Annotated in this window: 98 protein-coding genes, 4 tRNA genes, 1 rRNA gene and 4 pseudogenes (1 of these 107 running past the window's edge); 32 read left to right on the forward strand and 75 right to left on the reverse strand. The window is 57.7% G+C overall.

Annotation, left to right across the window (positions count from 1 at the left end; genetic code table 11):
* The 19 genes from MHK09_RS00005 to uvrA all read right to left on the reverse strand — a co-directional run.
* Positions 1–105: ribosomal RNA gene (locus MHK09_RS00005) — 16S ribosomal RNA — on the reverse strand; the annotation flags it as partial.
* 630 nt (positions 106–735) lie between these two features.
* Complete coding sequence (gene tyrS / locus MHK09_RS00010) at positions 736–1,995, reverse strand: tyrosine--tRNA ligase (RefSeq protein WP_005323249.1); 1,260 nt, start codon at positions 1,993–1,995, stop codon at positions 736–738.
* Positions 1,996–2,018: 23 nt separating this feature from the next.
* A complete protein-coding gene (locus MHK09_RS00015) occupies positions 2,019–2,192 on the reverse strand; it encodes a Trm112 family protein (RefSeq protein ID WP_005323252.1) in 174 nt (57 codons plus the stop codon).
* 56 nt (positions 2,193–2,248) lie between these two features.
* The gene (gene ocd, locus MHK09_RS00020; protein WP_005323253.1) at positions 2,249–3,286 is read right to left on the reverse strand and encodes an ornithine cyclodeaminase; all 1,038 of its coding nucleotides are present in this window, start codon (positions 3,284–3,286) and stop codon (positions 2,249–2,251) included.
* A 12-nt stretch (positions 3,287–3,298) separates the two neighbouring features.
* Positions 3,299–4,816, reverse strand: coding sequence for an amino acid permease (locus MHK09_RS00025; RefSeq protein WP_250412260.1), 1,518 nt, complete (start codon positions 4,814–4,816; stop codon positions 3,299–3,301).
* Positions 4,817–5,035: 219 nt separating this feature from the next.
* Complete coding sequence (gene argH / locus MHK09_RS00030) at positions 5,036–6,466, reverse strand: argininosuccinate lyase (RefSeq protein ID WP_250412262.1); 1,431 nt, start codon at positions 6,464–6,466, stop codon at positions 5,036–5,038.
* 6 nt (positions 6,467–6,472) lie between these two features.
* Positions 6,473–7,693 (reverse strand): argininosuccinate synthase, encoded by a 1,221-nt coding sequence (locus MHK09_RS00035; protein WP_250412263.1) that lies wholly within the window; start codon positions 7,691–7,693, stop codon positions 6,473–6,475.
* Positions 7,694–7,774: 81 nt separating this feature from the next.
* The gene (locus MHK09_RS00040; protein ID WP_005327871.1) at positions 7,775–8,257 is read right to left on the reverse strand and encodes an arginine repressor; all 483 of its coding nucleotides are present in this window, start codon (positions 8,255–8,257) and stop codon (positions 7,775–7,777) included.
* Between the two features lie 3 nt (positions 8,258–8,260).
* The gene (gene argF, locus MHK09_RS00045) at positions 8,261–9,181 is read right to left on the reverse strand and encodes an ornithine carbamoyltransferase (protein ID WP_250412264.1); all 921 of its coding nucleotides are present in this window, start codon (positions 9,179–9,181) and stop codon (positions 8,261–8,263) included.
* The gene (locus tag MHK09_RS00050; protein WP_005327867.1) at positions 9,178–9,504 is read right to left on the reverse strand and encodes an aminotransferase class III-fold pyridoxal phosphate-dependent enzyme; all 327 of its coding nucleotides are present in this window, start codon (positions 9,502–9,504) and stop codon (positions 9,178–9,180) included. The genes argF and MHK09_RS00050 overlap by 4 nt, the downstream gene beginning before the upstream one ends.
* A 144-nt stretch (positions 9,505–9,648) precedes the next feature.
* Positions 9,649–12,162, reverse strand: coding sequence for a phenylalanine--tRNA ligase subunit beta (pheT, locus tag MHK09_RS00055; protein ID WP_250412266.1), 2,514 nt, complete (start codon positions 12,160–12,162; stop codon positions 9,649–9,651).
* 24 nt (positions 12,163–12,186) lie between these two features.
* A complete protein-coding gene (gene pheS, locus MHK09_RS00060; protein WP_005327862.1) occupies positions 12,187–13,233 on the reverse strand; it encodes a phenylalanine--tRNA ligase subunit alpha in 1,047 nt (348 codons plus the stop codon).
* 103 nt (positions 13,234–13,336) lie between these two features.
* Complete coding sequence (locus MHK09_RS00065; RefSeq protein ID WP_200435245.1) at positions 13,337–14,140, reverse strand: TrmH family RNA methyltransferase; 804 nt, start codon at positions 14,138–14,140, stop codon at positions 13,337–13,339.
* Positions 14,141–14,248: 108 nt separating this feature from the next.
* Positions 14,249–14,701: a TM2 domain-containing protein gene (locus MHK09_RS00070; RefSeq protein WP_250412268.1), complete on the reverse strand. Its 453-nt coding sequence runs from the start codon at positions 14,699–14,701 to the stop codon at positions 14,249–14,251.
* Between the two features lie 152 nt (positions 14,702–14,853).
* Positions 14,854–15,237, reverse strand: a complete 384-nt coding sequence (gene rplT, locus MHK09_RS00075; RefSeq protein ID WP_005323264.1) for a 50S ribosomal protein L20 — start codon at positions 15,235–15,237, stop codon at positions 14,854–14,856.
* Positions 15,238–15,292: 55 nt separating this feature from the next.
* Entirely contained in the window at positions 15,293–15,487 is a 195-nt protein-coding gene (gene rpmI / locus MHK09_RS00080) for a 50S ribosomal protein L35 (RefSeq protein WP_005323265.1), read from the reverse strand.
* Between the two features lie 36 nt (positions 15,488–15,523).
* Entirely contained in the window at positions 15,524–16,045 is a 522-nt protein-coding gene (gene infC / locus MHK09_RS00085) for a translation initiation factor IF-3 (protein ID WP_080970442.1), read from the reverse strand.
* A gap of 270 nt (positions 16,046–16,315) precedes the next feature.
* Positions 16,316–17,164: a serine hydrolase gene (locus MHK09_RS00090; protein WP_250412269.1), complete on the reverse strand. Its 849-nt coding sequence runs from the start codon at positions 17,162–17,164 to the stop codon at positions 16,316–16,318.
* Between the two features lie 7 nt (positions 17,165–17,171).
* Positions 17,172–20,012 (reverse strand): excinuclease ABC subunit UvrA, encoded by a 2,841-nt coding sequence (gene uvrA / locus MHK09_RS00095; RefSeq protein ID WP_250412270.1) that lies wholly within the window; start codon positions 20,010–20,012, stop codon positions 17,172–17,174.
* Between the two features lie 65 nt (positions 20,013–20,077).
* On the opposite strand from uvrA, the gene MHK09_RS00100 reads away from it, so the two are divergent.
* The 4 genes from MHK09_RS00100 to MHK09_RS00115 all read left to right on the forward strand — a co-directional run bounded on the left by MHK09_RS00100 (position 20,078) and on the right by MHK09_RS00115 (position 25,200).
* Positions 20,078–20,680, forward strand: a complete 603-nt coding sequence (locus MHK09_RS00100) for an MBL fold metallo-hydrolase (RefSeq protein WP_005327847.1) — start codon at positions 20,078–20,080, stop codon at positions 20,678–20,680.
* A 77-nt stretch (positions 20,681–20,757) separates the two neighbouring features.
* The gene (locus MHK09_RS00105) at positions 20,758–21,774 is read left to right on the forward strand and encodes a DoxX family protein (RefSeq protein WP_005323270.1); all 1,017 of its coding nucleotides are present in this window, start codon (positions 20,758–20,760) and stop codon (positions 21,772–21,774) included.
* A 163-nt stretch (positions 21,775–21,937) separates the two neighbouring features.
* Positions 21,938–24,163, forward strand: coding sequence for a HelD family protein (locus tag MHK09_RS00110; protein WP_250412271.1), 2,226 nt, complete (start codon positions 21,938–21,940; stop codon positions 24,161–24,163).
* A 20-nt stretch (positions 24,164–24,183) separates the two neighbouring features.
* Entirely contained in the window at positions 24,184–25,200 is a 1,017-nt protein-coding gene (locus MHK09_RS00115; RefSeq protein WP_250412272.1) for an App1 family protein phosphatidate phosphatase, read from the forward strand.
* A gap of 67 nt (positions 25,201–25,267) precedes the next feature.
* On the opposite strand, the gene MHK09_RS00120 is transcribed toward MHK09_RS00115, so the two are convergent.
* From MHK09_RS00120 to rpsA, 7 genes are all read right to left on the reverse strand, one after another.
* The gene (locus MHK09_RS00120) at positions 25,268–25,708 is read right to left on the reverse strand and encodes a universal stress protein (RefSeq protein ID WP_005323273.1); all 441 of its coding nucleotides are present in this window, start codon (positions 25,706–25,708) and stop codon (positions 25,268–25,270) included.
* 83 nt (positions 25,709–25,791) lie between these two features.
* The gene (locus tag MHK09_RS00125; protein WP_005323274.1) at positions 25,792–26,244 is read right to left on the reverse strand and encodes a universal stress protein; all 453 of its coding nucleotides are present in this window, start codon (positions 26,242–26,244) and stop codon (positions 25,792–25,794) included.
* Positions 26,245–26,373: 129 nt separating this feature from the next.
* Positions 26,374–28,467, reverse strand: a complete 2,094-nt coding sequence (gene uvrB, locus MHK09_RS00130) for an excinuclease ABC subunit UvrB (RefSeq protein WP_250412274.1) — start codon at positions 28,465–28,467, stop codon at positions 26,374–26,376.
* Positions 28,468–28,507: 40 nt separating this feature from the next.
* Positions 28,508–28,870, reverse strand: coding sequence for a DUF4259 domain-containing protein (locus MHK09_RS00135; protein ID WP_005323276.1), 363 nt, complete (start codon positions 28,868–28,870; stop codon positions 28,508–28,510).
* A 90-nt stretch (positions 28,871–28,960) separates the two neighbouring features.
* Entirely contained in the window at positions 28,961–29,560 is a 600-nt protein-coding gene (gene coaE, locus MHK09_RS00140; RefSeq protein ID WP_250412276.1) for a dephospho-CoA kinase, read from the reverse strand.
* Between the two features lie 81 nt (positions 29,561–29,641).
* Positions 29,642–31,693, reverse strand: a complete 2,052-nt coding sequence (locus MHK09_RS00145) for a glucose PTS transporter subunit IIA (protein WP_250412277.1) — start codon at positions 31,691–31,693, stop codon at positions 29,642–29,644.
* 297 nt (positions 31,694–31,990) lie between these two features.
* Positions 31,991–33,451: a 30S ribosomal protein S1 gene (gene rpsA, locus MHK09_RS00150; protein WP_005323279.1), complete on the reverse strand. Its 1,461-nt coding sequence runs from the start codon at positions 33,449–33,451 to the stop codon at positions 31,991–31,993.
* A gap of 251 nt (positions 33,452–33,702) precedes the next feature.
* Here rpsA and MHK09_RS00155 point away from each other — a divergent pair, with 251 nt between their 5' ends.
* Positions 33,703–34,434 (forward strand): class I SAM-dependent methyltransferase, encoded by a 732-nt coding sequence (locus MHK09_RS00155; RefSeq protein ID WP_250412278.1) that lies wholly within the window; start codon positions 33,703–33,705, stop codon positions 34,432–34,434.
* 9 nt (positions 34,435–34,443) lie between these two features.
* Positions 34,444–34,914: an RDD family protein gene (locus MHK09_RS00160; protein WP_034668195.1), complete on the forward strand. Its 471-nt coding sequence runs from the start codon at positions 34,444–34,446 to the stop codon at positions 34,912–34,914.
* Here the strand turns inward: MHK09_RS00160 and MHK09_RS00165 are convergent.
* From MHK09_RS00165 to polA, 3 genes are all read right to left on the reverse strand, one after another.
* Positions 34,878–35,234, reverse strand: a complete 357-nt coding sequence (locus tag MHK09_RS00165; protein ID WP_250412279.1) for a hypothetical protein — start codon at positions 35,232–35,234, stop codon at positions 34,878–34,880. The genes MHK09_RS00160 and MHK09_RS00165 overlap by 37 nt on opposite strands.
* Positions 35,235–35,309: 75 nt before the next feature.
* Positions 35,310–36,191 carry a DNA glycosylase AlkZ-like family protein gene (locus MHK09_RS00170; RefSeq protein WP_250412280.1) on the reverse strand — a complete coding sequence of 294 codons (882 nt, stop codon included), beginning with the start codon at positions 36,189–36,191 and terminating at the stop codon, positions 35,310–35,312.
* A gap of 61 nt (positions 36,192–36,252) precedes the next feature.
* Complete coding sequence (gene polA, locus MHK09_RS00175) at positions 36,253–38,901, reverse strand: DNA polymerase I (RefSeq protein ID WP_250412397.1); 2,649 nt, start codon at positions 38,899–38,901, stop codon at positions 36,253–36,255.
* A 149-nt stretch (positions 38,902–39,050) separates the two neighbouring features.
* On the opposite strand from polA, the gene MHK09_RS00180 reads away from it, so the two are divergent.
* Positions 39,051–39,124: transfer RNA gene (locus MHK09_RS00180), tRNA-Leu, on the forward strand.
* 53 nt (positions 39,125–39,177) lie between these two features.
* Here the strand turns inward: MHK09_RS00180 and MHK09_RS00185 are convergent.
* Positions 39,178–41,361, reverse strand: coding sequence for a LamG-like jellyroll fold domain-containing protein (locus MHK09_RS00185; protein ID WP_250412281.1), 2,184 nt, complete (start codon positions 41,359–41,361; stop codon positions 39,178–39,180).
* Positions 41,362–41,786: 425 nt separating this feature from the next.
* On the opposite strand from MHK09_RS00185, the gene MHK09_RS00190 reads away from it, so the two are divergent.
* From MHK09_RS00190 to MHK09_RS00205, 4 genes are read left to right on the forward strand one after another with little or no spacing between them, the layout of a single operon-like run.
* Positions 41,787–42,623, forward strand: coding sequence for a DUF368 domain-containing protein (locus MHK09_RS00190; RefSeq protein WP_250412283.1), 837 nt, complete (start codon positions 41,787–41,789; stop codon positions 42,621–42,623).
* A complete protein-coding gene (locus tag MHK09_RS00195; protein ID WP_250412284.1) occupies positions 42,623–43,510 on the forward strand; it encodes an ABC transporter substrate-binding protein in 888 nt (295 codons plus the stop codon). Before MHK09_RS00190 ends, MHK09_RS00195 begins: the two co-directional genes overlap by 1 nt.
* Positions 43,503–44,456, forward strand: coding sequence for an amino acid ABC transporter permease (locus MHK09_RS00200; protein WP_005323288.1), 954 nt, complete (start codon positions 43,503–43,505; stop codon positions 44,454–44,456). Before MHK09_RS00195 ends, MHK09_RS00200 begins: the two co-directional genes overlap by 8 nt.
* Entirely contained in the window at positions 44,456–45,220 is a 765-nt protein-coding gene (locus MHK09_RS00205) for an amino acid ABC transporter ATP-binding protein (RefSeq protein WP_285440125.1), read from the forward strand. The genes MHK09_RS00200 and MHK09_RS00205 overlap by 1 nt, the downstream gene beginning before the upstream one ends.
* A gap of 85 nt (positions 45,221–45,305) precedes the next feature.
* Here MHK09_RS00205 and MHK09_RS00210 read toward each other — a convergent pair whose 3' ends face one another.
* Genes MHK09_RS00210 through MHK09_RS00245 form a run of 8 tightly spaced genes read right to left on the reverse strand, consistent with a single transcriptional unit; the run spans position 45,306 to position 52,527 of the window.
* Complete coding sequence (locus MHK09_RS00210) at positions 45,306–46,049, reverse strand: sulfite exporter TauE/SafE family protein (RefSeq protein ID WP_250412287.1); 744 nt, start codon at positions 46,047–46,049, stop codon at positions 45,306–45,308.
* Positions 46,046–46,519, reverse strand: coding sequence for a pantetheine-phosphate adenylyltransferase (coaD, locus tag MHK09_RS00215; RefSeq protein WP_005323291.1), 474 nt, complete (start codon positions 46,517–46,519; stop codon positions 46,046–46,048). Before coaD ends, MHK09_RS00210 begins: the two co-directional genes overlap by 4 nt.
* Before the next feature lie 26 nt (positions 46,520–46,545).
* Positions 46,546–47,127: a 16S rRNA (guanine(966)-N(2))-methyltransferase RsmD gene (gene rsmD / locus MHK09_RS00220; protein WP_250412288.1), complete on the reverse strand. Its 582-nt coding sequence runs from the start codon at positions 47,125–47,127 to the stop codon at positions 46,546–46,548.
* Positions 47,128–47,340: a biotin/lipoyl-containing protein gene (locus tag MHK09_RS00225; protein ID WP_005327804.1), complete on the reverse strand. Its 213-nt coding sequence runs from the start codon at positions 47,338–47,340 to the stop codon at positions 47,128–47,130. It lies immediately after the preceding gene.
* 19 nt (positions 47,341–47,359) lie between these two features.
* A complete protein-coding gene (locus MHK09_RS00230; protein WP_250412289.1) occupies positions 47,360–49,492 on the reverse strand; it encodes an ATP-dependent DNA helicase RecG in 2,133 nt (710 codons plus the stop codon).
* Positions 49,493–49,494: 2 nt separating this feature from the next.
* Positions 49,495–50,838 (reverse strand): DAK2 domain-containing protein, encoded by a 1,344-nt coding sequence (locus MHK09_RS00235; protein ID WP_250410865.1) that lies wholly within the window; start codon positions 50,836–50,838, stop codon positions 49,495–49,497.
* A gap of 10 nt (positions 50,839–50,848) precedes the next feature.
* Positions 50,849–51,487, reverse strand: coding sequence for a uracil-DNA glycosylase (locus MHK09_RS00240; protein ID WP_250410866.1), 639 nt, complete (start codon positions 51,485–51,487; stop codon positions 50,849–50,851).
* A 2-nt stretch (positions 51,488–51,489) separates the two neighbouring features.
* Complete coding sequence (locus MHK09_RS00245; RefSeq protein WP_005323297.1) at positions 51,490–52,527, reverse strand: thiamine-phosphate kinase; 1,038 nt, start codon at positions 52,525–52,527, stop codon at positions 51,490–51,492.
* Here MHK09_RS00245 and MHK09_RS00250 point away from each other — a divergent pair.
* Complete coding sequence (locus MHK09_RS00250) at positions 52,475–53,374, forward strand: DUF3515 domain-containing protein (RefSeq protein ID WP_034668164.1); 900 nt, start codon at positions 52,475–52,477, stop codon at positions 53,372–53,374. The two genes, MHK09_RS00245 and MHK09_RS00250, sit on opposite strands and share 53 nt — an antisense overlap.
* 13 nt (positions 53,375–53,387) lie before the next feature.
* Here MHK09_RS00250 and MHK09_RS00255 read toward each other — a convergent pair whose 3' ends face one another.
* Together MHK09_RS00255 and MHK09_RS00260 are read right to left on the reverse strand one after the other, a co-directional pair.
* A complete protein-coding gene (locus MHK09_RS00255) occupies positions 53,388–54,449 on the reverse strand; it encodes a D-alanine--D-alanine ligase family protein (RefSeq protein ID WP_250412290.1) in 1,062 nt (353 codons plus the stop codon).
* A 22-nt stretch (positions 54,450–54,471) separates the two neighbouring features.
* Positions 54,472–55,470: an NAD(P)H-dependent glycerol-3-phosphate dehydrogenase gene (locus MHK09_RS00260; protein ID WP_239228519.1), complete on the reverse strand. Its 999-nt coding sequence runs from the start codon at positions 55,468–55,470 to the stop codon at positions 54,472–54,474.
* A 161-nt stretch (positions 55,471–55,631) separates the two neighbouring features.
* Between MHK09_RS00260 and MHK09_RS00265 the strand changes: the two genes are divergently transcribed.
* The gene (locus tag MHK09_RS00265; protein WP_250410868.1) at positions 55,632–56,630 is read left to right on the forward strand and encodes an NUDIX hydrolase; all 999 of its coding nucleotides are present in this window, start codon (positions 55,632–55,634) and stop codon (positions 56,628–56,630) included.
* Positions 56,631–56,734: 104 nt separating this feature from the next.
* On the opposite strand, the gene MHK09_RS00270 is transcribed toward MHK09_RS00265, so the two are convergent.
* From MHK09_RS00270 to leuC, 3 genes are all read right to left on the reverse strand, one after another.
* Positions 56,735–57,631 carry a YciC family protein gene (locus MHK09_RS00270; RefSeq protein WP_250410869.1) on the reverse strand — a complete coding sequence of 299 codons (897 nt, stop codon included), beginning with the start codon at positions 57,629–57,631 and terminating at the stop codon, positions 56,735–56,737.
* A 199-nt stretch (positions 57,632–57,830) separates the two neighbouring features.
* Positions 57,831–58,421 (reverse strand): 3-isopropylmalate dehydratase small subunit, encoded by a 591-nt coding sequence (leuD, locus tag MHK09_RS00275; protein ID WP_250410870.1) that lies wholly within the window; start codon positions 58,419–58,421, stop codon positions 57,831–57,833.
* 21 nt (positions 58,422–58,442) lie between these two features.
* Complete coding sequence (gene leuC, locus MHK09_RS00280; protein WP_250410871.1) at positions 58,443–59,864, reverse strand: 3-isopropylmalate dehydratase large subunit; 1,422 nt, start codon at positions 59,862–59,864, stop codon at positions 58,443–58,445.
* Positions 59,865–59,916: 52 nt separating this feature from the next.
* Between leuC and MHK09_RS00285 the strand changes: the two genes are divergently transcribed.
* The 4 genes from MHK09_RS00285 (at position 59,917) to MHK09_RS00300 (ending at position 66,155) form a co-directional block, all read left to right on the forward strand.
* A complete protein-coding gene (locus MHK09_RS00285; RefSeq protein WP_250410872.1) occupies positions 59,917–60,600 on the forward strand; it encodes an IclR family transcriptional regulator in 684 nt (227 codons plus the stop codon).
* A 183-nt stretch (positions 60,601–60,783) separates the two neighbouring features.
* The gene (locus MHK09_RS00290; protein WP_083798063.1) at positions 60,784–61,077 is read left to right on the forward strand and encodes a hypothetical protein; all 294 of its coding nucleotides are present in this window, start codon (positions 60,784–60,786) and stop codon (positions 61,075–61,077) included.
* 215 nt (positions 61,078–61,292) lie between these two features.
* Positions 61,293–63,944 carry a YhgE/Pip family protein gene (locus tag MHK09_RS00295; protein ID WP_250410873.1) on the forward strand — a complete coding sequence of 884 codons (2,652 nt, stop codon included), beginning with the start codon at positions 61,293–61,295 and terminating at the stop codon, positions 63,942–63,944.
* 3 nt (positions 63,945–63,947) lie between these two features.
* Positions 63,948–66,155 carry a YhgE/Pip domain-containing protein gene (locus tag MHK09_RS00300; protein WP_250412291.1) on the forward strand — a complete coding sequence of 736 codons (2,208 nt, stop codon included), beginning with the start codon at positions 63,948–63,950 and terminating at the stop codon, positions 66,153–66,155.
* A 446-nt stretch (positions 66,156–66,601) separates the two neighbouring features.
* On the opposite strand, the pseudogene MHK09_RS00305 reads toward MHK09_RS00300, so the two are convergent.
* The 8 genes and pseudogenes from MHK09_RS00305 to gltX all read right to left on the reverse strand — a co-directional run.
* Positions 66,602–66,769, reverse strand: a pseudogene (locus tag MHK09_RS00305) (IS1249 family transposase); the annotation flags it as partial.
* A gap of 128 nt (positions 66,770–66,897) precedes the next feature.
* Positions 66,898–67,227, reverse strand: a complete 330-nt coding sequence (locus MHK09_RS00310) for a transcriptional regulator (protein ID WP_150850451.1) — start codon at positions 67,225–67,227, stop codon at positions 66,898–66,900.
* Complete coding sequence (locus tag MHK09_RS00315; RefSeq protein WP_150850452.1) at positions 67,220–67,624, reverse strand: hypothetical protein; 405 nt, start codon at positions 67,622–67,624, stop codon at positions 67,220–67,222. The genes MHK09_RS00310 and MHK09_RS00315 overlap by 8 nt, the downstream gene beginning before the upstream one ends.
* A 159-nt stretch (positions 67,625–67,783) precedes the next feature.
* A pseudogene (locus MHK09_RS00320) lies at positions 67,784–67,915 on the reverse strand (transposase-like zinc-binding domain-containing protein); the annotation flags it as partial.
* A 225-nt stretch (positions 67,916–68,140) separates the two neighbouring features.
* Positions 68,141–68,216, reverse strand: a tRNA-Glu gene (locus MHK09_RS00325).
* Positions 68,217–68,885: 669 nt separating this feature from the next.
* Positions 68,886–68,958: transfer RNA gene (locus MHK09_RS00330), tRNA-Glu, on the reverse strand.
* Positions 68,959–68,996: 38 nt separating this feature from the next.
* Positions 68,997–69,068, reverse strand: a tRNA-Gln gene (locus tag MHK09_RS00335).
* Positions 69,069–69,306: 238 nt separating this feature from the next.
* The gene (gene gltX, locus MHK09_RS00340; RefSeq protein WP_084771627.1) at positions 69,307–70,800 is read right to left on the reverse strand and encodes a glutamate--tRNA ligase; all 1,494 of its coding nucleotides are present in this window, start codon (positions 70,798–70,800) and stop codon (positions 69,307–69,309) included.
* A gap of 160 nt (positions 70,801–70,960) precedes the next feature.
* Between gltX and MHK09_RS00345 the strand changes: the two are divergent.
* From MHK09_RS00345 to MHK09_RS00380, 8 genes and pseudogenes are all read left to right on the forward strand, one after another.
* Positions 70,961–72,257: pseudogene (locus MHK09_RS00345) on the forward strand (IS3 family transposase).
* A gap of 216 nt (positions 72,258–72,473) precedes the next feature.
* Positions 72,474–74,852 carry a choice-of-anchor M domain-containing protein gene (locus MHK09_RS00350; protein ID WP_250412292.1) on the forward strand — a complete coding sequence of 793 codons (2,379 nt, stop codon included), beginning with the start codon at positions 72,474–72,476 and terminating at the stop codon, positions 74,850–74,852.
* 90 nt (positions 74,853–74,942) lie between these two features.
* Positions 74,943–76,490: a choice-of-anchor M domain-containing protein gene (locus MHK09_RS00355; RefSeq protein WP_250412293.1), complete on the forward strand. Its 1,548-nt coding sequence runs from the start codon at positions 74,943–74,945 to the stop codon at positions 76,488–76,490.
* Positions 76,490–78,001: an anchored repeat ABC transporter, substrate-binding protein gene (locus tag MHK09_RS00360; RefSeq protein WP_250412294.1), complete on the forward strand. Its 1,512-nt coding sequence runs from the start codon at positions 76,490–76,492 to the stop codon at positions 77,999–78,001. Before MHK09_RS00355 ends, MHK09_RS00360 begins: the two co-directional genes overlap by 1 nt.
* Positions 77,994–78,872 (forward strand): choice-of-anchor M domain-containing protein, encoded by an 879-nt coding sequence (locus tag MHK09_RS00365; protein WP_005327743.1) that lies wholly within the window; start codon positions 77,994–77,996, stop codon positions 78,870–78,872. Before MHK09_RS00360 ends, MHK09_RS00365 begins: the two co-directional genes overlap by 8 nt.
* A complete protein-coding gene (locus tag MHK09_RS00370) occupies positions 78,859–79,593 on the forward strand; it encodes an anchored repeat-type ABC transporter ATP-binding subunit (RefSeq protein WP_370633408.1) in 735 nt (244 codons plus the stop codon). Before MHK09_RS00365 ends, MHK09_RS00370 begins: the two co-directional genes overlap by 14 nt.
* Positions 79,590–80,516 carry an anchored repeat-type ABC transporter permease subunit gene (locus tag MHK09_RS00375; RefSeq protein ID WP_179386421.1) on the forward strand — a complete coding sequence of 309 codons (927 nt, stop codon included), beginning with the start codon at positions 79,590–79,592 and terminating at the stop codon, positions 80,514–80,516. The genes MHK09_RS00370 and MHK09_RS00375 overlap by 4 nt, the downstream gene beginning before the upstream one ends.
* Entirely contained in the window at positions 80,513–81,961 is a 1,449-nt protein-coding gene (locus MHK09_RS00380; RefSeq protein WP_250412295.1) for a choice-of-anchor M domain-containing protein, read from the forward strand. The genes MHK09_RS00375 and MHK09_RS00380 overlap by 4 nt, the downstream gene beginning before the upstream one ends.
* A gap of 78 nt (positions 81,962–82,039) precedes the next feature.
* Here MHK09_RS00380 and MHK09_RS00385 read toward each other — a convergent pair whose 3' ends face one another.
* Complete coding sequence (locus tag MHK09_RS00385; RefSeq protein ID WP_250412296.1) at positions 82,040–83,167, reverse strand: CE1 family esterase; 1,128 nt, start codon at positions 83,165–83,167, stop codon at positions 82,040–82,042.
* Positions 83,168–83,267: 100 nt separating this feature from the next.
* Between MHK09_RS00385 and MHK09_RS00390 the strand changes: the two genes are divergently transcribed.
* The gene (locus MHK09_RS00390; protein ID WP_250412297.1) at positions 83,268–84,371 is read left to right on the forward strand and encodes an isochorismate synthase; all 1,104 of its coding nucleotides are present in this window, start codon (positions 83,268–83,270) and stop codon (positions 84,369–84,371) included.
* Here the strand turns inward: MHK09_RS00390 and MHK09_RS00395 are convergent.
* The 9 genes from MHK09_RS00395 to MHK09_RS00435 all read right to left on the reverse strand — a co-directional run bounded on the left by MHK09_RS00395 (position 84,368) and on the right by MHK09_RS00435 (position 95,003).
* Complete coding sequence (locus MHK09_RS00395; protein WP_251068612.1) at positions 84,368–84,889, reverse strand: class I SAM-dependent methyltransferase; 522 nt, start codon at positions 84,887–84,889, stop codon at positions 84,368–84,370. The two genes, MHK09_RS00390 and MHK09_RS00395, sit on opposite strands and share 4 nt — an antisense overlap.
* A gap of 46 nt (positions 84,890–84,935) precedes the next feature.
* Complete coding sequence (locus MHK09_RS00400; protein ID WP_250412299.1) at positions 84,936–85,745, reverse strand: fumarylacetoacetate hydrolase family protein; 810 nt, start codon at positions 85,743–85,745, stop codon at positions 84,936–84,938.
* 179 nt (positions 85,746–85,924) lie between these two features.
* Positions 85,925–86,944: a 3-isopropylmalate dehydrogenase gene (locus MHK09_RS00405; RefSeq protein WP_250410882.1), complete on the reverse strand. Its 1,020-nt coding sequence runs from the start codon at positions 86,942–86,944 to the stop codon at positions 85,925–85,927.
* Positions 86,945–87,061: 117 nt separating this feature from the next.
* Positions 87,062–88,648: a phosphoglycerate dehydrogenase gene (gene serA, locus MHK09_RS00410; protein ID WP_179386416.1), complete on the reverse strand. Its 1,587-nt coding sequence runs from the start codon at positions 88,646–88,648 to the stop codon at positions 87,062–87,064.
* Between the two features lie 63 nt (positions 88,649–88,711).
* A complete protein-coding gene (locus tag MHK09_RS00415) occupies positions 88,712–89,617 on the reverse strand; it encodes a hypothetical protein (protein ID WP_239454589.1) in 906 nt (301 codons plus the stop codon).
* Positions 89,607–91,397, reverse strand: coding sequence for a GmrSD restriction endonuclease domain-containing protein (locus tag MHK09_RS00420; RefSeq protein WP_250412300.1), 1,791 nt, complete (start codon positions 91,395–91,397; stop codon positions 89,607–89,609). Before MHK09_RS00420 ends, MHK09_RS00415 begins: the two co-directional genes overlap by 11 nt.
* A gap of 121 nt (positions 91,398–91,518) precedes the next feature.
* The gene (gene ilvC, locus MHK09_RS00425) at positions 91,519–92,532 is read right to left on the reverse strand and encodes a ketol-acid reductoisomerase (RefSeq protein WP_250409195.1); all 1,014 of its coding nucleotides are present in this window, start codon (positions 92,530–92,532) and stop codon (positions 91,519–91,521) included.
* A 99-nt stretch (positions 92,533–92,631) separates the two neighbouring features.
* Positions 92,632–93,150, reverse strand: a complete 519-nt coding sequence (ilvN, locus tag MHK09_RS00430; protein ID WP_005327728.1) for an acetolactate synthase small subunit — start codon at positions 93,148–93,150, stop codon at positions 92,632–92,634.
* Between the two features lie 2 nt (positions 93,151–93,152).
* On the reverse strand, positions 93,153–95,003 hold the full coding sequence (locus tag MHK09_RS00435) for an acetolactate synthase large subunit (RefSeq protein ID WP_250412301.1): 1,851 nt from the start codon (positions 95,001–95,003) through the stop codon (positions 93,153–93,155).
* A 308-nt stretch (positions 95,004–95,311) separates the two neighbouring features.
* On the opposite strand from MHK09_RS00435, the gene MHK09_RS00440 reads away from it, so the two are divergent.
* The 3 genes from MHK09_RS00440 (at position 95,312) to MHK09_RS00450 (ending at position 99,114) form a co-directional block, all read left to right on the forward strand.
* The gene (locus tag MHK09_RS00440) at positions 95,312–95,854 is read left to right on the forward strand and encodes a PH domain-containing protein (protein WP_250412302.1); all 543 of its coding nucleotides are present in this window, start codon (positions 95,312–95,314) and stop codon (positions 95,852–95,854) included.
* Positions 95,855–95,908: 54 nt separating this feature from the next.
* On the forward strand, positions 95,909–97,762 hold the full coding sequence (gene ilvD, locus MHK09_RS00445) for a dihydroxy-acid dehydratase (RefSeq protein WP_250412303.1): 1,854 nt from the start codon (positions 95,909–95,911) through the stop codon (positions 97,760–97,762).
* A gap of 80 nt (positions 97,763–97,842) precedes the next feature.
* On the forward strand, positions 97,843–99,114 hold the full coding sequence (locus MHK09_RS00450) for a glycosyltransferase family 87 protein (RefSeq protein ID WP_250412304.1): 1,272 nt from the start codon (positions 97,843–97,845) through the stop codon (positions 99,112–99,114).
* Here MHK09_RS00450 and MHK09_RS00455 read toward each other — a convergent pair.
* From MHK09_RS00455 to MHK09_RS00470, 4 genes are all read right to left on the reverse strand, one after another.
* Positions 99,089–99,403: a transcriptional regulator gene (locus MHK09_RS00455; RefSeq protein ID WP_239208423.1), complete on the reverse strand. Its 315-nt coding sequence runs from the start codon at positions 99,401–99,403 to the stop codon at positions 99,089–99,091. The two genes, MHK09_RS00450 and MHK09_RS00455, sit on opposite strands and share 26 nt — an antisense overlap.
* Positions 99,396–99,860, reverse strand: coding sequence for a hypothetical protein (locus tag MHK09_RS00460; RefSeq protein ID WP_250412305.1), 465 nt, complete (start codon positions 99,858–99,860; stop codon positions 99,396–99,398). Before MHK09_RS00460 ends, MHK09_RS00455 begins: the two co-directional genes overlap by 8 nt.
* A gap of 127 nt (positions 99,861–99,987) precedes the next feature.
* On the reverse strand, positions 99,988–100,938 hold the full coding sequence (locus tag MHK09_RS00465) for a DoxX family protein (protein WP_250412306.1): 951 nt from the start codon (positions 100,936–100,938) through the stop codon (positions 99,988–99,990).
* Positions 100,939–101,007: 69 nt separating this feature from the next.
* A complete protein-coding gene (locus tag MHK09_RS00470) occupies positions 101,008–101,880 on the reverse strand; it encodes a LysR family transcriptional regulator ArgP (RefSeq protein ID WP_250412308.1) in 873 nt (290 codons plus the stop codon).
* A gap of 70 nt (positions 101,881–101,950) precedes the next feature.
* On the opposite strand from MHK09_RS00470, the gene MHK09_RS00475 reads away from it, so the two are divergent.
* Complete coding sequence (locus MHK09_RS00475; RefSeq protein ID WP_250412310.1) at positions 101,951–102,643, forward strand: LysE/ArgO family amino acid transporter; 693 nt, start codon at positions 101,951–101,953, stop codon at positions 102,641–102,643.
* Positions 102,644–102,662: 19 nt separating this feature from the next.
* Here MHK09_RS00475 and MHK09_RS00480 read toward each other — a convergent pair whose 3' ends face one another.
* The 4 genes from MHK09_RS00480 to gatB form a co-directional block, all read right to left on the reverse strand.
* Positions 102,663–103,733: an aldo/keto reductase gene (locus MHK09_RS00480; protein ID WP_250412312.1), complete on the reverse strand. Its 1,071-nt coding sequence runs from the start codon at positions 103,731–103,733 to the stop codon at positions 102,663–102,665.
* A gap of 17 nt (positions 103,734–103,750) precedes the next feature.
* Entirely contained in the window at positions 103,751–105,178 is a 1,428-nt protein-coding gene (locus MHK09_RS00485; RefSeq protein WP_250412313.1) for a YkvI family membrane protein, read from the reverse strand.
* 203 nt (positions 105,179–105,381) lie between these two features.
* Entirely contained in the window at positions 105,382–106,434 is a 1,053-nt protein-coding gene (locus MHK09_RS00490) for an NAD(P)-dependent alcohol dehydrogenase (protein ID WP_250412315.1), read from the reverse strand.
* Between the two features lie 137 nt (positions 106,435–106,571).
* The gene (gene gatB, locus MHK09_RS00495; protein ID WP_250412317.1) at positions 106,572–108,077 is read right to left on the reverse strand and encodes an Asp-tRNA(Asn)/Glu-tRNA(Gln) amidotransferase subunit GatB; all 1,506 of its coding nucleotides are present in this window, start codon (positions 108,075–108,077) and stop codon (positions 106,572–106,574) included.
* A gap of 57 nt (positions 108,078–108,134) precedes the next feature.
* On the opposite strand from gatB, the gene MHK09_RS00500 reads away from it, so the two are divergent.
* Positions 108,135–108,920: a DUF4261 domain-containing protein gene (locus tag MHK09_RS00500; RefSeq protein WP_250412319.1), complete on the forward strand. Its 786-nt coding sequence runs from the start codon at positions 108,135–108,137 to the stop codon at positions 108,918–108,920.
* A 13-nt stretch (positions 108,921–108,933) separates the two neighbouring features.
* Here the strand turns inward: MHK09_RS00500 and MHK09_RS00505 are convergent, their stop codons facing one another.
* Entirely contained in the window at positions 108,934–109,902 is a 969-nt protein-coding gene (locus MHK09_RS00505) for a bile acid:sodium symporter family protein (RefSeq protein ID WP_436232092.1), read from the reverse strand.
* Positions 109,903–109,981: 79 nt separating this feature from the next.
* A complete protein-coding gene (locus tag MHK09_RS00510) occupies positions 109,982–111,013 on the reverse strand; it encodes an ATP-dependent 6-phosphofructokinase (RefSeq protein ID WP_250412322.1) in 1,032 nt (343 codons plus the stop codon).
* Between the two features lie 88 nt (positions 111,014–111,101).
* Here MHK09_RS00510 and MHK09_RS00515 point away from each other — a divergent pair.
* Positions 111,102–112,336, forward strand: a protein-coding gene (locus MHK09_RS00515; RefSeq protein WP_250412324.1) for an IS3 family transposase whose coding sequence is annotated in 2 segments (ribosomal slippage) — positions 111,102–111,390 and positions 111,390–112,336 — 1,236 coding nt in all. Because the reading frame shifts where the segments join, the coding sequence is not laid out codon by codon here.
* 121 nt (positions 112,337–112,457) lie between these two features.
* Here MHK09_RS00515 and MHK09_RS11845 read toward each other — a convergent pair.
* The 4 genes and pseudogenes from MHK09_RS11845 to MHK09_RS00535 all read right to left on the reverse strand — a co-directional run.
* Complete coding sequence (locus MHK09_RS11845) at positions 112,458–113,150, reverse strand: ABC transporter ATP-binding protein (protein ID WP_436232093.1); 693 nt, start codon at positions 113,148–113,150, stop codon at positions 112,458–112,460.
* Between the two features lie 263 nt (positions 113,151–113,413).
* Positions 113,414–113,900 (reverse strand): annotated as a pseudogene (locus MHK09_RS11850) (ATP-binding cassette domain-containing protein); the annotation flags it as partial.
* A gap of 20 nt (positions 113,901–113,920) precedes the next feature.
* On the reverse strand, positions 113,921–114,712 hold the full coding sequence (locus MHK09_RS00530; protein ID WP_035010177.1) for an ABC transporter permease subunit: 792 nt from the start codon (positions 114,710–114,712) through the stop codon (positions 113,921–113,923).
* Positions 114,709–115,343, reverse strand: the 3' portion of a protein-coding gene (locus MHK09_RS00535; protein WP_035010180.1) for an ABC transporter permease. 313 nt of this gene lie beyond the right edge of the window; the window shows 635 of its 948 coding nt (coding positions 314–948); its start codon lies beyond the right edge, outside the window; its stop codon occupies positions 114,709–114,711. Before MHK09_RS00535 ends, MHK09_RS00530 begins: the two co-directional genes overlap by 4 nt.

Genomic DNA, 115,343 nt, shown 5'->3' on the forward strand with positions numbered 1-115,343 from the left:
CGTTCGCCACTCGAGTACCCTGCAAGCAGGGCCTTTCCGTTCGACTTGCATGTGTTAAGCACGCCGCCAGCGTTCGTCCTGAGCCAGGATCAAACTCTCCACAAAAAAATTTCAGAACAAATCCGAAACAGGCCGTGAAAAGCCCGAAACCCAACAAAAGAACAAACCACCACAAACCACAAAAGCCTGTGCTGGCGTCCAAAAAATTACTACAAAGAAAAATAAACAGTTCCCTCAACCCGACGGGGTCAAAAAAGAGGAAACCAAAAAGTTGAACACAATCACATGCCAACCAATCCATCTCAATGCAGCCGAAACACCAAACAGCATTCAAAAAGGTACGCGTTTCACATACCCAACCGGCACACACCAACCAACAAACCACCTAGGCCTATTGGCAGACAAACCAATCAACACACAACCATGCACACAAAAAATAAAAAGTACATTGGCACACTATTGAGTTCTCAAACATCATCCACACACCCCAAGAAAATTAACTTTCCGTTAACCTCTCGTTGGCGGCTCGTACAAACGTACTCAACTCAATGAACCCTGTCAAATCATCGAACCAAGTCCGCACCAAATTCGCTCAAAAGTAACCTCCCGGCTACCTCGCGGCGACTTCGATTAATGTAGTCCACCACAACCACACAACACAAACCCGCAGGGCAGAGTACAAAAATGAAAAATGACGCCCTTCCAACGAGTGGAACGGACGTCATCTACTGCTGTTTAGCTCAACTTAGCGCCAGCGAAGTTCTTCTTGCCTCTGCGCAACACGAGCCAGCTGCCATGCAGGAGGTCTTCTGCAGACGGCTCCCACTCTGCCGATTCAATGCGCTGGTTATTCACGTAGGCACCGCCTTCCTTAATGGTGCGGCGGGCAGCACCCTTGGAATCGGCCAAGCCGCTAGCCACCAGCAGGTCAACAATTGTGCGCGGTTCGCCGGCGGCAACTTCGGCGACAGTGGTTTCAGAGAGCGCGCCAGCAAGGGTCTTTTCATCCAGCTCGGAGAGTTCGGCCTTGCCGAATAGCGCTTGAGCGGCAAGCTCGACAGCCTTGGTTGCCTCTTCACCGTGAACCAGATCGGTCATCTCTTGTGCCAAGCGGCGCTGAGCGGCGCGCTTATAAGGTTCTTCTTCTACCGCACGCTCGTATTCGGCGATTTCCTCCTGCGTCAGGAAGGTAAACCAGCGCAGGTAGTCAATAACTACAGAGTCTCCTGCATTGAGGAAGTACTGGTACCAGGAGTATGCGGAAGTCTTTTCCGGATCGAGCCATAGCTTTCCGCCGCCAGTAGACTTGCCGAACTTCTGTCCGGAGGCGTCGGTAACCAGAGGCACCGTAAGGCCATGGACCTTGGCGCCATCGATACGACGGTTTAAGTCTACGCCAGAGACGATATTGCCCCACTGGTCACCGCCGCCGATCTGCAATACGCAATCGCGCTCGCGGCGAAGCTGCACGAAGTCATTGGACTGTAGAAGCATGTAGGAGAACTCGGTGTAAGAAATGCCGTCGCCCTCGAGGCGCCGCTTGACGGTATCGCGATCCAGCATCGTGTTGAGGGAGAAGTTCTTACCCACGTCACGCAAAAAGTCGATGACGGACATGTTCATGGTCCAATCGGCGTTGTTGACCATGGTGGCAGCCTGCTCGCCGTCGAAGTCGATGAACCGACGCAGCTGCCCCTTGATGGCCTCGAGGTTATGGGCCAAGTCTTCCTCGCTCAGCATGGAGCGCTCGCCGACGTCGCGCGGATCACCAATAAAGCCAGTTGCGCCACCCGCCAATGCGATTGGGTGGTGGCCGGCGTTTTGGAAGCGGCGCAGCATGATAAGTGGGACCAAGTGGCCAGCATGGAGGGAGTCGCCCGTGGGGTCGAACCCACAGTACAGCGCGATGGGGTTCTCACATGCCTCGCGCAGGGCCTCAAGATCGGTGGACTGATTGATCAGTCCGCGCCATTGCAGTTCATCGATGATATTCATGGGGGTCTTTCTAAAAGTCGAAGTTAAGCTGGCCATTTCTGGGCGTGGTCTACAAGCATGACTGGGATGTCATCCTCAATGGGATAGGCAATGCCCAGCCGCTCGTTGACGAGGACCTGTTTATCTTCCAGATATGTCAAAGGGCCCTTGTCTTGCGGGCAGACAAGGACCTCTAGCAACTTCGGGTCAAGACTCATGCGTCTTATCTTAGCGGGTAGAGGAAGAAGTTGGATCCCTCTACCCCACCTTCGACTTAGAGCAGGGAGGGAACGTTTGCAACCAGGGAGAAGAGATCCTTCGGGTCATCCGGGTTGGCGATGATGTCGATCTCGGACTCCAGGTCGGTGCCCTTGACAGAATCGCGCAGGTAACGCAGGGCGGAGAAGTCGTTGATGGCGAATCCGACGTCGTCGAAGAGCGTGATCTGCTCATCGTCATCGCGGCCGGTGGCCTGACCGGTGAGCACCTGGTAGAACTCGACAACCGGGAAGTCTTCCGGCTTCTGCTGGATTTCACCTTCGATGCGGGTCTGCTCTGGGAATTCTACGAAGACCTTGGACTTGTCCAGGATGGAGCTCTCCAGCTCGGTCTTGCCCGGGCAGTCGCCACCAACGGCATTGAGGTGTACGCCTGGGGCGACGTGGCGCTCAGCCAGAATCTGGTTCTGAGCCTTGTCTGCGGTACAGGTGGTGATGATGTCTGCACCCAAAACCGCCTCGTCGACGCTGGAACAAGCAGTGATATTAAAGCCCAGTGGCTCCAAGTTGCGCTTGAACTTTTCTACCGCCTCAGGGTCGATGTCATAGATGGTAATGTCCTCAATTCCCATAACGCCGCGGAAGCCAAGCGCCTGGAACTCGGACTGGGAGCCCGCACCAACCATGGCCATGCGCTTGGAATCCTTGCGTGCCAAGTGCTTTGCCACCATGGCGGAGGTCGCGGCGGTACGCAGTGCGGTAAGCAGCGTCATCTCGGCTTCGAAGGTGGGGTAACCATTGTCGACGTCGGCAAGCACGCCAAAGGCAGTAACGGTCTGGAAACCGCGAGCTGGGTTGGATGGGTGACCGTTGACGTACTTGAAGGAGTACTCCTTGCCATTGGAGGTAGGCATGAGCTCGATAACGCCGAACGGGGTGTGGGAGGCAACGCGCGGAATCTTGTCGAAGCGCTCCCACTCGCGGTAGTCGGCCTCAAGGTAGTCCACCATTCCGGTAATGATGTTTTCTACGCCTTCGCGCTGAATCCAGCGCGCCATATTCTCTACATCTACGAACTTAACTGCGTGGTTCATAAAAGTTCCTTTCTATTTCTTTGGGTGAAGGTCTGTTTGCGGTGCAGCCGGGAAGCTGGAGGTTGGCAGGTGCTTGGCCTTCCTCTCTTCCGCGATGGCGCGAATGCGGTCGCGCCATGCGTACCACATTGCCATAAAGACCGGAACGAGGAGCAGGGTCGATGCAAGTGCAAAGGTGCCGATTGGATAATCAAAGGCCATCAAGATAATGACTAGGCCAATGAAGATGAGCACTGCCCAGTCTCCGCCTTCGCCAAACGGCGAGCGGTATCCCGGTCGGGTGTAGCTTCCGCTCTTGGCCAGGCGCACAAATTTGAGGTGCGAGAGCGCAACTGCCGCCCAGGACGCCAATGTGCCCAGGGCTGCCAGGTTGAGCACGATTTCAAACGCCATCTCCGGCACCACATAGTTGAGGAAGACGCCTACCAAGCCCACCATGGCCGCCATGACGATGCCGCCGTAGGGCACGCCAGACTTGGACATGCGAGCGCCGAACTTCGGGCCGGAGCCGGAGGTGGACATGTTGTACATAATGCGGCCGGTGGAATACAGGCCGGCGTTGAGCGAGGAAATCGCAGCGGTGATAACGACAAGCTGGAAAATCGGGGCCGCCGCTCCTACGCCAAGGGACTCAAAGAAGGTCACGAATGGGGAAACATCAGCGACGTAGTCGGTGTACGGCAGCACGAGCGTGAGTAGCAGCACGGAGCCGAAGTAGAAAATCAGGATGCGCAGCAGCACGTTGTTGACTGCACGCGGAATGTGCTTTTCTACATTCTTGGTCTCGCCGGAAGTGGTACCAACGAGCTCAATGCCGGCATAGGCGAAGACGACGCCCTGGACGACGATCACGGCTGGCATCAAGCCATTAGGTAACCAGCCGCCGGAGTTAGAAATGAGACTAAAGCCGGTCGGGTCGCCACTCGGGTGGCCAAAGATGAGGACGCCGATGGCTACCAACATGAAGATGATCAGCGCGACGATCTTAATCAAGGAGAACCAGTACTCCAGCTCGCCGAAGATCTTCACCGAGAGCATATTGAACACGAGGATGCCGCAGATGACGACGAGTGCAAGTAACCACTGCGGGACGGCATCGAGCCACGACGTGTACTGACTAAACCACTTGATGTAGATGGCGACGGCTGTGCCGTCCGCCACCAGGGTCATGGCCCAGTTTCCCCAGTACAACCAGCCAGTGACGAAAGCGGTCTTTTCGCCATAAAACTCGCGAGCATAGGACACGAAGGAGCCGGAGCTGGGGCGATAGACGATGAGCTCGCCAAGTGAACGCAAGATGATGTAGCCGAAGAAGCCACATACGAGGTAGAGCACGGCGAGGAAGGGGCCTGCGTCCTGCAGGCGGCCGCCGGTGCCCAGGAGAAGGCCGGTACCGATTGCGGAACCGATGGCAATCATCTGCAGCTGGCGATTGCCCATTCCCTTTTGCAGGCCATGGTCTTCCGAGGCGTAGACCGCCTTTTCATTCTCGTGTGGCCCAGCTGGAGTGGGCGGAGAATTTACTGTCATAGGAGAGATCGTCCTTTCATTACGGTGAATGAGTCTGTTAGGTCACATTCCCTGCATGAATACTAACGCACCACACTGTTACCCATGTCACCACTACCCCCATTGTGTTCAACAACGCAGTTGACAGGTTGGGAATGGGGGTCAATCTCCCACCCCCGCAGCGAGATAAAAAAGAACCGCATGGCCGAAGACCATGCGGTTTCTAAAGCGCACCGAGAATTAGCGCAGCGGCTTCTGCGCCCACGAGCGAGCAGCCGCGGCACGCTGGCGGACAGTCTCGCGCTGCTCAGCCACGCGGACACCAGCGGTGCCACCCTTGGTGGCACGAGAGGCCACTGCCCCGTCGATGGTGAGTACTTCACGGACGCTAGGCTTTAGCCGCTTGTCGACGCCCGCCAACTCCTCATCGGTGAGCTCCACTAGGTCAACTCCCCGCTCCTCAGCGATGCGCACGCAGGCGCCGGACGCTTCGTGCGCCTCGCGGAAAGGAACGCCTTGGCGAACCATCCATTCGGCCAAGTCGGTAGCCAACGTGAACCCGCGCGGGGCAAGTTCGCGCATGCGGTCCTCGTGGAAAGTCAGCGTGGACACCAGTCCGGTCATTGCCGGCAGCAGCAGGTTAAGCTGCGCCACCGAATCAACGATGGGCTCCTTATCTTCCTGCAGGTCGCGGTTATAGGCCAGCGGCTGTGCCTTCAGCGTAGACAGGAGGCCAGTGAGGTTACCGATAAGGCGTCCAGTCTTGCCGCGGGTAAGCTCCGGAACGTCCGGATTCTTCTTTTGCGGCATGATGGACGAGCCGGTCGACCATGCATCATCCAGGGTGACGTAGCCGTATTCCGGCGTGCACCAGTAGATAATTTCTTCCGAAAGTCGGGACATGTCGACGGCAATCTGCGCCAAGACGAATGCCGTTTCGGAGGCGAAGTCACGAGCCGCAGTGCCATCCAGGGAATTCTCCGCGGCGGCATCAAAGCCGAGCTCTTCCGCAATGGCTTCCGGATCCAGTTGCAAGGAGGAACCGGCTAGAGCACCGGAACCGTAGGGCGATACAGCCAAGCGCTTATCCAGGTCCTGCAGACGCTCAATATCGCGCAGAAGTGGCTGCGCATGCCCCAAAAGCTCGTGCGCCAACAGAACTGGCTGTGCCGCCTGCGAGTGGGTTTTACCCGGCATGATGGCATCGGGGTGGGCAGCGGCCTGATCGGCCAATGCATCCACCAAGTCACTCACCTGAGCCGCGGTATCGCGAATGGCATCACGTACCCACATGCGAAACAGGGTTGCGACCTGGTCATTACGGGAACGGCCGGCGCGCAGGCGACCGCCTACCTCTGGGCCCACAATCTCGATGAGCCCGCGCTCCATCGCACCGTGGACGTCTTCGTCCGTTGGTGCTGGGCGGAACTCACCGGAGGCCACCTTCTCCCCTAGCTCGGTGAGGCCGGAGAGCATGGTGTCCAAATCGGCGTCGGAAAGCAAGCCCGCTTTGTGCAGCACCTTGGCATGCGCCTTGGAGGCTAGTACGTCATATGGCGCCAGCACCCAGTCAAAGTGAGTGGATACAGAGAGGGCAAACATCGCCTCAGACGGTCCGCCGGAGAAGCGGCCACCCCATAGGGCACCCTCGTTAGTTTTATGCGGTTCCATGTGCTCCTACTTCTGCACGCTGGTGGGGAAACCGCCGTCGCGGTCACGCTGGTTGGAGATCTGGGTGGACAGGCCGTGCAGCTGCACAAAGCCCTTAGCTGCGGTCTGGTCGAAGGTATCGCCAGTGTCATAAGTAGCCAGGTCAAAGGAGTACAGCGACTGGCCGGAACGGCGACCGGTGACCGTGGCGGTACCGGCATGCATGCTCAGGCGGATATCGCCGGTGACGTTTTCCTGGGACTCCTCAACGAAAGCATCCAAGGAACGCTTCAGCGGCGAGTGCCAGAGGCCGTCGTAGACCTCCTCGGACCAGCGGGCATCGGTCAAGCGCTTGTAGCGAGCCAACTCGCGCTCCACGGTGACATCCTCCAGCGCCTCGTGGGCCTGGATGAGGACCATGGCGCCCGGAGCCTCATAGACCTCACGGGACTTAATGCCTACCAAGCGGTCCTCCACCATATCCAGACGGCCAATGCCCTGCGCACCAGCGCGGCGGTTGACCTCTTCAATAACTTGCAGCGGGGACATCTTCTGACCATCAACTGCTACGGGGATGCCCTTCTCAAAGGAGATGATAATTTCATCCGGGGCATTACCCAGGCCTGGATCCTCGGTATAGGCGTAGAGATCCTTCGTTGGCGGATTCCACAGATCCTCAAGGAATCCGGTCTCTACCGCGCGGCCCCACAAGTTCTGATCGATGGAAAATGGCGAGGAAGCGGACTGCTCAATCGGCAGGTTAATCTCTTCCGCGAAGGCGATGGCCTTATCGCGGGTCCACGCATAATCGCGTGCAGGGGCGATGATTTCGAGGGAAGGATCCTGGGCGCGGAAGGAAACCTCGAAGCGTACCTGGTCATTACCCTTGCCGGTGCAGCCGTGGGAGACGTGGGTGCCGCCGAATTCCTGCGCGGCCTTTACCAAGTGCTTAGTAATGAGGGGGCGGGAAATAGCCGATACCAACGGGTACTGCTTCATGTACATGCCGTTTGCCTTGATGGTGGGAACACAGTATTCCTCTGCGAACTCATCCTTGGCATCGATAACGATGGACTCTACGGCACCGCAGTCAAGTGCACGCTGGCGAACCGATTCCATATCTTCGCCGCCTTGGCCCAAGTCCAGGGAAACGGCGACAACGTCACCACCGGTCATTTTTGCCAGGTATGGGATGGCAACGGAAGTATCAAGGCCACCAGAGTAAGCCAAGACTACGCGTGCGGACATGGTTAATCTCCTTGTTCTATTGGAAACAATTCATCTAAGCACATAATATACGATGGTGGTCTGGATTGCCACCACCACCGTCTAAATATTTCGCGTGGTAAGTGTCACCGCCAGATCTGCGCCCGTGACGCCCTCGCGCGCCAGGACGAAGATGGTGTCATCGCCGGCGATGCAACCAATGACATCGTGCAGCCCCACCCTGTCAATAAAGCTGGCAAGGTACTGGGCCGCACCGGCAGGGGTGCGCAACATAGCTATATTGCCGGAAGAATCATGGGATACCACCAGTTCATCGAGCATGCGGCGCAGCTTTTCACGGGGGCCGCCCACCTGGTCTTCAAATTGCTCCAGCTCACCGCCGACCACGTAGAAGGAACGGCCACCATCGCGCTTTACCTTCTTCGCGCCCAGCTCATCCAAGTCACGGGACAAAGTGGCCTGCGTGATGTCGATGCCGTCTGCGAGGAGAAGCTCGGATAGTTGCACCTGGCTGGTGACGCGATTGCGATCCAAAATCTCTAGGATCTTGGCCTGCCGAGCATTGCGGGTGGTCGGGGTGTTCATTACTTAGTTGATCTCCTTATTTATTTCGAGCAACCAGACAAGAAGCGCTTTCTGCGCATGCAGGCGGTTCTCCGCTTCATCAAAGACGCGCGACTGTGGTCCATCAATTACCTCAGCCGTGACCTCATTTCCACGGTACGCCGGCAAACAATGTAAGAATATTGCATCCTTATGCGCTTTGCTCATTATGGTCGAATCAACCTGATATGGCAGGAACGGCGTACGCCTATCGCGGCCATCATTTTCCTGCCCCATAGAGATCCAAGTATCGGTGATGACTACGTCTGCACCTTCAACTTCATCCACGTCATCAGTAATGGTGATGTTGCCCCGCTTGCGCGCGCGGTCGACGAATTCCTGGCGCGGCTGGAATCCTTCGGGCGCGATAATAGAGACGTCCATGCCGGCCGTGGCAAAACCAATCATGTAGGAGTTAGCCATATTATTATCGCCATCGCCCAGGTAGACGGCCTTTTTACCTTTTAGGTCACCCAAATTCTCGCGACAGGTCAGCAGGTCAGCCAAAATCTGGCAGGGGTGCAGGTCGTCGGAAAGCGCATTGACCAGAGGAACGGTAGCAGTCTCCGCCATCTGGAGAAGGTTGTCATGGTCAAAGGTGCGCCACACGATTGCCTCCACGTACCGCGAAAGCACCGCGGCCGTGTCCTGGTAGGACTCCCCCTTGCTCATCTGAGTCGTAGAAGTATCGACGGTAATGGCCTTGCCGCCCATATTCGCTACTGCGGTTTCAAAGGAAAAGCGGGTCCGCGTAGACGTTTTATCAAAAAGCACCGCCACGGTCTTAGGTCCCTCTAGTGGGCGCTCTGCAAAGGGATCCTTCTTGAGCCTTTCAGCTAGGTCCAAAACGGTTGCTTGTTCTTGTGGGCTGAGATCGTCGTCAGCCAGAACGTGTCGAAGGCTCATGCCAGTTCCTCCATTATCGTCCGAAGTGTTGTCAGTGCTGTGTCTAGTTCATCTTGGGAAATAACCAAGGGCGGGGTGAGGCGGAGTACATTCTCACTGGGTGCGTTGAGGATGAGCCCCTGTGCAAGCCCGTCGCGCACGGCCTGCTTAGCCACCGGTTGTGCTAAAACAATGCCGAGCATCAGGCCGCGGCCGCGTACGCGTTCTACAAGCGGCAATTTTTCAATCTCTTGCCGCAGATAGTCACCCTTATGGGTAACTTCCGCAAGAAATTCCGCATCCACGTATCCGGTGGCGCCTGCAATTGCTACTGAAATCGTCATAGGGGTGACTATAGCAATAAATACACTCGACCGTATGTTATTCATACAATTTAGAAAAATGCCTGGTTAAAGCTTCGTCAGGAGCGGAAAAATGTATGAAAAAGGGGCGGTGAGCTAAATCTCACCGCCCCTTTTTTGGGAAAGCTATGCGCGCATCTCTGCGCCCAAGCGCTGCTTAGCCAGCTCCGCTGCCGCCGTACGGTGCTCGTTGACTTCCTCATCGGTCAACGTGCGGTCCGCTGCACGGAACAGAAGCTGGAAGGCCAAGGACTTCTTGCCCTCACCCAACTGCTCACCACGGAAAATGTCGAAGAGCTCGACGGACTCGATGAGCTCACCCGCCCCCTCTTCCACGGTGGCGCGCACGCGCTCTGCTGGGACGTCTTCATCCACCACGAGCGCAATGTCCTGGTGCAACGCTGGGAAGGAGGACAGTACCGGCGCAGGGAATTTCTCTTCCAATGGCATAGCGGTAACGTCCAGCTCCATGGCGCAAGTACGCGCCGGCAGGTTCAGCGCTTCCAGAACCTGCGGGTGAAGCTCACCGGCATGGCCCAAGACCACATCGGTGCCAGCCACCTTCACGGCAGCACACCGGCCTGGGTGCCAGGGAAGAACGTGCGCGGCCTCAAGCTCGATATCCACACCGGCGGCGCGAGCGACCTGGCGGGCGGATTCGATGGCGTCGGCGTAGCTATATGCGCGTCCTTCGCCCCACGGGCCCTCATGCTCGATATTGCCGGTGGCCACCGTTGCAACGTGCAGCGGCTGCTCAGGAAGAGTATCCAGAAGTTCGGAAACAGCCTGTTCAGAAGGTCGCTGCTCTACAGAGGGCATGGGCGATGCCTCGGCGCGCTTGAATGCCACCTGCTGCAGACCATATAGGGCGAGGTCGCTGCGGCCACGCGCAACATTGCGGCCGATGGCCTCCAGCATGTTCGGGAGCAGAGTCGTGGACAAGATGGCCTTATCTGCCTCAAGCGGATTCTGCACCTCTACGGTGCGGCGGCGAGCATCATCCTTGTCCAAGCCCCACACATCAAAGGTGTCGTTCGCCACGAACGGAGCCGGCAATACCTCTGCATAACCGGCATAGGCCAGGCCGTGGCCAATAGCGCGGCGACGCTTCTGCGCTGGGGTGAGACCGCGACCGCCGGCCGGAGTAGGCAGGACGGTAGGAATGTCCTCCAAGCCCTCAAGACGTAGGACCTCCTCAATGAGGTCAACATCCATGGAGATATCGGTGCGCCACGTAGCGGGCGTTACCTGCAGCATGTCACCCTCATCGGCAACAGTGCAGCCGACTTCCTCGAGGCGGGAAATAACAGTCTCACGGGAGTAGTCAACGCCGGCATACTCGCTAGCCTTTGCGGTGCGCAGGGCAATGGGCTCGCGCTTGGCGACGTCCCCGATAAGCGTCCGGCCTTCCTCAATGGTGCCGCCCGCCAGCTGCTGCAAGAGCGCACATGCGGTGTCTAGAGCGACCTCGACAATCGCAGGATCCACGCCGCGCTCGAAGCGACGCGAGGATTCAGAAGACAACTTATGGCGGCGGGAGGTGCGCGCCACGGTAATCGGATCCCAGATAGCGGATTCGAAGACCACATCAGTGGTCTCCTCCGAGATTTCGGAGGTAGTACCGCCCATGACACCGGCCAGCGACTGGATGCCGTTGTCATCGCAGATGACCACATCTTCTGCAGAAAGCTCACGCTTTACGTGATCCAAGGTCTCAAACTTCTCGCCTTCGTCCGCATTACGGACAACGAGATTTCCTTGGATAACGTTGGCATCAAAGGCATGCATCGGGGCGCCCAAAAGCAACATCACATAGTTAGTAATGTCCGTGGGCAGGTTTACGCTGCGCTGGCCGCAGAGCATGAGCTCGCGCTCTAGCCAGAACGGGGTGCGTGCCTGCGGGTCTATGCCGGAGACCTTGCGGAGGCCGAAACGCTGCGCCTTGGTCTCGGGGTTGAGAGTGACGTCGATAAGCGAGCCCTGCGCCGCTGGAACAGCGGAGGTATCAATGCCAGCAACGGACGGGTCTTCGGCAATATCGGCAAATTCTAGATCGAAAGCGGAGGCAATCTCTCGGCTCAAACCGCGCGCGGACAGGGCGTAGCCGCGATCCGGGGTGATGTTGACGTCAAAGTCCGTATCGTGCAGACCAATAATCGGGCGAGCATCCTCGCCCACCTTATCAGCGACGTCATCACCCAAGACGATGATGCCGTTAGCCTGTGCACCCAAACCGAGCTCAGCACCGGAGCACAGCATGCCATTAGAGATATGATCGTAGGTCTCGCGAGCCGCAATCTTAAAGCCCCCTGGCAATTCCGAGCCCGGAAGAGCTACTACGACATAATCATTCAGGCGGAAGTTGCGGGCACCGCAAATGATGCCCTGGAGCTCACCCGTCCCATTAGCCTGGCCTACATTTACCTGGCAGTAGCGGATGGGCTTTTTGAACTGAGTAAGTTCCTCAATCTCTACCACCTGGCCGATGACCAGCGGACCAGTGCTCTCCGGAACGGCAGCATAGCCCTCGGTTTCAAAACCGACGCGCACGAATCCGGAGTCCATATCGGCAGCGGAAACGTTCCAACCAGGGTTCTTAGCGCCCAGGATGCGGGTGACCCAGTCTTGGGAAATAAGCATTAGTGTGTCTATCCTTTCTGGGTTTTAAGCCTGCACGCCAAACGGCAGGGTGAAGCGGACATCGCCTTCGACCATGTCGCGCATATCGGTCAAGCCATTGCGGAACTGCAGCGTGCGCTCGAGGCCCATACCGAAGGCAAAGCCCGTGTATTCCTCTGGGTCAACGCCTACGGCGCGCAGCACATTGGGATTCACCATGCCGCAGCCGCCCCACTCGATCCAGCCAGCGCCACCCTTCTTATTGGGGAACCACACATCAACCTCGGCAGAAGGCTCGGTGAACGGGAAGTAATTCACGCGCATGCGCGTCGTGGTCTCCGGACCGAACAGCACCTTGGCCAAGTGCTCCAGGGTGCCGCGCAGGTGGGCCATGGTCAGGCCCTTATCCACGGCCAAACCTTCTACCTGGTGGAAAACCGGGGTGTGGGTGGCATCCAGCTCATCGGTGCGGAATACGCGACCTGGGCAAGCGATATACAGCGGTACATCGCGCTCCAGCATGGTGCGCACCTGTACCGGAGAGGTGTGCGTGCGTAGCACCTGCTTAGAGCCCTCGCCGGAGACGTGGAACGTATCCTGCAGGGTACGTGCTGGGTGATCCGGCTTAAAGTTCAATGCATCGAAGTTGAAGTACTCCGCCTCAACCTCGGGGCCATCCGCGATTTCCCAGCCCATGCCGACGAAAATATCCGCAATGCGTTCTGACAATGCGGTAATCGGGTGAAGAGCACCAGTCTGGGTGCGGGTGGTGGGAATGGTGACGTCAACGGTCTCTGCTCGCAACTGCTCCTCGCGAGCCTTTTGCTCCAAGACATCCTTAACCTGGGCAAAGCGCTTTTCCATCTTGCCGCGGGCCATGTTGACAGCCTTGCCAGCGCTCTTGCGCTGGTCCTTAGGCAGCTGCCCCAATGACTGGCGCGCCTGCGGAATATAGCCGCCATCTCCTAGGTGCTCGCGGCGGGCTGCAGCCAGCTCATCGAGCGTTTCGGCTGCGTCGAAGGCTGCGATAGCCTTATCGGCCGCGGCCCCAAGAGCCTCTTCGGTCAATTCGATCTGCGGTGTATCGGACACGTACTTCGTACCTTCTTCTCGCGCGAAAACTAACGCGTGCAATCTTACTCTGTCCCGGCTAGTCCGACCGCCCCAGGGACCCCCTTTTCATTCGGGGATCTGCTTAGCTGTGCTCTTGGGCTTTTGCTGACTCATAAAGACAAATGCTGGCGGCTGTTGCCAGGTTGAGTGACTCTGCTCGCCCACGCAGCGGAATACGCACCCGCATATCGGCTTCTTCCAGTAGCTCGCCCAACCCGTGGGCCTCGTTGCCAAAAAGCCACGCCGTTGGCTGAGATAAATCTGCCTCGGCAAGGTCTACCTCGCCATCGGCGGCCGTGGCCACAACCTGCATGCCCGACTTACGCAGCTGCCCCAAGACGTCTTTGATATTGGGATCCCGCGCTACCGGGACATGAAACAGCGAGCCAGCCGAAGCGCGCGCTACCTTGCAGCTGAGGGGATCGACCGTCTCGCCCGCAAAAATTACTCCATCTGCGCCCATGGCGTCGGAAGTCCTAATCAACGTGCCTGCATTGCCCGGCTCCGAAGTGAGCACGGGAACAGAGACCAAACTCGGCTTGCCGTTAAGGATTTTGCCCGCGGACCACAGCACTGGCTTGCATAGCGCGAAAAGCCCCGTGGTGGTGGCGGTATCAGATAAATGCTTAGCCGCCTTATCGGTAATGGGATGGACGTACACCCCCATGTATCCACAGGCGGTAATAATGTCACCGAAGCGTTCTGCGGCCTTTTCAGTGACGAAAACATCGACAGCCGCGCCTGTAGACACCGCGGCATCGACGGCGTTTTCTCCCTCAATCAGGAATTGCTTCGCCTTCTTCCGGTTAGCCGCACGGTGCAGCTTGGCTGCATTAACAATGCGCGGGGTGCGTTCAGTAAAGGCAGAGTCAAAATCCAAATTCATGGCTCCTACCCTACCTACTAGTTGCCTAGCCCCAGACTCAGACCCAGCTGCGTATGCAAAACAAAAAATCCTGTTGCCGGTATGGCAACAGGATCACAATGTTGAGTGCTACTTAGCTGGTGGCACGCCGCGGGCGTCCTTGTCGTAATCACCGGCGCCGGCGATGATCATAATGAACTCAATGAAAACCCAGATTCCGACGATGGCCCAAAACGCGAACCCGAGCAAGAACCAGAAAGTAGCCCAGCCCAAGATATTAAGCACCAGCTGCGCTACACCGAAGGTCGTGCGGCCGGTATAGAAGTTATGTGCGCCGAAGGAGCCCAAGAAGAAGCACAGAAGCAAAGTCGCGATCCAAGACTTTTGCTGTCCTTGCGCCACATACTGCTGCTGCACTGGATAGGAACCCATATTCGGTTGTGGTGCATAGCCTTGGTTGTACTGCGGCTGGTAACCGGCTTGCTGGTTGTAGGGGTTGTACTGCTGGCCCTGGTTGTTGTCATAGGAGTGGCCAGAATACTCGCCGCTTTCTGGTTGGTAGCCACCATTTGGGTTTGTCACAGGGAATCTGCTCCTCGGTCTCGGGGTCACTCGTGGTCTGGACTCAATGTAGCATGCGAGACCGAGCTCATTAGACAGATAGAGTATAAAACGAACAAAGCCCGCTTCGCCCGGCACATAAACCGGAGAAACGGGCGTTGTGTCCCTAGTAACTAGGCAGCCTTAGGAGCGTTGACGTCCTCAGGCAGAGCAGCCTTAGCAGCCTCGCACAGTGCGGAGAATGCCTCGAAGTCATTGACAGCAAGCTCAGCCAGAATCTTGCGGTCAACCTCGATCTCAGCCAGGCGCAGGCCGTGGATGAGACGGTTGTAGGTGATGTCGTTCATGCGGGCAGCAGCGTTGATGCGCTGGATCCACAGCTTACGGAACTCAGACTTACGAGCGCGACGATCGCGGTAAGCGTAAGTCATGGAGTGCAGCCACTGCTCCTTCGCCTTACGGTACAGGCGGGAACGCTGGCCGCGGTAGCCCTTAGCGGACTTCAGAATCGCGCGACGCTTCTTCTTTGCGTTAACTGAGCGCTTTACTCGTGCCACAGTGATACTTCCTTAATTCAAATTGTGATGGCGGATGTGGGTTGATTCGGCGCTATTATGCGCGGCCGAGCAGGCGCTTGACGCGCTTGGTGTCAGGCTGTGCGACTGCCTCGGTGCCCTTCAGACGGCGGGTACGCTTGGACGGCTTGCCCTCCAGCAGGTGGCGGCGGCCAGCCTGCTCACGGCGCAGCTTGCCGGAACCGGTCACCTTGATACGCTTTGCGGTGCCCTTGTGGGTCTTCTGCTTCATGAGTATTAAGTCCTTAAATCCTACGTGGAATCTGGTCTACTTCTTGCCCTTGCGAACCGGACCCAAGACCATGGTCATATTGCGACCATCCTGCTTGGGGCGGGACTCAACAACGCCAACTTCAGCGACGTCATCAGCCAAACGCTCCAAGAGGCGGAAACCCAGCTCCGGACGCGATTGCTCACGACCACGGAACATGATGGTCACCTTGACCTTGGATCCCTTCTCGAGGAAGCGAACTACGTTACCCTTCTTGGTCTCATAATCGTGATCATCGATCTTCGGGCGGAACTTCTGTTCCTTAACCACGGTCTGCTGCTGGTTCTTACGGGCTTCGCGAGCCTTCTGAGCCTGCTCGTACTTGAACTTGCCGTAGTCCATGATCTTGGCCACTGGGGGCTTTGCCTTCGGGGCTACCTCAACCAAGTCAAGGTCAGCCTCGTATGCAAGCTTGCGAGCATCATCGGTACGGACGATGCCCACCTGTTCACCACCGGGGCCCACCAAACGGACCTCGGGTACTCGGATACGCTCATTGATGCGAGCTTCAGCGCTGATTGTGGTTCTCCTCGATTAGGGGGTGTATGAGTAAGTAGTTCACCTACCGGGACCACAAACGAATCAAACCCGGTCTGCCAAAGACAGCCGGGAGTTCTCACAGTGCCAAGCACAAGTGCTTGGTTACCTTTACCTTTATCCTACGAAACATTTTCGCGGCATCGGGTGGGAGAGACTCCGCTTGCGACCCACGCACCTCGAAAAGGCGTCATGGGCGGTAGTGGCTTTGAGGATAGCAGCTTCTACCCTTTCCACCAAATCGCAACTCGCCTAGCTGTCCTTGCATTGGGCAGCTGGTTTGATATTGCCCTTCTCTACCCCTCTATCAACGATGTCCACTAACTCATGGGCGAGATAGTTTACCGCTGGCTCGGCTTTGGCATAGTCCTCGCCATCTGTAACCACAGATAACGCGACGCCGACGCGCTTTCCGGCCACCTCATGAACACCAAATTGGCGGTAGGTGTACTCATTGTCGTCCTCGTCCAAGCCCCAGCCACTTTTAGCGCGGGTTCGCTTCTCTTTCGACAGGCCAATTTTCTGCCAGGACACAATGTCTTTGAGCACCTTGTGGACGTAGTCCGCCTCCTCAATGCAAGGCAATTCAGCACCGAAGACTGCTTGGTCTTTCAATGACCACGTGGAGTAACCAAAAGCGGTGTCATGGATATCCGCGTGTGATCCATAGTCTTCGAGCAATTCCTCTACTGCCTTATCGGCGGAGCCTTCGCGCCATTTCACCTGGGACCATAGGGCGTAGGCGGCATCGTTATCGGATTCCTTGATTGCCAAGTCAACCAGGCTTCTATCCGCGCCGTCTTTCAGCGCCGCGATGGCGATTGGCACCTTTACCGTGGACCAGACAGGGCCCTTGCCCTTATCGCCCACAGCAATGGTGTCATCGCCGGCCGAAATAGCAACCCCAACCTTGGCGTGGTACTTCTTTGCGGTCTTGTCTACTGCACGATCAAGCTTAGTGCGCACTAAGTCTGGGTCGGGCGCTGGAGAGGACGTCGCGGGTGCTGAGACGTTCTCGGACTCAGGATCACCAGAGCAAGCGCTCACCGTAAACAGAGCGAGCGCTGCCAACAGGCTGGCGCCGAGGCGGTAACTATTCACAGTGTCCCTACTTCAACATGTCCTTTAGGTAGCTACCGGTATAGGAGCCCTCCACCTGCGCGACATCTTCCGGGGTGCCCTGCGCGACTACGGTGCCACCGCCGGCACCGCCTTCCGGTCCCATATCCACGATCCAGTCCGCAGCCTTGATGACATCGAGGTTGTGCTCGATGACGAGCACCGAATTTCCCTTGTCTACAAGGCCCTGGATGACCAACATCAGCTTGCGGATGTCTTCAAAGTGCAGACCAGTGGTCGGCTCGTCCAAGATGTAGATGGTCCTACCGTTGGTGCGCTTTTGCAGTTCCGAGGCGAGCTTAACGCGTTGGGCCTCACCGCCAGACAGCGTGGTAGCGGCTTGTCCGAGACGGACGTAGCCCAAGCCGACGTCGACAAGCGTGGCAAGGTAGCGGTGAATCGAGTTGATGGGCTCGAAGAAGTCCGCTGCCTCAGAAATGGGCATGTCGAGCACCTCGGCGATGTTCTTGCCCTTGTAGTGCACCTCCAAGGTCTCGCGGTTATAGCGAGCGCCCTCACACACCTCACACGGAACATACACGTCCGGCAGGAAGTTCATCTCGATCTTGATGGTGCCATCGCCTTGGCATGCCTCGCAGCGCCCACCCTTGACATTGAAGGAGAAGCGGCCGGCCTTGTAGCCGCGAACCTTGGCCTCCTGGGTTTCGGCAAAAAGGTTACGGATCTTGTCAAAGACGCCCGTGTAGGTCGCCGGGTTGGAACGCGGTGTACGGCCAATCGGGCTCTGGTCAACCTGGACCAGCTTATCCAGGTGCTCCACGCCCTCGACGCGCTTGGCGCGGCCGGGCACCTGGCGGGCGCGGTTGAGCTTATTGGCCAAGGTCTTGGCCAAAATCTCATTAACCACGGTGGATTTACCAGAGCCGGAAACGCCGGTAATGCATGCCAACACTCCCAGCGGGATTTCGACGTTAATGCCCTTCAGGTTATTCTCGCGTGCACCCACCACTTTCAGGGTGCGGCCCTTGTCGATCTCGCGGCGGTGATCCGGGACAGCGAGCACCTTCTTGCCAGAAAGGTACTGGCCAGTCAGGGACTCCTCTACCTTTTCAATTCCCGCCGGTTCGCCTTGGTAGACCACCTCGCCGCCATATTCACCGGCGCGCGGGCCCACATCGACAAGCCAATCGGACTCCCGAATGGTGTCTTCATCATGCTCGACCACAATGAGGGTATTGCCAATATCGCGCAAACGCTGCAGGGTCTTAATAAGGCGCTGGTTATCGCGTTGGTGCAAACCAATGGAAGGCTCATCGAGCACGTACAGAACGCCGGCCAAACCGGAACCAATCTGCGTGGCTAGGCGAATGCGCTGCGCCTCGCCGCCCGAAAGCGTGGATGCGCCGCGATCCAGGGTCAGGTAATTCAGACCGACGTCCAGAAGGAAGCGCAACCGAGCCTGGGTTTCCTTGAGTACCGCACCGGCAATGATTTCCTCGCGGTGCCCCAGCACCAAAGAGTCCAGGAATTCAGAGGCATCTTCAATCGAAAGCGCACACAGCCCCGCAATGGACTGCTCACCGTGAGTAGTAGAAGCCAAGCGGACGGCCAGGATCTCCGGCTTCAGGCGCGTGCCCTTACAGGTGCTGCACGGCACGCGGCGGGTGTATTGCAGCAGGCGATCCTTTTGGGACTGCGAATCGGTCGTTTCCAACTTGCGGTGAATGAAGCCAGTCGCACCCTCAAACGGCGCGGTCCAATTGCGCTGGCGCCCGTAGCGGTTCTTGTATCGAACCTGCACCTCCTCGTCCGTGCCATAGATGAGCGCGTGGCGCTGCTCCTTGGTCAATTCGCTCACTGGCGTCTTAGGGTCAAAGCCCATTGCCTTGCCCAGGCCCTCCACTAGCTTGACAAAGTAGCGGGAGTTGGGAGAGGAGTGCCACGGCTGAATCGCCTCAACCGCCGGGGCATCTGGGTCTGGGATAAGTAGGTCAACATCGACTTCCAGCTTGGTACCCAAACCATCACACACCGGGCAAGAACCAAACGGAGCATTAAAGGAAAAGGCACGGGGCTCATACTCTTCAATGGTCAAGGTGTGGCCATTGGGACAGGCGGCCTTTTCCGAGTACGTGTGGGTGAGCTCTTCCCTATCTACGAACTCGATGGTGACCAGGCCATCGGCCAAACGCAGAGCCGTTTCCACCGAATCCGTTAAGCGTTGCTTCTGCGAGGCCTTCACCTGCAGGCGGTCAACCACTACCTCAATATTGTGCTTGATCTGCTTCTTTAGCTTGGGAGGATCACTGAGCTGATGGGTCTCTCCATCCACTCGCACGCGGGAATAACCCTGCGCCGAAAGATCCTGAAAAAGATCCACAAACTCGCCCTTGCGCTTGCGCACTACCGGTGCAAGCACCTGGAACTTCAGCTTTTCTTCTAGTTCCAGCACCGCATCCACGATCTGCTGCGGCGTTTGGCGCTCAATTACCGCATCGCACTTTGGGCAGTGCGGCGTACCAGCACGGGAAAATAGCAAGCGCAGGTAGTCGTAGATCTCCGTGATCGTGCCCACCGTGGAGCGTGGATTATGGTTGGTGGATTTTTGATCAATGGACACCGCGGGTGACAGGCCATCAATAAATTCCACGTTGGGCTTATCCATCTGCCCTAAAAACATGCGGGCATAAGAACTCAAGGATTCCACGTAGCGGCGCTGGCCTTCAGCGAAGATGGTGTCAAAGGCCAGCGAAGATTTACCGGAGCCGGATAGGCCGGTAAAAACAACCATTTTATCGCGGGGGATATCGATATCCACGCCCTTGAGGTTGTGCTCGCGGGCACCGCGCACCACCAAACGATCAGCCACTGTGCTCAGACCTCCAGTACTAGGGATTGCAATCTTCCCTCGAATGTACCCGTAGGCTGGGACACATGACTAACGAGCTTCAGCTACATCAGATTTCCGTGTCCGAGATGGACAATAACTGCTACCTCCTTCAGGCGGGCGAAGAGGGCTTGCTTGTCGACGCCGCCGATGACGCGCCCGCAATCCTCGACATGGCCCGCAAGGCCGGAGTGAAAATTACCGCGGTGCTCACGACCCACCGCCACTGGGACCACGTGCGCGCACTCGAGGAGATTTTGTCCGAAACGGGTGCTACTCACTACGCCTCCTTCCTTGATTCCCCCGCCATCCCGGCTGAGGTAGACGTGGAGCTGCGCAAGGGCGATTCCATCGAGTTCGCGGGTCTTCAGCTGCCAGTCATCATCTTGCGCGGCCACACCCCCGGCGGTGCAGCCCTAGTTGCAAGCATCGATGGCGTCACCAATCTCTTCGTAGGCGATTCCCTCTTCCCCGGTGGCCTGGGCAAGACTACCTCTGAGGGAGACTTCGTCCGTCTATATAAGGACGTCACCGCGCGCATCTTTGATGAGTTCCCCGACAATACGATCGTGCGCCCGGGACACGGCAAGTCCACGACCTTGGGCGAGGAGCGACCCAAGCTTGGTGACTGGTGGGAACGCCGCTGGTGATCCAAAGGCGGTTTTCCGCGTACAATGGTCTAGCACACGATAGGTCTAGAACAACGAGCTAAGGAGCTTTAAGGACTATGATTCGCAAGCTTGCCCGCCCCATGCTGGCATCCGTATTTGTATGGGAAGGCGTAGACAACCTGCGCAACGCGTCCGAGCATGTCAAGGAGACCGAGGGTTTCCTCAAGACCGTGCGCAAGGCCGTTCCTTCTGAGTACCAGGGCTACATCCCCAATGACCCAGAACTAGTTACCCGCGCCATTGGCGGCGCTAAGGTAGGCGCCGGCTCCACCTTGGCTCTGGGCAAGGCACCGCGCACTTCCGCTGCGGTACTGGCCGCCGCAACCCTGCCTAACCTGATTGGCAAGAATAACTTCTGGGCAGCAGACAACAAGGAAGACAAGGAATCCCGCCGCAACGGATTCGTTACCAACACCGCTTTGCTCGGCGCCCTATTTATCGCTACCCAGGACACCGAGGGCAAGCCTTCCCTGCGTTGGCGCGCACAGAAGGCCGGCAAGCGCACGAATAAGAAGATTCAGCAGGCGCTGCCTACTAAATCTGAATCCGAGCAGAAACGCGAAGAGCTCTCTGCCCGTGCTAACGAGCTGTCTTCCAAGGCCGGCGACTGGATCAACGAGACCTCTGCCAAGGCACAGGCTTATGTAGACGACAACAAGGATGACTGGCAGTCCACCGGCCGCGGTCTGCTGGATACCGCCAAGTCCTATGTTGACGATGCGAAGACCTACGTAGAGGACAACAAGGACGATTGGCAGGAGTCTGGCCGCGGCTTGCTGGGCAACGCCAAGTCCTTCATCGAGGACTCGGTCGACAACGCCAAGACTTACGTTGAAGACAATAAGGGTGACTGGCTCGAGACCGCACAGGCTAATCGCGACATCGCCCGTACCCGTGCTGTGAAGGCAGCTACCAAGGCTCAGGCACGTGCCGACAAGGCCGTCGCCAAGCTGGATGGCGCCAAGTCCAAGCGCGCAAACAAGAAGGCTTCCAAGCACGCTGACAAGCTGCAGCAGGAGGCAAATAAGAAGATCGAGGCAGCTATCAAGAAGCTGGAAAAGCGCTCTAAGTAGCCACATCTTCTTCAGCCGAGCATCTCGGCGATGACTCAACGGCCCAGCCTTATGCTGGGCCGTTGTTCTTTGTCACAGCAGGGTCTAAACTCATCTCTCCCCCTCGCCGGACAGCGTGCCCGGTACCTTCCACCCCATCAACGTCCAAACACCAAGGAGTCACGTGAACTCAGCATCCAATAAGCACGCGGCGGCCGCAGGTTCCTCGGAGCGCGAAGCCATCGCAACGGAGCAAGATTATGTGGACGGCCTTTTCTCCCGCCTCGACGATGAGGTGGCCGCGGCAAATGAACGGCTCAATGAGGTGCAGGCGGACGTAGATCCCTCCACCCCGGACGCGGATGCCTTGGTGCGCCGCGAAACGGAATACCACGGGCTCCAAGCCAAGCTGGATCGTCTCAATGTGGCACAGATGGGTTTGGTCTTTGGCCGCATCGACATCGATGCCCCAGGTGACAATCCCACCCCGGAAGGCCTAGATCGCCGCTACATCGGCCGCATGGGACTCGATGCGCGTGAAGATGACTATCGCACGCTACTGCTTGACTGGCGTGCCCCCATGGCACGGCCCTTCTATCTCGCTACCACCGCCCAGCCAGAAGGCGTGCACACCCGCCGCCAAATCCGCACCAAGGGGCGCACCGTCACGGGCATTCATGATGAGGTCCTCTCCGGCCCCGGCGTGCGTGAAGAAGAGGCCGGCGTAGCGAGCGAATCCGCTCTCTACCACGCTATGCAGCGAGCCCGCACGGGTCACATGGCTTCCATTGTGGAGACCATTCAGCGGGAGCAGGACGAGATTATCCGCGATAACACCCGCGGCGTAATGGTGGTAGAAGGCGGCCCCGGCACCGGCAAGACCGCAGTTGCGCTGCACCGCGTTGCCTATCTGCTCTATACCCACCGCGAGCTGCTTTCTACCACCGGTGTACTCATCGTTGGCCCCAATAGCAGCTTCTTGGACTATATTTCGCGCGTGCTCCCAGAACTGGGCGAGACCGGCGTGGTGCTCTCCACCATCGGCGGACTCTTCCCTGGAATCGAACCGGAACACAAAGAAGACCTCGTGGCTCGGGAAATCAAGGGCAGCGACGCCATGGTGGAAATCCTCTCCACCGCGGTCAAGGACTACCAGCTGCTTCCCGACGCCCCCCGTGAGCTAGCAGTCGACGGCCTTACCTTAAGCGTCACGCCAAGGATGGTGAAAAGCGCCCGCACACGTGCACGCCGCTCGCGCAAGCCACACAATGAAGCGCGTGGTGCCTTCATTGAGCACCTCGTAGAGGACCTAGCCCAGCAAATGGCAGAAAAGGTAGGTGCCGATCCGCTTGGCGGAAAGAATCTTCTTTCCCGCGCCGATATTGATCAATTCCACGATGACCTTGCTGAGGACGCGGCCGTTACAGCCTTGATCGATGAATTTTGGCCCGAACTACACCCCACCGATGTACTTGCTGCTCTAGTCTCCTCACGCGAGCGTATCGCTTCCGCCGCCCACGGGTATGACGAGGAAACCCAAGAAGCCCTCTACCGCGCAGAGGGGCGAGCATGGACGGATTCGGATGCGGCCTTGCTAGACGAGCTTGCCGTCCTCATCGGCCTACCCAACCCTGAAGAAAAGAAGGCAGCCGATGACGCCGCGTGGCGCGAGCAAGTGGCGGATGCGGAAGACGCATTGGATATTTTGTCCTCCTCCGAGTCCACAGATAATGACGATGACATGTTTGAAGCAGAAATCCTCTCTGCCCACGATGTCATCGACGCCGAAACCCTGGCGCACCGCCAGGAGGTACGCGATAAGCGCACCACTGCCCAACGCGCCCGCGAAGATCATACGTGGGCTTATGGTCACATCATCGTGGACGAAGCCCAGGAATTAACGCCTATGGAGTGGCGAATGCTCTTCCGCCGCTGCCCTTCGAGGTGGATGACTTTGGTGGGTGATACCTCCCAGACTGGTTCCCCGGCAGGTGTTGATGACTGGGGCGAAGCTTTGGAGCCGTTTGTGGCGCAGCGCTTCCGTCACCACTTCTTAACCGTCAACTATCGCACCCCGCAGCCCATTACGGAATTGGCCAATGGCCTGTTGGAAATGATTAACCCTGATGCCATCCCGGCGACAGCCATCCGTGATGGAGTGCAGGTGCGCCGGCTTGAGCAGGGCAACTACGTCCCTGGAGTACACAGCGAAGAGGACGGCAGGCTCACAGCGGTTATTGACGCCGGCACGGCGGAGCGCTACAAGGGCCTCGAGTTTGACCACGTGGTCGTGCTCGATCCGCAGCGCATCGTGGATGCCTCCCCACAGGGATTGCAGAACCTCTATGTCTGCATCACTCGTGCCACTCAATCCCTCACGCTCGTTGGTGACTGCGGCGAAGTTCTTTAGGCTCCCGTAAGCTTTATGCCATGGCCTTATCTGACATCATGCGCAAAGCTGAAAGCTCACTTAACTCCATTACTTTGAAGCGCTCCCAACGGCGTGGATGGCAGCCCCTGATTGTGGGATATACAGGCTATGGCACCACCGATCAGGTGAGAGTCTTCGGCCGCGTACTCATGCATGATCCTGATGAAGGCAAGAGGGATACGTGGGGTGAGCGCGGCTACCAGCAGTTTCTTACCATTCAAGTAGGACACCACGACGTTTCGGTAACTATTGGGGAAAAGACTGTCACCGGCACCACCGATCGCAACGGATACATTGACTTACTAGTCCATGACCACGAACTAGAGCCCGGGTGGCATACGGCAACAATCAAGGCCGCAAATGCGAAGGCTGTGGAAGTCCAACTACTTATCGTTGATCCGGCGGCCAAGATCGGCATTGTTAGCGATATCGATGACACGGTGCTTGTCACGTGGCTGCCGCGTGCGCTCACCGCGGCGTGGAATTCCTGGGCCAAGCGCCCTAGCAAGCGACAGGCCGTTCCCGGAATGGCTGAATTCTATGCTCAGCTACAGCAACGCTTCCCCCAAGCCCCAGTGTTTTATCTATCTACGGGCGCTTGGAATACCTTTGGCTCGCTCAAGAAATTCCTGTCCCACCATGGTTTCCCCGCGGGTCCCATGCTGCTGACGGACTGGGGCCCAACGGAAACGGGACTTTTCCGCAGCGGGCAGGAGCACAAGCGTGTTCAACTGCGCAATCTGCTCATTGCCTACCCGGATATGCAATGGATTCTCATTGGCGATGACGGACAACATGATCCATTAACGTACGGCGATGTGGCTAATGAGCATCCGGACCGGATACACTCTGTGCTCATCCGCAATCTGAGCCCGCAGGAGCAGTTGCTCTCCCACGGCTCCCTGAGCCCTTTGGCCGATGCCAATGAGGAGGGCCACTTCTCTATTCCCTTGATTCAGGGCGCGAACGGCAACGCCATTGCCGCCGCATTCAACGCTGCGCATCCTGCAGAGTAGGCAGCGCTTAACGACGAAACCCGCCTTGGCCTTCCAGCGAGACCAAGGCGGGTTTTAATCACCGCATTTAGCTGACGGTGTGAACGATCATTACATCGCAGTCGGACTGGCGAGCAACGTCTGCCGGCACGGAGCCCAGCAGGCGACCGGTCAGGGAGTTGATGCCGCGGTTGCCCACGATAAGCAGGTCAGCATCGTTGTCGTTGACGATGGACATCAGGGCCTGCACTGGGGTGCCCGGGCGAACAGCGGTTTCGACCTTGGAAGCGCCGAACTTCTCAGCGTGTGCCTTAGCATCCTTGAGGTTTGCCTCCGCCTTCTCATCGCCCAAAATGGTTACGGAATCCTGGCGCAGGGTCTTGGAAGCCTGCTCCTGGTTTTCGTAGTAAGCACAACCAATAATCAGATTGGAATCGAATGCGGCGGCGATCTTAGCTGCTCGCTCTACAGCGAGGAGAGAAGACTTAGAACCGTCAGTACCGACAACGATCGAGTTGTAGTCGCTCATGATGACCTTTCTTTGTGGGTGTGTACCCGGAGTGTTTATTTAGCCTACAGAGGCATTACTGCCAGTGTAACAACGAAAAAAGATTAACGTTTCTCGCTGGTATTAACTACGACGACGTCTACCTTTGACTTGTGGGTTAGTTCCGTTGGGACAGAACCAAAGACTCGACCACGAACGGAATTCACGCCGCGGTTTCCCACCACGAACAGGTCCACGTCATAGTCCTGACCTACTTCCAACAAGGCTTTTACTGGGTCTCCAGATTTCCCTACGATTTCAATGTGTTCCGCACCCTCTGACTCAGCGATACGGGTGGCATTGGTCAGGTAGGTACCGGCCATGTCCTCACTTACAACGGGCAGACCGGCTTCGTCGCCCCTCGGAGCACCAAGCATGGATCCAGCGTGGTTATAAAAAGCTGAGATAATAATCAGCTTAGCGTCGTACGCCCGTGCCATGGACGCCGCAGCGCGGACCGCGCGCAGGGAGGTTTCAGAGCCATCGGTGCCGACGGCAATGTTTTTATAAGTAAGCATTATTCTCCTTGCAGTTGAACTATTTCACAGTGACAACTAAACGGCGCTTCTGGCACTTATCCAGTATAACTAGCGCAGCCCTTTAGAAAAGTACCCACGGAGCCAATCATCACTTTCAGGGGGAGAAAACTAAATTCCCGCTTCCTTCAATCCACGCAATTCCTTCTTTAGATCAGCAATCTCATCGCGCAGACGACCAGCCAGTTCAAATTTGAGCTCGCGCGCGGCGGCACCCATTTGGGCCGAGAGATCGTCGATAAGCGCCTGCACCTCATCGGTAGCCATGCTGGAAATATCCCGCTTCTCCACCACTGCAGAGGGGTCGGAGTTGGCCTCCTCTTCCCCTCCGTCTTCATAGACCTGGTCAAGGATATCGGCAATCTTCTTCCGCAAAGGCTGGGGGTCAATGCCGTGTTCCTTGTTATAAGCTATCTGCTTTTCGCGGCGTCGCTCCGTCTCCTCGATTGCCTCTTGCATCGAATCGGTGATTTTATCGGCATACATAATCACCTCGCCAGAGACGTTACGGGCAGCACGGCCGATGGTCTGGATAAGCGAGGTGGTAGAGCGCAAGAAACCTTCCTTGTCCGCATCCAAGATGGCAACGAGCGATACCTCGGGGAGGTCAAGTCCCTCACGCAGGAGGTTAATGCCCACCAGCACATCAAACTCGCCTAGGCGCAATTGCCGCAAAAGCTCGACGCGCTGCAAGGTATCGATATCCGAGTGCAAGTAGCGCACCTTAATCCCCTGCTCCAGCAGGTAATCGGTGAGGTCTTCTGCCATGCGCTTAGTCAGCGTGGTCACCAGTACTCGCTCTTGCTGAGAAATGCGGGTGCGTACCTCATCAATAAGGTCATCAATCTGGCCCTTAGTGGGTTTGACGGTAACCTTCGGATCCACCAGACCAGTCGGGCGAATAACCTGCTCCACGTACTCACCGTCCGAGGACGTTAGTTCAAAGTCGCCAGGGGTAGCGGACATGTAGACGGTTTGTCCCACACGCTGTTCAAACTCATCAAAGGTCAGCGGGCGGTTATCCACTGCGGAGGGCAGCCGGAAACCGAATTCCACCAGGTTTCGCTTGCGGGACATATCGCCCTCGAACATGCCGCCGATCTGTGGGACCGTGACGTGGGACTCGTCAATAATGGTGAGAAAATCCTCGGGGAAGTAATCCAGTAGCGTTGCCGGTGCGGAGCCAGCCGGACGGCCATCGACGTGGCGGGAGTAATTCTCGATGCCGGAGCAAAAACCTACCTGCTCGATCATTTCTAGATCGTATTCGGTGCGCATGCGAAGTCGTTGTGCCTCCAGCAACTTGCCGCGGTTTTCCAGATCTTCCAGGCGCTCGGCCAATTCCTCCTTGATGGCAGCCACAGCTTTTTCCATGCGTTCGGGTCCTGCCACGTAGTGAGTCGCGGGGAAGATGCGCACCTCGTCTACTTCCTCGATGACATCGCCAGTGACGGGGTGAATGTAGTAGAGGGAATCGATATCATCGCCAAAGAATTCAATGCGCACTGCGCGCTCCTCATAAGCCGGAATGATATCGACTGTGTCGCCCTTGGCGCGGAATGTACCGCGGGTAAATCCCACATCGTTGCGTTCGTATTGGATATCCACCAGCAAACGGAGGAAGCGGTCACGATCCAGCTCCTCGTCCACGGAAATAATGACTGAGCGATCCAAATAGGACTGCGGGGTACCCAAGCCGTAAATGCACGATACGGAGGACACAACCACCACGTCCCGGCGGGACAGCAGCGCCGAGGTGGCCGAGTGGCGCAGGCGCTCTACGTCCTCGTTGATGGACGAATCCTTTTCAATATAGGTATCCGTCTGCGCGATATATGCCTCTGGCTGGTAGTAGTCATAATAAGAGACGAAGTACTCCACCGCGTTATGCGGCAAGAGTTGACGTAGCTCGTTCGCTAGCTGCGCTGCCAGAGTCTTATTTGGTGCCATTACCAGCGTGGGCCGTTGCTGTTTTTCGATCAACCACGCAGCGGTGGCGGACTTACCTGTACCGGTAGCACCCATGAGTACTACATCGCGCTCATCGCGGTTGAGGCGTTCATTGAGCTCTGCAATAGCAGCTGGCTGGTCTCCGGCCGGCTCGTATTCAGAGACAACCTGAAACACACCTGGGGTTCGCTCGACCTCGCTGACGACGCGGTGCTCGGAATTTGGAATAAGAGGATGTTCAGCAGCAAAAGCCATGCCCACTACTCTACTGCTTATACGGTGCGGCTAGCTATGTTCACGGCAAGGAGTCCTGCGCGGTGCGCAGCCACTCTTCCAGCTCGCCGGTAGTCTCCCACAGCGCATAAACAGAAGACGTCTCTGGTCGCATCGCACTATTAATGCGGCGGCGCAGCCACGCTTTAGACTGCGGCGTGTACAGGGGCGCAAGATCCTCGCGGTGGATTCCTTCCGGCAGCGCATCAGCTTTCAGCTTCAATAAGGCGCCCAGTGCGATCATGGTTTCCGCGTCATCGGAGTCCATGGGCTCTTCGGCGCATGACTTCTGAAAGGCCTTGAGATCGAACGAGCCATCACGCAAGCTAGCGAGCAGTTCTCGCGCCGCGTGATTGTCAAAAGGCCCAGTATCCCACGTTCCCACGGCGAGTAGCTTAAGACGCGAAAGTTAACACAACTTCGAAACTGCGTAAACTCTAATCACCCAACGGTTAAAGTTTGGGTGACCCCGCGGCTAGGACTCCGCTTCTATGCGGTTCATGACCTCGGCCGCTCGCGCCCGCAGCTGCTCCAACGTGCCATTGTTGTCGATCACGTGCGTGGCTGCGGCCAATCGCACCTCATCAGGTACCTGCGCTGCAATGCGACGGCGCGCATCGTCCTCTTCCAGCCCGCGTGAAGCTACGAGGCGGCGGACGCGCTCTTCTACGGCCACGTCGACCACGATGACGACGTCCATGTCTTTGTCTAAACCGTTATCCACCAAAAGCGGCATATCGTAAACGGCAAAGTCATGCCCTTCTTCACGTGCCGCCGCAAATTGGCGCTGAGTTTCCTCTTGGATGCGTGGATGGGTAATGGAGTTCAACAGCTCGGTGTGTTCCTTGTCCGCAAAGGCTCGCCGAGCCAATTCCTTGCGGTTGAGACTGCCGTCCGCCAGCAAAATATCTTCTCCAAATGCTGCTGCCAGCTCCGCTAGCGCCGGCCGACCCGGCTTTACGACGTCGCGGGCAATGCCATCGGCGTCTACCACGCGCCACCCCCGTTCACGGCAGAGCGTTGCAACTGTTGACTTGCCACTGCCAATACCACCTGTAAGGCCAATGAGTTTCATGGCAGCCACCCTACGCGAAAAGGAACCCCGCCATACGCGTTGATGCGGGGTTCCTCTGTCGCTATAGGTGTCAGCGTTTGTTTATTCCGCTGCTTCCTCTGGCTTCGGGGGAATGCGGAGCAAATCATCACTCGGGGTAACCGGGCCGGCTTCACCGGAGACCGCGCCGAACTTGGTGGCGTTGGTAACTACGACCGGAGTAATCAGGTTATAGCCCTTGGAACGGATGAATTCCGGGTCAAAGCTAATCAACTTATCGCCCGCGGAAATGCGTTGCTTCTTTTCCACGTGCACGTCGAAGCCTTCGCCGCCCAATTCCACAGTATCGAGACCCACGTGGATAAGCAGTTGCACGCCATTGTCGAGGCTTAGGCCTACCGCATGGCCGGACTTCTGAACGGTGAGCACCTTGCCGTCGGCAGGCGCATAGACGGTATTGCCAGTTGGCTGGACTGCCATGCCAGGCCCTAACTTTGCGCCTGCGAAGATAGGATCCGGGACTTCCGAAAGGTCAACTGCCTCGCCCTCTAGAGGGGAATCCAACACGATGTCCTCCTTGCCAGCCTGCTTGGCGGCAACACCAGTAGCAGCAGCGCCCGCAGCGCTGGCAGCAACGGCGCCCCCCGCATTCGGGGACTCTCCCTTGTCGGCCTTGGTGGACTTAAACTCCGAACGAGCAGCTACGTCATCCACAGATTCGCCCTGTTCGCGGGCGATGCGCTCCAAGTCTGCCTGCTTTTCTTCTGCTGTGCGGTAGCCGAAGAACAGGGTCAGGAAGAAAGAGGTAAGGAATGCAGCCGTGATACCAAGGACGTAGCCCAGCTGCGGCGCCATAGCGCCAGTGGTCAACGCAGAGGTAAAGACGAAGGCCTCAGCGCGAACATCGAAGATACCGATGATTGCGCCGCCTACCGCACAACCTGGCAGCAACCGGTAGTAACTGCGGCGGAAGCGCAACAAGATGCCGTAGAGGGAGGGCTCCGACACGCCACCGAGGATGCCCGCTGCGAAGGCACCGATAGAAACCTGGCGCATGGCATTGTTCTTTTCCCTGAACGAGATAACCATGACTGCGCCAACGACGCCGAAGCAGGCGAAGTTCCATGCGCCCATCGGGCCCTGAATGAAGTCGTAGCCGTAGGTTGCGATGTTCTGAATCATGATGACATTCAGCGGCCAGTGCAGGCCCATCGGAACGAGGAATGGGTACAGCAGCGGAATGACGATAGCCAGGATGAACGGCGAGAAATCATTGATTTGGTACAGGACCCAGGAAATGCCATTGCCTACACCAATGCCGAACGGGCCGAGCAGGAAGGCCGTTGCCGGAATCATGATGAGCAAGGAGAAGAACGGCACGAAGACCATATGAACTGCACTCGGGATGATCTTCTTTAGTCCCTTTTCCACCCAGTACAGGCCGATTGCGGCCAAAATGGGCGGGAATACCTGGGAGCCGTAGGAATTGATGACCAGCGGCAGGCCAAATACGTTGACGGTATCGCCTTGCTCACCCAGCGACATGAATTCGGGGGTCAAAAGTGCCGCGGGAATAGCTGCGGAGACCCACATATTCGCACCCAGCTTCTGCGCCGCGGTCGCACCGACCATTACGGGCAAGAAATAGAAGACCGACTGGAACATGGCATGAGCCAGCCGGAAGCCCTCTGGTTGCTCCTCCAGTGGTGCGCGGAAATCCTGGATGTGCGCAGTGTCCGCCAGAATGAGAAGCATGATGATGAGCGAGGCGCCCAGCAATGCCCACAGGACGGGACGGAAAGTATCAGAAAGGAACTCGAAGCAGTAATCTACCCAGTCATACTTCCCGCGGACACCGTCGTACTCCTTCTTGGAGGACGCCTCTTTGTCGCTGGAAGCATCCACACCGGGTTGCTTGATGATCTCGTTGTAATAGTCAGCGACGCCGCCGCCCATGACTACCTGGTAGCCGTGAGCGCCCTGGGGCACGGTACCAAGCACCGCTGGGTCACTGTCGAGCTTTTCTTGGTCAACTTTCCCCGCATCGGCAAGTTGGAAGCGCAAGCGCGTCGCGCAGTGCGTCAGCGACGTGATGTTGTCGGCGCCGCCGATACTTTCAACGATGTGGGTGGAAGTGTCCTTGATAGATGCCACTTCTTACTCCTCAGTTTAAATACCACTTATAACCAGTACTGCACTGGCTATAACGTCAGGTTTGAGTATAAGAGGATTCCCACATGAACAAAAGCCCGTTTTGTGGACTTGCCAGGGAGTTTTTCTACTTGCCACTGCTTGTCCGCTGGTCAACCACCTAAAGGCAATAAACATCCCGGCAAACGATTGCACAAACTGTCTAAAAGGTCACAAAAGCCGCCCCCACCCCATCTAGGTGATGAAGTGGGCGCGGCCGTGAGCCAAGCCCTAAGGCTTAGCGGAAACTAAGCGGAAGCTTTAGTTGCCAGCGAGCTTGTCGCGCAGTGCAGCGAGCTGCTCGTCGGAAGCCAGGGAGCCGCCAACCTCTGCCTGAGTCTCGGATGCCGGAGCTGCATCGGAGGAATCAGAGGAGTAGTTGGAGGACTCTGTAGACTCAGCAGCCTCAGCGGCTGCGGCGCGGTTGCGCTCGATCTGAGCGGTGTGCAGGTTGAAGCGACGCTCGGACTCTGCGTAGCGTGCCTCCCAAGCCTGACGCTGCTCGTCGAAGCCTTCCTTCCACTCGTTGGTCTCAGGGTCGAAGCCCTCAGGGAAGACGTAGTTGCCCTGCTCGTCGTAGGAGTCAGCCATGCCGTACTTGGACGGATCGAACTCTTCGGTGTAGTCCTCGTCCGCCTGCTTAACGGACAGGGAGATACGACGACGCTCGAGATCGATGTCGATGACCTTGACCATAACCTCCTGGCCAACGGTGACAACCTGGTCCGGAACCTCGACGTGGCGCTGAGCCAGCTCGGAGATGTGAACCAGGCCCTCGATGCCCTCCTCGACGCGAACGAAGGCGCCGAACGGAACGAGCTTGGTGACCTTGCCCGGAACGATCTGGCCCACAGCGTGGGTGCGGGCGAATACGCGCCACGGATCTTCCTGGGTAGCCTTCAGGGACAGGGAAACGCGCTCGCGGTCCAGATCGACGTCCAGAACCTCAACGGTTACCTCGTCACCAACGGTAACAACCTCAGATGGGTGGTCGATGTGCTTCCAGGACAGCTCAGAAACGTGAACCAGGCCGTCGACACCGCCGAGATCGACGAAGGCGCCGAAGTTGACGATGGAGGAAACAACGCCCTTGCGGACCTGGCCCTTCTGCAGCTGGTGCAGGAACTCGGAGCGAACCTCGGACTGGGTCTGCTCGAGGTATGCACGGCGGGACAGGACAACATTGTTGCGCTGCTTGTCCAGCTCGATGATCTTTGCTTCCAGCTCCTGGCCGATGTACGGCTCCAGGTCACGGACGCGACGCATCTCAACCAGAGATGCAGGCAGGAAGCCACGCAGGCCGATATCCAGGATGAGGCCGCCCTTGACAACCTCGATAACGGTACCGGTAACAGGCTCTTCCTTGGCCTGCAGCTCCTCGATGGCGCCCCATGCACGCTCGTACTGTGCACGCTTCTTGGACAGGATCAGGCGACCTTCCTTGTCCTCCTTGGTGAGAACAAGTGCGTCAACCTCATCGCCGACCTCAACAACCTCGTCCGGGTTGACGTCGTGCTTGATGGACAGCTCGCGGGAAGGGATAACGCCTTCGGTCTTGTATCCGATGTCCAGCAGTACCTCGTCGTGGTCAACCTTGACGACGGTACCCTCGACAATGTCACCATCGTTGAAGTACTTGATGGTGGCGTCTACAGCTGCGAGGAAGTCCTCTGCGGTTCCGATATCGTTAATCGCAACCTGCGGGGTGTTAGAAGATGGCATATTGAAAAAATGCTCCGAATAAATGTAGGAAATCGAAATTGGACAACTGCGCGTCTCTCGAAAAAAGCTTGCTAAGCTGCGCAAATGCAGCTAAAAAGAGGAATATTCGATCCCGCCTCGTGATTGCTTAAAGCCTTCCTACAGGGGCTCAGAACAACCCGTGGCATAGACACGCCCGTCCAACACTACATCTGTCCAGCTTAAAGGGCAAATACACGGACCAACTATTTCGCAAAGGAATTTCTCCCACCGTGACTTCCCCCTCGCACGCAAACCAGGCCTACTGGGATAGCGACGCCGCCAATTACCACGCCGAGCACTCCGACTACCTTTCTTCCTTTTACTGGTGCCCAGAAATGCTCCACGAAGACCAAGCACACTTGCTAGGCGACGTCTCGGCTTCCTCCGTACTCGAAATTGGCTGCGGCTCCGCCCCGTGTACCCAATGGCTGCAGTCGCGCGCGCACTTCGCCACCGGCTTCGATATTTCCCGCGGCATGCTCAACCACGCTGCACCCGGACTCCCCTTAGCCCAGGCCGATGCACTGTCACTCCCCTACGCCACGGGCTCTTTCGACGTAGCCTTTTCGGCGTTCGGCGCCTTCCCTTTTCTTGCCAACCTTGATTTAGCCCTAAGTGAAGTCTCGCGTGTCCTCAAACCTGGCGGTCGGTTCGTTCTCTCGGCTAATCACCCCATGCGCTGGATATTCCCTGATGATCCCACCGATCTGACGGCCGATATCAGCTATTTCGATCGCGCTTACCTGGAGCAAGACCGCGAGGGCAACCTCACCTATGCGGAGTTCCACCGCACCATCGCCGACTGGTTTCGGGCATTACAGGGCAAAGGTCCGTTCCTAATCGATGACATTATCGAGCCCGAATGGCCTAGGGGGCTCACCACTACATGGGGCCAATGGTCGCCGGAGCGCGGCGAAATCTTCCCCGGCACGATTATTTTCGTCTGCCGGAATTGCCGCTAACCTATGGGCATGTTTCTGGATCGAATTGGCCTACTCCTACGCCGCGGCCTCGCATGGTGGATCGACGCCTTCCTGGCAGCGGCCGTTATCGTTGTGGTGCGCTGGGCAATCAATGCACTTGCCGACGCCCCCTTAACCGGCCAAGCCCTGGAAATTTACAACGCTGTGGCCCTCGCCCTAGTCTTCTACGCCTACCGCGTATGGGCCGAGGCCACGAAGACAACTTCGCTAGGAAAATGGTCACTCAAGCTGGAGATCGTCGCCACCCACCCCGGATGGCGCGCTGCCTGCTTGCGCAATTCCTGGCTGTTACTTTCTATGCTCACACTGACGGGAGTGCCGTTTATTGTGCCGTTGCTACTCGGCGTCCTAAGCGTGAGTGTCCTCGCCTTCGGTCAAACACCGTTCGACATGCTCGCAAATTGCTTAGTCGAGCGCCGATCTCAGATGGACACGCCTTCTTTTCGAGGTAATAAGTAGTACAACAGCGCGAAGACAACCAGTGCCGCGAACATCCACGACGATGGGAAGAGGAATGCTAGCGCGGTCGCTACGACCATCACCGCGGCGGCCGTTAGCCTCCTGACCTTAGGGTTAGGTGCCAAACGGGCGTTAGCCATGGCACCCCCAAAATACGCCACCGCAATAATTCCGTACCCGATGGCATAGGCCTTTTGTTCTGCAAGAAACCGTTCAAGCCCGAGGTCAGCAATCTCGGTGGCAGGAAAGGTTACTTGAATGGCCCAAAGGCTTTCAAAGACGCGGAGGGTCCACCTATTCGTCTTCTCTTCTAACGCCACGGCTCGGCAATTCCCTTCTTAGCTTTTCGACTTACACTCATAACTTTTTCCGCACAGAAAAGGCTACCTAAAAACTTAGTGCGCATCCCGCCACAACTTTTGAACTTTCCGCATTGCATAGCCGGGCATGCCCAAGTCCTCGATGGTTTGCTTATTCCACGTTCCGCGGACCTGGCCGTCCACCACGATGGCGCGGCGAAATACTCCACGATTTCCCGGTACCAGTACTTCGTGGACTTCGTTTGTCATCGCAAAAAGACGGTCTTGATAACCCAAGATGTACTCGTCAAATGCTCCCAGCAGCAATACCGATTGCTTCTTTCGCGCTTCGGCCATTTCCACTATCTCAGCCGACACAAGGTCCTGGGAAACTTCGCCGCAGCGCATGATGTCCGGCGCGAGGTTTTCGGCTGCGGGCCGTATCAGTCTTTGTGGGAGCTTTGCCCACCAGGCAAAGTCGTGCAATGTTGCGGGACCGTGCGTTCGGAAGTACCGAGTCATCAGCTCCGCGGTCGCCGCGACTTTATCGCCGTTGAAGGTCTCCTCTAGCCCCGGCAGATCCACCGGTGTGATGAGCTGATCGGCTCCGGAATAGACGGCGTGACCGCTTTCCATTGCTACACGCACAACATGCCAAAAGGGTACGTCGGGCAACGCTGTTGCAGCCCGCTCCTTGAGCTCGGCGCGCGAAAGCGGATTCTCAATGAGCTTGGTTACCCCTGCTCGCAGCTCGGTATCACCCTTGCGCCCCTTCGCGCAGAGTTCGGTTATCCAGCCTATGTCCTTGATAGAAGCCGCGAAAAGCGTACTGCGCATGGGATACCCACGCACAATGTTTCCAGCATCTGAATGGTCTTTCGCCCGCAAGGCCAGTGACCGGCGCACCGAATGCAAGTCTTGGCCTTGCATGACGCCGAAGGCGCGGGCTGTCTCCTCAGCGCTCTCCCACCGCCTCATGGTTAGGCCTTGCGAGGCGAGCCTCAAGCGCGCCTTTTCCCGGCGGGAGAATATAACCGAGCTAGTGGGCTGCGGCATCCCAATCCTTGCCGGCTCCGGCGGAGACCTCCAGCGGCACGTTCAACTCGATGGCAGAGTCCATCTCGCGCTCGAGAATCTCTCGAACCTTGTCCGCCTCACCGGGGGCGACTTCGACCACCAATTCATCGTGCACCTGCAGCAGCACGCGGGACTTCATCCCTTGCAGTGCGCGGTCCACGCGAATCATCGCCACCTTAATAATGTCAGCGGCAGTGCCCTGAATCGGTGCATTAAGCGCAGCGCGCTCCGCGTTCTCGCGTGCTAGGCGGTTATCGGAGTTTAGCTCTGGCAAGTAGCGGCGACGGCCGAAGAGCGTTGCCGTGTAACCATCCTTGCGGGCTTGGACCACGACTTCATCGAGGTACTTCTTCACGCCACCAAAGCGCTCGAAGTAGCTTTCCATAATGGACTTTGCTTCCCCTGCCGGAATGCCCAATTGCTGGGATAGACCAAAGGCAGACAGCCCGTAGACCAACCCATAAGACATGGCCTTGACTCGGCGGCGCAGCTCGGGTGTCACCTGGTCAACGGGAACGTCAAAGACTCGGGAGCCAACATAGTTGTGTAGGTCTTCGCCTTCTTTGTAGGCCTCGATGAGGCCTGGATCGGCGGACAAGTGCGCCATCACGCGCATCTCAATCTGCGAGTAGTCCGCAGTCATGAGTTCGTCAAAGCCGGTGCCCACAATGAAGGCAGACCGGATCTGGCGGCCGGCCTCCGTACGCACAGGGATGTTTTGCAGGTTGGGTTCGGTGGATGACAAGCGGCCGGTAGAGGCCACGGTTTGGTTAAACGTGGTGTGAATGCGGCCGTCAGGCTGCACGGTTTTGATAAGGCCTTCCAGGGTGGTCTTCATCTTCTGGTACTCGCGGTGTGCCAAAAGGTGATCCAGGAAGGGATGAGGGTTCTTAGCCGCGAGCTGTTCAATCTCCTTGGCCGCGGTGGAGTAACCCGTCTTCGTCTTCTTAGTCTTGGGCAACTCGAAGGTCTCAAAGAGCACGGTTTGCAGCTGCTTCGGCGAGTTGAGGTTGAGCTTGTCATCGCCAGCAAGCTCGCGGGCGGCGCGCTCTTGTTCGGCGACCTGCTCTACAAAGGCATCCTTTTGCGTTTCGAGAATGTCAACGTCGACGGCGATTCCGGTGGCCTCCATGCGCGCCAGGATGGTTACCAGCGGCAACTCGAGGTCGGTATAGAGCTCGAAGGAATCAATCTCCTGTAGCTCCGCAGTGAGCCGTTCTGCCAGCTCCATAATTGCCGCAGCCTGGTCAACCAGGGAGGAATTATCCAAAAGGGAAAGCTGCTCCGTGGCGGCGCTGAGGGTCTTTTGGAGGTGGCGCTGGTAGACGTCGGCAAGCGCGTAAGTGCGCTGACCTGGGCGAAGCAGGTAGGCAGCAAGGGCCGTGTCGTGGGCGATGCCGGCAAGCTCAATACCGCGGCCGGCGAGCATATGGAAGGCCGCCTTTGCCTCGTGAAAGTACTTCGGCGTATCAGATGCTAACCACTGAGCCAGGGCCTTATCGTCCTCGGCAGAAAGGTCGCCCAGCTCCACTTGCAGGCCGTGGCGTTCCTGGTCCACGAAGGCTATCGCAGAAGCATCACCTTGTCCCGGGTTTCCCTCGCCTTGGACATACACCGCAACGTGCTCGCGGCCGGGCAACCACTGGGACAGCGGCTCGTCATCGATGACCGTCTCTAGCTCTTGGACTTGCTCTGCCTGCTCTGCTGCCTCAGCACCATCATTGGGAATGGCGGCGAGTACGCGATCGCGCAGGTTGGTACCGAACTCAAGGTCATCGAACTTGGCGGCGACGTCGGCGACCTTGGCTTCCTTAAAGGCCAAGTCATTTGGACCGACCTCTAGGTCCATGTCCGTAATCATCTGGGTGAGCTTGCGGTTCATCTGCACCTGCTCGATGCGCTCGCGGAAGTTATTGCCTACCACGCCCTTAATTTCCTCGGCGTGCTCTACCAAGGATGCCAAGTCTCCATACTTGACTATCCACTTGGTGGCCGTCTTCTCGCCCACCTTGGGGATGCCCGGCAAGTTATCGGAAGGATCGCCGCGCAGCGCGGCAAAGTCTGGGTATTGCGCGGGGGTGAGACCGTACTTTTCCTCTACTGCGGAGGGAGTGAAGCGGTGGAGCGTGGATACGCCCTTCATGGGATAGAGCACCGTCGTGGACTCATTGACCAACTGGAGGTAGTCACGGTCACCGGTGACGATGAGAGTCTCATAGTCCTGCGCTTCGGTTGCGAGAGTGGCCAGGATGTCATCGGCCTCGAAGTTCTCCCGAGACAGGGTGGTAATTCCTAGTACCTCGAGCACCTCGCGAATGAGGTCTACCTGACCCTTGAATTCCTCCGGTGCAGCCTCGCGCTGGGCCTTATAGTCCGGGAACATCTCAGTGCGGAAGGTCTTGCGCCCCACGTCGAATGCCACCGCAATGGCGTCGGGGGCCTCTTCCGCCACGATATTAGAGAGCATCGATAAGAAGCCATACACGGCATTAGTGTGCTGACCTCCTGAGGTGGAGAAATTATCCACCGGCAGGGCATAGAAGGCGCGAAATGCCATGGAGTGGCCGTCAATGAGCAGAAGTCGAGGCTGATTAGTAGTCACCTGCCCCATCCTAGAGAACCAGGCCGACATCCGAACACCCCGGTGCAGATTTTGTGGATGACGTGCGCATTCCCCCGCTGCCCCTACCCAATTAGGAATTCGCCTAGTGCCTGCGCTACTATTTTGACAGTCAAAGGCAGTCCGCCTTTGGATTGTGCGCCCCTGTAGCCCAATTGGCAGAGGCAACGGATTCAAAACCCGTCCAGTGTGAGTTCGAGTCTCACCAGGGGCACAACGAGATAAGGCCTCAGTTTCCACTAAGTCAGGGAAACCGAGGCCTTTGCTTTAGCCCAGGTCAGGCAGGGTTGGCAGGTGGTACTTGCGCAGGAGCGCGTTGATTTGCGGGATCGAGGCCTTCAGTTGCGGCAGGGCTAGGCCGATGAGTCCGGCAATGCCTGCGATGCCGAGGAGTGCTCCCAAGACTGCGGGCTTGGAGCTCGTGCCGGTGCTCGATGCGGAGCTGCCCGCGGCTGGCTGCGTAGTATCGGCCGGTTTGCCGTCCCCGTGTGCACGGGCGGTGAGCCATTCGTTCTTGCCCAGAACACCCTGGGTCAGGCGGGTCTCGCCGATCCAGCCGTACCACGGGTCCTGCGGGCGCTGGTTATCAAAGCCGCCGCCCATGACCCACTGCAGGTCGCGCGGGAGAAGGCCTTCGGCGCCTACGGCATTGCGCAAGATGGGCGCGCCATTGATGAACATCTCCACGCTATCGCGCTCCGGATCATTGACCACGGCGATGTGCATCCACTCGTCCTTGGGCACCTCGTGGGACCATACGGTAGAACCGCTTCCCTGCTTCGGCTCCGCCCACCAGCGCAGCTCGCGCAGGTTGGAGATGCCAAACATGACCGTGGGATCCGTGTCCTCAGAGCCGTCGACCAACTTATTGATGGCTGAGTCGCGGCTGAGCGCGCTTCCCCAACCATGCTGGGCACCATTGAAGTCTTTAGGAATCTTGACGAAGGATTCGAAGGTGTAGCCCTTGGTGGTATCGACGCTATTGGCCGCGGCGCCCTTGTCGGTGCGGAACTCGGCGTTGCCTACCTTGCCGGCAGGGTCGGACCAGAAGAGGGAGCCGGCATCAGAAGACAGCGGGTGGTGATCGGAGCTATAGGTCACCCGATCACCTAGCATGGCGCCAGAGCGGTGCAGGTCGCTGCCGGAATCGCTGGAAACGTCGGGGATGGTAGTGCCGCGGCCGGCAGGGGCGCCGTCGGCAAGCGCATGCCCGTCCTTGTCTTGGGCCTGGCCCGGGCGCCAGTGGAATACCGTGCGATCATTCTTGGCAAAGTCATCCGCGCCCTTGGGCAGCTCATCCTCCGCGATGGTGTAGGGCCTATAGCCTTCCGCGGCGATGTCGCGCGCACGCTGCGCTAGGTCCGGCTGGTGGCCCTCGCCCACGGTGAAATCCGGGGAAAAGGAGGAAAAGCGCTGCTCAAAGTCGAACGGAATGGCGTAGCTATCGCCCTGATCATCCAGGGTGAGCTTATCGAATTGCGTCAGCTCCTCGTGCGGCTTCTGCGCCACCCACGGCGAGAGCGCGGTCATCTCCAGCTGCTTGCCGGAAAGGTCGAACTCGAGCACGCCCAGCAGACCATTTCCGCCCTGATAGGCCATCTGATAGTCCTGCAAGATGGAAACGACATCGTGGCCGGCATCGTTCTTATCCACGCGGTAGCCCGCACCGTGGTGGTGGCCGCCCATCACCAGGAAGATCTGGTCGTTGCGCTTGATGAACGTATCCCACAGGCCCTTGCCATAGTCATCGGAATAGAAAACGTTGCCCTCGCCATCGATATTGAGGGCTTCGTGCGTCGTGACGATGACGGGGAGGTTGGGGTGCTTATCGATGATGCCTTGCGCCCACGCAAGGGCCTTCTCATCGGCGCGCCAGCCCAGTGCCAAGTTGAGGTACTTCTGACCCTCGGCTTCAAAGATGTGGGCCTCGGAGTCATTATTGACCGCAGTGTAGCGCTCTTGGAAGCTCTCCGGATTAGCGGCTTTGGCGCGATCGGCGCTAAACCACTTGTCATAAGGGTGGGCCGCCGCACCCTCGACGTCCATGTCGTGATTGCCGGGCAGGATGGAGTAGTTCAGATCCGAATCATCAAGGACCTGCATGGCCTTATCGGCTACCTGCCATTCGCCCTCCACGTTCCATTGGTCGACGACATCGCCCAGGTGGGTGACAAAGTCCATGTTCAGCTCGTCTTGGTGGTCTACCAACCATTGAGTTTGGGCCAAGTAGGGTTCGCTTCCGTAGCGAGCTTGGGCCAAGTTGCCGGTCTCCGGGGTGGAATAGCGCGAGTAGAACTGGGTATCCGGTAAGACGCCGATACTGAAACGAGAGCCCTCGCTCGGCGACGCCCCCTCGGCCCCAAAATCCGCAGCACTTGCGGCCGGTACAACAACGAGGTTTCCCACCACCGCGGTTGCAGTTAGCGCAGGCAGGACGAAACGATTTTTCATAGAGAGTCCTTTAAGACTGTAAAGGGATGCTTGCTCAGGGGAGATGGCGGGAATACGCGAGGGATTCTAGGACGTGAAGCTTTCAGCTAGTTGAAGCCCGCGTAAACAGGAGACTGAATAATGGGAAACTTATGGTTGCTTCTAAATGGACCATCCCACTGTGGCCAAGTCCGTATATCCTGCCCCGAACTGCATAGTTGCATTGGGGTGTATTAAACTGACAGAATATTCGTGAATACCGTTTTACCTCTACGGTTAGGGAAAAGTTCCTCCCTTCCCGCGGTAGGTAGCTAACCATCCTTTAATGAAAGATATGCATTACGCTTCACAGCGGTTCGCCTAGCCTCCCACTTCGGCACCTTTCTGCCGCCTTACTAGGCCAGTCGCCCTCCGCACCAGCCCCCTCCCAGGTAGATTTTTATTTTATGCAGTACATTTTGAACGCTATCCGCGGCGCCCTCATCGGCATGGCCGAGCTCGTACCGGGCATCTCCGGTGGCACCGTGGCGCTCATCGTGGGCATTTATGAACGCGCAGTCCACAACGCCAACGATCTCATCTCCGGCCGCTTCAAGAAGGTCGAATGGAGCTTCCTCATCTCCGTAGCTATCGGCATGTTCATCGCCGTCTTCGGGATGTCCACCGTGCTTTCTAACTTCGTAGATAATCACGTATCGGCTTCCGGAGCGCTCTTTTTGGGCATGGTGGCTGTGTCCATTTTTGTACCGCTATCCATGCTTTCTAAGCAGGAGAGGCTGCGCCCCTCTTCCATCATTGCCTTTGTGATCGCTGCGATTGCCATCTTCTTTATCACCGGATTCACCTCCGAACCGCACGAGAACCCCAGCCTTATTGTGGTTTTCTTCGCCGCCGCCATCGCGGTATGTGCACTCATCCTGCCAGGCATTTCCGGCTCGCTCATCCTGCTGACCATGGGCCTCTACCAGCCCATCATTGGCGCCGTTTCGGATCGTGACCTGGGCACTATCGCCGTTTTCGCGCTGGGTGCCCTGTGTGGCCTCGCGGCATTCATCAAGGCATTAAACTTCCTGCTGGATCATCACCGCGCCCCTACGCTGATGGCTATGGCAGGCTTCATGCTCGGTTCTCTGCGCGCACTGTGGCCCTGGGGAGCTGACCAAGATGCCTCTAGCGGCATCATCATCGGCATGTTCATCCTCGGTGCGCTCATTGTCTCCGCGTTCATCTTCGTAGATATAAAGAAGGCCCGCGCTATAGACGAAAGAACGGCGCAAAACTAATGCCAAGCACGTTTTCTCGCCGCGCGATCATCGCCGCGGTCTTAGTCCCCACGCTGAGCTTGGGTGCCTGCGTCACCAACGAGGAAGATTCCACTCCGGACGGTTGGGAAGAACCACATACCTCGGTGGTGCCGGAAATTGCCGCCATGTATGACGACAACGATGGCGTCCTCACCGCCGGAACTAACCCGCCCTATGCCCCATTTCAGCTTAAGGATTCCCACGGGGCGCTCCAGGGCGTCGAGCTCGATCTTGCTCGCGCCGTTGCTGGCGTCTTGGGACTCGATTTCCAGCCCATGGAACAGGACTTCTCCATGATCTTGCCCGCCGTGCAATCGGGCCAGATTGATATGGGCGCATCCGGATTCACGGATAACCCCGAGCGCCGCAATGAATTCGACTTTGTAGATCACCTCTACGCCGGCATCCAGTGGGCCGAACGAGTAGACGGACCTAAAAAGGTTGACCCGGATAATCCGTGCGGCTTGACCGTTGCGGTGCAGCGCACCACGGTATCTGAAACCGACGATGTGCGCCCCAAGAAAGATGCGTGCAACGGCGATCTCACGGTCTTGTCTTATGACACCGGTGACAACGCCGCGCTGGCGGTACTTATGGGACGCGCAGATGCCCTGTCCGCAGACTCCCCAGTAACGGCGTGGGCGGTCAATCGCTCCGAAGGAAAGATGCGGCAGGTAGGCGATATGTTCCAAGCATCGCCCTATGGCTTTGCCGTACCCAAGGATTCCGATTTGGGCAAGGCCTCAGCTGCGGCACTGCAACACCTCATCGAAACCGGTGAGTATGCAGAAATTTTGTCCCGTTGGGGCATCGAGGATGGCTTAATAGACCAGGCAATGATTAATGAAAGGCCGATCAATGGTTAATGAAAATGCGGCGACGCCAGCTACGGCAGAGCCTAAGGAAAAGCCCGCCAAGATCGAGGCGCGACCTCTACGCCACCCGTGGCGCTGGGTATTCGCCGGCCTGCTTATCGTGCTCGCCGTGTGGTTCATCATCGCCTCCGCCCGCAACGAGGCTTTTGGCTGGGACACCTACTTCCAGTATCTCTTTGATAAGCGCATTGCGCTTGCCTCCCTGCACACCATTGCCATCACCATTTTGTCAATGATCATCGGCGTTGTGGGTGGTGCCATCCTTGCGGTTATGCGCATGTCCCCGAACCCGGTGCTGCGCAGCGTCTCCTGGATATTCCTCTGGGTCTTCCGCGGCACGCCGATCTATGTGCAGCTGGTGTTCTGGGGCCTGCTCTCCGCCATCTACCAATCCATCAACCTGGGCTTTACCGAGGTATCTTTGCAGACGATCCTCACCAATGCCTTCTTCCTTGCGGTGATGGGCCTGGGACTTAATGAAGCTGCCTATATGGCCGAGATTGTGCGCTCCGGTATCACCTCCGTTCCCGAGGGCCAGAAGGAAGCCTCCAAGGCACTGGGCATGTCCTGGTGGATGACCATGCGCCGCACCGTCCTTCCGCAGGCCATGCGCATTATCATTCCGCCCACAGGCAATGAGTTCATTTCCTTGCTCAAGACCTCTTCCCTCGTGGTGGCCATTCCTTATACCGAGGAAATCTTCGGCCGTTCCACGGATATTTCCGCCGCCCTCTTCCAGCCCATCCCGCTGCTACTGGTCGCAGCATCCTGGTACCTCGTGGTTACGTCCCTGCTGATGGTGGGACAGTACTTCCTAGAGCGCCGCTTTGAGCGCGGTGCAACCCGCGAGCTCACCGGCCGCCAACTTGCTGCGCTGGCAGACGCTGAAGGAACCATCCCCCGCAACGTATCCGTGATTTCGGAGGCTAAAAACTAATGGCTACTCCCATGATTTCCGCCCAGAACGTCCATAAGTCCTTCGGGCAGCTCGAGGTCCTCAAAGGCATTGACCTTGAGGTCCAGCCCGGCGAAGTGGCCTGCCTACTAGGCCCCTCGGGCTCCGGCAAGTCCACCTTCCTGCGCTGCGTCAACCACCTTGATAAGGCAACGGCGGGCCGCCTCTACGTCGACGGCGAGCTGATTGGCTACCGCGAAAAGAACGGCACCCTGTATGAGATCAGCGAGAAGGAAGCCGCAGAGCAGCGCTCCGATATCGGAATGGTCTTTCAGTCTTTCAACCTTTTCCCCCACCGCACGGTGATTGAAAACATCATCGAGGCACCGGTGCAGGTGAAAAAGATTCCGGAAGAGACCGCCCGCGCCCGCGCTATGGAGCTGTTGGAGGACGTTGGCTTGGCGTCCAAAGCCAATAACTACCCGGTGCAGCTCTCCGGCGGCCAGCAGCAGCGCGTGGCCATCGCCCGTGCGGTGGCCATGGATCCTAAGCTTATGCTTTTCGACGAACCTACGTCCGCCCTCGACCCCGAGCTCGTCGGCGAAGTGCTGCGCGTTATGAAGGACCTCGCAGCCGAAGGCATGACCATGCTCGTAGTCACCCATGAGATGGGTTTTGCGCGCGAGGTAGCCGATAAGGTCTTCTTCATGGACGGCGGCGTGGTCATTGAGTCCGGCAGCCCAGCTGAGGTTTTGGATAAACCGCAACAACCACGCACCAAGGACTTTTTGGCTTCGTTGCTGTAAGCCCCCACTACACTCCGCAGAGTGCCTTCAGCCCGCCGCCCTCTTCCTCGAAGAGGACCGGCGGGCTTTGTCGTGGCTCACGCGCCTACGAAAGCGTCAAAATACCCCGAATCAGTGCGCTGGCCGCGCCCAACCCGGCAACGCTTAATGAGAGCACGCGGGCCTTTTCTCGTGGAACACGCTGGGCAATCCGGGTTCCGGCCCAAATTCCGACGAACATACCTAAGACTCCGGCGGGCCACATCACCCAAGGCAGGCCATCAAAATGCGCCGCACCAGTAAGCGTCTTGGTCATCACGGAAAAGAATCCGCCTACGACAAAAATCGGCTGCAGCGTGGCGGCGTAGACATGTTGGGGCCACTTTGCCGCTTGGGCGTAGACGGTAATAACCGGGCCGGCCACGCCGGCCAAGGTGTTGGTAAAGCCGCCGAGAATACCGGCGGAGATGGCAGGGCCTTTGCCCTCCATCGGCGGGACAAACTTCTTTCCAAATGTCACTACGGCCAATGCGGCCAGAAGCGCAGCGCCCACTACGATCATGAGCCCTGCCGTGTCCATACGCCTAATGAGCAACGCCGCGGCCAAGGAACCAATCACCATAACTGGAGCTATAAGTCCGAACTTCTTCCAGCTCACATTCTCACGCACGGAATAGGTGGTCAGAATCGCATTTATGCAGGCCAGAACGTTAATTACGAGGATTCCTTCGACCGGCCCCATAATGAGCATGAGGATGGGGCCGCCGATGAGGCCGAGCCCCATTCCGGATACCCGTTGCAGTGTCGAACCAACGACAACGACGAGGAAAATAACCAGTGCGAGGCTCACTGCCGGTATTTCTCCTTTACCGCACGACCTACGGATTCGGGGAACATACCCGTTACGTCGCCGCCGAACTTTGCTACCTGCTTACACAGCGAGGAACTAATATAGCCGTACTTCTCGTCCGTGAGTAGGAAGACAGTATCGATTCCCGAAAGGCGCCGATTCATCTGCGCCATAGGCAGCTCATATTCATAATCGAGAGAGCTACGCAGTCCCTTCACTAGGACGTCTGCCCCATGCTCCGTGGTGTAGTCCACCAACAGCCCGGAGCAATAATCCACCTTGATGGAAGAATCCACGCTCTGGCGGATAAGTTCCATGCGCTCCTCCACGCTAAAGAGCCCTGAGGGCTTGTCGGGATTACCGGTTACCAACACAGTGACCTCATCAAACATCTGGTTAGCGCGATTGATGATATCGACGTGGCCTAAGGTAACGGGGTCGAAGGATCCAGGGCAGACGGCCTTGGTCATGCTACTTTCGCTTTCTTTTCAGGGGTCTAGTCTTCGGCGTCCTCGCTGCCGGGGCGGGTATAGACCGCCATATCCATGCGGGCGATGCCAAAGGTGCGCTTCTTAAGCTTTTGGCCGGTGGGCTCAAAACCGGCTGGCCACACCGTATCCGCGGAATCGACGTGGCGCTCAATTACTACCATTGCGTGATCAGTAAGCACCGGTTCGATGGCAGCAATGAGTGCATCCACCTCATCAAAAGCATAGGGCGGGTCCGCAAGCACCAGGTCAAAGTGTTTGCGCGGGGCACTAGCCAGGTAGGTGCCTACCTTCATCTCTTGCACGCGCACGCCGGGATGCTTGACGACGCCCATGTTGTGCCGGATGATCTTCACCGCATCGGCCGAAGATTCCACCAGTACTGCTTCATCTGCTCCACGGCTCGCCGCCTCTAGGCCCAGGGCACCAGAGCCAGCAAAAAGATCGAGCACCGAAGATCCAGCAAAGCCCCACCGTGCAGTGAGGGATGAAAACAGCCCTTCGCGGGCGCGATCTGCGGTAGGCCGAGTTCCTTCTGCAGGCACTTTAATGGTGCGGCCGCGGGCTTCGCCGGCAATAATGCGCGTCATTTATGCTTCTCCAATCTCCATCAAAAGGTCTCCGCCCACCACATCACTAAAGTCAGAGACCACAATACGGTGGACCTTTCCTGGTCCCGGGCTTTCTACGGGAGCCTCAAGCTTCGTGGCTTCAACGGTCGCAAGCGGTACTCCGGTATCAACAGTGTCTCCCACATTCACATGGCAGCGGACGATGCCCGCGAAGGGGGCGTAAATTTTCATGCTTCTAGGTTAACCCGTCTTAGTTCTTCTCCAAGTATTCCTGTTCGCTTTCGCTCAAATTGCGCGTGAGTTCCTCAGCCAGCTCGGGATTGCGCATCACCATGGCGCGCGCATCCGTGTGAGTGCGCTCCACAATGTCTTGGTCATCCGCCAAGTTCAGTAGCCGCAGTGTGCGGTGCGTTCCGGACTGCATGGTGCCCAAGATGTCGCCCTCTTGCCGCTGGCGCAAATCAAGCTCGGCCAGTTCAAAACCCGAGGACGTTTGGGCGATCTGAGTGATACGACGGAAGGACGGAGTGTTATCGGCTGCCGTCGTGTGCAAAAGACAGACGGAGGCATTGCCGCCTCGTCCCACACGCCCACGCAACTGGTGCAACTGGGAAACGCCGAAATGCTCGGACTCGCGAATGAGCATCACCGTGGCATTGGCAACATCCACGCCCACCTCAATGACCGTAGTAGAGACCAGGATATCGATCTCTCCCCTGGCAAATGACGTCATTACCTCGTCTTTGTTGGGCATCTTCCCATGCAAAATGGCGACCCGCAGTCCCTTGAAGGGACCGTTTTCTAGCTGCTGTGCAAGCTCTAGCACTCCGCCTTTGCCTTCAATGCGTGGGCAAACGATATAGGCCTGATGGCCGTGGGCAACCTCCTCGCGTATGCGCTCGAGTGCGCGTAGCACCCAGGTCGGCCGCCACTCGGCCACCACTGCTGACTGAATAGGTTTGCGACCACCGGGCAGCTCGGTCAGCGTTGATACGGCGAGGTCGCCAAAGACGGTCATCGCAATGGTGCGCGGAATCGGTGTTGCTGTCATCACCAGCACGTGGGGGCTGAGGCCTTCACGTGCCTTTAACCGCAGGCTATCGCGCTGCTCTACACCGAACCGGTGTTGCTCATCTACGACGACCAATCCCAAGTTAAAGAACTCCACGGTGTCTTGGATAATTGCATGGGTTCCAATGATGATGTCCGCGTCACCGGAGACAATATCCAATAATGCCTGCCGCTTGTCCGCCGTACGCATGGAGCCGGTCAGGAGTACCACCTTGACCCCTTCGGGAACCGAGGTTCCGATGGAGGCAGCGTGTTGGGAGGCGAGTACTTCCGTCGGCGCCAACAGCGCGGCCTGCGTTCCTGCGTCAACAGCCTGCAGCATAGCGCAGGTAGCCACCATGGTTTTGCCAGAGCCAACCTCACCTTGCAGCAAGCGCATCATGGGCAGCGGACGAGCCAGATCGTCTTCAATCTCGCTGATGACGCGCCGCTGCCCTTCAGTCAGATCAAAGGGCAGATGGCTCAGCAGTTCCTCGCGATAGCCGCCTAAGGTAGCCGGCATGGTAGAAGCGGTCCGGGCTTCGGCATCTCGCTGGCGCAATGCCATCACCAGGCCAATGGACAGAGCCTCGTTGTACTTCAGCCTTTGAATCGCACGGTACGGGCCCGCCTCCCCCGGCTCATGGATTTCCCGCACTGCCTTATCGAGGCTGATGATCATCTGATAATCCAGCGGTTCCTCAATCGGCGGGGTCTTAGATAAGACGTAGTGGATGGCACCCATGATGTACCACGAAGTCACCTTGGACGTAGCCGGGTACACCGGTATCCATTCGCGTTCCAAGAGGAGCTGGTCGAGCCTGCCAAACTGCGACAGGTTCCGCAGCGAGCCGGTGGCCTTTGGGCGGTGCTTCTTGCCGGATTCGGCCGCTGGCTGGCGGTAATCATCCAGTTCGCCATCGGGGCGGCCAAACGCATCGATCTCTACAAAGTCCGGCTGCTGCAACTGCGGCTGATTGCGAAAGAACTTAAGCTTGCCGCTCATCATGACGCGCTGTCCGCGGTGCAACATCCGCATCACGTAATTGGCATTGAAAAACGTCGCAATGATGCTGCCATCGAGCTGCACATTGATGATGGTGGTCTTGCCCGAGTCATGTCGGGTAAATCCGGTAATGGTTCCGGTAACCGTGACGATATCGCCCTCCGCAGCGTCTCCTAGGCCGACGTCCTTGTTGTGGCGGATATAGTCTCGCGGATAGTGAGCTAAGAGCTCGCCGCAGGTCTCATACCCCAGTGCTTTGGTAATCTTCGCGGCGTCCTTCGCCGCAAGCACCTCTGTCAAAGGGCGGTTGTCCTGCCAGCCGAGCATTGCTATTCCACTCCGATTTCGGTTGCGATATCCGGTACTTTCAGTGCCATAACGTCCACGCGAAGCTGTTGAGCTAGGTCCTCCTGGTCTAGATCAAGGGCGCTTAAGACTGTGACCTGCTCACCGCCTTCTGCTAAGAGATCGCGGCAAGTGGCAATGATTGATTGCGGGGTTTCCTGGCTCGGGTAAGCCACTCGCATGGACTTGGCAGCATCACGCATGGCGGCAACGACGGCACCAGTATCTGGGTTATCCGGTTCATAGACGGAGATCGCGGCTAAGGCTGCAGCCAGCGATTGCGCGGGCACTACTCGCCCAGCAGCGGTCTGCGAACTCACGCCGGTAGCAAGAACGATGTCCTCGTCTTTCGCCGCAATGGGATCATCCGGTGACACGACGCTAACCCCCGCAGATGCCAGAAGATCGCTGATGGGCCCGGCTGGTGCGGCGGCAAACACTCGGCGAGCAATCGGATCTTCGGAAGCAGGTTCGGCGTGAGGAGGCAACACCTCGAGGTGCAGGTTGGAGACCTTTCCTGTTCCAAAGGCGGTTTCGATGACCTTGCCTGCCTGCCGGGAGTGGATATGTACATTAGCGCTGTCCTCGGTGGCGCGAGCGATGACGAGGCTATCTCCCATAGGGGAAATTGCTGTTTGCAGCGCGTCTATATCTCCCTCGAAGAAAAACACCACTTCCAGTTCAGTTGTCGGCTCCGCCTCGGGCAGGCCTGTGTGCCCAGTCGAGCCTTCGATCTCAGCAAGGAGAGACTCTAAGAGGATAACGAGACCAGCGCCGCCGGCATCCACCACTCCTGCCTCGCGCAGGGCTGGCAATTGCGAAGGAGTGCGCTCGAGGGCCGTTTCCGCGGCAGCGATTGCGGCACTCACAGTACTGTGCAAGGTTGCGCCTGATTGCGCTTGAGCGTCGCCGGCAGCCTCGGCTGCTGCCTTCAAGACCGTAATAACTGTGCCTTCCACCGGCTCGGCGATAGCCCGGTCCACCAGCTCCACGGCCTGCTTGAGGGAGCGGACAAAGACGGCACCGTCGATAACTGAGTCCACAGTTGACTCGGCCACGCCGCGCAGAACCTGCGAGAGCACCATTCCCGAGTTTCCGCGGGCACCACGCACCGCCCCGAGCGCGAGTGAATCGGCGACATCGCCACCATTGTCCAGCTCCGCAACCGCTGCCTCCATAGTGTGCGCCATATTCGAGCCCGTATCGGAATCCGGCACGGGAAAGACATTGAGCGCGTTGATCTCATCGCGGCGATGGGCTAATTCCCCCACGGCGCGGGTGGCCCAATTGCGCATTCCGTGGGAATCCAGCGTGCTGGGGTAGGACATGCGCAATAGTTTACAAGCGCCAGTCTATTTCCTGTGCGCCTTGGTCCCGCAAAAGGGCGTTTGCCCGGGAAAAGGGCTTCGATCCAAAGAAACCGCGGCTGGCAGAAAGCGGTGAGGGGTGTGGGGACTTGATACAGGGGACGTCGGGAAGAAAGCGCTCACACGCTTGTGCATCCCGGCCCCAGAGAATCGCGACCATGGGGCTGCGGTTGAGCGCGCGAATGGCAGCCTCGGTGATCTCTTCCCAACCGATGTGACGGTGCGAACCGGCTTTGCCTGGGGCTACGGTAAGCACCCTGTTCAGCAGCAGCACTCCCTGGTCCGCCCAGGCGCTCAGGTCCCCGTCTTCCCGGCCGTCGATACCCAGATCATCGTGCAGCTCGCGGTAAATATTGACCAAGGAACGCGGCGGTTTCACACCCGGGCGAGTCGAGAAGGCCATGCCCATGGCGTGTCCTGGGGTGGGATAAGGGTCTTGGCCCACAATGAGCACCCGGACCTCATCCAGCGGCATCTGCAACGCGCGGCAGACGTCCTCCGCCGGGGGCAAATAGTCCTGCCCCTCAAGAGCGTGAGAAATCTGTGGCCATTGCTTTTCAACTACCGGTGCCAGCACCGGCTCCCAAGAGGGGTGGTAGGTGGGGTGCATGGTTAAAAGCTCAGCCAGCCTTTCTGATAGCTCGGTGTCGTACCTCCCAGCGTAACCCCGCAGCCGCGGGTTACGGTGCCAATCTTTCGGAATCCGGAGGGCGCTTCCTTTGCCGTCGTGCCGATGAGGGTGTGGTCTTCTCCACCGCTGAGTACCCATTCCCACGGGTCGCAGTCGAGTAGATCCGCGGCTTGGCACAGCAATTCTTCCGGTTGCAAGGCCTGTGGATCCAAGTCCATGTGTACGCAGGAGTGCTCGGCCATCGTCGTGCAGTCTTGGATCAGCCCGTCTGAGTTATCGGTCATGGCGGTGACCCCCGCGGCACGGGCAATGACGCCGCGGCCGGGGTTGAGCCAGGGGGCACAGTGGGCGTCGATAAGCGGCTGCAGGTGCTCATGCCCTGCAGGAAGGTTCCGGCCGAAGCGCTCCAACAAGGCCAAGCCGGCGGCCGAGTGGCCGATCTTGCCGTGCGCTACCACCTGCTGACCTGCCCGCGCCCCGTCCAAAGTCAAGGCGGGAAGGCTGCCGCCCAGGAAGCCTACGGCCGTGATATTGATGACCAAGAGATCAGACTTCGTGAGGTCGCCGCCTACCAACTCGGCGTTATAGAAGGAGCTATGTTCCGCAATTCCCTCGGCAATGCCACGTACGAAGGGCACCGGGGTATCGCCTGGCGCGGCGATTGCAAGCAGGGCAGCAACCGGACGGGCACCCATAGCTTCCACATCGGCAAAATTGCGCAAGATGGCCTTCTTGCCAATCTCGCGCGGGGTAGACCACTCGCGCAGGAAATGACGTCCCTCCACCATCAAATCAGTGGCCGCCACGGTGCGGGAATTCGGCGGCGCGCTGGGCAGTACCGCGGCATCGTCTCCATTGAGCCTACTGGAGGCCACGGAGGTAATTTCCCGGATGGCGGCGCGTTCTCCCACATCTGCGAGAGTCTGAGTTAAGTTCACCAGCTTCCTTTCGATACTATGAGCCCTTATGACATCCCAATTTAACCGCACCGCGATCTTCATTTCACTTGGGTTGTCCATAGTGATGGTTCTGGCGGTCCTTTTCGGCGCAAAATACGTATTCAATAACGTCGCCAAAGCACCAGTGGCGGTCTCCCCCGTGGAGTCTAAGGAGGCAGACTCGCAAGCCTGCCGCAGCTTTATCGACGCCCTTCCGGATCAGGTCATGGATAGGCCACGTGCCGATATTGCCGAGCCCGTGCCTTCGGGCGTCGCGGCCTGGGCCACTACCTCAGAGGATAAGGTCACCGTGCGCTGTGGCGTAGATATGCCTTTCCAGTACACCGAGTACTCCCAGACCCAGGACGTAGAAGGCGAACAGTGGTTCCAGGTGCGCGATGCCACCCCCGGCTCCAACCTCACCACTTGGTATGCGCCGCAGCGCTTCCCCGTTGTCGCGGTCACTGCCTCCACTGACGCAGAGCCGGGCGAGCTGAACGACGCCCTCTCTTCCCTCGAAGAAAAGCCAGCCACCGCGCACGAGGCGCCGCTCAAGGCGCTCAAGGCGGGGAATGACCAGATGTGCGCAGAAGTAGACAAGGCCCTGCCCGATTCGGTGGCTGAGGGATACAGCCGCCGCGAGGTTGAGGATAAGAATACCTATGTATGGAGTGCCGAAGGCCGCGAAGACATCGTTGCGCGATGCGGCGTAGCCAAGCCGGAGAACTATCGCGCCGGAGTCAAGCTCCAACAGGTCAACGATATTCCGTGGTTCGAGGACACCACCTTGGCCCATGGCACGACCGCGGGCACGTGGTTTGCCCTCGGCCGCGAGGACTACCTTGCGCTACACGCCCCACAAGATGCCGCGCAGGCGGCCCTGGTGGAAATTGGCGATGTGCTCGCAGAGCACACGGCCGAAAAATAAGCAGCGCTTGGGCCTACTTGGCTAGGGCCTGCTCGATAAGCGCCTCGAGCAGCGCCGGGTACTCAACGCCCGAGGCCGCGAGCACCTGCGGGTACATGGAGATCGGGGTAAAGCCCGGCAGGGTATTGATCTCGTTGATGTACACAGATTCCTCGGTGACGAAGAAGTCGACCCTAGACAAGCCCTCACAGTTGAGGGCCTCGAAGGCGCGGATTGCCATGTCGCGTAGCTTCTCGGTCAGCTCAGGTGCGAACGGCGCCGGGATTTCGGCGGTAACCACATTGTCGAGGTACTTGGTGTCGAAGCCATAAAAGCCCTCGTCGGAATCATCGATACCGGCGAGCAGTGCCGGGACGGAGGCCAGCAAGGTGCCATCGGCATAGTGGAGCACGCCGATTTCTACCTCTTGGCCAACGATTTCCGGCTCCACCAGGATCTTTTCGTCATCCTCTAGCGCCAGGTCGACGGCTGTGGGGAATTCCTCCCAGGTAGTGACCTTGGATACGCCAATGGAGGATCCACCGCGTGCGGGTTTAACAAAGACGGGCAGGCCTAGTCGCTGCTTTTCGTCCTCGCTTAGCTCGGTGCGGCCTTTGAGGATGACCTCGGGCGCTACTGGCAGGTCTGCGGCCGCCAGCACCTTCTTGGTAAATTCCTTATCCATGCCCGCCGAGGACGCCAAGACCCCTGGGCCTACATAGGGCAAGCCGGAAAGCTCAAAGAGGCCTTGGATAGTGCCGTCCTCACCGAAGGGGCCGTGCAGAATGGGAAATACCACGTCGACCTCTGCAAAGAGCGTGCCGTCGGTGACGTTGTGGAACTGTCCCCTGGCATTGGGATCAAGAGAAAGGGTCAGCTCCGCACCTGGGCTGACCTCCGGCATAACACCATCGACAATTTCTAAGCCCTCAGTGGTGCCGGGCGTCCACGTGCCCTCACGGGTAATACCGATGGGCACCACCTCGAACTTCTCTGGATCGAGGTGGTTCATGATCGCGCCAGCGGATACGCAGGATACGGAATGCTCGGTGCTACGGCCGCCATAGATAACGGCCACGCGGGTCTTTTCAGTCATGCCCGCAGATTTTACCCTCGACCTACTCCGACTTCTTGGACCGACCCATCAAAGCGATGATCATATCTTCCACCGCCATGCCCTCGTAGCACACGCCATAGACCGCGTGGGTGATCGGCATCTCTACCCCGGCCTGCTGGGCTAGGCGATAGATGGAGTCACAGGAGTAGACGCCCTCCGCGACCTGGCCATTGGTGGCTGCCTTGGCCTCTTCAATCGTGCCACCTTGGCCCAGGCGGTAGCCAAAGGTGCGGTTGCGCGACAATGTCGAGGTGCACGTTGCCACCAAGTCGCCCATGCCTGCCAGGCCGGAAAAGGTAAATGGATCCGCCCCCAGCTCCACGCCCAGGCGGGTAATCTCCGCCAGACCGCGGGTGATGATGGTGGCCATGGTGTTATTGCCCAGCCCCTTGCCGGAGGCGATACCACAGGCCAAGGCGATGACATTCTTGCAGGCGCCACCGATTTCCGCGCCGATGACATCGGTATTGGTGTAGGGCCGCAGGTACGGCGCGGCGACCGCAGCCTGCACGCGCTGAGCGCGGTCTTCATCGGAGCAGGCAATCACCGTGGCGGCCACTTGGCCGGCAGCGATCTCCTTGGCCAAGTTCGGGCCAGACAGTACCGCCACGCGGTCTGCTGGCACGCCCGCCGCATCCATAATGACCTCACTCATGCGCTTGAGCGTGGCAGTCTCTACGCCTTTAGAAATAGACACCAGGGTCGCGTCCTCTGGCAGGTGCGGCGCCCACTTTTCCACGTTGGCGCGCAAGGTTTGGGAGGGAACGCCGAACACGACGACGTCGGCAAGCGCCAGCGCTTCGACATCATCATGGGTGGCCCGCACCACGGCCGGCAGGCGGGTATCCGGCAAATAGTCCGGATTGGTGTGGGTCTCGTTGATGGCCTGCGCCAATTCCGCGCGGCGCGCCCACAGGCGAACGTCATTTCCGGCGTCCGCAAAGACCTTGGCCAAGGTAGTGCCCCAAGAACCAGCACCCATCACGGCAACATTAACCATGGTGTCTCCTCCAAACGTGCAAATCTATAACCCTAACCTTAAAGCATGCCCGTCCCCCGTGGGGCAAGGATGCACAACGCGCCTAACCCGTGGGACAATGGGCCCTTAGACGTTGTTCTTATAAACCCAATTACTGTGGAAAGGCCCCGTGGAGGCAGACGATGCCCAATATTAAAAAGATGCACGAAACCGACAAGGATCAGCAGCACGAGGAGTTTATTTCCGGCCGCCACCAGGAAATCCCGGTGGACCCCGCCAAGGAATTCCACCGCACTACCCTTGCCGCCGGCGCCGTAATCTGGCGCGGCTCCCCGCAGGACCCGGAAATCGCGCTCATCCACCGCCCCCATTACGATGATTGGTCCCTGCCCAAGGGCAAGGTCGATCCCGGCGAATCCCTGCCCACTACCGCGGCCCGGGAAATCCTGGAGGAGACCGGCTTTAGCGTGCGTCTAGGCAAGCTCATCGGCAAGGTAACGTACCCAGTCCAAGGCCGCACTAAGGTGGTCTACTACTGGGTGGCCAAGTACCTGGGCGGAACCTATTCCGCCAATAGTGAAACCGATGAGCTACGGTGGCTGCCCATCGATGAAGCGCAAGACCTCCTGTCCTACGACGTTGATACCGCGGTAGTGGCCAAGGCGGCTAAGCGCCTACGCATCGCGCCCGCTACCCGCGTGCTTTATGTGCGCCACGCACGCGCGCATGAAAGCGGTAGCTGGCAAGGCGATGACAACCTGCGGCCACTGGATAAAAAGGGCCGCCGCCAAGCAGAGATGCTGGTGCCGATGCTCAGTGCCTTCCAGCCCACCGCCATTTACTCTGCCCTGCCCCAGCGCTGCCAGCAGACGGCTGCCCCGCTTGCCGACGAACTGGGCAAGGACATTTCCATCAACAAAAACTTTGGTGACGAGGCCTGGGAGAACGACCCAGAAGCGGCCAAGAAAGCCTTCCACCGCGTGGTCAACGAAGGCGGGGTGCCCGTCATCGTCAGCCAAGGCGCCACCATTCCTGGCATCATTGAAGACCTCGCCCCAAAGTTCCTGAAAAAGCCGGTGGACAAGCTGAAGTTTAAGAAGGCTTCTGTGTGGGTCTTGTCTTTCAACAATGGCGAGCTCACCGGTGCCGATTACCTGGCTAGCCCACTGCCGGTGCGCTAGTTTCCTGGCTTCTCCCCGACCAACAATTAAGGCCCTGCCTGCCACCTGATTCGGTGGACCGGCAGGGCCTTCTGTGCACTCCTATTGTGCGACTGCGCAGCTTTCTAGCCGCGCAGTTCAAGGGTGCGGCGGACAAAGAGAACCATAATGAGTGTATTCAGCGCCGGGAACAAAATAGCGCCGACGATGGTAAAGCTCAGCACGGCGTACAGGACGGCAATTAGGACGAGCACCAAGATGGTCACTCCAACGTTCTTCTTTGCGACCTCGATGGATGCACCAAAGGTTTCGCCCACAGATAGCTCAGGGCGTGCAGCCTTGACGGCCGGCATCCAAGTGAAGAAGAAGGCGGCGAAGAGTCCCGGAATAACCAGGAGAATGAAGCCCAGGGTAATAACCAGGTACGAAAGCACATTCACCGCCATGAGACCGGCGACATTTTTAAAGCTCAGAAAGTCCGTTATCTCCAGCGTCCCGGTATCCACCTGTTTATTAGCAGCCTTGTACCAAGTGCTAACTGACCAAATAACCACGAGGAACATGGCGATAAAGGCTAAGAACATTACTGCAATGAGCCCACCGGTAAGCGCGGCATCGGAACCCGAGCCGCTATTGGCTAGAGCATCAATGGATGCACCGCTGCCTGCTAGGACGGCGAACATCAGCAAATAGAGGATCAAGACAACTACCATCTGCACCAGCGGACCGAAAATCCACTCCGCCCAATTGCGGCCGAAGTAGCGGAAGCTATCCGCGACGACCTGAATAGCATCTACGTCTCGGCCATACAGGGAATCGTCTCCCGGATACGGGCTCCCGGCGTATCCAGGCTGGCCGTACTGCTGTTGTCCATACTGTTGCTGGCCAAACTGCTGGTGGCCGTAGCCAGACTGGCCATTCGCACCATTTCCATGAGATACAGACTCATGGTCGGCTCCGGGATACTCTGCCCCGTTGTTTCCTGAATTGAAGGAATCATTATTCGAATAGGGATTGCTCATAAGTCTAAAGCTAGGGCGATACTTTGTTGCGGGAAACTGGAGCAAGCAATTGTTACCTATACGTTACCGAGTTGTACCCCCATTTACCCCAAGGCGAAAGTTTAAAGTTCACGTGTGAGCGCACGGCGCCCCTACGGCCTCTTCGCGTTGCAAGACTGTAGGGGCACTGCTGGCCCGCCGATCGCCATCGATTCTTCTGCTATTGGGCGTGAACAGCGGGCTTGAAGCTGGGGCGATGCGATTCGTAGGCAGCGATTGCATCCTCGTTGCGGAGCGTAATGCCGATGTCATCCAGCCCTTCCATCAACCGCCAACGGGTGTAGTCATCAATATCGAAGCGGTAGGTATTTTCACCCACCGTGACCGTTCGGGCCTCTAGGTCCACGGTGACCTGGGTTTCTCCTGCTTCCAGCTGTTTCCAGATGAGCTCAATATCTTCTTGCTCCATCAATCCAGTAAACAGTCCGGATTTTCCAGCGTTGCCGCGGAAAATATCAGCAAAGCGGGAAGAAAATACCGCGTGGAAACCGTATTCACTCAACGCCCACACTGCGTGCTCACGGGAGGATCCGGTGCCAAAATCACTGCCCGCGAAAAGCACCGAGCCATCCTTGAATTGCGCCTGGTTGAGTACAAAGTTGTCATCGGAGCGCCAATTTGAAAATAGGCCATCTGAAAAGCCGGTACGCTTGACCGACTTCAAGTAGCGCGCGGGGATGATCTGGTCAGTATCCACGTTGGAAGCACGCAGGGGCACGCCCGTTCCCGTATGCGTAATAAATTTCTCCATTGTCAATGCCTTTCTAAGCGCTTAATCCAGATCTGCAGGGCTAGACAGGTAACCGGTCACGGCAGTCGCGGCAGCCACCTGCGGGGAGACAAGGTGGGTGCGCCCACCAGGGCCTTGTCGCCCCTCGAAGTTGCGGTTGGAGGTGGAGGCGGATCGCTCGCCCGGAGCCAATTGATCTGGATTCATACCCAAGCACATCGAGCAGCCGGCGGTACGCCACTCCGCGCCGAACTGTCGGAAGATTTCGTCGAGGCCCTCCTCCTCCGCTTGGCCCTTGACCACGGCGGAGGACGGCACGACCATCATCCGCGTATTGGCAGCGATGGTGCGCCCCTTGACCACGTCGGCTGCAGCGCGCAGGTCTTCAATGCGGGCATTGGTACAGGAACCGACGAAGACGGTATCGATCTTGATATCGCGCAGCGGAGTACCTGGCTGCAGGTTCATATACTGCAAAGCCTTTTCCACAGTGGCCTTTTCATTATCGTCACCACAATTTTCCGGATCTGGGACCTTCTCCCCTAACGGAAGGCCCTGTCCAGGATTGGTTCCCCACGTAACAAATGGGGTCAGCGAGGAGCCATCAATTTCCACGACAGTATCGAATTCTGCCCCTTCGTCCGTGGGAAGTGTCTTCCAATACTCAACTGCAGCATCCCAGTCTGCTCCTGTGGGAGCGAACTCGCGGCCCTTGACATACTCGAAGGTCGTCTCATCGGGAGCGACCATGCCGGCGCGGGCTCCTGCCTCAATAGACATATTGCACATCGTCATGCGCGCTTCCATGGACATCTTGCGGATGGCCTCACCGCGATATTCAATAATGTGGCCCTGCCCGCCACCGGTACCAATTTTCGCGATAATGGCCAAGATGAGATCCTTGGCAGATACCCCTTCTTGCAGCTCGCCAGTCACCTCAATAGCCATGGTTTTGAATGGCTTTAAAGAAAGCGTCTGCGTAGCCATGACGTGTTCTACCTCAGAGGTGCCAATACCCATGGCGATAGAACCAAAGGCGCCGTGCGTGGAGGTATGCGAGTCGCCACACACGATTGTCATACCCGGCTGGGTGATTCCCAGCTGCGGGCCAACTGTGTGGACAATGCCTTGCTGCGCATCTCCCATGGAGTGCAAGCGCACTCCAAATTCCTCGCAATTCTTGCGCAGGGTCGATACCTGGGTGCGTGAAACCTCATCCTTGATTTCCAAGAGATTGCCGGACTTGATGCCTTGCGTGGGAACGTTATGATCCTCGGTGGCCAAGTGCAGCTCAGGGTGACGCAACGTGCGGCCGGCCAGCCGCAAGCCATCAAAGGCCTGCGGACTGGTAACTTCATGTAGTAGCTGAAAGTCAATAAAGATAAGGTCTGGCGCCCCAGCATCGCCGTGTTGGACGACGTGATCGCGCCAGACTTTTTCTGCCAATGTCAGCTTCTGGTTCATAAACATCTCTCCACACTTGAAATCTCATAAGTTGGGACGTAGATTTCATTGTATGGGAGAGTATAGCGCAGTTTCCGGAATTAAAGTGTTGGATCGAGCAATGGCCATAATGATGGCCGCCGCCAACCACCCCTCCACCCTCAATGAATTATGCGAAACCACGGGGCTACCTCGGGCGACAGCACACCGATTGGCCACCGCACTCGAAGCACACCGCATCCTCGTTCGCACCCCCGATGGAAAGTGGAAGGCCGGCCCAGCCCTTCCCGGCAACCGCGATCACCTCCTCGAGGCAGCCGGGCCAATCATGGAGAAACTGCGCGAACATACCGGAGAATCCATCCAACTCTTCGAGGTCACCGGAAATACCCGCACCTGCATTGCCACCAGGGAGCCGGAATCCGGCCTCCACAACGTCGTGCCAGTCGGGCGCCAGCTACCGCTTAGCTCCGGCTCTGCCGCACGCATCATTGCCGCATATGTAGACATCAATACCGAAGACGCCTCGTTTACCCAAGAAGACATTGAGGCGGCCCGAAACCAAGGCTATTCCGAATCTATTGAGGAACGTGAAGCCGGCTTAGCCTCCATTTCCGCGCCGGTTTTCGATGGTTCCGGAACTTTCCTCGCAGTACTGTCAATCTCCGGATCGGTCGAGCGCTTCCAACCTTCCCCGGCCCAGAAATACGCCGACATTCTCATTTCCGCCGCACGCGAATTGAGCAATCTCCTCTAAGGCCCTCCCTAGCTTTACGACGCCCGCCTCCACCTAGCCCCAAGGAGGCGGGCCCTTTTATTTCCCAAACCGGAAAATTAGAGAAACGCGCCCACACCTATTGAAACTCAAATGAAAATACGGTTTAATGAAAACGCACTGAAAACAACGGGGAACGTCCCCTACCAGAGAGGATCAGGCATCATGACCCACAACACCCACGAAGACCATACCCACACCCATGGCGCCGATTGCGGCCACGTTTCCTTCCCACACGGTGACCACACCGACTATCTCCACGAGGGCCACATTCACCGTGAGCATGATGGCCACTGGGATGAGTGCGAGACCACCGAGCACGTTGAAGCCGAGGCGCACGCCGACCACACCCATGGTGAAGGCTGCGGCCACGTAGCGATCCCACACGGCGACCACGTGGACTACCTGCACGACGGCCACCGCCACGCCGCCCACGGCGATCACTACGACGAGCACTAAGCGCCTATCGGGGCCCAGCCCCACGTGCTTGCCGCCTAGGTCCCTTGAACTGAGGACCCAGGCGGCTTTTTCTATGCCCACCCTACTGCTGAAATCGTCCCCGAAATTCACACCAGAAACATATCTGCAAGCTCGACGGGACGCGCTCTCTCATTTCTGTTAAAACTGACAGTCAGGCTATTAGTTCTTTCCGGTTGGGTGTTACGATTTTTCGAGTGATTACTAGTTGGAAGATTTTTCTTCAAGATTTTGTCCGCTTGTGGCGGACCCCGCAGGTCTGGGTGATCCTCATTGGTTTGATGATCACCCCAGCCCTGTATTCCTGGGTAAACATCTCCGGTTTCTGGGACCCCTACGGAAACACAGAACACCTCAAAGTCGCCGTAGTTAATGAGGACAAAGGCGCATCCTCGGAGATGACCGGCCACTTAGACGTCGGCGGGCAGATGATTGACAAGCTTCATGACAATGACAAGCTGGGCTGGCAGTTCATGGACCGCCAGGAAGCCGAAGACGCCGTTAAGAAGGGTGACGTCTTCGCCTCGGTGATCGTCCCCGAGGACTTTTCGGCAGATTTCGTGAGCCTTTTTAAAGGTACCTATTCTCAGCCCACGCTGGAATATCACGTCAATGAAAAGCTGAACGCCATTGCACCGAAGATTACTGATACTGGCGCTTCGACCCTAGACACCACCATTAGCTCTACCTTTAAAGAGCAGGTAGCGGATTCGGTGGCCACTGAGCTAAAGAACTCCGGTGGCGATTTGAGCCAGAAGATTAACAGTACTGCAAACAAGACCGCGGATTCTTTTTCAGATACTGCAGATACGGTAGCTAACTCCCGCAGCCAGCTTGCTGACGTGCATTCCACCATCGAGAAAGCGCGCCCAACTATCGCGCAAGCCCGTAAGTCTTTGGGCACGGTGCAAAAGACCATCGATGATGCCCAGACCGCCCTGGATCAACTTAACTCCATTACTGCGGAGGTCCAGCGGGAAGTTACTTCTTTCTCCGATGATGCCACCGCCGCCTATGTAGAAGGCACGACCGCGATGGCAGATGGAACCGCCTCCGCCAATGCCACCGTGGGCTCGGTCTCCGGCAAGCTGCGCGGCGCCCTAAATCGCGTAGGTGCCGCATCTGCGGGCGCGTCAGGAATCGTCGGTGAAGCTGACCGGGCAATCGATCAGCTTGAAAAGCTTGCGTCTTCACCGGCCCTGCCACCACAGGTTTCCCAACAGATTAAGGATCAGGTAGGAGACCTCCGCAAACGCAATGATCAAAATAAGGCCGTTCTCGGTGACTTAGATACTCTCAACGGCGATACGAACGACACCATCGATTCGCTCAATAAGACCACGGGTATGCTGGAAAAGATGGCTGCCCAAACGCGCGATGATTCCCACGCGCTGCGCGATAATGTAGCCGAAGGCCTACCCAAGCTCAACGCTGCGCTGTCCGACGTCACCGCTACCACCGGCAAGCTTTCCGCCTCGCTCGAAAGCCAGCAGGCACTGGTCGGGCAAACCGATGGGCTCTTGGGGGGCGTCGACGAGCAGCTAAGCCAGGCCCAGCAAGTAGTTGAGCGTTTTTCTGTGGACCTCGACGGCATTGAGGAGGGGCTTCGCGCCTCCCGCAGCGACGTGATTGCGCTGAGCAATACTGCCAATAACAATTCCATCCTGCAGTCTGTCAAGGGCCTTAACACCGATGAGGTGTCTTCCTTCCTTGCCTCCCCTGCGGAGATGGAAAGCCACGCCGTATTCCCTGTAAAGCACTATGGTTCCGGCATGTCCTCGCTCTTTATCAACCTCACGCTGTGGATCGGCGCGTTCATGCTGCTCATCATCTTCCGTGCTGAGGTAGACCCGCAGGGCCGCAAGGACCTCACCATTACCAAGGCTTACCTTGCCCGCTTCCTTTTGCTTTCCTTCTTTGCCATCGCACAGGCACTCATCGTGTCCATCGGCAACCTGGCCATTGGTGTTGAACATGCCAATGCATTGGCCTACGTCGCTACCGCGGTCATCGTGGGCCTGTGCTACCTGAGCATTACCTATAGCTTGGTTTCTACGTTTGGACACGTAGGCCGCGGCATCGCGGTGGTCTTCGCCTTCATCCAGATTCCGGGCGCATCCGGCCTCTACCCCATTGAGATGACGCCGGACTTCTTCCGCGCCGTACACCCATTCCTGCCCTTTACCTATGGCATCGGTGCCATGCGCGAGACCGTTGGTGGTTTCTACGGCAACCACTATGCACGCAACCTTGCCGCGCTCATCGGCATGGCCGCGATCGCTTACCTCATCGGTACCGTTATGCGCCGCGGCTTGTCCAACGTCAATATGCTGGTCAACGACGAACTGCATAAGGGCGGTTTGGTTATCAATGAGCAGGTCCATCTGGTCGGCAGCCGGTACCGCTTTACCGACCTCCTCCATGCCTTGAATGACCGCGAGGCGTATCAACAAAGCTTGGAGGATAAATGGAGCATGGCGCGCAGGAATTACTCCCAGCTGATGAAGATTACCGTCGCGGTAGGCCTAGCGTTAGTCGTAGCTTTGGGCATCTACTCACGCATTAACCCTGAAGAAAAGGCCATCATCTTCGGCCTGGCCTGCCTGGTCACGCTCATTGCGGTGGGGGTTATCTGCTCCCTTGAGTACGTCAAGCAGAGCATCGCGCACGATAACCGCCTGGTGGATCTCAGCGATGAGGAAATCCAGGAGCACCTCGAGCACCGACAGGAACACCCAAACCGCTACCTCCTAGAGGACTTAGACGAAGATTCCACACCTTCTAATACCAGCGAGACCAAGGAAATGCCCGCCGTTGATGGTGCTGACTCCGGAAAGGGAGGCGAGTAAGTCATGAAAAACATTCTGACCATTCTCCGCGATGACCTCCACGCCATTCGCACCAATGTAATGACCGCGCTCATCATTTTTGGCCTTGCCATCATCCCGTTGCTTTTCACTTCCTTCAACGTGCTGGCTAGCTGGGATCCTTTTGCTAATACCAACCAGCTCAAGATTGCTGTGGCTAGCGAGGATGAAGGCCACGAAAGCGACCTCGCCTCCATGAAGCTTAATTTGGGCGATAAGGTGCTCTCGCAGCTCAGCCGCAATGACGATATCGATTGGGTCATTACTGATAGCGCCGATGCCGTCGAAGGAACAAAGTCCGGCGAATACTATGCCGGCATTGTCCTTCCCAAAGACTTCAGCACGGACCTTCTCACGTTCTATGTAGAAGGAACCGAACCAAGCAAGCTCAACCTCTATACAAATGAGAAGAAGAATGCGCTGTCTACCACCATCACGCAAAAGAGTGCGGACGGCGTCATCCAGAAAATCGACGAGTCCTTCACCCGTGTGGTAGCCAATGTCGGCCTTGGCGTCGTCTCGAATTTTGATAAATACCTCAATGAGGACGATACCCAGACTGCACTCAATAACCTGCACAATCGCGTCAATAACGTCAGCACCCGCCTTGATGCTGCGGCTGGCACCGTAGGTGCACTAAGCAATCTGGTCGACTCCACCCTGCCGCTTACGCAGGCTGCGGACAATATTCTCGCCGAGGCTGGACGCCAGGCTACGAAGACCAACAATGACCAAGGCGAAAACCCCATCGACGTTCTGCGCTCTACCCTCAATGACTCGGCTGGTTCGCTCGACGCTTCCTTGGCTGCTACAACGCGAAGCTACGATGCGCTCTCTGCCCAGGTCGATGAGTTGCTCAATAATGCAAGCAACACCAGCGCACAAACGGCGCAGACCTACCGCACCGCCGCTGAACGGGTGAATGAGCAAACTCAGGCCTTTGAGGGAGTTCGCACTTCCATCAAGGAGCAAGCCGATAAAGTAGCTCTACCTGCCGCAGTCGCGGGTGGATATAAGGCGATGATGGGCCAGATTGATGCCTCCATTGCCCAGAGCAACGCTCTGCATGATTCGCTCGTATCTACCGCCGATGACCTTGAGCAAGGCCGTGGCACGTCCCAAGACTCCCGACAGCGCACCAAGGATGCCATCGCCAATGCCAAGCAGGCTGCTGAAAAGGCACGTAATTCCTATAACGAGAACCTCAAACCGCAGCTAGATCAGCTCAACCAGAGCGTTTCGGTGGTCGCGGACGATATTGATGCTGTCAAGCAGGACATCGCAGGCATTCGCTCTTCGGTCTCCCAGAAGGAGGGGTCGCCACAGCAAAGCCTGGCGCGCGCCCGCGATACCACCGCCAGCCTTGCCAGCACCCTGCGGGAGCAAAGCGGCCGTTTTGCTGACATGGGCCGAAAAATCGACGAGGCGCGCCGTGGCGGCGATTTAGACAAGCTAGCGGATATCGTCGGCAACGATCCAGAACTGCTCGCCTCCCGCATCGCCGCTCCCGTGGCTGTAGACCGCCAACCGGTCTACCCTGTCGCTGCCTTTGGCGTGGGTATGACGCCGTTCTACCTCGCCTTGTCCCTATGGGTAGGCGCCCTTCTGGCATGCGTGCTGGTGCATACCAACGCCGAGCGTAAATACTTGCGCAAGGACGAGAACGGAAAGTACGACGAGAGCGAATTCACCCGTGGTCAAGCGTTCTTCGGCCGCTTTGCCACACTCGGCCTGGTCGGACTCGCGCAGGCCACCTTGGTGGTCCTCAGCCTCATCTTCTTTGTCCAGATCGAGCCCGCGCACCCATTCATGCTCATGTTCGCCGCATGGATAGTCTCGCTGGTGTTTATGTTGATCATCTATTCACTTGTCATCACACTCGATAGTGCCGGCAAGGCCTTAGCGGTGTTGTTGCTCGTGATACAAGTCTCTGGCTCCGGCGGCGCCTACCCGCTACCCTTGCTGCCTGAGTGGTTCCAGAACGTGAGCCCGTGGCTGCCAGCGACGTACGCCATTGATGCTTTCCGCAGCGCCATTGCGGGCATCTACCACGGCGATATATGGCGCGAGCTGGGCATGCTACTGCTATTTACCATCCCGGCACTCATCGTCGGCCTCATTCTCCGCCGCGCAATGGATGCCTACCACAAGCGCCTCAAGAAGGCGATTAAGAAGACGAAGGTCATGGCTTAGCCTCGCTTGGCGACGTCTCCCCTTCCGCACTTCCTACACCGCCCACCAAGCCCTTTTTCACGGCTTGGTGGGCTTCTTTCATGCTCGGCCCCACACTAGTGCCCGAAAGACCTAGAAGCGGCTGAGAAAGCCGCATATGTATCCGCTCAAAAAGGACTCGGATACCTTTCCTATCGCTAGGTCTAGCTTCCTCCTTAAGGGATTCCCTCGAACGCAGCTTGCGTACGCGTAGCCACTTACGGCCCACCTGAGTCCCTACTGAAGGACCGCTACGGGAATCTGTGCTCCGCTCTACCTCAGCTCCTATACCGTCCCGTAGGCAGGACGATAGCCCTTCGATATCGCGGCCTGCCCTACATGCCGCTAGGGTTAAGGGTCAAAAAGTGTGTCTGACTCGGCGTGTCGCTTGGGCTAGATTTGGCCTTTTAGATGCCGATTGAATGGGCCTAGTTGGTGTCGATAGCGTTGTCGTAGAGGGCTGGTCGTCCTGTTTCGTGGTCGGCTTGGTTCTCGTTGTGAGTCAGGGTTTGTACTTTGGCGAGTTGGTCCTGGCCCCAGTTGGACTGTCTGGCGATTTCTACGGGATCGTCGGGCAGTTCTGTTTTTAGATACAGCTATCACACTTGCCGATGTTTTCTCGGCTCCGCTCACTACCATTGAGAACGGTGGGCACTTCCTGGGGAGTGACGGCTACCTCGACTTTCCGCAGTTGTGGCAGCACATTACGCAGTAGCTGCGCAATCTATGAGCCCTCTGTCATGGCTTTAAGCGCCGCAACGTGCTGTGCATAGGCTTCTGTTCCAGTCTGGGTCAACGCGACCCAGACGGCGTCTTTCGCGCGCGTGGAGCCATATTCGCGGGTGCGGCTGATATAGGCGCTGTCCTCAAGATGTTTCAACTGCTTGGAAAGCGTATCGGCAGGAAGCTCGGTGAGCTCTGCAAGCACGGCGAATTTCATCTGCCTGCCGCCGGTTGCGCCTGAATGGAACAGCGTGGCACAAATTTTAAGCCGATTGATGGGGTGGATGACCGGATCCAGCTTTGCTGGGCGTGGTGAAGGATCCTTAGACATTGACGCCCTTTACGGCGGCGTTGCGGTTCTCATACAACATCCATGCCGTCGCCGTAGAGACAACGACGCCGCAGACAATCATCCACGGCCACGAATCCGGCGTCGGTGCTGTAGACATGATCATTGCACCGGGTAGCAATACTCGTGACCAGGTTGCGCGATCGTTGCTCGGACCCATATTTGGATCGAGGCGCACGAATGGGTTTGCAATCTTATCCTTGAGGAGATAGCCCAGAACGAACGTCGGTACAAGAACCGCGAGGCCGTACCACCATGACAGCTTGGTTAGCGCGAGACCGCCGCCGACGCCAAGCGCCACTATCGCCACCGCCCACCAGCTCTGCGTCCACGTGGTGCGTTCTTGAACGTCGTGAATGATCTTAAGGTCGTCGCTCATTATTCTTCCCCTAACGTCAACTTCACTGGCTTGCAACTAAGGCAAGTGTAACACTTGCTGTACATGCAAGTCTAATGCTTGCAAAGTGTGCAAGTGAAGGACTGTGCATAGTGGGGATATAGCTACGCGTGGGGTCTAACGGGGCTGGTGGTCTGCTACTGTGACATCTGGCCGACTTTTACTGACTGAGGCTCCACAGGCCTTACATCGCCATCGGGTAGTGCCTTTGCTGGTTGTTCCATTGCGTTTGGTATCACCGCCGCAGTAGCAGCATGGTCGGTTCTTTGGCATTGAGCCACCACACCACCGCCTACTACCACAGACTGGCAGCCACACCGGGGATTTACCGTGTTGAGGCCAGATATATGCTCCCAAAGCATATATTTCACGCTACCCTACAGGTCAGAACCTAAAAATCCCCGATCCCAGACACACTTTCTGACCCTTAACCCTGCCGCTAGGCCGCACAGGTCTTAGGCAAAAAAGCTGCGAGCCATGTGGCTCGCAGCTTTCCGTTGGTACCCCGTACGGGATTTGAACCCGTGTTACCGGCGTGAGAGGCCGGCGTCCTAGGCCGCTAGACGAACGGGGCGCGTTCGCAGCAATCGCACACTGTGCGTTGCGGACTTGTTAAGAGTAAACGATGGGTTAATTCAGCACAAATCGCGCGGTCAAGGACGGTTTTGAGGGCAGGCGAAGGAAAACGCAAAAATTCCCGAGTCCGGTACTGCAGTGAGGGTTCTTCGTGGCCGAGGTGCGGATCGAATCAGTGGTTATTCCGCAAGCAATCTGTGGATAGTCCGTGGCCGAGAACGCTGTGCTAGTAGGACTCGGGATGGCGCTGTGCGTCGAAGAGCATATGCTGCAGGCTCCTGTACTTCATACAAATGTTGGTGGGAAGGAAGTTGTGGATTATAGCGTTACTACCTGGCTGTGCTTTCGGGCTGTGCGCCTTGGCTGTGGTGCGTTTCGCTTTCTGTCACCCGCTCTCCTTTCTGTTTGTTTTCTGCTGTACTTGCAGTCTATGCCTGCACGTGCAGGACAGGAAGGGTTTTGCACAACTTCGCGCCGGTCTTAGCCCTGGTCTCATTGGCAGCAGGCCGCTGCCTGCGCGGGCAAGTCCGATGGTCTGGGGGTAGGTTATAACCAGTTACGCTTGCGCCGTGGTCGCACCCCATACTGACGCCAGAAAAGATGACGCAAGAAAAAGACATTGCCCCGGATATGAAAAATCCTCCAGCCTTTAGGCTGGAGGTCTTTGTACCCCGTACGGGATTTGAACCCGTGTTACCGGCGTGAGAGGCCGGCGTCCTAGGCCGCTAGACGAACGGGGCAAGAACTAGTGAGCCTGCCGTTTAAGGCATTTTCACTGCTGGCCTACCAGGACTCGAACCTAGAATGGCGGTACCAGAAACCGCTGTGTTGCCAATTACACCATAGGCCATTTGCTAACTTGCGTTGGAAGCTTACTGCCTTTCGGCTGTTCTCCCTTGCTCGCTGCAACGTGTAATAACTATAATGATCATCGCGTAAACTGCCAAATCGCCAGCGCACAACCCATTTTCAGGCCAGTAGAAGGTTAATAAAAATGCGGCGAATGACAGCGCTGTAGTTCAGCTGTCATTCGCCGCATCGAAGGGCGGGATTAGATATCTATCGCCGCCTTACGGGAAGCACCCCTCCTACTGTGCCGCCGGCACGTAGGGAGTCACTTCACGGGCCGCACGAAGGCGGGCCAGGGTGGACTCCTTGCCCAGCAGCTCCATGGACTCAAAGAGCGGTGGGGAAACCTGGGCGCCGGAAATAGCTACGCGCAGCGCGCCGTAGGCCTTACGAGGCTTTAGCTCGAGATCTTCGATAAGCGCCTTGGATAGTGCCGCCTCAATATTCTCGGTCTTCCACTCCGCAACGCCTTCAAGGGTCTCAATGCCTACCTCGAGCGGCTGAATGGCCTCTTCCTTGAGGTTCTTCTTCGCTGCCTTCTCATCAAGCTTTAGGTCGGCATCCGGGGTCACCAAAAAGCTCATGAGGCCATAGGCATCAGACAGAGTCTTGATGCGGGTTTGTACAAGGTCCGCGGCGAAGGCGAACTTCTCGCCGTCATAGTCGGCCGGGAAATCCGTGTATTCGGTCAAGTAGTTACGCAGACGGAAGGCGAATTCTTCTGGGTCCAGCTGGCGGATGTGATCAGCGTTGATGGCCTCGAGCTTCTTCTGGTCAAAGCGTGCGGGGTTACCCAGCACGTCGTGGACGTCGAAGTTTTCTACCAAGTCATCCATGCTGAAGATGTCCTGGTCCGCGGACAGCGACCAGCCCAGCAGGGACAGGTAATTGAGCATGCCCTCAGGAATGATGCCGTTATCGCGGTGATTAAACAGGTTGGACTGCGGGTCGCGCTTAGATAGTTTCTTATTGCCCTCGCCCATCACAAAGGGCAGGTGGCCAAACTCTGGGGTGAACTCGGCAACGCCGATCTTCTTAAGGGCGTCGTAAAGCGCGAGCTGACGCGGAGTAGAAGAAAGCAGGTCCTCACCACGCAACACGTGGGTGATGCGCATCAGGGCGTCATCAACCGGGTTAACCAGGGTGTAGAGGGGCGCACCATTGGAGCGAGCCACCACATAGTCCGGCTGGGTCTCAGACTTGAAGGTCATCTCGCCACGCACCAGGTCGGTCCAGGTCCAATCCTGCTCCGGCATGCGCAGGCGCCAGACCGGCTTGCGGCCCTCGGCCTCGAAAGCGTCGATCTGCTCCTGGGTGAGATCGCGGTCAAAGTTGTCATAGCCCAGCTTCGGGTCACGGCCAGCAGCCTTGTGGCGCTCCTCCACCTCTTCGGCGGTGGAGTATGCCGGGTAGACGAATCCGCCGTCGATAAGCTTGTCCAGAACCTCCTTGTAGATGTCCATGCGCTGGGACTGACGGTAAGGCTCGTGCGGGCCGCCAACATTGATGCCTTCATCCCAGCCCAGACCGAGCCAGGTCAGGGAATCAATGATGGCCTGGTAGGACTCCTCGGAGTCACGGGCGGCATCGGTGTCTTCGATGCGGAATACCAGCTTGCCGCCGGTATGGCGGGCGTAGGCCCAGTTGAACAACGCGGTGCGCACCATGCCTACGTGCGGCGTACCGGTTGGGGACGGACAGAATCTAACGCGTACTTCAGTCATGCCCACCATCGTAGTGGAGGTCGCAATCCCAGTCCGCACCAGCCCAAAGCGGCCCCACACCACTGAACTGCTCCCCATTAGTTGGACTGAGAAATCAGTTTCTAACTAGTGGGGAGTATTTTTATGAGAGCACGAAGTTCTTTGAGTGAATCTCAGCGCGAGCAGCTCGTTGATTTGTTTGAGCAAGGGCTGGGCTATGCGGCAGCGGCTCATCGGTTAGGAGTTGGCCTCTATTCTGTAAAGAGATTTGAGCGTCGTTTCAAGCTGCATGGCAGACTATGTCTTGTGGAGAGACCAACTAAGCAGCACTTTTCCTTCGAGGTGAAGAAGGAAGTCGTCGATCGGTTCATCGCCGGCCAGTCCAAGATGGAACTGGCTAGGGAGTTTGGTTTGTCATCGGATCAACTTGTCGCTAATTGGGTGAGGGCTTGGCGTGCGGGTGGCGATGAAGCGTTGCAGCCGAAACCGAAGGGACGACCGAAAGGCAGCGCCCGCTCGACACCGTTGACCGAGGAAGATCGGCTCCGCCGAGAGGTGGAGAAACTACGGGCAGAAAATGCGTACTTAAAAAAATTGCGGGACTTGAGGAACCAGCGACGAGGCTGAAAGTAGAAGCTATCGTCATCCTCAAGTCAGCCCACCGCCTGGAGGACCTACTGGTTGCGGCAGGTCTTGCCCGGTCAACATTTTTCTATCACCAACAACGCCTCACCATGGCTGATAAACATGCCCAGCTCAAGCAGGCAATCGTCGATGTCTTTGAGCGTATGAACCGTCGTTATGGTTACCGGCGGGTGCATGCTCAGCTACGCCGAGAAGGATGGGTCGTCAACCATAAGCTGGTCTACAGGCTCATGGATCAACTAGGGCTTAAATCCAAGATCAGGGCGAAAAAGAAGTACAACTCGTACAAAGGCACGATCAGTCACATCGCAAGCAATGTGTTGAATCGATGTTTCACACCTGATGAGCCAAATACGGTGTGGGCAAGTGACGTCACGGAGTTTCGCGTTGCTGGCACCAAGGTCTACCTGTCGCCGATCATGGACTTATGCGATCGGTCGATCGTGTCGTACAGCGTTTCAACCTCACCGAATACGGCGTTTACGTCGCAATCTTTACGCGATGCCATCGCGCAAGAATCACCAGATAAAGGTTTGCTTGTACATACCGACCAAGGATTCCAATATCAGCATTCCAGCTGGCGCACACTCATCACAGGTATCGGTGGCACACAATCGATGTCAAGGAAAGGAAACTGTTACGACAATGCAGTGATGGAAAACTTCTTCGGACACCTCAAATCAGAAATGTACCACGGGGAATCATTCACCAGTCTGGAGGCGTTCTACCACGCAATTGATGACTACATCCGTTGGTACAACCATGAACGCATCCAAAAACGACTCAAGGGCCTGACTCCGATGCAATACCGGAACCAGACCCTAAAGCCTCTAACCGCCTAGAATAAAACCAGTCCAACTTTCGGGGGCCAGCTCACACCCGGCGCGCGGGGCTACTTTCCGTGTGTACTTACACACAAATAGGGGTAGATGGAAATGGATTTCAGTAGAAATACACAGGTCAGTGAAAACGGGTTCCATTACTACTAACAGTTTATGAAATTCATTTTCTATAGTTTCTGGTGGACTTATGAGAACTGTAGAAAGGCCTCCCCAACAGTGGCTTCCCCACGCATCCGCTTCCTTGCCGTGCTCAGCACGCTAGCGCTTATCACACCCGCCACGGCCGTCGCCGGCCCCGATGATGGCAAGCATATTGCCACCGATACCCACGTTGACTCCCCCAAGTCTTTCTGGGAGAACAACGACTTCGTGCTGAAGTCTGAATTTGGCGGCCAGGAACCGCCGATCGCAGACACCGTCGCCTGGGTGGGCAGGGGCTACAGTGCCATGGACGGCCACAATCAGTACCTCTATACGCTGCCGGAAAATGGCACTCAGGACTATATTGGGGCGCCCGGCACCACGTACTACACCGCGCCGCACCAAGTGTCCGGCAATACGTCACCCATCTGGTTGGGCTTTGGCGCCGATACCTCCCTGCCCACTGACAAATTCCGCGATGGCGTGGCTTTCCTAGATTTACTAAGCGTTGATGGCCCCGGCGAGGTCGAGCTTTTCACCAATAAAGATGATGAGGACGGAACCCAGCTGCACCGTATGCTCGGCTCCTTCCCTGATTCACCGCATTCGGCCTATCTCGTTGCCGGCACGCACACTCACAACTCCACGCTGTTTACCAAGCCCGGGCGTTACCGCCTCACCTACCGCACCAGTGCGCGCGGCAAAGACGGCCAGCTCATCGCCAATGAACCGCAGACCACAACGATTCAAGTAGGCGGCCAGAAGCCCAAGGATGAGAAGACTCCAAGCCTGCAGGAACGCTTTGCCCAGTCCGCGACTGGTGACGCCGCCGCTGCCGGCTACAGCCTGCGCATGGCCCCTAAGCGCAATCCCGAAAAAGACGGAGATGACAAGCTCACCACTATTTCCTTCGACGCTAAAAATAAGGCGGAGGGTACCCTGACGCTGCTTATCGACGGCTACTTCCTCACCGACCTCCCCGTTAAGAACGGCCGCGCGCAGTGGGACGAGTATATGGGACCAGATCCGTCCAAGGTCCAGGCCGTATTTACCCCAGAGGGTGATGCCCCGCGCTGGATTTCTAATCCCCTTGATGTCCAGCCTGGCGCGTCCGTCCAGACAGATTCTTCTTCCGCTGCCGAGACGTGGCAGGAGGCCTCCCAGCCGCGCCAGCTTGCCCCTACCCAGGAAACCGAGCTGAAGCAACTGGGCTATACCATCCGGATGCGCAAACAGGGCAAGGGTGGCACCAAGATCGTGGTCGATACCGAGGATAAGAACTTCAACGGCCTTCTCACCGGCGGTCTTTATGATGCCAAGGATTCCAAGTACCCCACCGTGGATCTTGAAACCCCCATTACCAACGGGCACGGCGAGGTTGCCTTTGACGAGGGCGAACACTTCACCGGCTCTTATGCCAAAGTCAACCTCTTTCCCCATTCCACCGTGAAGGCCGCGCATGCAAGCAGCGTGATTACCGAGTCCTTTGCCTTCGGCGAAAACTACGAAACCACGGGGCGGTTCTCCACTTCCAATGAGGAACCGGACACCACTCCCGGCAAGGAAGACTCACCTTCGCAGGCGCCGCAGCCAGGCGCAAATGAAGCGGAAGCCGACACGCACCAGTGCAGCGAGAAATACCTACTGGACCGTGGGCACGTGGACATCAAGGCTCAACCTGCCGAGGGCGGCTTTACTACCGTTCTGCGCGATGACACGGCACAGGTGGATAAGAAGTCTGTCGACCGCAAACTTGATGACGTGGTGCTCGGCGTACACGATAATGCGCTCACCCGGCGCAACGAGATGCTTGCGGGCAAGGAGTTCGATTTCCTCGGAAAACCCGGTGAGCGCTTCTATCACCTGCCGCAGACACAGAATCAACACATTATCTGGCCGGGTTATAACACTCAGGACTTGGATTATTCCGCGACCAAAGACAATGCCGTCAACCTCAACCTGAAGCCCACCTCCACCCCAGACGGGGCCGAGTGGGGCGCCTTTATCGACGCCTCCCATGGCAAGGGCTTTTCGGTCTTGGCGAACTCCGCGGCCGAGGACTACACCATCGAGACCAACTTTGCGGCCCATACCCACACGCACTGGGCCTTTTCCAAGCCCGGTGTCTATACCTTCGAGGCCACCTATACAGCCACGGGGAAGGACGGCAAGGAACTTAAGTCCGAGCCGCAAACACTGACCTTTGCCGTGGGCGATAAAACCCTAGATTCTTGTTCCTCCCGCAAGCCGAGCGACTCCGAGGGCGAGACCCCCAGCGAGAGGCCGACCGAGAAGCCGGACGATGCCGCTAGGCCCGAAGAGCCAACGGGATCCTCGTTGAGCCCGTGGAGCTTGGTCCTCCCAGCGGTCCTCGTGGTGGTCTTCAAGGCCTTCTATAACTTCTTCCGCGATAACGAAGACCTCATCCGCCGGCGCTTCGGCCTCAAGTTCTAACCCACCCCAACCCAACTGACTAGACGGGACACCACAATGCACCAATCCCACACTTCCGCCTCCCGGCGCGCCCCACAGCGGCGTCGGTTCATGTCGGTACTTGCTGCTGTCTTTGCCGCAGCTTTAGCCTTCTTCTCTCCCGGCGCAGCGTTAGCCTTCGATGAGGTCTTTGATTCTGGGCACGTCGACGCCTTCTACGTCACGGCCCCTGATGGCACGCTGCACCTTTCGATGAAGGAAGACATCACGGGGTCTGCCGTTCCGCGCTCTGGCGATGACGTAGTGCTCAAGGTCGTCGAGGATGCCTGGTCCGATGCCACCGAGGGCGTGCCAGAAATCGGCCAACCCACCTATTTCCTGCCACAGGCCCAAGACCAGCGCATCATCTGGCCGGGCTGGGATACCCAACCCGCCCGCGATGGCGGCTTCGAAAGCGTTGACCTGGAATTTGCCGAGGTCTCCGGCCCGGGCTCCGTGTATGTCTTTGAAACCAGCAGTTTTGGTGGCATCGATGCCGTGACCGATTCCGGTTCCATGGAGCTCACCAGCGGTGAGGTCATCAACCAGCCCAATCCCGCTCACCGGCATGTCAACTGGGCTTTTAGCGAGGCCGGCACCTACACCATGACGGTGCGCGCCCATTCCAATGGCGAGTCCAGCAATGCGGTGACCTACACCTGGGAGGTAGGCGACGGCGGCGATGCCTCCACCGCAGATCGCGCGGCTGACTCCGGCGATGGCACCACTGACCAGGGAGATACAAATACAAAGCGACCTGCAGGCAAGAGCGACGCGGCAGGCTCAGGCACGTCCGGCGCAGCAACAGGCGAAGAATGCACCCCGGGCATGACCCCGCAAATCAAGGACGATACGGTCTCGCCCTCCGAGTGGCGCGATGCCGATGGTGCCACCTTCTACCTCTCCGATAAATCCAGCGTGGATCTCCCCCAAGAAGTAGGACCAGTGCCAGCAGGAAAGGCCTGGATGATTGGTTCTACCCAGGTCGACGGTGTTCCGTGGTTAGGGGCGAATACCCAAAGCCCATCGATGCGCGAAAATATCCCCGGCGATGTCACCTGGGACCTGGTGGGCTTCAAGGGCCCCGGCCCGATGATGGTCTACTCCCAGGGCGGGCTGGGCAAGGTCGTTGGCGAGGAGTGGTTCCGCGGCAACGCTGATGCGGCGGAAGGCACCCATTCCATCGCCCCGAATACTCACGTGCACCCCAACTGGGTCTTTGGCGCCCAGGGAACCTATGACGTCACCATCCGCCAAGTGGCTCAAACCGGTGAGGGAAAACAGGTTGCCGGTGAGGCAACTCTCCATTTCGTCGTCGGCGGCGATGAACCGGCCAAGGCGTTTGATAACGGGCACTTCGACCTGGGAGCTGCCGTGAATCCAGACGGCGGCGACTGTGGGAATGGCGCGGCGGCAGGTGGGGCGTCGGCAAGCGCTAGCGGCTCTACCTCACCCACCGGATCCAGCAACGGTCAGTCGGCGCAGGCACAAGGCACGGGCGGTTCTTTAGCCAATACTGGGACCCCCATCGTGCCCCTCGGCATCGGGGTGTTGGGCCTTGGCATGCTCTTCCTCGGCCTGGGCATTGCGCGGCTGGCCGTAGCTAAGGCAGCGGACTAATGGGGCGTTCATGTTCCCACAATCGCCGGCACCTTACCGTAGCAGCACTTTTGGCCAGTTGCCTGCTCACCGCTAGTTGTGCGTCCTCAGCCGCACATGATGCTGGGACCGGAGAAGGATTCAGCGTGGTGGCCACCACCCCAATCCTGGCAGACCTAGCGCGCAACGTGGCAGGAGAAGATGCCCAGGTCAAAAGCCTCATCCCCAGCGGCAAGGATCCGCATACCTTCGAGCCAACGCTGCGCACGGTGCGCGATATTGCCAATGCCAACCTGGCGCTTAGCAACGGCTACCTGCTGGAACCGCAAGCTCTTATCGATACGCTGCACGAGTCCACCGACGCTCCCGTGGTGGAGGTCGCCGACGCTGCCTCCACCCGCGGTGCCACCCTGGTGCCGCTGGTAGAAGATGTATCCTTGGATGCCATTTGGCTAGGACTGCGCATCAGCGGCGCCGCGCAACACTCCTCCGGGGTAGACTTTCGCATGGTCTCAGCCGACGGGCCGGGCGACGTGGCGGCCTATGTGGTCTCCGCCTTCGGTACCCCGGAGGTCCTCTTTAACTCGGCCGATGGCGTCGATGGCAAGGAAGACGCAGTAACCCTTCCTGCCAACGCCCACACCCACGTCTCTTGGGGCTTTTCCCAACCTGGGATCTACCGCCTTGGGTTTCAGGCCGACGGCACCGAAGTCCAGCACCTCACCGTGGCCGTGGGCGTCAACCCACCTAAAGGAATGCAGGCCATTGATTCCGGGCACCTGGATATTGAGGCAAACCTGGCGCAGCACCGCATTGACCTGCGCGACCAAGACAAGCGCTTTGACCCCGCCACCACCGCGGTATCTATCCCCTCGTCAGTGCTGCAGCCCATCCCGCCGGATCCTGCCTACCGCTTCCTCGGCGCGCCGGGCTCGGATACCTACCTCTTGCCGCAGGCCGTGCTGGGCAAGCACATCCACGGCGAGGTGGATCCGCATTTATGGCACAACGTGGACAACGCTATCGCCTACGTGGATGTCATTGCGGAGGAGATGGCGCAAGCAGATCCCTCCCACGGTGCCGCCTACCGGCAGCGGGCAGCGGCCTATACCAAGCGCCTGCGGGACACGGATGACTATGTAAGCCGCGCCATTGCCTCTATCCCTGCTGAAAACCGGCATCTAGTGACCACGCACCATGGCTACGCCTACCTCGAGCAGGGCTATGACATTTCGGTGGCAGGATTCGTCACGCCCAACCCGGCCATCGAGCCTTCCCCGCGGGAGGTCATAGCGTTGCGCCGCACGCTGGAGAACCTGCATCTGCCTGCTGTTTTTGTCGAGCCCGTACAACAGGCCAGCGCCGACACCCTTACCCAGGCCGCCGCGGAACAAGGCGTGGCGCTGTGCCCCATTTATGGCGACACGCTGGACGACACCGTCGGCTCCTATATCGACCTCATGAAGTTCAACGCTGATTCACTCCAGCGTTGCCTGAACCCCAATTCCACTAATGGAGAAAACAATGCTTAAATTCGCTACCCGTACCGCTATTCGCACCGCCGCCTGCGCCCTTACTGCCGGCCTTGCTTTTTCTACGAGCCCTGCCTGGGCCGGCGACCTCGCACAAGTCGTCGGCGCCGAGGAACAGGTCGCCCCACAGGGCGAGGACAAGGTCATCGACACCGGCCACGTTGACGTTGGCGCTTTGCTCAACGGCACCGATTCCGAACTCATGGCCCGCGATGATGCCGGCGACAAGCCCGTCTGGCGCCACCTAGATGATCTTGTCTTTGCCGTGGGCGATAAGGCACAGCAAACCCTACCGGAGACCGATGACTTTGGCTTTGTAGGCGCCGATTCCGGCGAAAAGGTCTGGGTAGTTCCCCAAACCGAGCAGGTCGGGGTTCCCTGGCTGGGTTGGAATACCCAAGCGCCCTCGCTTGTCGATGCCGCCGATCGCGGAGTCACCATGGAATTCCTCGGCCACTCCGGGCCCGGCGATTTCTCCCTTTTCCTGCAAAACGGCGGTTTTGAAGCACCACAGCTGTTGTGGTCTACCGCGCAAAAAAGCGACGAAGACTTCTGGGTAGACCTCAATACCCACACCCATGCCAACTGGACGTTTACAGAGCCAGGCACCCATCAGGTAGGTATCAGGGTCAAAGGCAAGACCAAAGATGGCGCCGATTTCAGCACCGATGGCGTGCTCACCTTTGCCGTGGGCGATGATGCCGATGTCCAAGCGGCCCAAGATACTACTTGGAATCCAGACGATGCCCAGACCACAGGCTCTTCCATCCCCACTTGGGTCTTTATCCTCGCCGGCGTGGGTGCCGTCGTACTCCTGCTGGCCCTTGGCCTAGTACTGCGCTCTTCCAAGCGGGGCGATAGCCGTGGCTAAACCGCTCATTTCCGTTGCCGACCTGGACGTATCGCTATCCCACCGGCGCGTAATCACCGGTGCGAACCTAGAGGTCCACCCGGGAGAATTCATTGGGCTCTTAGGCCCCAATGGCGCGGGCAAGACCACGCTTATGCGCGCCATTTTAGGGCTCATCCCGTCCTCCGGTACCCGAGAGATCGGGGGAATCGTAGGCTACGTGCCCCAGCGGCACGAGGTGGAATGGGGCTTTCCCATCAATGTCTACCGCACCGTGCTCAGCGGGCGCACCGGCATCATCGGCTGGCTCAAGCGGCCGCGTGCCGCGGACCACGCCGCGGCGACAGAGGCTCTTCGCTTGGTAAACATGGAGAATTTTTCCACCCGCCCCATCGAGGAGCTCTCCGGTGGTCAGCGCCAACGCGTCCTCATCGCCCGAGCGCTCGCCACGCAACCAGACGTGCTGCTGCTCGACGAGCCTTTCACCGGCCTCGACGCCCCCAATACCGAATCACTACTCGAGCTATTCGAAGAGCTCTCCCAGCGCGGCAAGGCCATCCTCATGTCCACCCACAACCTGTCTGAAGCGGCGCACTCCTGCCACCGCTTGGTCCTCTTTAACGGCACCGTGGTGGCCGATGACTCCGCTCCGCGCCTTCTTCACCAGACCGCTCCGTGGACGCAAACCTTTGGCGTACGCGCCGGTTCTCCCCTGCTTTCTGCCATTGGAGTCTCCGCATGATAGAAATTTCCTTCCTCGATTTCCTCCGCGACCTGGCTAACCCCCACCTCGATTTTCTCGCCCGCGCGGTAGGTATTTCTGTGCTTGCGGCCATCGTCTGCGGCGTCGTCGGCTGCTACGTGGTGCTGCGCGGCATGGCCTTTATCGGCGACGCCGTCTCCCACGCGGTCTTTCCCGGCTTGGCCATAGCCTTCGCTTTGCAAGCCTCCGTGCTCGTTGGTGGCGCGGTGGCCGGTGCGGTTGTGGCGTTGCTCATCGCCGCCTTTTCGCAGCGCCGCCACGTACGGGCAGATTCCATCATCGGCATCTTCTTCGCCGCTGCCTTTGCCTTAGGCATGGTGATCATCTCGCGCACCGATGGCTATAGTGCTTCGCTGACCAGCTTTCTCTTCGGCTCGCTCACCGGCGTATCCCGCAGCGATATCATCGTCGCGGCCAGTGTGTGCGCACTGGTTATCGCCGTCGTCGTAGCTTTTGGCCCCCAGCTCAACGCCACCTGCCTGGACCGGGAAACCGCCCGCGCCATGGGGCTTCCCGTTGTTGTGCTCGACATCATGTTGTACCTGTGTGTCACCGCCGCCGTGGTCATTTCTGTGAGCACCATTGGCAATATCTTGGTCCTCGCGCTTCTCATCACCCCGGCCGCGACGGCACGCCTGCTTACCACGCATCTTGCGACCATGATGTGGCTTTCCGCCCTCATCGGCGCGCTATCGAGCTTCTTCGGCATCTACCTGGCATGGGCCATTGATCTTCCGGCCGGCGCCACGATCGTGCTCACGCTCACCGTTATTTTCTTAAGCGTTTGGGCCATCCATCCACTCCTCGGCGCCCGCAAGCACGCCGGTGCCTCGCTTTCCGACGCCCCACGTCCCGACGCCCCACGTCCCGACACCCCACGAAAGGAATCCGTTACCTCATGAAACCAGTCTGCCGCACCACGGTGGCCCTAGGCGCTGCCAGTCTCATCGGCCTCGGCTCACTTTCAGGGACGGGCGTAGCTGCCTTAGCCCCCGCCTCCGCCCACGCAGAAGAGTCCGCCGCGGCCTGCTCCGCCAGCGACTTCGATCTCATTACCAAGGGCCACCAAGACATGGCGCTTAGCGGCGATTCCGGCGACCTCAGCTTCACGGTCAAAGACGATGACAAGGGAATCAAGCATGACTCTGAGACCTTTGTTATCGAGGTATCCGATGGGTTGAAACAGCCACTATCTGAGCTCGGCGATAGTTCCCTTCCTGAAGAAGGCTGGGTGCTGCCTCAAACCCAAGACCCCACCGCTCCCTGGCTGGGCTTTAACACCCAGGAGCTATCCCAAGACCTACTCGCTGCTGATGACACCGCAACCTTAAGCATGGCGATCGCACAGGGCCCGGAAGATGGGCGCATTGTGGCCTACCAGGCGGAGCTAGGCGAACCCACGGTGCTCATGGACACTGAAGATGGATCCGCCTGGGATTACCCAGGCAATTCGCATTCCCACCCGGCATTTGCGTTTACCAAGCCCGGAACCTACGCGGTGAGCTTTACCTTTGAGCTTCCCGACGGCTCCCGCCACCACCTCCATGCCGGCTTCCTCGTAGGAAAGCAGGCTGAGGCGAAGGACCTGTGCGACGTGGACTATTCCGAAGCGGATGCGGCCACTGGTTCTGGCAACGGCGCGGATAGCCGCCCCAAGCAACTGGAAAAGGACATCAAAGATGTAGACAAATCCATCGCCGGGTTGGACAAGGAACTGGAGAAGACCCTGCAGGAAGGCCAAAAATTCCTTGACGGCGGAGCACCTGACGATACCGAAAAGGACAAGCACTCAACGCACAAAAAGCCGGCGAATACTGAAAAGTCTGGAGCGCCACAAAAGTCCCACGCTCCGACATCAACCCGATCCACTGCCCCTGCGCAAAAGTCCAGTTCTGGTTCACAAACTACGACCCACCACTCGGCTAGCCGTGTCAACGAATCTGCCTCCACCGCAAAATCAGGCAAGAGCACGTCATCTGGCTCGCACCGCTCCGCTTCCACCAGCGGTTCTTCCCACTCGACTGCGAAGAAGTCCGCCAGTACGAAGGGCACAAAATCCTCGTCCCGTGCGAAAGCAAAGTCCGCCGACGCCCGCAGTGCACAGCATGTTCCAGATGCAACAGACACAGAGAACAAGGACAGCAAGAATGTGCTGACCGATGCCGCTGCCTATACCTCTACCCTCGCAAAAAGCAGCTTCTGGGCGGGGATCCTGGCCGGACTGGGCGCATTCGCCTTAGCGCTCGGCATCGGGCTGTTGGTCTATGTCCAGTTCTTCCGCAAAAAGAAGACACCACACCAGCACCAGACCAACGATGCCACGGCGAACATACCGGGCGTCGATTAGCGCAGGCCCGGCTTAAGAAAACAAAATGCCCAGAGGATCTCTCCTCTGGGCTTTAGCGGTGGCTAAGAGCTAATGCTTCTATACCCGAGTCTTAGACGACAGGAAGTCCCAGACCACGTTCGGCGTATCTGGCTGCCAGAACCAGGTGTGGTCTTGCGGAACCTTAACCAGTTGCACATCCTTTTGGCAGCCGTTAAAGCTCAAGCGTTCTGAACCGCCAGCTTCCGGAGTGGACTGAAAGGTCATATCACAGCGATTGCGCTTAAGGTAGCCGCCGAGCACCGTACGCACAGGGAGGTATCCAGCCTCGTGCCGGTCACCGCCCTCATAGGTCATCATCTTGTCGTTAACGCCATGCATGATGAGGGTATTCATCGGCGCATCAGCACAGTTGACCTCAACTGGGTTGTAGAAGGCACCCGAAACCATAGCTACAGCGGCAAAGGTGTCCTGTGCGTGGCAGCCAAGCACCGAGGTAAAGCCGCCTCCGTTAGACATACCCATGGCGTATACGCGGTTTCGATCAACGTGGTAGTCCTTGTCTACCGAATCAAGAATGCGCTTGATAAAGCGGATATCCTCCCCATCGCGCGTCTTAGCATAAGGCGCCGCCTCCCAGGCGCGCTCGAATCCCTCTGGATAGACGATGATGGCCTCGTTATTGGCCTCAGTGGTCTGCATGCGTGCATAGCCGGAGTAGTTCTCCGGGGAATCTCCCCACCCACCAAAGCCGAAGAGAACGGGCGCCGCCTTTTCCGGCGAATAGTGGTTTGGAATACGCAACAAGTACCTGCGAGTCTTACCCTCGTGCTCCATCTCTAGGGACTGCATGGAACCCGGCGCAAACGGCGGGTTCGGATTGATGCTGGTATCTACCATTGGCGGCCGCGGCGCTGGCTCGGGAAGAGACGATCCCTCAGGACCAGGCGCTGCATTGTCATCGCTGCTGCCACCTTCTACTGGTGCCGGGGTGGATTCCTTAACACCTTCTGGAACTAGGTGGGACCCATCAGGCTGCGGGGTAACTGGCTTTGCATTTTCGGGAGCAGGTGCTGGAGCCGGGGCCGGTGCCGGCGCGGGAGCAGGTACGGGCGCTGGACCTTCCTGTGCATAGACAGGAGCAGCACACACAAGCGCAGCGCTAGCCAGCCCCGCAGCGAGGATCAGGTATAGGGAACGATAAAGAAACTTAGTAACATTAGCCACAAGGTTAAAATTAACCACATCATTCACTTGATTCACTGTTTACACGCCCAGTGCATACTCAATTCTGTAAGAAAAGCCCAAGGCACTAAGCTAGATCCCCATGCACGAAGACAGACCAAGCACCGCCCCCGATTTTTTGCTTTCGCGAGCAACGGGGTCTGTCCGTACCCAAGGTGCGCGCCACACTTTTAATGACACCGACGCAGCGATTTCTGCCCTGCGCAGCAAAGATGTTGACATGGTCGTCGGTGCGATTCCGTTCGACTCTGACACACCCGCCGCGCTAACGGTGCCGGAGGCCATCATCCGCGAAGAAGGCCCTTTGGAGCCGCACGCCTACTACCGCAATAAGAACCTAAACTCGCGAGTGGTCGGATTCGATCCGGAACCCGAAGAGCACCTGCGCCGCGTAGAGGCAGCCATCGGTACCATTGAGACCTCCAAACTGGACAAGGTGGTTTTGGCCCGCGCCGTAGATATCGAATTCCCTGAGGCTATTGATCCGCGCCTCGTGGCGGCGCGCCTTATCGACCTTTCCGCCAACCGCGATGGTTTCATTGCCGATCTCTCCCCTGCTGGGCGGCCGGGCGCGATGCTGGTTGGTTCTTCTCCAGAGGTTTTGGTCAAGCGTCAGGGCTCGACTGTTTCTGCTTTCCCCTTGGCAGGCTCGTCTCCGCGGCGCGCGTCGGCAGCCGAGGACCACATTGCAGGTCAAGATCTCTTGCATTCTGCCAAGGATCTCCACGAGCATTCCTTCGTAGTGGAACACCTGCGCCGGGTGCTTAGCCCACTGTGCGAAAGGCTAGATATTCCGGATACCCCGCAACTTATTAGCACCAATGAGATGTGGCACCTTGGCACGCCAATTTCCGGAACTCTCAAGAATAAAAACTTGACTGCGCTCGAGCTTGCCTTGGCAGCGCACCCCACACCGGCCATCTGTGGCACGCCCGCAGAGGCCGCCCAAGCCCTCATTGAGACTGCAGAAACGGACCGTGGATTCTATGCCGGAGCGGTCGGCTGGTGCGATAGCTCCGGCGACGGCGAGTACATGGTAGCCATCCGCTGCGCAGAAGTGGCCGGCGATGGGCTATCGGCGCGTGCTTGGGCCGGCGGTGGCATTGTGGGCGATTCCGACGCCCAGGCCGAACTGGAAGAAACCACGGCCAAGCTACGCACCATTTTGAAGGCGCTCAGCCTCTAGCCCACACGCTTGGCGACGAGCACGACGTCGCTGCGGTGGTGCGCACCGGCGCCTTCTGTCACGTGGCGCTCGCGGCGGGTCAGCTCGACGGCCTCTAGCTCTTGCAGATTCTCCGCGAGCCATTCCGGCATCGCTATCTCAGCCGACTCCATATCGTGATGGACAAAGAGCAGTGTTCCGCCTGGAGCCACCAATCGCTCTAGCTTTTCCGCCTCTTCTGGCGTGGCGCGTACCCCGCCATAGTGGACGCTGACCAAGTCAAAGGGCTCATGGCTAAAGTCACTAAACGTGGCAACCTGCGCCGTGACACCGCGGGCTTTGGTGCGTGCGACGGCAGTCGGGGCGAAATCAATTCCCAACACATCCCAACCGTGGTTCTTTAACCAGAGCGCATCCGCGCCTTCCCCGCACCCAATGTCGAGGGCGGTTCCGGGATTAAGCCCCGCGGCGTAATCGACAAGGGTCGCATTGGGATTGCCCGACCACACCTGCTCAGAACCCTGATAGCGTTCCTCCATTTCCTCGGAGGTGGGTACGTAGCCGCGGTGTTCTTGGTGGCTTGGGTTATGCACGGTGGATGGTATTGCGCAGGGTGCCGAGGCCCGGGATCTCGATTTCGATGGTGTCACCTGGGACCATAGGAGCGGTGCCAGCCGGGGAGCCGGTGGTGATGACATCGCCGGGCAGCAAGGTGTAGGCAGCGGAGATCTCCTCCAAAATGCCGCCCATCTTCACGATCATCTGGTCCGTATTGGAATCCTGCTTTTGCTCGCGAGAGCCCTCGTGCGTCAGATACGCATTAATCTTCTGATCGTCTAGATTCAAGCTATCCAGATCGGTTTCGATCCACGGGCCGAGCGGGCAGAAGGTGTCAATGCCCTTGGCACGAGCCCATTGGCCATCCGTAAACTGCAGGTCACGGGAGGAAACGTCGTTACAGATGGTGTATCCCAGCACGTGGTCTTTCCAGTTCTCGGCCTTGATGTTTTTCGACGGCTTAGAAATGACCACGGCAAGCTCGCCCTCAAACTCGACGTTGGTGGCGTAGTCCGGAATCTTGATTGCAGCATCCGGGCCAATGACCGCGGTAGATGGCTTGATGAAGATGGTGGGAGGAAGGCTATCAGCAGACTTTTTGAAAACCTCGGCAACGTGGTCCGCATAGTTGCGTCCAAGCGCTACCACCTTGGTGGGAAGGGTCGGTGCCAAGAGGCGAACCTCGTTAAGCTTCCACTCACGGCCGGTTGGCTCCGGCGGGGTGAAGGGCGTGCCGGCGATTTCCTTGGCTACTAGCTCTTCCAGTGGGGCGTCTTTTGGCCCATCGATAATGGCGAAACAGATTCCTTCTGGGTGTGCAATTCGTCCTAAACGCATAGCGGCAATCCTACTCAATCGCTTCCTTCACATGTGTGCAAAGGGTACGGTGTTAATTAGTTAATTTGAGTAAATTCCCATTGTCCTTTAATCACCGTTGCTAACCCCAGTGCGGACTACGCCAGGAAACACTGGAGGTTTCAGGACGTCGGCAAGCGCCCAGCGCAAGAAGCCAGTCTCTATGCGACGAGAAGCTGGGCGATTCGGTCACCGACTTCGACGGTGTCTATTGGTTCAGCACCGCGGCGCGCAACGTCTTGTGCCACCGCATCCTCAATCCGCTGGGCGTTGGACTCATCACCCACGTGGCGAAGCAGCATGGCGGCGGACAAGATTGCCGCCGTTGGATCTGCAATCCCCTTTCCCGCAATATCTGGCGCAGAACCGTGCACCGGCTCGAACATGGAAGGATTCGCGCCAGAGGCATCGATGTTTCCGGAGGCAGCAAGGCCGATACCGCCGGTTACCGCGCCCGCCAAATCGGTGAGAATATCTCCGAAAAGGTTATCGGTCACGATGACGTCATAGCGCGCCGGATCGGTCACCATATAAATGGTTGCAGCATCAATATGCTGATAATCCACTTCAACCTCTGGAAACTCGGCGGCGACTTCATTAACAGTGCGTTGCCACAAACCACCAGCATTGACCAAGACATTTTTCTTGTGCACCAAGGTCAGATGCTTATGGCGCTGCGCTGCTCGCGCAAACGCATCGCGCACTACACGCTCCACGCCGAAGCGGGTATTTTGCGATACCTCACTGGCTACCTCATGCTCAGTACCTTCCCGCAAAGTGCCGCCGCTTCCGCAGTACAAACCCTCGGTACCTTCGCGCACCACAACGAAATCGATATCGCCCGGTTCAGCGAGCGGCGAGGAAGCGGTGGGATAGAGCTTAGAGGGACGCAGGTTCACGTGATGATCCAGCGCAAACCGCATCTTAAGCAACAGCCCCCGCTCCAGCACGCCCGGCGGCACCTCACCTGGGGCGCCGATCGCCCCCAACAGGATCGCATCGTGTTCGCGCAGGCTCTTCAAGTCTGCATCCGTGAGAAGTTCTCCGTTACGCAGATAACGTCGCACGCCCAGGTCATACTCAGTGGTTTCAATATCGGAACGAACGGCGCGAAGAACCTTGAGCGCCTCGGCCGTCACTTCTGGTCCAATTCCGTCGCCGCCAATCACCGCAAGTTTCATTATGTAGGATTCCTTTCTCACAGAGTGGATATCAAGTTACCTTAGCAAAAGAAACCCGCGCGGCGCAGGAAGTTACCTAGCACCACGCGGGGTGAGATTCTGTTGCAGTCCGCAGCCTTATGCATCCATGTTCAGCTGTTCGCATTCAGCGCCCAAGGCCGCATTAATTTCGGCGATGAGCTCCTCTGGCACCTCGGCTTCCACGCGCAGAATTAGCACAGCATCAGATTCCTGTTTACCGTGCGTAAGTGCGGCCGCGACGATATTGATTCCCGCAGCACCCAACTTGGTGCCCACCGTTCCTAGTGCACCTGGGGCGTCCGCGTAACGGAAAAAGAGATTGCGGCCGGTAGCACGCATATCTACGCCACGGCCGTTGATGCGAATGAACTTTTCGGTTCCATCGATGCCGATAAGCGCGCCGGTGAGCGAGGACGTCTCGCCATCGGCACCAATAACCTTCACCTGCAGGGAAGAGCGGTGCCCCTTGGACTCCGCATTGGTAGACACCTCCACCTCTACCCCGCGACTATTAGCGATCTGCATTGCATTGACAAAGGTCACCGGTTCCGAAGTCACAGCGCTAAACAGTCCCCGGACGGCAGAAAGTCCTAGCACTTCCACGTCTTCGGTAGACAACTCGCCACAGGCCTCCACCTCGACGGCAACGGGGGCTTGTCCCAAAAGGCGGCCAGCAGTGAGTCCTAGCTTGCGGGCGAGGTCCAACCAACCAGCAACCTCTTCTCTCACTGGCCCGCCGGAGACGTTGACCGCATCCGGGACGAACTCTCCCGCGAGTGCCTTTAGCACAGACTCCGCGACATCCGTTCCCGCACGATCCTGCGCTTCTACAGTGGAGGCTCCTAGGTGCGGGGAAACGGTAACCTGCGGCAACTTAAAGAGCGGAGAATCAGTGCACGGTTCCGTGGCATAAACGTCAAAGCCCGCACCTCGATGATGTCCCGACTCGATAGACTCAGCCAGAGCCGCTTCATCTACCAAACCGCCTCGCGCTGCGTTAATGAGAAACTGTCCTGGCTTCGCCTTGGCCAAAAGTTCCTTATCAAACATTCCGGTTGTCTCCGGAGTCTTTGGCAGGTGAATGGTCACGAAATCCGAACGCGACATCAGCTCTTCTAGCTCAACTAATTCCACGCCCAACGCTGCCGCGCGAGCCGGGTTGGCGTACGGATCGTGCGCGATAATAGTTGTCTCAAAGGACTTCAGACGCTGGGCAAAGAGCTGGCCGATGTGTCCAAAGCCAACAATGCCGATGGTCTTTCCGTAGACCTCTACGCCCTTGAAAGAAGAGCGCTTCCACTCCCCTTCGCGCAGGGACTGGTCGGCCGCTGGTATCTGGCGCGCCGTCGCTAAGAGCAGTGCAATTGCCTGTTCACACGCAGAGTGAATATTCGATGTTGGCGCATTGACCACCATGACACCCTTGTCGGTGGCCGCCGGAATATCGACATTATCCAGTCCCACCCCGGCACGGCCCACAATCTTGAGCTTTGTGGCCGCCTCCAATACCTCTGCATCAACGGTTGTGGCAGAGCGCACCAGCAAAGCCTCTGCCTCCGGAACCGCGGCGAGGAGCTCGGCACGATTCGGCCCATCCACCCAACGGACCTCAACAAAATCCCCCAAGGCCGTAACCGTGGACTGGGCTAATTTATCGGCAATAAGGACTACCGGCTTCGACATATCTTCCTTCGCTTAAGTGAAATGCGGTGCACGCGAGTCGCCCGCGTGTCAAGGAAGTGTAGTTCAGTCAGGAGTGCCCTGCTTGATTTTTGCCTTAAATTCTTTCACTCGACCGAATTCCGGCCCCAAAGCTACTAAGGCGCCGTCCTCAAGGCCCGCTACAGCAGCCATACTGTGCTTATCCGCTAGCGGATCGGCAGTCGGCACGACCAAAACTCTTCCACCGTAGGCTGCCGCAGTAATAACGTTCGCGATGGGACTATCCTTAGTGGCAACGATATTTGGCGCCATCTGGCCGTCCCTGCGGGACTGTGCTGGGATGGGTTGGTTCTTTTCCTCTCCGGCATCAAGTTCGCCTTCATACGGCACCCAGGCAGGACGCAGCTCCATATGGGGAGTCTTATCCAGCCGTGCAATATCCTTTACCATCTGCTCCGGCGAGGCTACCACCTTGGAACCATATTGGAATGCCGTGAACTCCCCTAGTGCCTTATGCGTTCCTGGATCCTTGATCACGCTGAATTCACCAGAGGTTTTCGTCCACGGCACGTCACCTACTACCACCAAGCGACTTACTCCCAAGTCCGTGAGCAACTTATGGATCTCCAAACGCCTAGCATCGTCATACTGCACCGCTGGCAAATGCTGGTTTACCGCCAAGGTTGCTGCACGAAGAATAGACTTATCGTCCGGGGCAAAAAGGACAAGCGAATCCGAATCTTCAAAAAATAGTCGGCTGGCTTCAATTCCAATGGGGTCATTAACAATGACCAACTTGCCATCAAATTTCGGATCAATAAGACGGTTTTGGTTTTCCGCCTTGGCCTTGCTGAGATCGATTTCGGACTCATCCAGATCGGACAGACCACGCCTGACCAGCTTGGATTCTGTGACCGGAGTGCCACAGGCTGCTAGTGCAAGAGAAGCAACAAGCACTGTAGCGGCCAAGCGCACAGATTTAGCGATCAAAAGCTTGCGGACCTTCCTCTCCACCAAAAAGGTTTGCTTCATCCACATCGCGGATAACGGGTTTACCTAAAGCATATTCCACAATGCCCAAGAATCGGTGACGGCGGTCCGCAAGGAATTCACGCGGCTGCGATGCGCGCAGATATTCCAGGTTCATTTCGTGGGATGCTAGCACCTCATCAAATTGCGCATCTTCCATGATGGACTTGGACTGAACGCGAGGTAGGTAGCGGTTGGGAGCGAAACCGTCGAGCACTACCTCGGTTCGTTTGCCCATCGGGGTGTAGTTCATCACCGACTCAGCCAAGACGGGATCAACTCCGTGACGCTTGCACCAATTTAGCGGGAACACAGGGAAAAAGCCTGGCTTGAGCTCTTCAAAGGTATGCCGAGTGAAGGCCTTTCCAGTGCGCCAGTCCTTCGCGCCGCGCGCCATAAGGAGGGCATAGAGTCCGTGCCATACGCCATCTTTGCCATCTACGGAAAGCAGCCGGGATTCACGGAAGTTGGCATCAGCGACGGTCTTCGGCGTCTCGTCCGTTGCACCGGCTACCCATTCGGTGACCTCATCTACGTCGCGAGCTGCACGCAGCTGCACTGCAGAAGAGCCGTAGAGCTCGCCAAAGACGCCACACCAGAACCATTGGTTGATACGGTTCCAGGACTGCTCGGTAGAAAGCGCTCCCCCGCGCTTGGCCAAGCGGGCGATAATGACTGCCAGGGGAACAATCTGCTCATTAAACGGAACCTGATCCATGCTGAGGATGCACCGCTCCGCCAAGAACTCTGATACCTCACGGAAGGTAATGCGCAGATCGTTGGCTGCCGACTTGTACTCCGCCAATGACAACTTCAAAATATCCTCGCGCTGGCCACCTGCACAGCCCTTTTCACCGGAGACCAGAAGCGATACTGCAGAGAGGAACTCGGTGCGCCCAATTCCATCCAAGGCTGGGGACTTACGCAGATCCTTTTCCAATTCTTGCCAATCAGCGGCCAAGTGGAAGCTGGGGTCCTCAGAGGCAAAGACGGCAGTGAGCAGATCGAATACGTCCATCTGCAAGCCGGCCGAGTTCGCTTGGGCAAAAATCGAGCCGATGCCGGCTCGCTCCGTCTCGCGGGAAAGTCGAATCATTGGCAGGTCATAACCGGACAATGGCCGAATGATGCGATTATTAAAGGCCGCCAGTTCCGCGCTGTATTCCTGCTTGGTCGCCGCAAGTTCAAAAAGCATACCGACGCCGTCTTCACTGAGCAGAGAAGCCACGGGAATGCACATATTCTCTAGCGCATCTTCGCGCGTTAGGATTTCGCTCTCGATTGCCGGTGCGAAGTGCGAGCAAATCTTGCCGTCTTGATTGACCGCGAAGATGGCATCATCCGGCAAAAGATTGCCGCGTACGGCTGCGCGAATATCGATAAAGAAGCGGCGGTGAATCTTCTTCTTGCGGAAGTCAGTGGTATCTACAAAGCCCTCGCCGTTGAAGCAGTGATACAGGGTGGTCAGGCGCTGCTGCCCGTCTAAAAGGAGCAAGCCGGGGTCGACGCCAGTGTCAGGTGCGCCCGCAAGGGCACGGGGACGAAAGCGCATCTTTTCGTTTCGGGTGTCAAGAGCCATGAGCGCGCCGATGGGATAACCGCGCAGCACGGAAACAATAAGAGATCGAATACGATCTTCATCCCAGGCATAGCTGCGCTGGAAGTCAGGTAACTGGATATCCCCGCGATCAATTCGTGCAAAAAGGTCTTTGAGATCATAGCTTGGCGTCGTAAAGCCCATGGCCCTCATCCTACTCCCCGCACCGGAGTTTTACCTGACACAAATAAGGCAAACCCACGGTAAACATGCCTGTTCACCGTGGGTGTGCGCTGGTTTGCACTATAGACGCCGCCTTTTATTTCTAGGCAGTAGCATCCAGCGGGTTCTTGACCCAGCTCATCAAATCGCGCAGCTTGGTGCCGGTCTTTTCAATTTCGTGCTGCGCAAATTCCTCACGCAGACTCTCCAGCTCCTTGTTGCCGCCCTCAATATTGGCCAGCAGGCGCTTGGTGAAGGTGCCATCCTGAATATCGGACAAGATATCCTTCATGCGCTGCTTGGCATCGGCATCAATAACGCGAGGGCCAGAAATGTAGCCGCCAAACTCGGCAGTATCAGATACCGAGTAGTTCATGTTGGCGATGCCGCCCTCAAACATCAGGTCCACGATGAGCTTCATCTCGTGCAGCACCTCAAAGTAGGCCATTTCTGGCTCGTATCCAGCCTCAGTCAGAACCTCGAAGCCGGTGCGAATCAGGAACTCTACGCCACCGCACAGAACAGCCTGCTCACCAAAGAGGTCAGTAACCGTCTCTGCTTCGAAGGTCGTCGGGATAACGCCGGCACGCGCACCACCGATGGCTGCTGCATAAGACAGGGTCAGATCGTGGCCTTCGCCCTTAGGATCCTGTTCGGTAGCAATAAGGCACGGAACACCCTTGCCATCAACGAACTGGCGGCGAACCAGATGACCAGGCCCCTTAGGCGCAACCATGCCAACGGTGACATTGGCTTGCGGTTCAATCAGCTTAAAGTGGATATTCAAGCCGTGCCCAAACAGCAGCGCATTGCCGTCTTCCAAGTTGGGGGCAATTTCATCTTCAAAGATCTGCTTCTGAGAGGTATCTGGTGCCAGCAGCATGATTACGTCTGCCCACTTGGCAGCTTCTGCTACGGTCTTGACCTCAAAGCCGGCTTCCTCGGCCTTTGCCGCCGACTTGGAGCCTTCACGCAGACCAATAACAACCTCGACGCCGGAATCGCGCAGGTTCTGCGAGTGCGCGTGCCCCTGGGAGCCGTAGCCGATAACGGCTACCTTGCGACCCTGAATGATAGACAGATCCGCATCATCGTCGTAGAAGGTTTCAATAGCCATGTTGTAGTCCTCAATTCTGTAGTAATTGTAAGTTCAATGAATTAACGTCCCACCTAGCACTATACCACTGTGCGAGACGGAGTGACCATATAGTGGGATTTAATTTCGCGGGGGCGCCATCGCCTTGGGACCACGCCCCAAGGCCACGTCACCAGACTGCACCAGCTCGAGCACACCGAATGGCTCCAGGACGTCGAGAAGCGCCGCCAGCTTTCCAGGGGTACCGGTAGCCTCCACCACCACTGATTCTTGTGCCACGTCTACCACGCGGGCACGGAAGATATTAACGGCATCGACCACCTGCGGCCGGTTGGCATTATTCGCAGCCACCTTGACCAGCATCAGGGCTCGCGCCACGGTCGAGTCCGCTTCGAGCTCCACCACCTTGATGACCGGCACAATCTTGTTGAGCTGCTTGGTCACCTGTTCCATAATCCTTTCGGAAGCATCGACCACGATGGTCAGCCGGTTAATTCCTGGATTTTCCGTTTGGGCCGAAACCAGCGAAATGATGCTGTATCCACGCCGGGAAAACATGCCGGTCACGCGCGACAAAATTCCCTCTACGTCTTCTACCAAGACCGACAAGGTATGCCGGGAAACGTCACTGGGTGCCATGCCTATCCCTCCTGGATAGTCTCGTCGATATCGGCAGGAGCTTCTGCCGCCGATTCATTTTCATCAAACAGCGGGCGTAAGCCGCGGGCATATTGAAGTTCTTCGTTAGAAGCCCCACCGCCAATCATTGGCCAGACTTGGGCATCTTCACCAACGATGAAGTCAATGACCACCGGGCGGTCATTGATTGCGCGGGCCCGTTCAATGGCCGGCACCACTTCTTCCTCACAGGTGACGCGGATGGCCTCGCATCCCAACGCCTCTGCTAGGCGTACGAAGTCCGGGGTATAGACATCTCGTTCTCGCAGCTTGGTATTGGAGTAGTTCTCATTAAAGAACAGTGTCTGCCACTGACGGACCATGCCGAGGTTGCCGTTATTAATGACGGCAACCTTAAACGGAAAGCCCTCCAATGCCGCGGTGGTGAGCTCCTGGTTGGTCATTTGGAAGCAACCGTCACCGTCAATCGCCCACACCTCCTTATCCGGGCATGCCGCCTTGGCGCCGAGGGCCGCCGGGACGGCATAGCCCATAGTTCCGGCACCACCGGAGTTGATCCAGGAGCGTGGGTGTTCAAAGTCAATGAACTGTGCCGACCACATCTGGTGCTGTCCCACACCGGCACAGTAGATAGCCTCAGGACCTACGGTTTCACTCAGCTTTTCCAACACAAATTGGGGATTGAGCTGCCCATCCGGTGTGGGATCATAGCCACGGGGGAACCGTTCCTTGAGCCCATCGAGGTAATCCCGCCATGGGCCTACTTCCGGAGATTTCACCGCGGAGTTCTTGCGGTACTCCTTTAAGAGACCTGCCAACACGTTGCGGGCATCACCCACGATCGGCACGGCAACGTCGCGGATTTTCCCGATTTCAGCCGGGTCAATATCAGCATGAATTACCTCGGCCTCAGGGGCAAAAGTGGAGGTATCGCCGGTTACCCGATCGTCAAATCGCGCGCCGATAGTAATCAGCAGGTCAGCTCGCTGCATGGCCGCAACTGCTGGGACGGTGCCATGCATGCCCGGCATGCCCATGTGCAGCGGATGAGATTCTGGAAAGGAACCTAAGGCCATGAGCGTAGTCACGACAGGGATTCCGGAAAATTCCGCAAACTCGCGCAGCTCCTCGGCCGCCTCCGCCTTAATGACACCGCCACCGGCATAGATGACCGGCTTTTCTGCCTGTGCAATGAGCTCAACCGCTTGCGTGATTTGGCGATGGTGCGGCTTGGTCGTCGGTTTATATCCAGGCAGATCAAACGTAGCCGGGAAGGAATATTCCAATTCACCGTTTTGCACGTCCTTCGGAATATCCACCAAGACCGGCCCCGGACGGCCCGTAGCAGCCAGATGGAATGCGGCCGCAATGGCAGCTGGAATCTGACTCGGTTCCGTCACGATGTAATTGTGCTTGGTAATCGGCATCGTCACGCCGCGGATATCGGCCTCTTGGAAGGCATCGGTTCCCAAGAGGTTGCTGCCCACCTGGCCGGTGATGGCGACGATGGGAACGGAGTCCAGGTTGGCGTCGGCAAGCGCTGTCACCAAGTTGGTCGCACCCGGCCCGGAGGTGGCAATGCATACGCCTACCTTGCCGGAAGCTTGGGCGTAGCCTTCGGCTGCATGGCCGGCACCCTGTTCATGGCGGGTGAGCACATGGCGCAGCTTGGTCGAGGTGTGCAGGGCATCGTAGAGAGGAAGCACGGCACCGCCTGGAATGCCGAAGACGAGATCGGTTCCCAAGTCTTCGAGAGTGCGGACAATGGCGTGGGCACCACTCATCCGCTCCGGAGCGTGGGCGCGTGAGGCCGCAGCCACCGAAGCGGGCGTGGGCGAAGTTGTCGTAGCCACGGTTAATATGCTCCTTGGATTGGTCTATTACAGGTCCTGATCATCATCGGCACCGGCCCCAGATATGAACAAAGCCCCCGCGGGCTTTTCTGTCTGCGGGGGCGAGAAGCGTCGACGTCATGCGGCGTCGCGGTCACCACCGCGTTGGTACTACCTGAAGTCGAATAATGATCATGGGCATGACTATACATTGATAGGTATTTCGCTCGTGCCGATTACCCCCTTTTGGGATCACATTCCCACCTGGTGGGACACGCCTGAAAAATAGGTTCGCCCTTGCCGGCCTTAGTGAATTAGGCTTGCACACTATGACTCCACCACCTAAGGACAACAAACCTCGTCAGTCCACCACCCAGGCAGAGGTCTTCAAGCCATCCCGTGACCACATCTTGGGCATCCTCATCCTGTCCGCCATTGCTCTGCTGAGCATCGGATGGGCCCCCAAATACCTCGCATGGCTGTTCATTATCCCCATCCTCGGATTGTGGTGGGTCATAAAATCCCGCACCAAAGTCTCCGAATCTGGAATCGCTATCTCTTACGCATTCCGGAAAAATATCCAGATCGCATGGGACGATTTTGCCGGAATCGGCTTCCAACGCGCCCGCGCCTTCGCCCGCACCAAGGCCGGCGCGGAGCACAGCCTGCCCGGCGTTACCTTTAACTCGCTCCCGCGACTTTCGGAGGCCTCCCGCGGCCGCATCCCTGACGCCCTTACCCAGGGCCGTGAAGCGGCAGATAACAAGGTGGTCATTGTCCACCGTGACGGCCAACAAGTCCTCCTCAGCAAGGAAGAGTATGAGGACTACCTTGAGCGCCACCCCGAGCTCAAGCCTTCGGCCGAAAACTAAATACGCCGCCTACGCTCTCCCCCACATCCCTTGAAGGAATGGTGACTGAAAACCATGTTCCCGCTGCGCTCAAAAGTAACTACCGTCGGCCGCCAAGCCTCTGGTGCCCGCGCCCTTTGGCGGGCCACCGGCACCAAGGAAAATGACTTTGGCAAACCGATTGTCGCCATCGCCAACTCCTACACCCAATTCGTCCCCGGCCACGTACACCTCAAAAACGTTGGCGATATCGTCGCCGACGCCGTGCGCGAGGCCGGAGGCGTACCCAAGGAATTCAATACCATCGCCGTCGATGATGGCATCGCCATGGGCCATAGCGGCATGCTCTACTCGCTGCCTTCGCGCGAAATCATCTCCGATTCCATCGAGTACATGGCCAATGCCCACACTGCCGACGCCCTGGTGTGCATCTCCAACTGCGATAAAATCACCCCGGGCATGCTCAATGCGGCGCTGCGCCTGAACATTCCCACCATCTTCGTCTCGGGTGGACCGATGGAGGCCGGCAAAGCCGTCGTGGTTGATGGCGTTGCCCACGCCCCCACCGACCTCATCACCGCCATCACCGCCTCCGCCAATGACGCCGTATCTGATGAAGGCTTGACCCAGGTGGAGGAATCCGCCTGCCCCACCTGTGGCTCCTGTTCTGGCATGTTTACCGCCAATTCCATGAACTGCCTGACCGAGGCACTCGGCTTGGCACTGCCCGGCAACGGCACCACCCTGGCTACCCACACGGCCCGCCGCAGCCTGTTTGAAAAGGCCGGCTCCACCATCGTCGACATGTGCCGCCGCTATTACGGCGAAGAGGACGAATCCGTTCTCCCCCGCAATATCGCCACCAAGGAAGCCTTCACCAACGCCATGGCGCTAGACATGGCCATGGGCGGATCCACCAACACCATCCTGCACACGCTCGCAGCCGCACAAGAGGGCGAGGTGGATTTCACCCTCGATGACATCAATGACATCTCCTACCGCGTGCCTTGCCTGTCCAAGGTCGCACCCAATGGCACCTACCACATTGAGGATGTCCACCGCGCCGGTGGCATCCCCGCCATCTTGGGAGAGCTTCGCCGCGCCGGGCACCTGAACCTGAAGGTGCATACGGCGCTCTATGACAACGCCGAGCACTGGCTCGATGACTGGGATATCCGCAACCCCCACGCCACCGATGAGGCCCGCGAACTGTACTACGCCGCGCCGGGCGGTGTGCGCACTACCGAACCATTCTCCCAATCCAACCGCTGGGATGAGCTCGATACCGATGCCGCCAATGGCTGCATCCACGACGCCGATCACGCCTTTTCTTCCGACGGCGGCCTAGTTGTCCTCCGCGGAAACCTGGCTCCAGACGGGGCCATCGTCAAGGCAGCGGGCGTAGAAGAAGAGCTGTGGACCTTCTCCGGGCCTGCCCGTGTGGTCGAATCCCAGGAGGAGGCCGTATCGATAATCCTGAACAAGGAAGTTCAGCCTGGCGACGTGGTGGTCATTCGCTATGAAGGCCCATCCGGCGGTCCTGGCATGCAAGAAATGCTCCACCCCACCTCCTTCCTCAGGGGCGCCGGTTTGGGCAAAGCATGCGCCTTGATTACCGACGGCCGCTTTTCCGGCGGCACCTCCGGCCTTTCCATCGGCCACATCTCCCCCGAGGCGGCCCACCAGGGCCTTATCGGGCTCATCGAAAACGGCGACACCATCACCATCGACATCCACGAGCGCCAACTCACCCTCGATGTGGACGAGGACGTGCTGGAGCGCCGCCGAGCCGCCCAAGAACAGCGCGAACAACCGTGGACTCCGGTGAACCGCAACCGCCCCATCACCAAGGCACTGCGCGCGTATGCAGCCATGGCCACCTCTGCCGATCGCGGCGCGGTGCGTGTGGTCGATGGCCGTGTAAATTAGCCAGGATTAACTGCTAAATCCCTGTGAGCCTCGGTGGGGTGCGCACCCGTTTACCTGCAGATCGCATAAAGTGTACTGCGATGAAACTCGCGCGCACCCCATTTTTCCGTTATGCCTTAGCTCTGCTGGGCCTCATTTTTGGCGCCTGCAAGATTATTCAAGACACCCGCATCACGGACTTTCCCATTGACATGGTGGTCTACCGCGAGGGCGTCAAGGCCTTTCTTGAGCACCGATCCGTCTATAGCGAGCCCATGCTGGCCGGGGATATTGAACTTCCCTTTATTTATCCGCCCTTTGGCGCGCTCGTCATGGTTCCTCTCACGGCCTTTGACAGCATTGACCACGATATGGCAGGCGACATCGTGGTCGTCCTGTCTGACCTTCTCGTGCTCCTATGCCTCTACTTTGTATTCAAGGCAGTCCTGAAAAAGCCAGAGTTCCTCCTGCCCGTCACCGCCATTACTTGGGCCATTGCCTTGCGCTTCGAACCAGTTGACCTCAACAATGGTTTTGCGCAGATCAATATCGTGGTGATGGCGCTGGTTATCCTCGACCTCGTTCCGCGCAAGCGCTTCTTGCCCCAAGGTATCTTGATTGGCTTGGCCGCCGCAATCAAAATTACCCCACTGGCTATGTTGCTGTATTTCCTCGTGCGCAAGGAGTGGAAGCAGATTGCCACAGCGCTCCTTTCCGCTGTTGCGGCCACCCTCCTTGCCGCAGCCTTCCGCTGGGACGCGTTCGTGGAGTTCTTCAGCTCTAAATTGCTCGATATGGGCTCTGGCGGCGACTTCGGCGTCGCAACCGAGTACCAGTCCAATAGTTCCATCAAGGGAGCCATTCAGCGCATGTATTCCTCTACGGAGGCCATGGACGCCAATGGACTGACCATCAACCTTGCGTGGCTCGCAGCTTCCCTAGTGGTTATTGCCTGTGCTGCGTGGCTTATCAAGCGACTGTGCGAGGAGCATCTGCTTGTCGACGCCCAATTGGTCACTGCCCTCACCCTCCTCCTTATCTCCCCTGTTTCCTGGTCGCACCACTGGGTCTGGCTCACGCTCATCATCCCGGTCTTTGTCTACCGCGCCTGGACCTGGCTGCCATCTGGATGGGCCGCGGGCAGCCTGCTGACCGTCCTCGTCGCCTGGGCAGGCATGCTGCTGACCGTCCCGCCCAAGTGGTGGTGGGGCGATCAAGTCGATGTCCACGCCATGGAGCGCTACCAAAAGTTTTGGGTAGATGACTTCGTCTGGTTAACCATACTGTCCGTCGCGCTTTACACGGCCGCGCTATACGCCGCCCGGCGCAACCAAACTGCGCGCACCGCTACTCCTGCCCCGCTAGCGTCTTAAGTGCCGAAAGGTGCGAATCGAATGCCGTTTTACCTTTGGCCGTGAGCATCACCCACACCGTGTCCTTGCCACGCGAGGATCCGTACTCGCGAAAGCGGCTGATATAACCCTCTTTTTCCAAGGCGCTCAATTGCTTAGAAAGCGTGGCATCGGATTGATTCACCTTGTCCCGGATCGCCGCGAAGCGCATCTCCTTATTAATGGCGCCTTCCACTGCCCCGGCAGCATTAAGTACCGCACAAATCTTAAACCGATTGAGCGGGTGAATTACTGGATCAAGCTCACTCATCACCACTCGCCTGCTTGTCGTTTCCTTGGTCACGCGTGGACAGATCCATCGCCCCTGAGTTGAGGACCCAAAATACAGCACAACCCCACAGCGTAAAAACGATGGCCGCAATTACCAAGTGCCCTTCGAGAAAGGTTTGGAAAAATACCGGAGCAAAAAACGCTATAGAACTGGTGTAGAACTTTTTATCTGGCTTCGGCTGGTTGAAAGGATCTTGCCTATAGCTCGGGCGCACATCGCTCTGATGGGTACCAACCCACAAAAGCACTGCCATCCAGGCAACGAAGAAGCCGACAAACACCCACGGAGAAATATCCTTTCCCCACTGGCTAATGATGAAATAGCCCCCTGCAAGCACCACTGCTGCCAGAGCATTGAGCGCGGTTTTTCGCCACCCCCTAGGCTTCCTTTGTATTTCCCTGTTGAACGCCAGGGCCTCGTGCACACTGTCATCCATATTCGTCGCCTCCTTTCACCCTCGACCCTGCGTTGTTTTCCACTTTAGAAAGTATCATACTTTCCCTCCCGGAAAGCAAGAGGTAAAAGAAAATCCGCCGCGATTGCGACGGATAATCTTTTGGAGATTAATTCAGTGGATTAACTCCCGCGCCAAAGAACCAGAGCGCTACGAGAATGGCTACGCCGATAAGCACAAAGACCCACGAAGTGCCCAGCGGGCGGCGCGCCCACGAGCGTTTGAAGTCCAAGGAGATGAAGCCCGGGCCGGTAAACTGCAGGCCCACAGCGATAACGAAGAGGACCAAAGAAAGCCAGACGGAATCTGGCCAGCTAAAGACGTCCAAACCGGCATCGGTCTGCGCTAGCTCGTGGACAGCGCTAAAGCCGGTCACTACCAAGCCCAGCATGGCAGCCAGAGGCGTAATGAGTCCCAGCAACAGGAATACACCAGCGATAAGCTGCATGGTCGGAACCGCAATCGACAGCGCGGTATCCCAAGCATAGTTCGCAAAATCACCCTCTAGACCGGACAAGCCCTGGCTATCGCCGAGCTCGAAGAAGGTTTTTGCACCGGCAGTGATTAGGTAGGCGCTCAGTGCGATGCGAATGAATAGCAGACCAAAGTCGATAGTGCCGCGGCGACCGTAGCGGTGGTAGCCTTCTTTTTCCTCCTGCTCCGCCTGCAGGCGGCCCTCGCGCTCCTCTGCGGTTTCTGTGCTGAGGGTGCTGTCCACAGGGGTGCCGGCAGTAGCAAGTGCCGTCTCCTGCTCTACGCTGGCCGACGTGGTGGACTCCGGTTGTGCGAAGGCTACGGTCTCCTCGCCGGCGTCACTGTCCTGACGTGCGGCTTCATTAGCACTGGAATAGGTCAGTACCTCGGTTTCCGGGTGGTCCTGCTGCGCTTGGGAAGGCTTGATCTCCTGCGGCTCAGCGCGGCCGGCGCGCTCGAAAAGACCGGGCTTCGACTTTCCCGGGCCGGAGACAGAATCCTTACTAGCGGGCTTCGCGTTGTAGGTAGGCACGTCCATATCCTCATCAAACGGGGTGGCTTTATCCGGTTGCTGCTTATCGCTCATAGCTCCAACTTAGGGCACGTGCCTGCACTTTTGTGGTACCCACCGCGGCGCGCCGCGCGAGCACGCGTACTACGTCGCCACTAGATCGGTCGCAGCCTCGATAACCGAACGCGTAAGTTCACCCAAAACCTCTGACTCCAAGCGCCAACGCTGCCAATATAGGTCGATATCGAGCGGGGAGCCGTCGAGAAGCACCAGCTCTTTCGCCTCCAAAAGCGGCAGTGCCTGGGCTTGGGGCAGCAATCCCCACCCTAGGCCGACGCGAACCGCCTCGAGGTAGCCCTCGGAAGAGGGAATCTGTGACACCCGGGCACGCACCACGGCCGAATCAATGAAACGCTCGCGCATCGCATCATCCAATACCTGATCGTTCGGCCCGTACCCCACCAAGGGCATGGTTTCCCAGCTCAGCCGACCGCTATGGAAACCTTCTGCAATATGCGGTGCCGCGACTGGAAAGTATCGCATGGTGCCCAAAAAGCTCGACTCGCAGCCCGAAACCGGCGTGGCTTCCCTCGTTACTGCGCCCAGCACATCGCCACGCCGCAACATTGCCAGGGTGCGCGCCTCATCCTCAATCCGGATGCGCAAGGCGACGTCGCCCCGCCGCGCGGTATCGCTAAGAACCCTCCTAAACCACGTCGCCAAAGAATCTGAATTTACGGCGACCGATAGCGGAACTCGGGCTAAGCGCTGGCCTAGGCGGGCGTCCGTTTCTGCCTGCACCAAAGCCATGCGGCGCGCGGACTGCACAAGGATCTCCCCTGCCTCCGTGGCGGTTACTGGGGTGGCACGACGAAGGAGTACTCGTCCAGTGCTCGACTCCAAGGCTTTGATTCGCTGACTCACCGCAGACGGCGATATACCGAGCACGGCCGCGGCAACGTCGAAGCTTCCTTCGTCCACGATTGCAAGCAAGGTTTCTAGGTGCACCGGGTTCATGAAGCTATTCTAAACCAACTGAAGAATCATTAACTGGACTAATCCAGCCTAAGAATTCACACTAGAAAGCATGTCCATCGTGCTTGCTGGTTTCTTTCTGGGATTATCGCTTATCGTGGCCGTCGGCCCGCAAAATGCCATGCTGCTCAAATTCGGCATCCGCCGTGATCACATCGGTTTAATCATTGCCGTCTGCGCGCTGTCCGACGTCATCCTGATTACCGCCGGCACGGCCGGTGTGGGCTACTTGGTAGAAAAATTCCCCACCGCCCTGCAGGTTCTGAAATATGTTGGCGCCGCTTACCTGGCGTATTTCACCTTTACCTGCTTCCGCGATGCACTAAAGACCAAAGGCGAGGCCATCGAGGTCGAATCCACCCAGCCGAACACCCCTCAAGAAGTCGCCACCTTCGATGGTTCTACATCCCGCAGCACAACAAAGACTAAAACTCGGGTGGAGATAAAGCGCTCCCCTTCCTGGGTTAAGCCGTTATTGACCGCCCTGGCCTTAACGTGGCTTAACCCAGGCGCCTACGTGGACGTGGTGGTCATGCTCGGCAGCATTGCCAACCAATACGGCGAGTCAGGGCGCTGGCTGTTCGCTGTGGGTGCTATCTGCGCCAGCTTCACCTGGTTCCCATTCATCGGCTTTGGGGCCGCGCGCTTTTCCCATGTGTTGTCCCGCCCCACGGTATGGCGCTGGATCAACTTGGGCATCGGCGTCATCATGATTGGCCTAACGCTCAAGTTGCTCCTGCTCTAGAGAACGAGCGCCACCGCGCCTAGTCGCCGCGAACGCGCGACGCAGTGGCGCCTGCCCAGCGGTTGATGCCGGCGTCATGGGCGGCGTCGTCAATCGCAGCCAGCTCGTCTGCGCTGAAGTCAAGCTTGTCCAGCGCGCCCAGGTTGTGCTCGAGCTGCTCCACCGAGGAAGCGCCTAACAGCGCCGAGGTAAGCGTGCGATCACCCTGATCACGCAGCACCCACGAGATGGCCATCTGGGCCAGCGACTGGCCGCGCTTGCCTGCAATATCGTTGAGCGAACGGATCATGGAAAGGTTTTCCTCATTGAGCCATTCCTTTTCCAGGGTCTTGTTCTTCGCCGCACGCGAATCTGCGGGGATGCCGTCGATATAGCGGTCCGTCAGCATGCCCTGTGCTAGTGGACCAAAGCCGATGACACCCAGGCCAGTGCGCGCCGTAACATCAAGCAGCGACTCGCCGTCTTCGCCCGGGCGCTCAATCCAGCGGTTCAAAATGGAATAGCTGGGCTGATGAATCAGCAGCGGGCAGCCTTCATCTTCCATAAACTCCACGGCCTCCGCGGTGAGCTCCGGACCATAGGAAGAAATGCCCACATAGAGGGCTTTGCCGGAAGCTACGATATCGCGCAGCGCGTACAAGGTCTCCTCCAGCGGGGTATCCGGGTCCGGACGGTGGTGGTAGAAGATGTCCACATAATCTAAGCCCATGCGCTTCAGGGAAGCGTCCAAGGAGCTCACCAAGTACTTGCGGGAGCCACCAAAGCCGTAGGGCGAATCATTCATCACCCAGCCGGCCTTGGAGGAAATGATCATTTCATCGCGGAAGGGACGAAAATCACGGGCGAAGATGCGACCGAAGTTGTCCTCGGCGGCACCTGGTTCAGGGCCATAGTTATTGGCCAAATCGAAATGAGTAATCCCCCGGTCATACGCCGCGCGCAGGATGTCGCGCTGCGTGGCCAGGGGACGGTCGTCACCGAAGTTCTGCCATAGGCCAAGGGAAATGGCCGGCAGCTTCAGCCCAGAGTTGCCTACTCGGCGGTACTCCATCGAATCATAACGGTCAGATGCGGGTGCATAGATACTCATAGCACCCCATTGTCCGCTTAATTCTTGGAATTGTCAGCCTTTGGTAGCTCCTCATCTTCCTCAGGGTCGCCGGATGCGCCGGTTTCTTCGACCCACTTTTCAATTTCTTCCGGGGTGCGGTCAGTTTCTACCGCATCACGCTCGGTGTAGTAAGAGTGGTCGTGGCGGTTTTCTTCGTACTTTTCCTTGTCAAAGTCCACGTCGTCGTCACCATCGAGCTCTTCGGTGACTTCCTCCACCAGCTCATCGTAGAGGGCCTCATTGTCCATATTGGAGTCCTCGATGTGCTGGCCAATCTCATCGTCGTAGCGCTCGGCGTCGTAGTCCTTGTCTGGGTGCAGCTTCAGGTGCATGAGGGCACGTACGCGCTCACGGCGCACGGCCTCATCCTGGATCTGAGACTGGCTGCGGAACCAAGCAAAGACCAAGATGGCCACCATCAGAATGCCCATGTAGCCGATGACTGGGTAGATGTAGTTCATCAGGGTCTTAAAGCCGGCGAAGGACACGGCAAAACCGGCCAAGCAGCCAACGATAAAGATAACCGGGAAGCGCTTCTCATGGCCGGCAGATAGGCGCTTGCCCAGCGCGTAGAACATGCCGATAGCGGTATTAAAGATCATCATGTAAATGATGACCGCCATGATGGCACCCAGCGTCGGGTTAACGTCATCTACCAAGGACAGCATCGGAATATCGGAGCCTTGCGCTTTGTCCGAGTTCATCAGCAAGGAGAATCCGGCAAGGCCCATCATGATGGAGTAGATGATGCCGCCTACAACGCCGCCCCAACCGGCCTCGCGCGGACTGATATTGTCGCCGCCGATAACCAGGGACATGGATACGGCGAGCATCAGGGCAAGGCCGTTGTAGTTGAGTGCTGAAATGAGCCAGTTACCAATCGGGGTGTCAATCTGGCTGGAGGCGTCCATAGCAGCGCCGATGTCATCCGGCATATTGAGGCCGGTGTAGATGGCCACGCCGATGACCGCAATGATGATGGTCGGCGTTACGGCACCAATAACCTTGGATACCTTGTCCACGTCGAGCATGCCGACAATCAAAACCAAGACCAGCATGAGCGTGGAGCCGATCCAAGTCTTCCAGCCAAATTGCTGCTCCATATTGGAACCCGCGCCGGCCAACATCACAAAGCCAATAGCAAAGAGGGTGATGATGACCGCGATGTCCAGCAATTTGGAGACGATCGGGTGGGTGACATTGCGAAAAACGGTGTTGTGCTCAGAAGCGTGGAAGTAACTGCCCAGCTGCAAGAACACGGTACCGGCAAGGGTCATGATGAGTGCGGCGATAATGATGCCGGGAATACCCCAGGAACCAAAGGCAGTGAAGTACTGCACCACCTCTTGGCCCGTGGCAAAGCCGGCGCCCACCAACAAGCCCACGAAGGACATGGCAATGGCGATAATGTTTTTAGAAGACACGGTTGCCTAACTTTTTGTAGCGAATATCTCTCGCATACTGGTGCGCGCGGCCCCTTGTCCCCCACTCCCCAGCACTTGGGTCCCACAACACCGGTATGCGTTCCTTAAGGAATGGTACGTAAGTGACCCGTTAAACACCTACTGACACATACCGATGTTGTGATAAATCACATTTGGTGATTAGGCGAAATCAACCTAACGCTTTAGTCATCGAAGGTCGCGGTGTCAATCACGAAGCGGAACTTTACATCGCCTGCCACCACGCGCTCATAGGCGTCATCAACATCGTTAACGCCGATCTTTTCAATGACGGCGCCGATACCGTGCTCGGCACAGAAGTCCAGCATCTCCTGGGTCTCTGCAATGCCGCCGATGTTATTACCCGTAAGCACCTTGCCGCCGCCAACGAGGCTACTCATATGAATCCCCAGCTCCTCCGGCGGAAGTCCCACAACGGACATGATGCCGCGCGGCTTGAGCAACTGCAGGTAGTCATTGAGGGAGTACTGGGCAGAAATGGTGGACAAGATGACGTCGAATTCGCCACGGTGGTTGGCAAAGAAGTCTTCGTCCTCACCGGTGGCCAGAATGTGCTTCGCACCCAGCTCATAGGCTTCCTTTTCCTTGCGCAGGGAGCGGGAAATTACGGTTACTTCCGCGCCCTTTGCCGCAGCGATCTGCACACCCATGTGGCCCAAGCCGCCTAGGCCTACTACGGCAACCTTATCGCCTTCCTTGACCTGCCAGCGAGCCAGCGGCGAATAGGTGGTGATTCCGGCGCACAGCAGCGGGGCTGCGACATCAAAGTCGATACCCTCCGGAATGGTGCACACAAAGTTTTCGTTGACGACTACCTTCTGGGCGTAGCCGCCTTGGGTAATGGTGCCATCTACGTCTTCGGAGTTATAGGTGCCCACATTGCCATTCAGGCAGTTCTGCTCCTGTCCGTTGCGACACTGTTCGCACTCGCCACAGGAGTTGACCAGGCAGCCAACGCCAACGCGGTCGCCGACTTTAAACTTCGTGACCTTATCGCCCACGGCTTCCACGACGCCGGCAATCTCGTGGCCCACCGTCAGCGGGAAGTGGGCTTGACCCCATTCGTTGCGGATGGTGTGAATATCGGAGTGGCAGATGCCCGCAGCCTTGATATCAATGACCACGTCGCCTTCGCGCGGATCGCGGCGCTCAATTTCTACGACCTTGAATGGAGCTTCAGGGCTTTCCTTTTGCAATACTTTGCTCTTAATTGTCATGCCCACGACCCTACGCTTAACCCCACTGACCTCGCCTAACGAAAATTATCACCAGTTCCGGCAGGGAAGGAAAACCAAAAAGCCAGCCACGTCCCTTCGGTTGAAGAGGGATAAACGCGGCTGGCTATGTGGGGGTCTTAGTTCAGCTTCTCTGCGATGAGCTTATTGACCTGGCCCGGATCGGCCTTGCCCTGGGTGGCCTTCATGACCGCACCCACGATGGCACCGGTGACCTTCTTATTGCCGGCACGGTACTTTTCCACGATGTCCGGGTTGGCGGCCAGCGCGTCATCTACGGCCTTCTCGATGGCGCCGTCATCGCGCACGACCTCCAAGCCGCGCTTTTCGACGACCTCGTCGACGTCACCCTCGCCCGCCAACACACCATCAACGGCCTTGCGTGCGAGCTTGGTGGTCAGCTTGCCCTCATTGACGAGCGCGATAACGCGCGCCACGTGCTGCGGGGTAATGGACAGACCAGCAAGATCGGTCTCCTGCTCGTTGGCCTTGCCGGCCAGGTAGGAAACCCACCAGGAGCGCGCCTCGTCCGGCTTCGCGCCGGCCTCAACGGTATCCACGATGAGGTCGAGGGCGCCGGCGTTGACCAAGTCGCGCATCTCCTCATCCTTGATGCCCCACTCTTCCTGGATGCGCGCACGGCGAACCCATGGCAGCTCCGGAAGGGTCTGGCGCAGCTCTTCTACCCACTCGCGCGGTGCGATGACCGGCGGCAGGTCCGGATCGTTGAAGTAACGGTAGTCCTCCGCCGTCTCCTTTGGACGACCCTTGGCGGTGGTGCCGTCGGTCTCTTGATAGTGGCGGGTTTCCTGATCAATGGTGCCGCCATCTTCGAGCACCTGCGCCTGGCGCTGCATTTCGAAGCGAACCGCCTGCTCCACGGAACGCAGGGAGTTAATGTTCTTGGTCTCGGTGCGGGTACCAAACTCTTCCTGGCCCACCGGGCGCAGGGATAGGTTGGAGTCCACACGCATGGAGCCTTGATCCATGCGGGCGTCGGAAACGCCCAAGGCTGCAACGAGCTCACGCAGCGCGGAAACGTAGGCCTTAGCCACCTCGGGCGCGCGCTCACCGGCGCCAATGATCGGCTTGGTAACGATCTCAATGAGAGGAATGCCCGCACGGTTACAATCCACCAGGGATGCCGTGGCGCCGTGAATACGGCCGTCTGCACCACCGAGGTGGGTCAGCTTGCCGGTGTCTTCCTCCATGTGGGCACGCTCGATTTCCACGCGCCACTCGGTGCCGTCTTCCAGTACAACGTCCAGGTAGCCGTCATAGGCAATCGGCTCGTCGTACTGGGAAATCTGATAGTTCTTCGGCTGGTCCGGGTAAAAGTAATTCTTGCGGGCAAAGCGGGAGGACTCCGCAATGGAGCAATTAAGCGCCAGGCCAATCTTGATGGCGCCCTCCACGCCCTTGGAGTTAACTACCGGCAGCGCACCGGGCAGACCCAGGGAGACCGGGTCAACGTTGGAATTAGGCGCTGCGTTGAAGTTCGTAGGAGAGGTAGAAAACATCTTGGTTTCCGTATCCAGCTCTACGTGGACTTCCATGCCCATTACCGGTTCGAACTTTTCTAGGACCTCATCGAAGTCCATCAGGTCATACATCGCAGCAGTCATGCGTGCCATCTTAATACGTCCATGCGCCCGCGCGCTCACGCCCCTAAGCTGAATATTATGACTACACCACATAGCGTTGATGCCGCGCTTATCGATGCCCCATTGATCAACATCGCAGTCTTCCGCACTGCCCCTACCCCTGAGGAGGTAAGCGAACGCCTGACCACCACTTTTGGCGATCGCCTGGGAGATATCATGCCGGGCAAGAATCCGGGAAGCATCATGGTCGAGCTTGATGATTCCTTCCTATTGCACTACCAAGCCGTCGATACCCCTCCCACTCGCGATAGCTATGGCCTCCACCCCATTTTGAGCGCGGATTCCCGCGGCCTCGATTCCGCCACCGCACAAATCCTCGTATCCGTGCTTCCCCAAGAGACCGAAGATGATCGCGCGAAGCAATTCCGCGAGGCCCGCCGCGAACACCTTGAACTGCTCTCCAAGGCCACCGCGGTGGTAGCCGAGCACCCCGACTGCCTGATAGTCCACAACCCCCGCGGAAACGTATCCATTGCGCCGAATACTTTCCTCGAGGCCGTTCGGGATAACCTTGCTCCAATGCACATCGCTCCGGTGTGGCTTACCCAAAAAGAAAACAAGATCTTGGGTTATACCGTTGGGCTGGTCCAAGCCGGACACCCCGAAATCCAGGCGGCCACCGAATCCATGGATCCCACCGATCTGTATTACAAGCTGGCCAATATCGCAGACCACGTGCTCCAAGGCGCCACCGTCAAAGACGGCGACACCCTATCTTTCGAGCAAGGCCAGCCACCCCTGACCGTGCAGAAAGAACCCTGGTTTGTAGACGAATCCTATCCTGCGGTCACGATTAATTTATAGCGGGTTCCCGGTCCTACTTCCGGGAATCCGAATAGCGGCAGATGGCTGCCAGCACCGCACCAGAGAGGTTGTGCCACACCGAAAAGACGGCACCTGGCAGGGCGGCCAATGGGTTCATATAGGTCGATGCCAGGGAGGTGGCCAAGCCAGAATTTTGCATGCCCACCTCGACGGCCATGGTGCGCCGCGCGGTAACCGGCTGCTTGGTCAGCATTCCGGCCAGGTAGCCCAAGCCGTAGCCGCAGGCGTTATGGATTACCACTGCGGCAAAGACGAGTACGCCTGCGGTAGCGATGGTGTCGTGCGCTCCGCCGACCACGATGCACACAATGGCCGAAATGGCCGCAACCGAGATCCACGGCAATGCCGCGTTAATCTTTGTCACCACGCGCGGAACCAGCATGCCGATGAGAATGCCGGCGACTACTGGAATGAGCACGACCTTCACAATGGACCACGCCATGGCGGAGACGGAGACCGGCATGTACTCCCCTGCCAGCCACAAGGTCAGCAATGGGGTAAGGACCGGCGCCAACAGGGTGGAAATGGACGTCATGGTCACCGACAGAGCCACATCACCGCGTGCAAGATAAGACACCACATTGGAACTCGTACCGCCGGGCGCGCATCCTACAAGGATAACGCCGGCAGCTACAGCATCGGGAAGATCCATCACCGCGACTACCAGCAGCGCCACCAGCGGCATAATGACAAACTGCGCTACCACTCCGATGAGAACGGGCAGCGGACGGCGTGCCACCAAGGCAAAATCCACCGGCTTGAGGGTTAGGCCCATACCGAACATGACAATTCCCAGCAGCGGGGTGACCTGCGGGGCGAAGGAAGCTGCGGTCTCTGGCGCGAGGTATCCCACCACGCCACCGATAATCACGAGCACGGGAAAGCCTAGCGCTGCAATAAGTGCTTGACGGTCTTGTGCTGAGGAGGGCGCAGCGTTCGCCTCCACCCGATTATCTGTCATACTATCGATACTCATAGGCAAAAGAATACGCTCCCACCCAGTGGGAGCGCTATCTTAATATTCGGAACGCGGAATGCCTCTAGCCAAAGAGCGCCTGGGCGTTGCGATAACGCGATTCCGGCACCGTCTTGAGCGTACCCACTGCTTCTTCCAGCGGGACGAGGTCAATATCCTCACCATGGAGGGCAACACACATGCCGGACTTGCCCTCGTGGATGGCGCGCGCTGCGTGCACGCCGTAGCGAGTAGCAAGCACGCGGTCATAAGCCGTCGGCGTACCGCCGCGCTGAATGTGCCCCAGCACGGTCGTACGCACGTCATACCCGGTGCGTGCCTTGATTTCATCGCCGATTACCTGGCCGATGCCATTGAAAGTCTGGTGCCCAAACTGATCGACGCCGCCGGCCTCAAAGTCCATAGTCCCCTCCTTCGGGAGGGCGCCTTCTGCCACGCAGATAATGCCGTACTTCTCGCCCATCTGGAAGCGGCGTTCCATCGCCTTCGTAATCTCCGCAATATCGAAGGGCTCTTCCGGTACCACGGTGTAGTGCGCACCACCGGCCATGCCGGCATGCAGGGCAATCCATCCCACGTGGCGGCCCATAACCTCCACGATCAGGATGCGGTTATGGGACTCCGCGGTGGTGTGCAGACGGTCGATAGCATCGGTGGCCACAGAAACGGCGGTATCGAAACCAAAGGTGTAGTCGGTGGCGTTAACGTCATTATCAATGGTCTTCGGCACGCCCACTACCGGCACGCTGTTATCAGAAAGCCACTTTGCGCCCTTGAGGGTACCTTCACCACCGATGGCGACAAGGGCATCCACCCCGGCATCCGCCATGTTGGACTTAATCTGGTCAAGGCCGGCCTTGAACTTATCCGGATGCAGGCGGCCGGTGCCCAGGATGGTGCCGCCGCGCAACAGAATACGGTCGATTTCCGCATCGTCATAAAGATCGCGGCGGCGGTCTTCCATCAGGCCCACCCAGCCGTCTTCATAACCTACAACGGTATCTCCAAATTCATTGGATGCGGTACGCACTACCGCACGGATTACAGCATTGAGGCCGGGGCAATCGCCGCCGGACGTTAAAACACCTAGACGCATATCTACCAATCTAGCGCGCGATTTTTAGGCCTGCAGAGTGAAGTGTCCCAGGTTTTGTTCCGTTTGAGTAGATGGGAAAATTTGGAACGTGCCAAGGAAATTTGACCAGGATGCGAAGGACCGTGTGGTCCGTCTTGTGGAAGACCGCATCTTGGCGGAAAATATGTCGATGCAAGCCGCGTGCCAGGCAGTAGCTCCAAAGCTGGGGGTTTCATGGCACACGGCCCGTCAATGGACTCAGCAGGCCCGCCGTGCGGGAAACATTCCAGAACCTGTGCCTGAAGATTTGGCTGCCGAGAACGCGAGGCTACGTCGTGAAAATCAAGAGCTACGCGACACTAACGAGCTGCTGAAGGCTGCCTCAGCTTTTTTCGCGTCGGAACTCGACCCAAAACGTCGGAAATGATCCGATTCATCGATGAATACCGGAATCGTTTCTCTGTCGAGTTCATCTGTAAGACGTTGAAGGATAACCGGGCTGGTGGGTTCATCACCTCGCGTGGGTATCGCCAGTCCAAGGCCCGTGGGTTAAGTGCTCGTCGCCTTCGTGATGCTGTGCTGGTCGACCGCATTAGTGCTGTTCATCGGGATAATTACGGCGTCTACGGCGTGCGGAAAATGTGGCATGCTCTCCGCCGTGACGGAATTGATATCGGTCGTGAACAAACTGCTCGGTTGATGCGCTTGGCCGGTGCTTCTGGCAAAGGCAAAGGCAGATCACCTCTCACAACCCGTAAGGCTAATGTGCCTGATCTGCGCCCGGACTTGGTCGAGCGTGAGTTCAAAGCTCAGGGCCCGAATAAACTGTGGGTGGCCGACATTACGTATGTGCGCACGAAGAAAGGCTTTGTGTACGCCGCGTTTGTCACCGACGTTTACTCTCGACGGATCGTTGGGTGGGCGTTATCAGACTCGATGCGGACGGAAGCACTGCCGCTGCAGGCTCTCAACCAGGCGATCGTGTGTGCTGAGGAAACAACAGGTCTCATTCACCATTCAGATCACGGCTCACAGTATGTCAGCGTTGTCTACAACCAGCGACTTGCCCAGCACGGGATTGCCGCTTCCACCGGAACGGTCGGGGATTCTTATGACAATGCTCTGGCAGAAAATGTTAATGGTTCCTACAAGAACGAGCTGATCCATGCTCGCAGGTGGGATGATGTTGTCGAGGTAGAAATCGCGACGTTCGAGTGGGTGTCATGGTGGAACGAGACTAGGCTCCACCAAAGCTTGGACTACCGAACCCCGGTCGAGGTCGAAACCGAATTTTGGAAGCAGAACCCGCCACAGGAAATAATAGAAATCAAGGCAAACGCCTAGGAACAAAACCCGGGGCACTTCAGGTGATGATGGTGCTGAAGCACATCCCGCGCCCGATCTTCAAGATGCTGCCTATTTAAGGTCTGGAGGGGACCAAGGCCCGAATAGCAGGGCTTTGGTCTCAACCCACAGCTGCAGTTCCAATTGGGATAACCGTGGAGCAATACGATTGCAGCAGCTCATCATCGTGACTGACTAGAACTATGCCCATTCCCTCGCTGTTGAGTTCTTGCAGAACGCTCATCACTTTGGTCGCTGCTTGATAATCAAGCGCCGAGGTAATTTCATCGCAGAGCAGGAGCTTTGGGCGCACGGCTAGAGCACGTGCGATTGCAACACGCTGCCTCTGCCCTCCAGAGAGTCCACTTGGCTTACGCTGTGCGAGCTGCTTATCGATACCGACTTTATCGAGTAAATCTATTGCCGCTCGGCGTGCGTCACGGCGTCCCCTTACCGACACCCGGACTGCACGCTCTACGGCATCGAGCGCGGTCATTTTCGGGTTCAACGTAGAGGCAGGATCCTGCGGAACTATCTGCATCATCAAACGATTCTTCCGTGGCCATGTACGCTTAGCTTCACGAGTTACACCAGCACATTCAATCTCACCCGACTCTGCGTGGTTTAGCCCGATTAGGCACCGAAGTAGTGTCGACTTTCCGCTTCCCGACGGTCCCTTGACCCCAACCATAGTGCCACGCTGTACAGCGAAAGAGAGGCCCTGAAAAAGAGTCACGCGTTCATTATTCACGCAGCTCAGGTTGGAAACTCTTAAGACTGGAGACGCGCCCGCCCCTGCCCCCGCCCCCGGCATAGATTCACCAATCGAGGCTTTGGAGAGTTCTGTGACCTGGATGCCTTTCGTTACTGAACGCGGGCTGTGGCCAGAAGTCGTCTCTACACTCTGGCGTTCCACGCGCTGGGTGATCGAATCGCTTTTTTCCGTTCCATTCCCGACAGCCACGACCGAGTCAATGCAAATCGCAAGCTTAGGAACCTGGTGGGCGGTGAAAATGACCGTAACGCCACTATCCGCGAGGCCTCTTAGCAGATGAGCGATTACCGTCGAAGTATCGGAGTCAAGGCCGGCGAAGGGCTCATCAAGAGCGATGGCTTCAGGCGAACGCGATAGTGCCCGAGCCAGTGCCACCCGTCGCTGCTGTCCACCAGAAAGCTGGTGAATACGTCGGGAAGCAATGCTGGCTGGAAGATCTACACGCTGCAGCAACGCTGCAACGTCGGCCGCTGGAGCTAGCTCCCGGAGCATCCGGGCTACTGACATCAATGGTGGCAACTCGGCGCCCGGATCCTGTCCTACGAAAGCAATGTGCTCACGGCGAAAATGAGCTAATTCACATGATGAAAGCTCCAGCGGGTTTACATCTCGCCACTCACTGGACTCGACAGAAACCTCACCAATTACTTCCGATCTCTCCGGTACCGCACCAATCAATGCCTTTAAAAGTGAGGTCTTCCCGGAGCCGCTCACCCCAGTTAAAACCGTAATTTCACCCGCTCGGGCAGTGAGCACTGTGCGGGGTAGGATAACGTGCCCGCTTTGCATCACGGAAATATCTACATCAATCACGAGCTCGGCACATCCTTCGGTTCCTTCTGCCTCCCATTAATCAGGGCCACTACAGCAATCGATGTCGCTGCCAACGCGGCGGCTGGTGCAAGTACTGACCAGGGGTTCAGTGATATTCCACTCGCGTTATCCCGCACCATCGCTGACCATGCAAACTCACCGAGGCTTCTCCCGACCCCAAGGAAGCTCGCCGTAGCCAGCACATACAGCGCTTCGATAATGCGAAGACTCCATACCGAACGAAGTACTGCGGAAATATTGGGAATGATGTCCCGCAAGATTATCGAGACGGTCGATACGCCACTGCCCAGCGCAGCCTGAACATAACCAGCGTTAGCAACGGGATAGGTGGCGGTGGCGACCACACGGGCAGCATAAGGCGTACCCACCACAACCGAAACACCAATAAGCGCTGGTAGCCCACCATTGGGATACAAGACTGCGGTTAAAAGCAAAAGAATTACTGCGGGCACCAAGATGGTGACATCCGCCACTGCTTCAATAAAGAAGCCCAGTTTTGGCTTTAGCGACCCCAAGATACCGAATAGAGCGCCAAATGCCGTGGTCAAAGAACCGACGATAATTGCAGTTACGACCAAGGACCGGCCACCGACAAGCACTGCAGCGCCCACGCTTCTCCCCAGGTGTTCTGTTCCTAGGAAACCCTCCTCGTTACCGTTAGCGAAGGGCACGCCATGCGCCGACAGTTCAATGCCAAACAAACCAGCAGCGACCGGTCCGCCTAACACTAGGGCGATAAAGGCCCCCGCTAAAAACCTTCGAATCATAGTTGCACCTTCGGGGTGAATGCGACTTTTATTGCATCTGCCACAGTCAGCAACACCAATATGATCGCCCCTGTTACAGCAAGTACGGCAAGAATCACCGAGATATCCCGTTGCGCGACTGCATTAGACACCAAAAGCCCCACTCCAGGATGGTTAAATAACGCTTCGACTGTGACTGTCCCTGCTACCAAAACACCTGCTGTTGTAGCCATTGAAGTAGCAAATGTCGGTGCGGATAGCGGCAGGATATGTCGAAGTGCCAGCTGATTTCCCACGATTCCGTTTAGCTCAGCATTGCGGACCGCAGTGTTGTGAGAAGCATCCTCGAACGCTGCGAAAAGCATTCTCGAATTCCAGGCCGCCTGAGGAATTACCAGCGCCATAACCGGTAATGCGTACATACTTATCTGGGTTGGCAAGCCTTCCGCGGTGATAGTGACCGCGGGAAACCAACCAAGCCAGAGAGAGAATACCGCTACCAGAAACACACCAACGACAAACTCTGGTAGCGCAATTAATGCCACTGTCGATCGGTCAATAATGTGCGAAATCCAGGGTTTTTCAGCACGTGAAGCCCAAAAAATGGCGATTGCTACCGAAAGAACAGCAGTGACTAAAAATGCCATACCAG

Origin of the sequence: Corynebacterium tuberculostearicum, assembly GCF_022347235.1 — a bacterium.
GTDB classification, from domain to species: Bacteria; Actinomycetota; Actinomycetes; order Mycobacteriales; family Mycobacteriaceae; genus Corynebacterium; species Corynebacterium tuberculostearicum_F.

Coding starts and splice junctions, on each gene's coding strand:
- MHK09_RS00200 (WP_005323288.1), top strand. CDS start 43,503: ATGGTTAATGAAAATGCGGCGACGCCAGCTACGGCAGAGCCTAAGGAA.
- ilvN (WP_005327728.1), bottom strand. CDS start 93,150: ATGGCACCCAGTGACGTTTCCCGGCATACCTTGTCGGTCTTGGTAGAA.
- MHK09_RS00470 (WP_250412308.1), bottom strand. CDS start 101,880: ATGAACCCGGTGCACCTAGAAACCTTGCTTGCAATCGTGGACGAAGGA.
- MHK09_RS00100 (WP_005327847.1), top strand. CDS start 20,078: ATGACTAACGAGCTTCAGCTACATCAGATTTCCGTGTCCGAGATGGAC.
- MHK09_RS11845 (WP_436232093.1), bottom strand. CDS start 113,150: ATGCCGGGGGCGGGGGCAGGGGCGGGCGCGTCTCCAGTCTTAAGAGTT.
- MHK09_RS00530 (WP_035010177.1), bottom strand. CDS start 114,712: ATGATTCGAAGGTTTTTAGCGGGGGCCTTTATCGCCCTAGTGTTAGGC.
- MHK09_RS00480 (WP_250412312.1), bottom strand. CDS start 103,733: ATGAGTATCTATGCACCCGCATCTGACCGTTATGATTCGATGGAGTAC.
- rsmD (WP_250412288.1), bottom strand. CDS start 47,127: ATGACGCGCATTATTGCCGGCGAAGCCCGCGGCCGCACCATTAAAGTG.
- MHK09_RS00125 (WP_005323274.1), bottom strand. CDS start 26,244: ATGCTTACTTATAAAAACATTGCCGTCGGCACCGATGGCTCTGAAACC.
- coaE (WP_250412276.1), bottom strand. CDS start 29,560: ATGAAACTCATTGGCCTTACAGGTGGTATTGGCAGTGGCAAGTCAACA.
- MHK09_RS00190 (WP_250412283.1), top strand. CDS start 41,787: ATGCAGTACATTTTGAACGCTATCCGCGGCGCCCTCATCGGCATGGCC.
- MHK09_RS00475 (WP_250412310.1), top strand. CDS start 101,951: ATGTCCATCGTGCTTGCTGGTTTCTTTCTGGGATTATCGCTTATCGTG.
- MHK09_RS00420 (WP_250412300.1), bottom strand. CDS start 91,397: ATGGGCTTTACGACGCCAAGCTATGATCTCAAAGACCTTTTTGCACGA.
- ilvC (WP_250409195.1), bottom strand. CDS start 92,532: ATGGCTATTGAAACCTTCTACGACGATGATGCGGATCTGTCTATCATT.
- MHK09_RS00230 (WP_250412289.1), bottom strand. CDS start 49,492: ATGCTCGGCTGGCAGGACAACCGCCCTTTGACAGAGGTGCTTGCGGCG.
- MHK09_RS00400 (WP_250412299.1), bottom strand. CDS start 85,745: ATGCGTTTAGGACGAATTGCACACCCAGAAGGAATCTGTTTCGCCATT.
- MHK09_RS00395 (WP_251068612.1), bottom strand. CDS start 84,889: ATGGAGGAACGCTATCAGGGTTCTGAGCAGGTGTGGTCGGGCAATCCC.
- MHK09_RS00225 (WP_005327804.1), bottom strand. CDS start 47,340: ATGAAAATTTACGCCCCCTTCGCGGGCATCGTCCGCTGCCATGTGAAT.
- MHK09_RS00285 (WP_250410872.1), top strand. CDS start 59,917: ATGGGAGAGTATAGCGCAGTTTCCGGAATTAAAGTGTTGGATCGAGCA.
- serA (WP_179386416.1), bottom strand. CDS start 88,648: ATGTCGAAGCCGGTAGTCCTTATTGCCGATAAATTAGCCCAGTCCACG.
- pheT (WP_250412266.1), bottom strand. CDS start 12,162: ATGCTTATTTCCCAAGACTGGGTCACCCGCATCCTGGGCGCTAAGAAC.
- MHK09_RS00185 (WP_250412281.1), bottom strand. CDS start 41,361: ATGAAAAATCGTTTCGTCCTGCCTGCGCTAACTGCAACCGCGGTGGTG.
- MHK09_RS00460 (WP_250412305.1), bottom strand. CDS start 99,860: ATGGATGACAGTGTGCACGAGGCCCTGGCGTTCAACAGGGAAATACAA.
- uvrB (WP_250412274.1), bottom strand. CDS start 28,467: ATGGCTTTTGCTGCTGAACATCCTCTTATTCCAAATTCCGAGCACCGC.
- MHK09_RS00260 (WP_239228519.1), bottom strand. CDS start 55,470: ATGGTTAATGTTGCCGTGATGGGTGCTGGTTCTTGGGGCACTACCTTG.
- MHK09_RS00310 (WP_150850451.1), bottom strand. CDS start 67,227: ATGTCTAAGGATCCTTCACCACGCCCAGCAAAGCTGGATCCGGTCATC.
- MHK09_RS00405 (WP_250410882.1), bottom strand. CDS start 86,944: ATGAAACTTGCGGTGATTGGCGGCGACGGAATTGGACCAGAAGTGACG.
- polA (WP_250412397.1), bottom strand. CDS start 38,901: ATGGGGCAGGTGACTACTAATCAGCCTCGACTTCTGCTCATTGACGGC.
- MHK09_RS00455 (WP_239208423.1), bottom strand. CDS start 99,403: ATGAGTGAGCTTGATCCAGTAATTCACCCGCTCAATCGGTTTAAGATT.
- MHK09_RS00465 (WP_250412306.1), bottom strand. CDS start 100,938: ATGAGCGATAAGCAGCAACCGGATAAAGCCACCCCGTTTGATGAGGAT.
- MHK09_RS00235 (WP_250410865.1), bottom strand. CDS start 50,838: ATGTCCTACCCCAGCACGCTGGATTCCCACGGAATGCGCAATTGGGCC.
- MHK09_RS00270 (WP_250410869.1), bottom strand. CDS start 57,631: ATGAGCAATCCCTATTCGAATAATGATTCCTTCAATTCAGGAAACAAC.
- MHK09_RS00240 (WP_250410866.1), bottom strand. CDS start 51,487: ATGCACCCCACCTACCACCCCTCTTGGGAGCCGGTGCTGGCACCGGTA.
- MHK09_RS00360 (WP_250412294.1), top strand. CDS start 76,490: ATGGGGCGTTCATGTTCCCACAATCGCCGGCACCTTACCGTAGCAGCA.
- MHK09_RS00105 (WP_005323270.1), top strand. CDS start 20,758: ATGATTCGCAAGCTTGCCCGCCCCATGCTGGCATCCGTATTTGTATGG.
- MHK09_RS00355 (WP_250412293.1), top strand. CDS start 74,943: ATGTCGGTACTTGCTGCTGTCTTTGCCGCAGCTTTAGCCTTCTTCTCT.
- MHK09_RS00505 (WP_436232092.1), bottom strand. CDS start 109,902: ATGACAGATAATCGGGTGGAGGCGAACGCTGCGCCCTCCTCAGCACAA.
- coaD (WP_005323291.1), bottom strand. CDS start 46,519: ATGACCAAGGCCGTCTGCCCTGGATCCTTCGACCCCGTTACCTTAGGC.
- MHK09_RS00040 (WP_005327871.1), bottom strand. CDS start 8,257: ATGAACACCCCGACCACCCGCAATGCTCGGCAGGCCAAGATCCTAGAG.
- rpmI (WP_005323265.1), bottom strand. CDS start 15,487: ATGAAGCAGAAGACCCACAAGGGCACCGCAAAGCGTATCAAGGTGACC.
- MHK09_RS00050 (WP_005327867.1), bottom strand. CDS start 9,504: ATGACGATTTCAGTAGCAATTGCAGGCGCCACCGGATACGTGGATGCG.
- MHK09_RS00375 (WP_179386421.1), top strand. CDS start 79,590: ATGATAGAAATTTCCTTCCTCGATTTCCTCCGCGACCTGGCTAACCCC.
- ocd (WP_005323253.1), bottom strand. CDS start 3,286: ATGAACCACGCAGTTAAGTTCGTAGATGTAGAGAATATGGCGCGCTGG.
- MHK09_RS00450 (WP_250412304.1), top strand. CDS start 97,843: ATGAAACTCGCGCGCACCCCATTTTTCCGTTATGCCTTAGCTCTGCTG.
- leuC (WP_250410871.1), bottom strand. CDS start 59,864: ATGAACCAGAAGCTGACATTGGCAGAAAAAGTCTGGCGCGATCACGTC.
- MHK09_RS00315 (WP_150850452.1), bottom strand. CDS start 67,624: ATGAGCGACGACCTTAAGATCATTCACGACGTTCAAGAACGCACCACG.
- argH (WP_250412262.1), bottom strand. CDS start 6,466: ATGGAACCGCATAAAACTAACGAGGGTGCCCTATGGGGTGGCCGCTTC.
- argF (WP_250412264.1), bottom strand. CDS start 9,181: ATGAGCCTTCGACACGTTCTGGCTGACGACGATCTCAGCCCACAAGAA.
- MHK09_RS00025 (WP_250412260.1), bottom strand. CDS start 4,816: ATGACAGTAAATTCTCCGCCCACTCCAGCTGGGCCACACGAGAATGAA.
- MHK09_RS00390 (WP_250412297.1), top strand. CDS start 83,268: ATGCACGAAGACAGACCAAGCACCGCCCCCGATTTTTTGCTTTCGCGA.
- gatB (WP_250412317.1), bottom strand. CDS start 108,077: ATGACTGCTGCGATGTATGACCTGATGGACTTCGATGAGGTCCTAGAA.
- MHK09_RS00245 (WP_005323297.1), bottom strand. CDS start 52,527: ATGGACAACCCAAGTGAAATGAAGATCGCGGTGCGGTTAAATTGGGAT.
- leuD (WP_250410870.1), bottom strand. CDS start 58,421: ATGGAGAAATTTATTACGCATACGGGAACGGGCGTGCCCCTGCGTGCT.
- MHK09_RS00510 (WP_250412322.1), bottom strand. CDS start 111,013: ATGCGTCTAGGTGTTTTAACGTCCGGCGGCGATTGCCCCGGCCTCAAT.
- gltX (WP_084771627.1), bottom strand. CDS start 70,800: ATGGTGGGCATGACTGAAGTACGCGTTAGATTCTGTCCGTCCCCAACC.
- MHK09_RS00255 (WP_250412290.1), bottom strand. CDS start 54,449: ATGACTGAAAAGACCCGCGTGGCCGTTATCTATGGCGGCCGTAGCACC.
- MHK09_RS00170 (WP_250412280.1), bottom strand. CDS start 36,191: ATGAGGCGGTGGGAGAGCGCTGAGGAGACAGCCCGCGCCTTCGGCGTC.
- rpsA (WP_005323279.1), bottom strand. CDS start 33,451: ATGCCATCTTCTAACACCCCGCAGGTTGCGATTAACGATATCGGAACC.
- MHK09_RS00115 (WP_250412272.1), top strand. CDS start 24,184: ATGGCCTTATCTGACATCATGCGCAAAGCTGAAAGCTCACTTAACTCC.
- MHK09_RS00065 (WP_200435245.1), bottom strand. CDS start 14,140: ATGAATTTGGATTTTGACTCTGCCTTTACTGAACGCACCCCGCGCATT.
- MHK09_RS00365 (WP_005327743.1), top strand. CDS start 77,994: ATGCTTAAATTCGCTACCCGTACCGCTATTCGCACCGCCGCCTGCGCC.
- tyrS (WP_005323249.1), bottom strand. CDS start 1,995: ATGAATATCATCGATGAACTGCAATGGCGCGGACTGATCAATCAGTCC.
- MHK09_RS00195 (WP_250412284.1), top strand. CDS start 42,623: ATGCCAAGCACGTTTTCTCGCCGCGCGATCATCGCCGCGGTCTTAGTC.
- MHK09_RS00440 (WP_250412302.1), top strand. CDS start 95,312: ATGACTCCACCACCTAAGGACAACAAACCTCGTCAGTCCACCACCCAG.
- MHK09_RS00300 (WP_250412291.1), top strand. CDS start 63,948: ATGAAAAACATTCTGACCATTCTCCGCGATGACCTCCACGCCATTCGC.
- MHK09_RS00035 (WP_250412263.1), bottom strand. CDS start 7,693: ATGTCCGCACGCGTAGTCTTGGCTTACTCTGGTGGCCTTGATACTTCC.
- MHK09_RS00015 (WP_005323252.1), bottom strand. CDS start 2,192: ATGAGTCTTGACCCGAAGTTGCTAGAGGTCCTTGTCTGCCCGCAAGAC.
- MHK09_RS00380 (WP_250412295.1), top strand. CDS start 80,513: ATGAAACCAGTCTGCCGCACCACGGTGGCCCTAGGCGCTGCCAGTCTC.
- MHK09_RS00265 (WP_250410868.1), top strand. CDS start 55,632: ATGCCCAATATTAAAAAGATGCACGAAACCGACAAGGATCAGCAGCAC.
- ilvD (WP_250412303.1), top strand. CDS start 95,909: ATGTTCCCGCTGCGCTCAAAAGTAACTACCGTCGGCCGCCAAGCCTCT.
- MHK09_RS00160 (WP_034668195.1), top strand. CDS start 34,444: ATGTTTCTGGATCGAATTGGCCTACTCCTACGCCGCGGCCTCGCATGG.
- MHK09_RS00250 (WP_034668164.1), top strand. CDS start 52,475: ATGACATCCCAATTTAACCGCACCGCGATCTTCATTTCACTTGGGTTG.
- MHK09_RS00205 (WP_285440125.1), top strand. CDS start 44,456: ATGGCTACTCCCATGATTTCCGCCCAGAACGTCCATAAGTCCTTCGGG.
- MHK09_RS00120 (WP_005323273.1), bottom strand. CDS start 25,708: ATGAGCGACTACAACTCGATCGTTGTCGGTACTGACGGTTCTAAGTCT.
- MHK09_RS00490 (WP_250412315.1), bottom strand. CDS start 106,434: ATGACAATTAAGAGCAAAGTATTGCAAAAGGAAAGCCCTGAAGCTCCA.
- MHK09_RS00500 (WP_250412319.1), top strand. CDS start 108,135: ATGACTACACCACATAGCGTTGATGCCGCGCTTATCGATGCCCCATTG.
- MHK09_RS00290 (WP_083798063.1), top strand. CDS start 60,784: ATGACCCACAACACCCACGAAGACCATACCCACACCCATGGCGCCGAT.